Source organism: Escherichia sp. MOD1-EC6162, from assembly GCF_002965125.1.
Taxonomy (GTDB): Bacteria; Pseudomonadota; Gammaproteobacteria; order Enterobacterales; family Enterobacteriaceae; genus Escherichia; species Escherichia marmotae.
The window spans coordinates 1-99774 of record NZ_PTSB01000017.1; the positions used below are offsets into that span (position 1 = coordinate 1).

92 protein-coding genes, 6 tRNA genes and 1 rRNA gene are annotated in these 99774 nt (G+C 51.6%); 65 read left to right on the top strand and 34 right to left on the bottom strand.

What is annotated here, in order from left to right:
• From rrf to A9587_RS14840, 3 genes are all read left to right on the top strand, one after another.
• Positions 1-115 (top strand): 5S ribosomal RNA (gene rrf, locus A9587_RS14830).
• Positions 116-169: 54 nt separating this feature from the next.
• Positions 170-246 (top strand) — tRNA-Asp (locus A9587_RS14835).
• A gap of 8 nt (positions 247-254) precedes the next feature.
• Positions 255-330 (top strand) — tRNA-Trp (locus A9587_RS14840).
• A 95-nt stretch (positions 331-425) separates the two neighbouring features.
• Here the strand turns inward: A9587_RS14840 and hdfR are convergent.
• Positions 426-1265: an HTH-type transcriptional regulator HdfR gene (gene hdfR, locus A9587_RS24870; RefSeq protein ID WP_000379233.1), complete on the bottom strand. Its 840-nt coding sequence runs from the start codon at positions 1263-1265 to the stop codon at positions 426-428.
• Between the two features lie 118 nt (positions 1266-1383).
• On the opposite strand from hdfR, the gene maoP reads away from it, so the two are divergent.
• Positions 1384-1722 carry a macrodomain Ori organization protein MaoP gene (maoP, locus tag A9587_RS14850; protein WP_000841001.1) on the top strand — a complete coding sequence of 113 codons (339 nt, stop codon included), beginning with the start codon at positions 1384-1386 and terminating at the stop codon, positions 1720-1722.
• Between the two features lie 25 nt (positions 1723-1747).
• Here the strand turns inward: maoP and A9587_RS14855 are convergent, their stop codons facing one another.
• Positions 1748-3268 carry a YifB family Mg chelatase-like AAA ATPase gene (locus A9587_RS14855; protein WP_000059010.1) on the bottom strand — a complete coding sequence of 507 codons (1521 nt, stop codon included), beginning with the start codon at positions 3266-3268 and terminating at the stop codon, positions 1748-1750.
• A gap of 350 nt (positions 3269-3618) precedes the next feature.
• Between A9587_RS14855 and ilvL the strand changes: the two genes are divergently transcribed.
• The 7 genes from ilvL (at position 3619) to ilvA (ending at position 10173) form a co-directional block, all read left to right on the top strand.
• Positions 3619-3717 (top strand): ilv operon leader peptide, encoded by a 99-nt coding sequence (gene ilvL / locus A9587_RS14860; protein WP_001311244.1) that lies wholly within the window; start codon positions 3619-3621, stop codon positions 3715-3717.
• An 86-nt stretch (positions 3718-3803) separates the two neighbouring features.
• A complete protein-coding gene (gene ilvX / locus A9587_RS14865; protein ID WP_001387183.1) occupies positions 3804-3854 on the top strand; it encodes a peptide IlvX in 51 nt (16 codons plus the stop codon).
• Positions 3855-3856: 2 nt separating this feature from the next.
• Positions 3857-5503: an acetolactate synthase 2 catalytic subunit gene (gene ilvG, locus A9587_RS14870; RefSeq protein ID WP_001012639.1), complete on the top strand. Its 1647-nt coding sequence runs from the start codon at positions 3857-3859 to the stop codon at positions 5501-5503.
• Positions 5500-5763, top strand: coding sequence for an acetolactate synthase 2 small subunit (gene ilvM, locus A9587_RS14875; RefSeq protein ID WP_000983255.1), 264 nt, complete (start codon positions 5500-5502; stop codon positions 5761-5763). The genes ilvG and ilvM overlap by 4 nt, the downstream gene beginning before the upstream one ends.
• A gap of 19 nt (positions 5764-5782) precedes the next feature.
• On the top strand, positions 5783-6712 hold the full coding sequence (ilvE, locus tag A9587_RS14880) for a branched-chain-amino-acid transaminase (protein WP_000208520.1): 930 nt from the start codon (positions 5783-5785) through the stop codon (positions 6710-6712).
• 63 nt (positions 6713-6775) lie between these two features.
• The gene (gene ilvD, locus A9587_RS14885; RefSeq protein ID WP_105263905.1) at positions 6776-8626 is read left to right on the top strand and encodes a dihydroxy-acid dehydratase; all 1851 of its coding nucleotides are present in this window, start codon (positions 6776-6778) and stop codon (positions 8624-8626) included.
• 2 nt (positions 8627-8628) lie between these two features.
• Positions 8629-10173, top strand: a complete 1545-nt coding sequence (gene ilvA, locus A9587_RS14890; RefSeq protein WP_000785507.1) for a threonine ammonia-lyase, biosynthetic — start codon at positions 8629-8631, stop codon at positions 10171-10173.
• Between the two features lie 51 nt (positions 10174-10224).
• On the opposite strand, the gene ilvY is transcribed toward ilvA, so the two are convergent.
• Positions 10225-11118, bottom strand: a complete 894-nt coding sequence (gene ilvY / locus A9587_RS14895; RefSeq protein WP_000365754.1) for an HTH-type transcriptional activator IlvY — start codon at positions 11116-11118, stop codon at positions 10225-10227.
• Positions 11119-11267: 149 nt separating this feature from the next.
• Here ilvY and ilvC point away from each other — a divergent pair, with 149 nt between their 5' ends.
• Complete coding sequence (ilvC, locus tag A9587_RS14900; RefSeq protein ID WP_001517409.1) at positions 11268-12743, top strand: ketol-acid reductoisomerase; 1476 nt, start codon at positions 11268-11270, stop codon at positions 12741-12743.
• A 131-nt stretch (positions 12744-12874) separates the two neighbouring features.
• On the opposite strand, the gene ppiC is transcribed toward ilvC, so the two are convergent.
• Positions 12875-13156, bottom strand: coding sequence for a peptidylprolyl isomerase PpiC (ppiC, locus tag A9587_RS14905; RefSeq protein WP_001140258.1), 282 nt, complete (start codon positions 13154-13156; stop codon positions 12875-12877).
• An 86-nt stretch (positions 13157-13242) separates the two neighbouring features.
• Between ppiC and rep the strand changes: the two genes are divergently transcribed.
• On the top strand, positions 13243-15264 hold the full coding sequence (gene rep / locus A9587_RS14910; protein ID WP_001238901.1) for a DNA helicase Rep: 2022 nt from the start codon (positions 13243-13245) through the stop codon (positions 15262-15264).
• Positions 15265-15326: 62 nt separating this feature from the next.
• On the opposite strand, the gene gppA is transcribed toward rep, so the two are convergent.
• Together gppA and rhlB are read right to left on the bottom strand one after the other, a co-directional pair.
• A complete protein-coding gene (gene gppA / locus A9587_RS14915; RefSeq protein WP_001517408.1) occupies positions 15327-16811 on the bottom strand; it encodes a guanosine-5'-triphosphate,3'-diphosphate diphosphatase in 1485 nt (494 codons plus the stop codon).
• Positions 16812-16946: 135 nt separating this feature from the next.
• Positions 16947-18212 (bottom strand): ATP-dependent RNA helicase RhlB, encoded by a 1266-nt coding sequence (gene rhlB / locus A9587_RS14925; RefSeq protein WP_000047512.1) that lies wholly within the window; start codon positions 18210-18212, stop codon positions 16947-16949.
• A gap of 130 nt (positions 18213-18342) precedes the next feature.
• On the opposite strand from rhlB, the gene trxA reads away from it, so the two are divergent.
• From trxA to A9587_RS15035, 21 genes are all read left to right on the top strand, one after another.
• Positions 18343-18672: a thioredoxin TrxA gene (trxA, locus tag A9587_RS14930; protein WP_001280776.1), complete on the top strand. Its 330-nt coding sequence runs from the start codon at positions 18343-18345 to the stop codon at positions 18670-18672.
• 139 nt (positions 18673-18811) lie between these two features.
• A complete protein-coding gene (gene rhoL / locus A9587_RS14935) occupies positions 18812-18913 on the top strand; it encodes a rho operon leader peptide RhoL (protein ID WP_001445787.1) in 102 nt (33 codons plus the stop codon).
• 84 nt (positions 18914-18997) lie between these two features.
• A complete protein-coding gene (gene rho, locus A9587_RS14940) occupies positions 18998-20257 on the top strand; it encodes a transcription termination factor Rho (RefSeq protein ID WP_001517407.1) in 1260 nt (419 codons plus the stop codon).
• 239 nt (positions 20258-20496) lie between these two features.
• Positions 20497-21600: a UDP-N-acetylglucosamine--undecaprenyl-phosphate N-acetylglucosaminephosphotransferase gene (wecA, locus tag A9587_RS14950; protein WP_001050950.1), complete on the top strand. Its 1104-nt coding sequence runs from the start codon at positions 20497-20499 to the stop codon at positions 21598-21600.
• An 11-nt stretch (positions 21601-21611) separates the two neighbouring features.
• Positions 21612-22658 (top strand): ECA polysaccharide chain length modulation protein, encoded by a 1047-nt coding sequence (wzzE, locus tag A9587_RS14955; RefSeq protein ID WP_001517405.1) that lies wholly within the window; start codon positions 21612-21614, stop codon positions 22656-22658.
• 55 nt (positions 22659-22713) lie between these two features.
• Positions 22714-23844 carry a non-hydrolyzing UDP-N-acetylglucosamine 2-epimerase gene (gene wecB / locus A9587_RS14960; RefSeq protein ID WP_001517404.1) on the top strand — a complete coding sequence of 377 codons (1131 nt, stop codon included), beginning with the start codon at positions 22714-22716 and terminating at the stop codon, positions 23842-23844.
• Positions 23841-25103, top strand: coding sequence for a UDP-N-acetyl-D-mannosamine dehydrogenase (gene wecC, locus A9587_RS14965; RefSeq protein WP_000006637.1), 1263 nt, complete (start codon positions 23841-23843; stop codon positions 25101-25103). Before wecB ends, wecC begins: the two co-directional genes overlap by 4 nt.
• Positions 25103-26170: a dTDP-glucose 4,6-dehydratase gene (gene rffG / locus A9587_RS14970; RefSeq protein ID WP_001517403.1), complete on the top strand. Its 1068-nt coding sequence runs from the start codon at positions 25103-25105 to the stop codon at positions 26168-26170. The genes wecC and rffG overlap by 1 nt, the downstream gene beginning before the upstream one ends.
• A gap of 18 nt (positions 26171-26188) precedes the next feature.
• On the top strand, positions 26189-27070 hold the full coding sequence (gene rfbA / locus A9587_RS14975) for a glucose-1-phosphate thymidylyltransferase RfbA (protein WP_001517402.1): 882 nt from the start codon (positions 26189-26191) through the stop codon (positions 27068-27070).
• On the top strand, positions 27048-27722 hold the full coding sequence (gene rffC, locus A9587_RS14980; RefSeq protein ID WP_001517401.1) for a dTDP-4-amino-4,6-dideoxy-D-galactose acyltransferase: 675 nt from the start codon (positions 27048-27050) through the stop codon (positions 27720-27722). Before rfbA ends, rffC begins: the two co-directional genes overlap by 23 nt.
• Before the next feature lie 4 nt (positions 27723-27726).
• Positions 27727-28857: a dTDP-4-amino-4,6-dideoxygalactose transaminase gene (rffA, locus tag A9587_RS14985; protein ID WP_000612024.1), complete on the top strand. Its 1131-nt coding sequence runs from the start codon at positions 27727-27729 to the stop codon at positions 28855-28857.
• Position 28858: 1 nt separating this feature from the next.
• Complete coding sequence (wzxE, locus tag A9587_RS14990) at positions 28859-30109, top strand: lipid III flippase WzxE (RefSeq protein WP_000050280.1); 1251 nt, start codon at positions 28859-28861, stop codon at positions 30107-30109.
• The gene (gene rffT, locus A9587_RS14995; protein WP_000217208.1) at positions 30106-31185 is read left to right on the top strand and encodes a TDP-N-acetylfucosamine:lipid II N-acetylfucosaminyltransferase; all 1080 of its coding nucleotides are present in this window, start codon (positions 30106-30108) and stop codon (positions 31183-31185) included. The genes wzxE and rffT overlap by 4 nt, the downstream gene beginning before the upstream one ends.
• On the top strand, positions 31182-32534 hold the full coding sequence (gene wzyE / locus A9587_RS15000; RefSeq protein WP_000055110.1) for an ECA oligosaccharide polymerase: 1353 nt from the start codon (positions 31182-31184) through the stop codon (positions 32532-32534). Before rffT ends, wzyE begins: the two co-directional genes overlap by 4 nt.
• Before the next feature lie 2 nt (positions 32535-32536).
• On the top strand, positions 32537-33277 hold the full coding sequence (gene wecG / locus A9587_RS15005; protein WP_001064030.1) for a lipopolysaccharide N-acetylmannosaminouronosyltransferase: 741 nt from the start codon (positions 32537-32539) through the stop codon (positions 33275-33277).
• A gap of 202 nt (positions 33278-33479) precedes the next feature.
• Entirely contained in the window at positions 33480-34865 is a 1386-nt protein-coding gene (gene thrP / locus A9587_RS15010) for a bifunctional threonine/serine APC transporter ThrP (protein WP_000774725.1), read from the top strand.
• Between the two features lie 102 nt (positions 34866-34967).
• Positions 34968-35044 (top strand) — tRNA-Arg (locus A9587_RS15015).
• A gap of 58 nt (positions 35045-35102) precedes the next feature.
• A tRNA-His gene (locus A9587_RS15020) sits at positions 35103-35178 on the top strand.
• A 20-nt stretch (positions 35179-35198) separates the two neighbouring features.
• Positions 35199-35285: transfer RNA gene (locus A9587_RS15025), tRNA-Leu, on the top strand.
• Positions 35286-35327: 42 nt separating this feature from the next.
• Positions 35328-35404: transfer RNA gene (locus tag A9587_RS15030), tRNA-Pro, on the top strand.
• A gap of 146 nt (positions 35405-35550) precedes the next feature.
• Positions 35551-36786 (top strand): anaerobic sulfatase maturase, encoded by a 1236-nt coding sequence (locus A9587_RS15035; protein WP_105264045.1) that lies wholly within the window; start codon positions 35551-35553, stop codon positions 36784-36786.
• A gap of 177 nt (positions 36787-36963) precedes the next feature.
• On the opposite strand, the gene aslA is transcribed toward A9587_RS15035, so the two are convergent.
• From aslA to hemC, 5 genes are all read right to left on the bottom strand, one after another.
• On the bottom strand, positions 36964-38619 hold the full coding sequence (gene aslA / locus A9587_RS15040; RefSeq protein ID WP_105264046.1) for an arylsulfatase AslA: 1656 nt from the start codon (positions 38617-38619) through the stop codon (positions 36964-36966).
• A 680-nt stretch (positions 38620-39299) separates the two neighbouring features.
• Entirely contained in the window at positions 39300-40496 is a 1197-nt protein-coding gene (hemY, locus tag A9587_RS15045) for a protoheme IX biogenesis protein HemY (RefSeq protein WP_105264047.1), read from the bottom strand.
• Between the two features lie 2 nt (positions 40497-40498).
• A complete protein-coding gene (hemX, locus tag A9587_RS15050; RefSeq protein ID WP_105281924.1) occupies positions 40499-41722 on the bottom strand; it encodes a uroporphyrinogen-III C-methyltransferase in 1224 nt (407 codons plus the stop codon).
• A 21-nt stretch (positions 41723-41743) separates the two neighbouring features.
• Positions 41744-42484, bottom strand: a complete 741-nt coding sequence (gene hemD, locus A9587_RS15055) for a uroporphyrinogen-III synthase (RefSeq protein WP_105263717.1) — start codon at positions 42482-42484, stop codon at positions 41744-41746.
• The gene (hemC, locus tag A9587_RS15060) at positions 42481-43422 is read right to left on the bottom strand and encodes a hydroxymethylbilane synthase (protein WP_061090337.1); all 942 of its coding nucleotides are present in this window, start codon (positions 43420-43422) and stop codon (positions 42481-42483) included. The genes hemD and hemC overlap by 4 nt, the downstream gene beginning before the upstream one ends.
• Before the next feature lie 385 nt (positions 43423-43807).
• Between hemC and cyaA the strand changes: the two genes are divergently transcribed.
• On the top strand, positions 43808-46354 hold the full coding sequence (gene cyaA / locus A9587_RS15070; RefSeq protein WP_001517390.1) for a class I adenylate cyclase: 2547 nt from the start codon (positions 43808-43810) through the stop codon (positions 46352-46354).
• A gap of 577 nt (positions 46355-46931) precedes the next feature.
• Here cyaA and cyaY read toward each other — a convergent pair.
• The 4 genes from cyaY to A9587_RS15095 all read right to left on the bottom strand — a co-directional run bounded on the left by cyaY (position 46932) and on the right by A9587_RS15095 (position 50497).
• Positions 46932-47252, bottom strand: a complete 321-nt coding sequence (gene cyaY, locus A9587_RS15080) for an iron donor protein CyaY (protein ID WP_001517388.1) — start codon at positions 47250-47252, stop codon at positions 46932-46934.
• An 82-nt stretch (positions 47253-47334) separates the two neighbouring features.
• A complete protein-coding gene (locus tag A9587_RS15085) occupies positions 47335-47760 on the bottom strand; it encodes a hypothetical protein (protein ID WP_001517387.1) in 426 nt (141 codons plus the stop codon).
• Entirely contained in the window at positions 47748-49031 is a 1284-nt protein-coding gene (locus tag A9587_RS15090; RefSeq protein ID WP_016262694.1) for a hypothetical protein, read from the bottom strand. Before A9587_RS15090 ends, A9587_RS15085 begins: the two co-directional genes overlap by 13 nt.
• Positions 49028-50497, bottom strand: a complete 1470-nt coding sequence (locus A9587_RS15095; protein WP_016249444.1) for a hypothetical protein — start codon at positions 50495-50497, stop codon at positions 49028-49030. The genes A9587_RS15090 and A9587_RS15095 overlap by 4 nt, the downstream gene beginning before the upstream one ends.
• 188 nt (positions 50498-50685) lie before the next feature.
• On the opposite strand from A9587_RS15095, the gene lptM reads away from it, so the two are divergent.
• From lptM to uvrD, 6 genes are all read left to right on the top strand, one after another.
• Positions 50686-50889: an LPS translocon maturation chaperone LptM gene (gene lptM / locus A9587_RS15100; RefSeq protein ID WP_000799886.1), complete on the top strand. Its 204-nt coding sequence runs from the start codon at positions 50686-50688 to the stop codon at positions 50887-50889.
• A gap of 36 nt (positions 50890-50925) precedes the next feature.
• Positions 50926-51750, top strand: coding sequence for a diaminopimelate epimerase (dapF, locus tag A9587_RS15105; RefSeq protein ID WP_001160644.1), 825 nt, complete (start codon positions 50926-50928; stop codon positions 51748-51750).
• Positions 51747-52454 carry a DUF484 domain-containing protein gene (locus A9587_RS15110; RefSeq protein WP_105263718.1) on the top strand — a complete coding sequence of 236 codons (708 nt, stop codon included), beginning with the start codon at positions 51747-51749 and terminating at the stop codon, positions 52452-52454. Before dapF ends, A9587_RS15110 begins: the two co-directional genes overlap by 4 nt.
• The gene (gene xerC, locus A9587_RS15115; RefSeq protein WP_000566225.1) at positions 52451-53347 is read left to right on the top strand and encodes a tyrosine recombinase XerC; all 897 of its coding nucleotides are present in this window, start codon (positions 52451-52453) and stop codon (positions 53345-53347) included. The genes A9587_RS15110 and xerC overlap by 4 nt, the downstream gene beginning before the upstream one ends.
• On the top strand, positions 53347-54063 hold the full coding sequence (gene yigB / locus A9587_RS15120) for a 5-amino-6-(5-phospho-D-ribitylamino)uracil phosphatase YigB (RefSeq protein ID WP_105263719.1): 717 nt from the start codon (positions 53347-53349) through the stop codon (positions 54061-54063). Before xerC ends, yigB begins: the two co-directional genes overlap by 1 nt.
• Before the next feature lie 82 nt (positions 54064-54145).
• Entirely contained in the window at positions 54146-56308 is a 2163-nt protein-coding gene (uvrD, locus tag A9587_RS15125; RefSeq protein ID WP_001517382.1) for a DNA helicase II, read from the top strand.
• Between the two features lie 156 nt (positions 56309-56464).
• On the opposite strand, the gene A9587_RS15130 is transcribed toward uvrD, so the two are convergent.
• Positions 56465-57199: a phosphodiester glycosidase family protein gene (locus A9587_RS15130; protein ID WP_228929139.1), complete on the bottom strand. Its 735-nt coding sequence runs from the start codon at positions 57197-57199 to the stop codon at positions 56465-56467.
• Positions 57200-57390: 191 nt separating this feature from the next.
• Here A9587_RS15130 and ysgD point away from each other — a divergent pair, with 191 nt between their 5' ends.
• Positions 57391-57447, top strand: coding sequence for a protein YsgD (ysgD, locus tag A9587_RS25070; RefSeq protein ID WP_211180520.1), 57 nt, complete (start codon positions 57391-57393; stop codon positions 57445-57447).
• 151 nt (positions 57448-57598) lie between these two features.
• Positions 57599-58549 carry a magnesium/cobalt transporter CorA gene (corA, locus tag A9587_RS15135; RefSeq protein WP_000947160.1) on the top strand — a complete coding sequence of 317 codons (951 nt, stop codon included), beginning with the start codon at positions 57599-57601 and terminating at the stop codon, positions 58547-58549.
• 42 nt (positions 58550-58591) lie between these two features.
• Here the strand turns inward: corA and A9587_RS15140 are convergent, their stop codons facing one another.
• From A9587_RS15140 to yigI, 4 genes are all read right to left on the bottom strand, one after another.
• Positions 58592-58972 (bottom strand): DUF2628 domain-containing protein, encoded by a 381-nt coding sequence (locus A9587_RS15140; protein ID WP_000032592.1) that lies wholly within the window; start codon positions 58970-58972, stop codon positions 58592-58594.
• Positions 58973-58986: 14 nt separating this feature from the next.
• Positions 58987-59367 (bottom strand): hypothetical protein, encoded by a 381-nt coding sequence (locus A9587_RS15145; RefSeq protein WP_001517380.1) that lies wholly within the window; start codon positions 59365-59367, stop codon positions 58987-58989.
• A gap of 94 nt (positions 59368-59461) precedes the next feature.
• Complete coding sequence (gene rarD, locus A9587_RS15150; protein ID WP_000380004.1) at positions 59462-60352, bottom strand: EamA family transporter RarD; 891 nt, start codon at positions 60350-60352, stop codon at positions 59462-59464.
• 217 nt (positions 60353-60569) lie between these two features.
• Positions 60570-61037 carry an acyl-CoA thioesterase YigI gene (gene yigI / locus A9587_RS15155; protein ID WP_001277134.1) on the bottom strand — a complete coding sequence of 156 codons (468 nt, stop codon included), beginning with the start codon at positions 61035-61037 and terminating at the stop codon, positions 60570-60572.
• A gap of 165 nt (positions 61038-61202) precedes the next feature.
• On the opposite strand from yigI, the gene pldA reads away from it, so the two are divergent.
• From pldA to rhtC, 3 genes are all read left to right on the top strand, one after another.
• Positions 61203-62072, top strand: a complete 870-nt coding sequence (gene pldA / locus A9587_RS15160; protein WP_001259597.1) for a phospholipase A — start codon at positions 61203-61205, stop codon at positions 62070-62072.
• Between the two features lie 131 nt (positions 62073-62203).
• The gene (recQ, locus tag A9587_RS15165; RefSeq protein ID WP_024191924.1) at positions 62204-64033 is read left to right on the top strand and encodes an ATP-dependent DNA helicase RecQ; all 1830 of its coding nucleotides are present in this window, start codon (positions 62204-62206) and stop codon (positions 64031-64033) included.
• A 63-nt stretch (positions 64034-64096) separates the two neighbouring features.
• Positions 64097-64717 (top strand): threonine export protein RhtC, encoded by a 621-nt coding sequence (gene rhtC / locus A9587_RS15170; RefSeq protein WP_000928833.1) that lies wholly within the window; start codon positions 64097-64099, stop codon positions 64715-64717.
• Positions 64718-64776: 59 nt separating this feature from the next.
• On the opposite strand, the gene rhtB is transcribed toward rhtC, so the two are convergent.
• Positions 64777-65397, bottom strand: coding sequence for a homoserine/homoserine lactone efflux protein (gene rhtB, locus A9587_RS15175; protein ID WP_000142511.1), 621 nt, complete (start codon positions 65395-65397; stop codon positions 64777-64779).
• Between the two features lie 110 nt (positions 65398-65507).
• Between rhtB and pldB the strand changes: the two genes are divergently transcribed.
• The 3 genes from pldB (at position 65508) to bioP (ending at position 68315) form a co-directional block, all read left to right on the top strand.
• Complete coding sequence (gene pldB / locus A9587_RS15180; protein ID WP_105263720.1) at positions 65508-66524, top strand: lysophospholipase L2; 1017 nt, start codon at positions 65508-65510, stop codon at positions 66522-66524.
• A 15-nt stretch (positions 66525-66539) separates the two neighbouring features.
• Positions 66540-67340: a sugar/pyridoxal phosphate phosphatase YigL gene (gene yigL / locus A9587_RS15185; RefSeq protein ID WP_000285344.1), complete on the top strand. Its 801-nt coding sequence runs from the start codon at positions 66540-66542 to the stop codon at positions 67338-67340.
• Positions 67341-67415: 75 nt separating this feature from the next.
• A complete protein-coding gene (gene bioP, locus A9587_RS15190) occupies positions 67416-68315 on the top strand; it encodes a biotin transporter (protein ID WP_001196250.1) in 900 nt (299 codons plus the stop codon).
• On the opposite strand, the gene metR is transcribed toward bioP, so the two are convergent.
• Positions 68203-69156, bottom strand: coding sequence for an HTH-type transcriptional regulator MetR (gene metR / locus A9587_RS15195; RefSeq protein WP_000573631.1), 954 nt, complete (start codon positions 69154-69156; stop codon positions 68203-68205). The two genes, bioP and metR, sit on opposite strands and share 113 nt — an antisense overlap.
• 117 nt (positions 69157-69273) lie before the next feature.
• Here metR and metE point away from each other — a divergent pair, with 117 nt between their 5' ends.
• Complete coding sequence (metE, locus tag A9587_RS15200; RefSeq protein WP_105263721.1) at positions 69274-71535, top strand: 5-methyltetrahydropteroyltriglutamate--homocysteine S-methyltransferase; 2262 nt, start codon at positions 69274-69276, stop codon at positions 71533-71535.
• Between the two features lie 93 nt (positions 71536-71628).
• Here the strand turns inward: metE and A9587_RS15205 are convergent, their stop codons facing one another.
• The 9 genes from A9587_RS15205 to A9587_RS15245 form a co-directional block, all read right to left on the bottom strand.
• Positions 71629-72525: a LysR substrate-binding domain-containing protein gene (locus tag A9587_RS15205; protein ID WP_000470721.1), complete on the bottom strand. Its 897-nt coding sequence runs from the start codon at positions 72523-72525 to the stop codon at positions 71629-71631.
• Positions 72526-72602: 77 nt separating this feature from the next.
• Positions 72603-73826, bottom strand: a complete 1224-nt coding sequence (locus tag A9587_RS15210; RefSeq protein ID WP_001227359.1) for a cytosine permease — start codon at positions 73824-73826, stop codon at positions 72603-72605.
• Between the two features lie 25 nt (positions 73827-73851).
• On the bottom strand, positions 73852-74241 hold the full coding sequence (locus A9587_RS15215) for an allophanate hydrolase-related protein (protein WP_001517374.1): 390 nt from the start codon (positions 74239-74241) through the stop codon (positions 73852-73854).
• A 16-nt stretch (positions 74242-74257) separates the two neighbouring features.
• On the bottom strand, positions 74258-75214 hold the full coding sequence (arcC, locus tag A9587_RS15220; protein ID WP_000240541.1) for a carbamate kinase: 957 nt from the start codon (positions 75212-75214) through the stop codon (positions 74258-74260).
• Positions 75207-76631 carry a DUF1116 domain-containing protein gene (locus A9587_RS15225; protein WP_024193619.1) on the bottom strand — a complete coding sequence of 475 codons (1425 nt, stop codon included), beginning with the start codon at positions 76629-76631 and terminating at the stop codon, positions 75207-75209. The genes arcC and A9587_RS15225 overlap by 8 nt, the downstream gene beginning before the upstream one ends.
• The gene (gene fdrA / locus A9587_RS15230) at positions 76628-78187 is read right to left on the bottom strand and encodes an acyl-CoA synthetase FdrA (RefSeq protein WP_105263722.1); all 1560 of its coding nucleotides are present in this window, start codon (positions 78185-78187) and stop codon (positions 76628-76630) included. Before fdrA ends, A9587_RS15225 begins: the two co-directional genes overlap by 4 nt.
• 94 nt (positions 78188-78281) lie before the next feature.
• Positions 78282-79142 carry a DUF2877 domain-containing protein gene (locus A9587_RS15235; protein ID WP_016249452.1) on the bottom strand — a complete coding sequence of 287 codons (861 nt, stop codon included), beginning with the start codon at positions 79140-79142 and terminating at the stop codon, positions 78282-78284.
• Positions 79143-79147: 5 nt separating this feature from the next.
• Positions 79148-79816, bottom strand: coding sequence for a cysteine hydrolase family protein (locus A9587_RS15240; protein WP_001517370.1), 669 nt, complete (start codon positions 79814-79816; stop codon positions 79148-79150).
• A gap of 256 nt (positions 79817-80072) precedes the next feature.
• On the bottom strand, positions 80073-80882 hold the full coding sequence (locus A9587_RS15245; protein ID WP_010377425.1) for a dienelactone hydrolase family protein: 810 nt from the start codon (positions 80880-80882) through the stop codon (positions 80073-80075).
• Positions 80883-81143: 261 nt separating this feature from the next.
• On the opposite strand from A9587_RS15245, the gene udp reads away from it, so the two are divergent.
• The 9 genes from udp (at position 81144) to tatD (ending at position 89052) form a co-directional block, all read left to right on the top strand.
• Positions 81144-81905: a uridine phosphorylase gene (udp, locus tag A9587_RS15250; protein ID WP_000045177.1), complete on the top strand. Its 762-nt coding sequence runs from the start codon at positions 81144-81146 to the stop codon at positions 81903-81905.
• A gap of 140 nt (positions 81906-82045) precedes the next feature.
• Positions 82046-83473 (top strand): DNA recombination protein RmuC, encoded by a 1428-nt coding sequence (gene rmuC, locus A9587_RS15255; RefSeq protein ID WP_000347690.1) that lies wholly within the window; start codon positions 82046-82048, stop codon positions 83471-83473.
• Positions 83474-83567: 94 nt separating this feature from the next.
• A complete protein-coding gene (gene ubiE / locus A9587_RS15260) occupies positions 83568-84323 on the top strand; it encodes a bifunctional demethylmenaquinone methyltransferase/2-methoxy-6-polyprenyl-1,4-benzoquinol methylase UbiE (protein ID WP_000227958.1) in 756 nt (251 codons plus the stop codon).
• Between the two features lie 13 nt (positions 84324-84336).
• A complete protein-coding gene (gene ubiJ, locus A9587_RS15265) occupies positions 84337-84942 on the top strand; it encodes a ubiquinone biosynthesis protein UbiJ (RefSeq protein WP_001116105.1) in 606 nt (201 codons plus the stop codon).
• The gene (gene ubiB / locus A9587_RS15270; RefSeq protein ID WP_000187550.1) at positions 84942-86582 is read left to right on the top strand and encodes a ubiquinone biosynthesis regulatory protein kinase UbiB; all 1641 of its coding nucleotides are present in this window, start codon (positions 84942-84944) and stop codon (positions 86580-86582) included. Before ubiJ ends, ubiB begins: the two co-directional genes overlap by 1 nt.
• A gap of 78 nt (positions 86583-86660) precedes the next feature.
• A complete protein-coding gene (gene tatA / locus A9587_RS15275; protein WP_001517367.1) occupies positions 86661-86930 on the top strand; it encodes a Sec-independent protein translocase subunit TatA in 270 nt (89 codons plus the stop codon).
• 3 nt (positions 86931-86933) lie between these two features.
• Positions 86934-87449: a Sec-independent protein translocase protein TatB gene (gene tatB, locus A9587_RS15280; protein WP_105263723.1), complete on the top strand. Its 516-nt coding sequence runs from the start codon at positions 86934-86936 to the stop codon at positions 87447-87449.
• A gap of 2 nt (positions 87450-87451) precedes the next feature.
• A complete protein-coding gene (tatC, locus tag A9587_RS15285; protein ID WP_000109943.1) occupies positions 87452-88228 on the top strand; it encodes a Sec-independent protein translocase subunit TatC in 777 nt (258 codons plus the stop codon).
• A gap of 41 nt (positions 88229-88269) precedes the next feature.
• A complete protein-coding gene (gene tatD, locus A9587_RS15290; protein WP_105263724.1) occupies positions 88270-89052 on the top strand; it encodes a 3'-5' ssDNA/RNA exonuclease TatD in 783 nt (260 codons plus the stop codon).
• Here the strand turns inward: tatD and rfaH are convergent.
• Positions 89049-89537 carry a transcription/translation regulatory transformer protein RfaH gene (gene rfaH, locus A9587_RS15295; protein ID WP_001192396.1) on the bottom strand — a complete coding sequence of 163 codons (489 nt, stop codon included), beginning with the start codon at positions 89535-89537 and terminating at the stop codon, positions 89049-89051. The two genes, tatD and rfaH, sit on opposite strands and share 4 nt — an antisense overlap.
• 166 nt (positions 89538-89703) lie before the next feature.
• Between rfaH and ubiD the strand changes: the two genes are divergently transcribed.
• Both ubiD and fre read left to right on the top strand, forming a co-directional pair.
• Complete coding sequence (gene ubiD, locus A9587_RS15300) at positions 89704-91197, top strand: 4-hydroxy-3-polyprenylbenzoate decarboxylase (protein ID WP_000339824.1); 1494 nt, start codon at positions 89704-89706, stop codon at positions 91195-91197.
• Between the two features lie 45 nt (positions 91198-91242).
• Positions 91243-91944: an NAD(P)H-flavin reductase gene (gene fre, locus A9587_RS15305; RefSeq protein WP_001517365.1), complete on the top strand. Its 702-nt coding sequence runs from the start codon at positions 91243-91245 to the stop codon at positions 91942-91944.
• Between the two features lie 148 nt (positions 91945-92092).
• Here fre and fadA read toward each other — a convergent pair whose 3' ends face one another.
• Positions 92093-93256 carry an acetyl-CoA C-acyltransferase FadA gene (gene fadA / locus A9587_RS15310; protein ID WP_105263725.1) on the bottom strand — a complete coding sequence of 388 codons (1164 nt, stop codon included), beginning with the start codon at positions 93254-93256 and terminating at the stop codon, positions 92093-92095.
• Positions 93257-93265: 9 nt separating this feature from the next.
• Positions 93266-95455 carry a fatty acid oxidation complex subunit alpha FadB gene (fadB, locus tag A9587_RS15315; RefSeq protein ID WP_000965974.1) on the bottom strand — a complete coding sequence of 730 codons (2190 nt, stop codon included), beginning with the start codon at positions 95453-95455 and terminating at the stop codon, positions 93266-93268.
• A gap of 188 nt (positions 95456-95643) precedes the next feature.
• On the opposite strand from fadB, the gene pepQ reads away from it, so the two are divergent.
• Genes pepQ through hemG form a run of 4 tightly spaced genes read left to right on the top strand, consistent with a single transcriptional unit; the run spans position 95644 to position 99636 of the window.
• Positions 95644-96975 carry a Xaa-Pro dipeptidase gene (gene pepQ / locus A9587_RS15320; protein WP_001517361.1) on the top strand — a complete coding sequence of 444 codons (1332 nt, stop codon included), beginning with the start codon at positions 95644-95646 and terminating at the stop codon, positions 96973-96975.
• A complete protein-coding gene (locus A9587_RS15325; RefSeq protein WP_001517360.1) occupies positions 96975-97589 on the top strand; it encodes an IMPACT family protein in 615 nt (204 codons plus the stop codon). Before pepQ ends, A9587_RS15325 begins: the two co-directional genes overlap by 1 nt.
• A gap of 38 nt (positions 97590-97627) precedes the next feature.
• On the top strand, positions 97628-99079 hold the full coding sequence (gene trkH / locus A9587_RS15330) for a Trk system potassium transporter TrkH (protein WP_000545680.1): 1452 nt from the start codon (positions 97628-97630) through the stop codon (positions 99077-99079).
• Between the two features lie 11 nt (positions 99080-99090).
• On the top strand, positions 99091-99636 hold the full coding sequence (hemG, locus tag A9587_RS15335; RefSeq protein ID WP_000853977.1) for a menaquinone-dependent protoporphyrinogen IX dehydrogenase: 546 nt from the start codon (positions 99091-99093) through the stop codon (positions 99634-99636).
• Positions 99637-99774: the final 138 nt, after the last annotated feature.

Here is a 99774-nt window from a genome sequence, read left to right on the forward strand (position 1 = left end):
CTGGCGGAGATAGCGCGGTGGTCCCACCTGACCCCATGCCGAACTCAGAAGTGAAACGCCGTAGCGCCGATGGTAGTGTGGGGTCTCCCCATGCGAGAGTAGGGAACTGCCAGGCATCAAATTTAGCAGTAAGCCGGTCATAAAACTGGTGGTTGTAAAAGAATTCGGTGGAGCGGTAGTTCAGTCGGTTAGAATACCTGCCTGTCACGCAGGGGGTCGCGGGTTCGAGTCCCGTCCGTTCCGCCACCCTAATTAGGGGCGTAGTTCAATTGGTAGAGCACCGGTCTCCAAAACCGGGTGTTGGGAGTTCGAGTCTCTCCGCCCCTGCCAGAAATCATCCTTAGCGAAAGCTAAGGATTTTTTTTATCTGTAATAAACTCATCCAAAGTAAAACCTTCTTCCGGCATCCTTGCCAGCTATTTTAATTAATACACATCATCCAGAACGTTAATTTTCAATAGATCGCGAATCAACGCGTGTTTATCACTATTTTGCAGCCATATAGCATAGAGAGGACGTGAAAGCGTTGTGCTGTCGACAACAGTATGCAATCCGCCTTTTTTGCGAGCCCAACTTACTGGTAGCCAGGTACAACAATTAAGCATTGCAATCTGTTGCTGTGCCAGTTCGGCAGAACTGGTTGTCAGGATTGGAACTTCATCAGCACCGATTAAACCGGCCTCATGTTGTTGAAAATCTGGCCCCCATTCCAGTCGCAGATAGTTAAGATCTCCTTTTAATTTAGAAGGGGTGCTGGCATAAAGTGCCAAAGTAAAATGCCCCAGCAACTGGCTACTAAACTCGTCCATTTTGGGCGCTTCAGTGGTAATAAGAAGATCAAGCTGACGTTCATGCAGTTGTTTTACCAGTGACTGCCGTTGGGCGATCCGCGCTTCGAACTGCAACCCTGTGTGGGCATCCTGATTTTGATACAAACGTCCCAGCCACTGATTAAGCATACATTCCCACAACGAGGCGCTGGCACCGATGGAGAACTCATTATGTCGTGAGGTATGTGCCACTTCCTTACGGGCGGCCTGCCAGGTACTCATGAGCGTTTCTGCATAAGGCAGGAGCTTTTCTCCTGCAGCGGTCAAACGGATATTATTCCTGTGGCGGGTGAAAAGGTTCACACCCAGTTGATTTTCCAGTTGCCTGATCCGAAAACTCACAGCTGATTGGGTCAGATAGAGCGATTCAGCCGCTCGACCAAAGTGACGTGTTCGGCTAACTTCCAGGAAAGTTTTTAACAATTCCGTATCCACAGTGCTCTCCGCAAAATTATTTGTCGTTATGATTTAAATGTTTTGTTTTACACTCTGTCAAGCGTAACTAATACTCCGCGCCATAACTAGCTCGGTCAAAGAATTAGGAGCGTGCAGGATGGCGGAAAGCTTTACGACGACTAATCGATATTTCGACAATAAACATTATCCACGTGGGTTCTCTCGTCATGGTGATTTCACCATCAAAGAGGCACAACTGCTTGAACGTCATGGTTATGCCTTCAATGAGCTGGATCTCGGTAAACGCGAGCCGGTGACCGAAGAAGAGAAACTCTTCGTAGCAGTATGCCGTGGCGAACGTGAGCCAGTGACAGAAGCAGAACGCGTGTGGTCTAAATATATGACGCGTATCAAGCGTCCAAAACGTTTTCACACTCTTTCCGGCGGTAAACCGCAGGTCGAAGGTGCTGAAGACTACACCGATTCCGACGATTAATAAAAAAGGGCGAAATGCCCTTTTTTTATGCCAGTAGTTTTTGCAAATGGATTAACAAGCGGTCGATAGCTCGATAGCTAACCGCCTCCTGCAGATGCGGGCGTGTGATGGTCTCAGACTGATCAATATCCGCAATGGTTCTTGATACTTTCAGTAACCGCTGCCAGGCACGAATAGATAATCCCAGATGGATCAGCGTTTCTTCCAGCCACTGTGCGTCTTCACTCTCAAGCTTGCAGAATTGTCGTATTTCTGGGCTATCCAGCCAGGCATTCAGTTTATTCTGCCGCTTAAATTGGCGCTCTCTGGCAGCTATTACGCGTTGTTTAACGGTGGCGCTGTTTTCCCCCAGAACTACCGCTTTACTCAGAATACCGGGCGGTGGGAGAGGGATCTCCAGTGAGAGATCAAAGCGGTCGAGAAAGGGACCTGAGAGTCGGTTGAGATAACGTAATGTTTGTTCTGGCGTACAGCGGTTATGGTTCCCCTGATAATGTCCGGTAGGGCTGGGATTCATCGCCGCGACAAGCTGGAAACGTGCCGGATAGGTTATTTTCGCTCGCGTGCGTGAAAGATGGATCTGGCCTGACTCTATGGGCTCCCGCAAGGCATCCAATGTACGCCGTTCAAATTCAGGTAGCTCATCAAGAAAAAGCACGCCGTTATGCGCCAGCGAAATTTCACCAGGCCCGGGAATTGCACCACCGCCAACCATCGCAGTTAACGACGCACTGTGATGTGGTGAACGGAACGGGCGTTGCCGCCACTGTTTTTGTACCGATTCGGCATTTACCAGACTTAATATCGCAGCACTCTCCAGTGCCTCTTCATTACTTAAATCTGGCAACAGACCATTAATACGGCTGGCGAGCATTGTTTTACCCGTTCCCGGCGGCCCAATCAGTAAAAGGTTGTGCCCGCCAGCGGCGGTAATTTCCAGCCCTCGCTTTCCTTGCTCCTGACCGACAACATCACTGAGATCATGTTGTAATACCCAGGATTCCGCATCTGTTGGTTTTGGGCGTTCGAGAGCATGTTTACCTTCCAGAAATGCACAGACCGCTTGTAGATGATCGGCTATCAGGCATCCTTCACCGTTAATTAGCCCTACTTCCGCTTCATTGTCTTTCGCGACGATAATCTTTCTGCCCGACTTAATAGCTTCAGTTGCACTGGAGATTGCGCCGGGAACGCCACGCAAAGCGCCTGTAAGCGCCAGTTCCCCAACTAATTCATATTCATCCAACTTATTGGCTGTAAGCTGTTCAGAGGCAGCCAGCAACGCAATGGCGATAGGTAAATCATATCTTCCACCTTCTTTCGGTAGATCGGCAGGCGCAAGATTTATGGTGATTTTTTTCGACGGATATTCATATCCGCTATTGATAATGGCGCTACGCACGCGATCGCGTGCTTCTTTTACCGTTGTTTCTGGTAAGCCCACCATCGTTAATCCGGGTAGACCTTTACTGATATGTACCTCAACAGTGATCGGCGGAGCGTTTACTCCCAGCGCGGCACGGGTATGAACAATTGACAGTGACATAAGTCCTCCTTAAGTCACCATTATGAACATAAGAGATCGCTGCTGTAGCCTGCTAAATTGTGTTATTTGGCGGTAGATTCCTGTTTATTTATGCAAAGTGATTTGAGTTGTATTAGCGATGGATTAACGCTCGCAAAAATGAGGCGTGCAAGAATTAGTCTTTAAGAAAGGGCAAGAATTATACGGAAATTGAATTTTTTTCATTCACTATTTTTTATATAAAAAACAATGGTTTTTATAGAAATTATTATATTTGTCATAAAAAGCGACCAAAAAATATCTTGTGCCATTCGCAAAATCTATGGTAACTCTTTAGGTATTCCTTCGAACAAGATGCAAGAAAAGACAAAATGACAGCCCTTCTACGAGTGATTAGCCTGGTCGTGATTAGCGTGGTGGTGATTATTATCCCACCGTGCGGGGCTGCACTTGGACGAGGAAAGGCTTAGAGATCAAGCCTTAACGAACTAAGACCCCCGCACCGAAAGGTTCGGGGGTTTTTTTTGACCTTAAAAACATAACCGAGAAGCAGACAATGAATAACAGCACAAAATTCTGTTTCTCAAGATTCAGGACGGGGAACTAACTATGAATGGCGCACAGTGGGTGGTACATGCGTTGCGGGCACAGGGGGTGAATACCGTTTTTGGTTATCCGGGTGGCGCAATTATGCCGGTTTATGATGCATTGTATGACGGCGGCGTGGAGCACTTGTTGTGCCGACATGAGCAAGGGGCGGCAATGGCAGCTATCGGCTATGCTCGTGCTACCGGCAAAACCGGTGTATGCATTGCCACGTCTGGCCCTGGTGCAACCAATCTGATCACCGGACTGGCGGATGCGCTGTTAGATTCTGTTCCGGTTGTTGCCATCACCGGTCAGGTGTCCGCACCGTTTATCGGCACCGACGCATTTCAGGAAGTGGATGTACTGGGATTGTCGTTAGCCTGTACCAAACACAGCTTCCTGGTGCAGTCGCTGGAAGAATTACCACGCATCATGGCGGAAGCGTTTGATGTCGCCAGCTCAGGTCGTCCCGGCCCGGTTCTGGTTGATATCCCAAAAGATATTCAGTTAGCCAGTGGCGATCTGGAACCGTGGTTCACCACCGTTGAAAACGAAGTGACTTTTCCACATGCAGAAGTTGAGCAAGCGCGACAGATGCTGACTAAAGCGCAAAAGCCGATGTTGTATGTCGGCGGCGGTGTCGGTATGGCGCAGGCTGTTCCTGCTCTGCGTGAGTTTCTCACGACCACAAAAATGCCTGTCACCTGTACGTTGAAAGGGCTGGGCGCAGTCGAGACGGATTATCCGTACTATCTGGGAATGTTGGGGATGCACGGCACCAAAGCGGCGAACTTCGCGGTACAGGAGTGTGATCTGCTGATCGCCGTGGGTGCACGTTTTGATGACCGGGTTACCGGCAAACTGAATACCTTCGCACCACATGCCTGCGTGATCCATATGGATATCGACCCAGCAGAAATGAACAAACTGCGTCAGGCGCATGTGGCATTACAGGGCGATTTGAATGCTTTGTTACCGGCATTACAGCAGTCGTTAAATATCAATGGCTGGCAGCAATATTGCGCACAACTGCGTGATGAACATGCCTGGCGCTACGATCACCCCGGAGAGGCTATCTACGCGCCGTTGTTGTTAAAACAACTGTCGGATCGTAAGGCTGCGGATTGTGTTGTGACCACGGATGTGGGACAGCATCAGATGTGGGCCGCGCAGCACATCGCCCATACTCGCCCGGAAAATTTCATCACATCCAGTGGGTTAGGCACCATGGGTTTCGGTTTACCAGCGGCGGTTGGCGCGCAAGTCGCGCGACCGAACGATACCGTTGTTTGTATCTCCGGTGACGGCTCTTTCATGATGAATGTGCAAGAGTTGGGTACCGTAAAACGCAAGCAATTACCGTTGAAAATCGTCTTACTCGATAACCAACGGTTAGGGATGGTTCGACAATGGCAGCAATTGTTTTTCCAGGAAAGATACAGCGAAACCACCCTTACCGATAACCCCGATTTCCTCATGTTAGCCAGAGCCTTCGGTATCCCTGGCCAACACATCACCCGTAAAGACCAGGTTGAAGCGGCACTCGACACCATGCTGAACAGTGATGGGCCATACCTGCTTCATGTCTCAATCGACGAACTTGAGAACGTCTGGCCACTGGTGCCGCCTGGTGCCAGTAATTCAGAAATGTTGGAGAAATTATCATGATGCAACATCAGGTTAATGTATCGGCTCGCTTCAATCCGGAAACCTTAGAACGTGTTTTACGCGTGGTGCGCCATCGTGGTTTCCATGTTTGCTCAATGAATATGGCCGCCGCCAGTGATGCACAAAATATAAATATCGAATTGACCGTTGCCAGCCCACGGTCGGTCGACTTACTGTTTAGTCAGTTAAATAAACTGGTGGACGTCGCACACGTTGCCATCTGCCAGAGCACAACAACATCACAACAAATCCGCGCCTGAGCGCAAAAGGAATATAAAAATGACCACGAAGAAAGCTGATTACATTTGGTTCAATGGGGAGATGGTTCGCTGGGAAGACGCGAAGGTGCATGTAATGTCGCACGCGCTGCACTATGGCACCTCGGTTTTTGAAGGTATCCGTTGCTACGACTCACATAAAGGACCGGTTGTATTCCGTCATCGTGAGCATATGCAGCGTCTGCATGACTCCGCAAAAATCTATCGCTTCCCGGTTTCACAGAGTATTGATGAGCTGATGGAAGCCTGCCGCGACGTAATCCGCAAAAATAATCTCACCAGTGCCTATATCCGTCCGCTGATTTTTGTCGGTGACGTTGGCATGGGCGTAAACCCGCCAGCGGGATACTCCACCGACGTGATTATCGCCGCTTTCCCGTGGGGAGCGTATCTGGGCGCAGAAGCGCTGGAGCAGGGGATTGATGCGATGGTTTCCTCCTGGAACCGCGCAGCACCAAACACCATCCCAACTGCGGCGAAAGCGGGTGGTAATTACCTCTCTTCCCTGCTGGTGGGTAGCGAAGCGCGCCGCCATGGCTATCAGGAAGGTATCGCGCTGGATGTGAATGGTTACATCTCTGAAGGTGCAGGCGAAAACCTGTTTGAAGTGAAAGATGGCGTGCTGTTCACCCCGCCGTTTACCTCATCCGCATTACCGGGCATTACCCGTGACGCCATCATCAAACTGGCGAAAGAGCTGGGAATTGAAGTGCGTGAGCAAGTTCTGTCGCGCGAATCACTCTATCTGGCAGATGAAGTCTTTATGTCCGGTACTGCGGCTGAAATCACGCCAGTGCGCAGTGTAGACGGTATTCAGGTAGGCGAAGGTCGTTGTGGCCCGGTTACCAAACGTATTCAGCAAGCCTTCTTTGGCCTCTTCACCGGCGAAACCGAAGATAAATGGGGCTGGTTGGATCAAGTTAATCAATAAATACAAAAATGGGATGGCACGCACCGTCCCATTTACGAGACAGACACTGGGAGTAAATAAAGTATGCCTAAGTACCGTTCCGCCACCACCACTCATGGCCGTAATATGGCGGGGGCTCGTGCGCTGTGGCGCGCCACCGGAATGACCGACGCCGATTTTGGCAAACCGATTATCGCGGTTGTGAACTCGTTCACCCAATTTGTACCGGGCCACGTCCATCTGCGCGATCTCGGTAAACTGGTCGCTGAACAAATTGAAGCGGCTGGCGGTGTTGCCAAAGAGTTCAACACCATTGCGGTGGATGATGGGATCGCCATGGGCCACGGGGGCATGCTTTATTCACTGCCATCTCGCGAACTGATCGCTGATTCCGTTGAGTATATGGTGAACGCCCACTGCGCCGACGCGATGGTCTGTATCTCCAACTGCGACAAAATCACCCCAGGGATGCTGATGGCCTCCCTACGCCTGAATATTCCGGTGATCTTTGTTTCCGGTGGTCCGATGGAGGCCGGAAAAACCAAACTGTCCGATCAGATCATCAAACTTGATCTGGTTGATGCGATGATCCAGGGGGCAGATCCGAAAGTCTCTGACTCCCAGAGCGATCAGGTTGAGCGTTCAGCCTGCCCAACTTGCGGCTCCTGCTCCGGGATGTTCACCGCCAACTCGATGAACTGCCTGACCGAAGCGCTGGGCTTGTCGCAGCCGGGTAACGGCTCACTGCTGGCAACCCACGCTGACCGTAAGCAATTGTTCCTTAACGCCGGTAAACGCATTGTCGAGCTGACCAAACGTTACTACGAGCAAAACGATGAAAGCGCCCTGCCGCGTAATATTGCCAGCAAAGCGGCATTTGAAAACGCCATGACGCTGGATATCGCGATGGGTGGTTCCACTAACACCGTTCTCCATCTGCTGGCAGCGGCGCAGGAAGCAGAAATCGATTTCACGATGAGTGATATCGATAAACTTTCACGCAAAGTCCCGCAGTTGTGCAAAGTTGCGCCGAGCACTCAGAAATACCATATGGAAGATGTTCACCGTGCTGGTGGCGTTATCGGTATCCTCGGGGAACTGGATCGCGCGGGATTACTGAATCGCAATGTGAAAAACGTGCTCGGTCTGACGTTGCCGCAAACGCTGGAACACTACGACGTCATGTTGACCCAGGATGATGCGGTAAAAAATATGTTTCGTGCAGGCCCGGCGGGTATCCGTACCACCCAGGCGTTCTCGCAGGATTGCCGTTGGGACTCCCTCGATGACGACCGTGCTAACGGTTGTATCCGCTCACTGGAACACGCCTACAGCCAGGACGGTGGTCTGGCTGTACTTTACGGTAACTTCGCGGAAAACGGCTGTATTGTTAAAACCGCGGGCGTCGATGACAGCATCCTGAAATTTACCGGTCCGGCGAAAGTGTATGAAAGTCAGGACGACGCGGTAGAAGCGATCCTCGGTGGCAAAGTTGTGGCAGGCGACGTAGTCGTGATCCGCTACGAAGGGCCGAAAGGCGGTCCGGGGATGCAAGAAATGCTCTACCCAACCAGCTTCCTGAAATCGATGGGCCTCGGTAAAGCCTGTGCACTGATCACCGACGGTCGCTTCTCTGGCGGCACCTCTGGCCTTTCCATCGGTCACGTCTCACCGGAAGCGGCAAGTGGCGGCAGCATTGGCCTGATTGAAGACGGTGACCTGATCGCCATCGACATTCCGAACCGCAGCATTCAGTTACAAGTAAGTGATGCAGAACTGGCGGCACGTCGTGAAGCGCAGGAAGCCCGTGGTGATAAAGCCTGGACGCCGAAAAACCGTGAACGTCTGGTCTCCTTTGCTCTGCGCGCTTACGCCAGCCTGGCGACCAGTGCCGACAAAGGTGCGGTACGCGATAAATCGAAACTGGGGGGTTAATAATGGCAGACTCACTACCCCTGTCTGGCGCACCGGAAGGCGCTGAGTATTTACGGGCGGTGCTACGCGCGCCGGTCTATGAAGCGGCGCAGGTCACGCCGCTGCAGAAAATGGAAAAACTCTCGTCGCGTCTTGATAACGTCATTCTGGTAAAGCGCGAAGACCGCCAGCCAGTGCACAGCTTTAAGCTGCGCGGCGCATACGCCATGATGGCGGGCCTGACGGAAGAACAGAAAGCGCACGGCGTGATTACTGCTTCTGCGGGTAACCACGCGCAGGGCGTTGCGTTCTCCTCCGCACGATTAGGCGTGAAGGCGCTAATCGTCATGCCAACCGCCACCGCTGATATCAAAGTTGATGCGGTACGCGGCTTCGGCGGCGAAGTGTTGCTTCACGGTGCGAACTTTGATGAAGCAAAAGCCAAAGCGATTGAACTGTCGCAGCAGCAGGGCTTCACCTGGGTTCCGCCATTTGATCATCCGATGGTGATTGCCGGACAGGGCACGCTGGCGCTGGAATTGCTCCAGCAGGACGCCCATCTTGATCGCGTATTTGTGCCGGTCGGCGGCGGCGGTCTGGCGGCGGGGGTGGCGGTGCTGATCAAACAACTGATGCCGCAAATCAAAGTGATAGCCGTGGAAGCGGAAGATTCAGCCTGCCTGAAAGCGGCGCTGGATGCAGGTCATCCTGTTGACCTGCCGCGCGTAGGTTTGTTTGCTGAGGGGGTCGCGGTCAAGCGCATTGGTGACGAAACGTTCCGTCTGTGTCAGGAGTATCTCGACGACATCATCACCGTTGATAGCGATGCCATCTGTGCGGCGATGAAAGACCTGTTCGAAGATGTGCGCGCGGTGGCGGAGCCGTCTGGCGCGTTGGCGCTGGCGGGAATGAAAAAATATATCGCCCAGCACAACATTCGTGGTGAGCGCCTGGCGCATGTGCTCTCGGGAGCTAACGTCAATTTCCACGGCCTGCGCTACGTCTCGGAACGTTGCGAACTGGGTGAACAGCGCGAAGCATTGCTGGCGGTGACCATTCCGGAAGAAAAAGGCAGTTTCCTTAAATTTTGCCAGCTACTCGGTGGGCGCTCGGTCACAGAGTTCAACTATCGCTTTGCAGATGCCAAAAATGCCTGCATTTTTGTCGGCGTGCGCTTAAGCCGCGGCCTTGAGGAGCGCAAAGAAATTTTGCAGATGCTCAACGAAGGCGGCTACAGCGTGGTTGATCTCTCCGATGACGAAATGGCGAAGCTACATGTGCGCTATATGGTCGGCGGGCGTCCATCGCATCCGTTGCAGGAACGCCTCTACAGCTTCGAATTCCCGGAATCACCGGGCGCGCTGCTGCGCTTTCTTAACACGCTGGGTACGCACTGGAATATCTCTTTGTTCCACTATCGCAGTCATGGCACCGACTACGGGCGCGTACTGGCGGCGTTCGAACTTGGCGACCATGAACCGGATTTCGAAACCCGGCTGAATGAGCTGGGCTACGATTGTCACGACGAAACCAATAACCCGGCGTTCAGGTTCTTTTTGGCGGGTTAGGGAAAAATGCCTGATGGCGCTTCGCTTATCAGGCCTACCCACGCGTCAACGTTATTTGTGGTTGGGTAAAATCTTCCAGAACGCCTCAATCAGCGGCTCATGTAGCCGCTTTTTTTGTGCGCAAACGCCCAGTTCAAACGGTGTTTTCTCATCGCTGCGATCAAGAATCATCACACGGTTGCGTACAGGTTCAGGACTATTATCCAACACAACTTCCGGTAACAATGCCACGCCACAGCCTAGCGCCACCATCGATACCATCGCTTCATGCCCGCCGACCGTGGCGTAAATCATCGGGTTGCTGATTTTATTGCGTCGGAACCACAGTTCAATGCGGCGGCGCACTGGTCCCTGATCGGCCATGATAAACGGCACCGTCGACCAGTCCGGCTTCTCTACAGATACCTGATTACGAACCGGGCAGGGCAGCGCAGGTGCGATCAGCACTACCGCCAGATTCTCCAGCATCGAAAATGCCACTGCACCGGGTAACGTCTCTGGCTTACCGGCAATCGCCAAATCCGCTTCGCCGGTGACAACTTTTTCCATCGCATCCGCCGCATCACCGGTGGTGAGCTTGATCTCCACCGACGGGTGTTCCGCGCGGAAGCGATCAAGAATCGGCGGAAGATGGCTGTAAGCAGCGGTCACCGAGCAGAAAATATGTAACTCACCAGAGAGCGACGGCCCTTGCTGGTCGATTGTGTGGCGCAGTTGCTGATATTGCAACAGCGTTTGCTGGGCGAAAACACGCAGCTCTTCGCCCGCTTCGGTCAGCGTTACCGTCCGATTATCGCGTATAAATAGCGGTTGGCCGAGATCTTCTTCCAGGCGCTGAATCTGCCGTGAAAGTGTCGATGGGCTGACGTGCATCGCCCGCGCGCTGCGCCCAAAATGACGGCTTTCCGCCAGATGTAGAAACATTTTCAGATCGCGTAAATCCACAGGCTCAGCCCTCGATTTTGACGTTGCAGAAATTGCAATGTGACGTTGTGAATATATCAATTTCCGCAATAAGTTTCCTGACATATAGTGAATTTAATCTCGCAAACGCGAACCGAACAATAAGAAGCACAACATCATGAGGAATCACCATGGCTAACTACTTCAATACACTGAATCTGCGCCAGCAACTGGCGCAGTTGGGTAAATGTCGCTTTATGGGCCGCGAAGAATTCGCTGACGGCGCGAGCTACCTTCAGGGTAAAAAAGTGGTCATCGTCGGTTGTGGTGCACAGGGTCTGAACCAGGGTCTGAACATGCGTGATTCTGGTCTGGACATCTCTTATGCCCTGCGTAAAGAGGCGATCGCTGAGAAACGCGCTTCCTGGCGTAAAGCGACCGAAAACGGTTTTAAAGTCGGCACTTACGAAGAGCTGATCCCGCAGGCGGATTTGGTGGTTAACCTGACGCCGGATAAGCAGCACTCCGACGTAGTGCGTTCTGTTCAGCCGCTGATGAAAGACGGTGCGGCGCTGGGTTACTCCCACGGCTTCAACATCGTAGAAGTGGGTGAGCAGATCCGTAAAGACATCACTGTGGTGATGGTTGCACCGAAATGCCCGGGCACTGAAGTGCGTGAAGAGTACAAACGTGGGTTTGGCGTACCGACGCTGATTGCCGTTCACCCGGAAAACGATCCGAAAGGCGAAGGTATGGCGATTGCCAAAGCCTGGGCTGCGGCTACTGGTGGTCACCGTGCGGGCGTGCTGGAATCCTCCTTCGTTGCGGAAGTGAAATCTGACCTGATGGGCGAACAAACCATACTGTGCGGTATGTTGCAGGCTGGTTCTCTGCTGTGCTTCGACAAGCTGGTGGAAGAAGGCACCGACCCGGCATATGCAGAAAAACTGATTCAGTTCGGTTGGGAAACCATCACCGAAGCGCTGAAGCAGGGTGGCATCACCCTGATGATGGACAGGCTCTCTAACCCGGCAAAACTGCGTGCTTATGCGCTCTCTGAACAACTGAAAGAGATCATGGCACCGCTGTTCCAGAAACATATGGACGACATCATCTCCGGCGAATTCTCCTCCGGCATGATGGCTGACTGGGCCAATGATGATAAGAAACTGCTGACCTGGCGTGAAGAGACCGGCAAAACCGCGTTCGAAACCGCGCCGCAGTTTGAAGGCAAAATCGGTGAGCAGGAGTACTTCGATAAAGGCGTACTGATGATCGCGATGGTAAAAGCAGGCGTTGAACTGGCGTTCGAAACCATGGTTGATTCCGGCATCATTGAAGAGTCGGCTTACTACGAATCACTGCACGAACTGCCGCTGATTGCCAACACCATCGCCCGTAAGCGTCTGTACGAAATGAACGTCGTTATCTCTGATACCGCCGAGTATGGTAACTACTTGTTCTCTTACGCCTGCGTGCCGCTGCTGAAACCGTTTATGGCAGAGCTGCAACCGGGCGATCTGGGTAAAGCTATTCCGGAAGGTGCCGTTGATAACGCGCAACTGCGTGATGTGAATGAAGCCATTCGCAGCCATGCTATCGAGCAGGTAGGTAAGAAACTGCGTGGCTATATGACGGATATGAAACGTATTGCGGTTGCAGGCTAAGCGGCTACATACGGTGCCGGATGGCGGCGTAAACGCCTTATCCGGCCTACAAAAAGTGCACGTTCTGTAGGCCTGATAAGCGCAGCGCCATCAGGCAAAAACCCGGTGTTCAAATGCACCGGGTTTTTTTGTTAGTTACGGTACAGCACCTTAATGATGTGATAGCCGAACTGGGTATGCAGCGGGCCGGTTGGCTCCAGTACCGGACAAGAGAAAACCACTTTATCGAATGCCGGAACCATCTGACCCTGGCGGAACTCACCTAAATCACCGCCGCGTTTGCCTGACGGGCAAATGGAGTGCTTCTTCGCCAGCTTGCCGAAATCAGCGCCGTTCTTAATCTGTTCCAGAAGTTCCAGAGCCAGTTTCTCTTCTTTTACAAGGATATGCAGTGCTGCTGCCGTTTTTGCCATGATCGTGCCTTGAGTGGTATGGATGAGGCTGGCTATACTACCACGCTGTTATTTTCCCCTCCCGACTTTCATTGAGCGATTTTTCTATGCGTCTAAACCCCGGCCAACAACAAGCTGTCGAATTCGTTACCGGCCCCTGCCTGGTGCTGGCGGGCGCGGGTTCCGGTAAAACTCGTGTTATCACCAATAAAATCGCCCATCTGATCCGCGGTTGCGGTTACCAGGCGCGACATATTGCAGCGGTGACCTTTACCAATAAGGCGGCACGCGAGATGAAAGAGCGTGTTGGGCAGACGCTGGGGCGCAAAGAGGCGCGTGGGTTGATGATCTCCACCTTCCATACATTAGGGCTGGATATCATCAAGCGCGAATATGCGGCGCTGGGAATGAAAGCGAACTTTTCGCTGTTTGACGATACCGATCAGATGGCGTTGCTCAAAGAGCTGACCGAGGGTCTGATTGAAGATGACAAAGTTCTCCTGCAACAGTTGATTTCGACCATCTCTAACTGGAAGAACGATCTGAAAACTCCGGCGCAGGCAGCGGCAGAGGCAAAGGGCGAGCGGGATCGTATTTTTGCCCATTGTTATGGACTGTATGATGCGCACCTGAAAGCGTGCAACGTTCTCGACTTCGATGACCTGATTTTGCTGCCAACGTTGTTGTTGCAACGCAATGAAGAAGTACGCGAACGCTGGCAGAACAAAATTCGCTACCTGCTGGTGGATGAGTATCAGGACACCAACACCAGCCAGTATGAACTGGTGAAACTGCTGGTGGGTAGCCGCGCGCGCTTTACCGTGGTGGGCGATGACGATCAGTCAATCTACTCATGGCGTGGTGCCCGTCCGCAAAATCTGGTGCTGTTGAGCCAGGATTTCCCGGCGTTGAAGGTGATTAAGCTGGAGCAGAACTACCGCTCTTCCGGACGTATTCTGAAAGCGGCCAACATCCTTATCGCTAATAACCCGCACGTCTTTGAAAAGCGCCTGTTCTCCGAACTGGGCTACGGCGCGGAGCTAAAAGTATTAAGCGCGAATAATGAAGAACATGAAGCCGAGCGCGTTACTGGCGAGCTGATTGCGCATCACTTCGTCAATAAAACACAGTACAAAGATTACGCCATTCTCTATCGCGGTAATCATCAGTCGCGAGTGTTTGAAAAATTCCTGATGCAAAACCGCATCCCGTACAAAATTTCCGGCGGTACTTCATTCTTCTCCCGCCCGGAAATCAAGGATTTGCTGGCTTATCTGCGTGTGCTGACTAACCCGGACGATGACAGTGCGTTCCTGCGTATCGTCAACACGCCGAAACGAGAGATTGGCCCGGCAACGCTGAAAAAGCTGGGCGAGTGGGCGATGACCCGCAATAAAAGTATGTTTACCGCCAGTTTTGATATGGGATTGAGTCAAACACTGAGTGGGCGTGGTTATGAAGCGTTGACTCGCTTTACTCATTGGCTGGCGGAAATCCAGCGTCTGGCGGAGCGGGAGCCGATTGCTGCGGTGCGCGATCTGATCCACGGCATGGATTATGAATCCTGGCTGTACGAAACATCGCCCAGCCCGAAAGCCGCCGAAATGCGCATGAAGAACGTCAACCAACTGTTTAGCTGGATGACGGAGATGCTGGAAGGCAGCGAACTGGATGAGCCGATGACGTTAACCCAGGTGGTGACGCGCTTTACTCTGCGCGACATGATGGAGCGAGGTGAAAGCGAGGAAGAACTGGATCAGGTGCAACTGATGACTCTCCACGCATCGAAAGGGCTGGAGTTTCCCTATGTTTTCATGGTCGGTATGGAAGAAGGATTTTTACCGCACCAGAGCAGCATCGATGAAGACAATATTGATGAGGAGCGGCGGCTGGCCTATGTAGGGATCACCCGCGCCCAGAAGGAATTGACCTTTACGCTGTGTAAAGAGCGTCGTCAGTACGGTGAACTGGTGCGCCCGGAGCCGAGTCGCTTCCTGTTAGAGTTACCGCAGGATGATCTGATTTGGGAGCAGGAGCGCAAAGTGGTCAGCGCGGAAGAACGGATGCAGAAAGGGCAAAGCCATCTGGCAAATCTGAAAGCGATGATGGCAGCAAAACGAGGGAAATAGTTAAGGGGCACGGAATTATCGCCGGATAGAATGCGTTAGCATCGCATCCGGCACATTACTCGTTAATATACTTCCAGCGGCCAATGAACATAACTCTGCCATTGGCTTTCTTGCTCGATAATCTCTTTACCCAGCGGATGTTGGGCTAACCACCCTTGCGGCAGCGTCAAGGTCAACTGTTCATGGCTGGCCTGTAATTGAATCTTCGGCACTAAATCGTCACGGCGACGGCTGGCAAAAATGATGGCCAGGCGCAGTAAACGACAGAGTTGTTCCGCAACGCGCGGAGGGACGGCATTTTGTTGATGCAGCGATGAGAGATCGACCGGATTAGTTTGGTTGAGCAACAGCGTCGCCAGCAGCTTTTTCTGCGCGGGAGTAAAACCAGGAAGATCCAGGTTTCGCACCAGATAAGCAGCATGTTGCGGCGCTTGTTTGAAATCAACGCTCAGGCCAATTTCATGAAGTTGACAGGCACTGATTAGCAAATCGCGGCTAATTGCTTCAAGATGCCATGCATTTTCCACCTGATCGAAGAAGTTAGCCGCAACGCTGGCTACGCGCTGTGCCTGATCGATATCGATCATAAAGCGGCGCTGAATATTACGCAGCGTACGGCTGCGAATATCCTGCTCGACGGCCAGATGTAACATGCCGTAAACCAGGCCTTCACGCAGTGCGCCGCCAGCCAGCGTCATACACTGAATATTCAGTTCGGTAAAAATGGCTATCAGGATCGCCAGACCACTCGGGAATACTAACGCGCGTTCCAGCGTCAGCCCGTCGATCTCCAGCTCCTCCAGCCGACCGCAATGAATGGCGCGCTGTTTCAGTTGTTGCAACTTTTCCAGGGTAATGCGTTCATCCATTCCCTGCGCCATCATGATTTCTTGCAAGGCCTGCACGGTTCCGGAAGCGCCAACGCACACTTTCCAGCCGTGATAACGCAATTCATCGGCAACCGGACGTAACACTTCGCGTGCCGCTTTTTCTGCGGCATCAAAATTTTCCTGCCCCAGATTACGATCGGCAAAATAGCGTTCCAGCCAGGTGACGCAGCCCATCGACAGACTGAACAGAGAGGTGGTTTGTGCACCCGTGCCGGTTACCAGTTCAGTACTGGCTCCCCCGATATCCACCACCAGGCGCTGATCGGCTCCACCGGTAGTGTGAGCAACGCCCTGATAAATCAGACGAGCTTCCTCTTCACCGCTGATCACCTGCACCGGACAACCAAGAATTTCCTGCGCTTTGGCAATAAAATCACCAGCGTTGACAGCAAGACGTAACGTCGCCGTAGCAACAACGCGAATTTGCGAAGGAGGGATATCTTGCAGACGTTCAGCAAACAGGCGCAGGCATTGCCAGCCGCGCTCCATTGCTTCATTAGACAGGGCATTTTCGCTGTTCAGACCAGCAGCCAGACGTACTTTGCGTTTAATTCGCGTCAGCGTCTGGATACTACCAGCCACCTCGCGCACAACCAGCATATGAAAACTATTCGAACCGAGATCAATGGCTGCATAAAGCGACGAGGTGGAACTCATACTCTTCATCCTTCAATCTGTCTCTGCGTTGGCTGTGTTCTTTCACCCGAATCACTTACTACAGTAAGCTCATCGGGATTCATTCTCTTGCCATCTTGATGCAGTTTGAATGATTTTGAGTATGACATTATTTATTTAACCTGAACGACGACGATTACGTGGAGCGCCTGTACGACGCGGACCGTTGCCTGTGCGCGGGCGCGTCAAGCGTAGCGGTTTTGGCAGATCGGTCATCAATGCGTCCGGATTGTATTTGCTTACCGGAATAGAATGACCAATATAGGTCTCAATGGCAGGCAAATTCAATGCATACTCTTCACACGCCAGGCTGATGGAATGACCACTTGCACCAGCGCGGCCAGTACGGCCGATACGGTGAACGTAATCTTCACAGTCATCGGGTAAATCGTAGTTAAAGACGTGGGTTACGGCCGGAATATGCAAACCACGTGCGGCTACGTCGGTGGCAACCAGAATATCCAGATCGCCACGGGTAAATTCATCAAGAATACGCAGACGTTTTTTCTGCGCCACATCGCCCGTCAACAGCCCGACACGATGACCATCTGCCGCCAGGTGACCCCAGATCTCTTCGCAACGATGTTTGGTGTTGGCGAAAATAATCGCTCTGTCTGGCCACTCTTCTTCGATCAGCGTTTGCAGCAAACGCATTTTTTCTTCGTTAGAAGGGTAGAAAAGCTCTTCTTTAATGCGGTGGCCCGTTTTCTGTTCCGGTTCCACTTCGATGTATTCGGCGTTATTCATCTGCTCGAACGCCAGTTCACGTACCCGGTACGAAAGCGTGGCGGAGAACAGCATGTTGAGGCGCTGATTTGCTGGCGGCATACGGCGAAACAGCCAGCGAATATCTTTAATAAAGCCCAGATCGTACATACGATCGGCTTCGTCCAGCACCACGACCTGAATAGCGCCAAGGTTAATGTGATTCTGTTTGGCGTAGTCGATTAAACGACCCGTGGTGCCAATCAGGATGTCAACGCCGCTTTCCAGCACTTTTAGCTGTTTGTCGTAGCCGTCGCCGCCATAAGCCAGGCCCAGCTTCAGACCGGTAGCTTGCGCCAGCGGCTCCGCGTCGGCGTGGATCTGCACGGCAAGTTCACGCGTCGGTGCCATAATTAAGGCACGTGGCTGGTTCACCTTGCGATCGGCAATGGTGGGATGAGAGAGAAGGTAATGAAACGTTGACGTCAGGAACGCCATCGTTTTCCCAGTACCGGTTTGCGCCTGCCCGGCTACGTCACGACCTTCCAGCGTTAGCGGAAGGGCCAGTGCCTGAATGGGCGTACAGTTATGAAACCCTTTTTTTTCAAGGGCTTCTACAACTTTCGGATGCAGGGCGAAGTCGGAAAACTTCTGTTCTGTTAAATGTGTTTTGCTCATAGTGTGATAGAATATCAGCTTACTATTGCTTTACGAAAGCGTATCCGGTGAAATAAAGTCAACCTTTAGTTGGTTAATGTTACACCAACAACGAAACCAACACGCCAGGCTTATTCCTGTGGAGTTATATATGAGCGATAAAATTATTCACCTGACTGACGACAGTTTTGATACGGATGTACTCAAAGCGGACGGGGCGATCCTCGTCGATTTCTGGGCAGAGTGGTGCGGTCCGTGCAAAATGATCGCCCCGATTCTGGATGAAATCGCTGACGAATATCAGGGTAAACTGACCGTTGCAAAACTGAACATCGATCAAAACCCTGGCACTGCGCCGAAATATGGCATCCGTGGTATCCCGACTCTGTTGCTGTTCAAAAACGGTGAAGTCGCGGCAACCAAAGTGGGTGCACTGTCCAAAGGTCAGTTGAAAGAGTTCCTCGACGCCAACCTGGCATAAGGGAACGTCATGTTCGGGTGCCCCGTCGCTAAAAACTGGACGCCCGGCGTGAGCCATGCTAACTTAATGTTGACTTCGTATTAAACTTACCTTATTAAGTTTGAATCTTGTAATATCCAACGCTTCCCGTTTTTATCTAATGCGAAGTGAACAGATTTCTGGTTTGTCACTCAATCCGTCTTGTCGTTTCAGTTCTGCGTACTCTCCTGTGACCAGACAGCGAAAAGACATGAGTCGATGACCGTAAACAGGCATGGATGATCCTGCCATACCATTCACAACATTAAGTTCGAGATTTACCCCAAGTTTAAGAACTCACACCACTATGAATCTTACCGAATTAAAGAATACGCCGGTTTCTGAGCTGATCACTCTCGGCGAAAATATGGGGCTGGAAAATCTGGCCCGTATGCGTAAGCAGGACATTATTTTTGCCATCCTGAAGCAGCACGCAAAGAGTGGCGAAGATATCTTTGGTGATGGCGTACTGGAGATATTGCAGGATGGATTTGGTTTCCTCCGTTCCGCAGACAGCTCCTACCTCGCCGGTCCTGATGACATCTACGTTTCTCCCAGCCAAATCCGCCGTTTCAACCTCCGCACTGGTGATACCATCTCTGGTAAGATTCGCCCGCCGAAAGAAGGTGAACGCTATTTTGCGCTGCTGAAAGTTAATGAAGTTAACTTCGACAAACCTGAAAACGCTCGCAACAAAATCCTCTTTGAGAACTTAACCCCGCTGCACGCAAACTCTCGTCTGCGTATGGAACGTGGTAACGGTTCTACTGAAGATTTGACCGCACGCGTGCTGGATCTGGCTTCACCAATCGGGCGTGGCCAACGTGGTCTGATTGTGGCACCGCCGAAAGCGGGTAAAACCATGCTGCTGCAGAACATCGCCCAGAGCATTGCTTACAACCACCCAGACTGTGTGCTGATGGTTCTGCTGATCGACGAACGTCCGGAAGAAGTAACCGAGATGCAGCGTCTGGTTAAAGGTGAAGTTGTCGCTTCTACCTTCGACGAACCGGCATCTCGCCACGTTCAGGTTGCGGAAATGGTGATCGAGAAGGCAAAACGCCTGGTTGAGCACAAGAAAGACGTTATCATTCTGCTCGACTCCATCACCCGTCTGGCGCGCGCCTACAACACTGTTGTTCCTGCGTCTGGTAAAGTGCTGACCGGTGGTGTGGATGCTAACGCACTGCACCGTCCGAAACGCTTCTTCGGTGCGGCGCGTAACGTAGAAGAGGGCGGCAGCCTGACCATCATCGCGACGGCGTTGATCGACACCGGTTCCAAAATGGACGAAGTTATCTACGAAGAGTTTAAAGGTACAGGTAACATGGAACTGCACCTTTCTCGTAAGATCGCAGAAAAACGCGTCTTCCCGGCTATCGACTACAACCGTTCCGGTACGCGTAAAGAAGAGTTGCTCACCACTCAGGAAGAGCTACAGAAAATGTGGATCCTGCGCAAAATCATTCACCCGATGGGCGAAATCGATGCAATGGAATTCCTCATTAATAAACTGGCAATGACCAAGACCAATGACGATTTCTTCGATATGATGAAACGTTCATAAATTTGTCTTATGCCAAAAACGCCACGTGTTTACGTGGCGTTTTGCTTTTATATCTGTAATCTTAGCGGCATGCCTGTGATAGTGGGAAAATTCCTGGTTATTGCGGGTATTTTATACAATTTTTATGGTGGGTGATTAATTTTTGCACAGGGCTGATAGGCTCAGAAAGGAGTTTCCCTTCTGAATAAAGGTCTTCGTGGGTATACTTCTGCTAATAATTTTCTCTGAGAGCATGCATTGTGAATTTACTGACAGTGAGTACTGATCTCATCAGTATTTTTTTATTCACGACACTGTTTCTGTTTTTTGCCCGTAAGGTGGCAAAAAAAGTCGGTTTAGTGGATAAACCTAACTTCCGCAAACGTCACCAGGGATTGATACCGCTCGTTGGGGGTATTTCAGTTTTCGCAGGGATTTGCTTTACGTTCGGAATTGTTGATTACTACATTCCGCATGCAGCTCTCTACCTCGCCTGTGCGGGCGTCCTGGTGTTCATCGGCGCACTGGATGACCGTTTCGATATTAGTGTAAAAATCCGTGCCACCATACAGGCTGCTGTTGGCATCGTTATGATGGTGTTTGGCAAACTTTATCTCAGTAGCCTGGGCTATATTTTTGGCTCCTGGGAGATGGTGCTTGGGCCGTTTGGTTATTTCCTGACGCTGTTTGCCGTCTGGGCGGCAATTAATGCTTTCAACATGGTTGATGGCATTGATGGTCTGCTGGGTGGGTTGTCTTGCGTCTCGTTTGCGGCAATTGGCATGATTTTGTGGTTCGACGGGCAAACCAGCCTCGCTATCTGGTGCTTTGCGATGATCGCCGCCATCCTGCCATACATCATGCTCAACCTCGGTATTCTGGGGCGTCGCTACAAAGTGTTTATGGGCGATGCGGGCAGTACATTGATTGGTTTTACCGTAATCTGGATCCTGCTTGAAACTACTCAGGGCAAAACACATCCGATTAGCCCGGTGACTGCATTATGGATTATCGCTATTCCGCTGATGGATATGGTGGCGATTATGTATCGTCGCCTGCGTAAAGGCATGAGTCCATTCTCGCCTGATCGCCAGCATATTCATCATTTGATCATGCGTGCCGGCTTTACTTCTCGTCAGGCATTTGTGCTGATTACCCTTGCTGCTGCACTGCTTGCTTCCATTGGCGTACTGGCAGAATATTCTCATTTTGTCCCTGAATGGGTCATGCTGGTGCTCTTTTTGCTAGCATTCTTCCTCTATGGCTATTGCATTAAGCGCGCCTGGAAGGTTGCTCGCTTTATTAAGCGTGTGAAACGCCGACTGCGCAGAAATCGTGGTGGCAGCCCCAACTTAACCAAATAAACGAGGATGTAATGACGCAACCAATGCCTGGGAAACCAGCCGAAAATGCTGAAAATGAACTGGATATTCGTGGGTTGTTTCGTACCTTGTGGGCTGGGAAGCTGTGGATTGTTGGCATGGGGCTGGCGTTTGCGTTAATTGCGCTGGCGTATACATTTTTCGCCCGTCAGGAGTGGAGCGCGACGGCGATTACCGATCGTCCAACGGTCAATATGCTGGGCGGATACTACTCGCAACAGCAGTTTCTACGTAACCTGGATGCTCGTTCGAACATGGCTTCTGCCGATCAACCATCGGTCATGGACGAAGCCTATAAAGAGTTTGTTATGCAACTGGCGTCGTGGGACACCCGCCGCGATTTCTGGTTGCAGACCGACTATTACAAACAGCGGATGGTTGGCAACAGCAAAGCCGATGCGGCTCTGCTGGATGAAATGATCAACAACATCCAGTTTATTCCCGGTGATTTCACCCGAGCGATCAACGATAACGTTAAATTGATTGCTGAAACTGCCCCCGATGCCAATAATCTGCTGCGTCAATATGTCGCATTCGCCAGTCAGCGCGCGGCCAGCCATCTGAATGATGAGCTGAAAGGTGCATGGGCAGCGCGCACTATCCAAATGAAAGCCCAGGTGAAGCGTCAGGAAGAAGTCGCGAAAGCGATCTACGACCGCCGGGTAAACAGCATTGAGCAGGCACTCAAAATCGCTGAGCAACATAATATCTCTCGCAGCGCGACAGATGTCCCGGCGGATGAATTGCCTGATTCAGAAATGTTTTTGTTGGGGCGCCCGATGCTGCAGGCGCGATTAGAAAATTTACAGGCCGTCGGCCCGGCCTTTGATCTCGACTATGATCAGAATCGGGCCATGTTAAACACCCTTAATGTTGGTCCAACCCTGGATCCGCGTTTTCAGACCTATCGCTATTTGCGTACACCGGAAGAACCGGTAAAACGCGATAGCCCACGCCGTGCCTTCCTGATGATTATGTGGGGCATTGTCGGGGGGCTGATCGGGGCTGGTGTCGCATTAACCCGCCGTTGCTCGAAATAGCAACACAGTTGCGGTGAGCACAAAGGCGCTCGCCGCTTATTCAAAGAGAATCGATGTGAAAGTACTGACTGTATTTGGTACGCGCCCGGAAGCCATCAAGATGGCGCCGTTGGTGCATGCGTTGGCAAAAGATCCTTTTTTTGAGGCTAAAGTTTGCGTCACTGCGCAGCATCGGGAGATGCTCGATCAGGTGCTGAAACTCTTTTCCATTGTACCTGACTACGATCTCAACATAATGCAGCCAGGACAGGGACTGACAGAGATAACCTGTCGAATTCTTGAGGGATTAAAACCTATTCTTGCCGAGTTCAAACCAGACGTTGTACTGGTACACGGCGATACCACCACGACGCTGGCCACCAGTCTGGCGGCGTTTTATCAGCGCATTCCTGTTGGTCACGTTGAGGCCGGGCTACGCACGGGCGATCTTTACTCGCCGTGGCCGGAAGAAGCTAACCGCACGCTGACCGGTCATCTGGCAATGTACCATTTCTCCCCAACTGAGACCTCACGGCAAAACCTGCTACGTGAAAACGTCGCTGATAGCCGAATCTTCATTACCGGCAATACAGTTATCGACGCTTTGTTGTGGGTGCGCGATCAAGTGATGAGCAGCGAGATGCTGCGTTCAGAACTGGCGGCAAATTACCCGTTTATCGACCCTGATAAGAAGATGATTCTGGTGACCGGTCACAGGCGTGAAAGCTTCGGTCGTGGCTTTGAGGAGATTTGCCATGCGCTGGCAGAAATAGCCACCACTCATCAGGACATCCAGATTGTTTATCCGGTACATCTCAACCCGAATGTCAGAGAACCGGTTAGTCGCATTCTGGGGCACGTAAAAAACGTCATTCTGATTGATCCCCAGGAGTATTTACCGTTTGTCTGGCTGATGAATCACGCATGGTTGATTTTGACTGACTCTGGCGGTATTCAGGAAGAAGCGCCTTCGCTGGGTAAACCGGTGCTGGTGATGCGTGACACCACCGAGCGCCCGGAAGCTGTTACCGCTGGAACGGTGCGTCTGGTGGGGACGGATAAACAACGGATCGTTGAGGAAGTGACACGTCTTCTCAACGACGACAACGAATATCAAATGATGAGCCGCGCCCATAACCCCTATGGTGATGGTCAGGCATGCTCTCGCATTCTGGAAGCGTTAAAAAATAATCGGATATCACTATGAGTTTTGCGACCATTTCTGTCATCGGACTGGGTTACATTGGGCTGCCGACAGCCGCTGCGTTTGCCTCACGGCAAAAACAGGTGATTGGTGTCGATATCAACCAACAAACGGTTGATACTATCAATCGTGGCGAAATCCATATCGTCGAGCCTGATTTGGCGAGTGTAGTAAAAACTGCCGTAGAAGGTGGCTTTTTGCGAGCGAGCACAACGCCCGTTGAGGCTGATGCCTGGCTGATTGCGGTACCAACGCCGTTTAAAGGCGATCATGAGCCGGATATGGCTTACGTCGAATCGGCTGCCCGCTCCATTGCGCCAGTGCTGAAAAAAGGTGCGCTGGTGATCCTTGAGTCCACCTCTCCGGTGGGTTCAACCGAGAAAATGGCAGAATGGTTAGCAGAAATGCGTCCGGACCTGACTTTCCCGCAGCAGGTGGGCGAACAGGCCGACGTGAATATTGCCTATTGCCCGGAACGCGTGTTACCGGGGCAGGTGATGGTCGAGCTGATTAAAAATGACCGTGTAATAGGTGGCATGACACCGGTTTGCTCGGCGCGCGCCAGTGAACTGTACAAAATTTTCCTCGAAGGTGAGTGTGTTGTCACTAACTCCCGGACGGCGGAAATGTGTAAGCTCACCGAAAATAGCTTCCGCGATGTGAATATCGCGTTTGCTAACGAACTGTCGCTGATTTGCGCCGGGCAGGGAATTAACGTCTGGGAGCTGATTCGTCTGGCGAATCGCCACCCTCGCGTCAATATTCTTCAGCCAGGCCCTGGCGTGGGCGGTCACTGTATTGCCGTTGATCCGTGGTTTATCGTAGCGCAGAACCCGCAGCAGGCGCGGCTTATCCGTACAGCCAGGGAAGTGAACGATCACAAACCTTTTTGGGTAATTGATCAGGTGAAAGCGGCGGTTGCCGATTGCCTGGCCGCTACCGATAAACGCGCCAGCGAAGTGAAAATTGCCTGCTTTGGGCTAGCATTTAAACCGAATATTGATGACCTGCGCGAAAGCCCGGCGATGGAAATCGCTGAACTGATCGCCCAGTGGCATAGCGGCGAGACGCTGGTCGTTGAACCGAACATTCACCAGTTGCCGAAAAAACTGGCCGGGCTTTGCACGCTGGCGCAGCTTGACGAAGCGCTGGCGACGGCAGACGTGCTGGTGATGTTGGTCGATCACAGTCAGTTCAAAGCCATCAGCGGCGATCATGTTAAGCAGCAGTATGTAGTCGATACCAAAGGGGTCTGGCGCTGATGAGAAAGATTCTGGTGACAGGCGGTGCCGGATTTATTGGCTCGGCGCTGGTGCGTTATATCATCAACGAAACAAGTGATGCGGTGGTGGTGGTCGATAAATTGACCTACGCCGGAAACCTGATGTCGCTGGCATCGGTCACGCAGAGCGATCGCTTTGCCTTTGAGAAAGTTGATATCTGCGATCGGGCAGCGTTGGAACGCGTTTTTATCGAACATCAGCCCGACTGTGTGATGCATCTGGCGGCAGAAAGCCATGTTGACCGTTCTATCGATGGTCCGGCGGCGTTTATCGAAACCAACATTGTGGGGACTTACACACTGCTTGAAGCGGCGCGGGCTTACTGGAATACGCTGGTGGAAGATAAAAAATTGGCCTTTCGTTTCCATCATATCTCCACCGACGAAGTGTACGGCGACCTGCACTCTACGGATGATTTCTTCACCGAAACTACGCCGTATGCGCCGAGCAGCCCTTATTCCGCGTCGAAAGCCAGCAGCGACCATCTGGTGCGCGCTTGGCTGCGTACCTACGGTCTGCCGACACTTATCACCAACTGCTCGAATAACTACGGCCCTTACCATTTTCCGGAAAAACTGATCCCGTTGATGATACTCAACGCGCTGGCGGGTAAACCGCTGCCGGTATATGGCAACGGGCAGCAAATCCGTGACTGGTTGTATGTTGAAGATCATGCCCGCGCGCTGTACTGCGTGGTGACCACCGGTAAAGTCGGTGAAACGTATAATATTGGTGGCCATAACGAGCGCAAGAATCTCGATGTCGTGGAAACCATTTGTGAACTGTTGGAAGAACTGGCTCCGGATAAACCGCACGGCGTGGCGCACTATCGTGACCTGATCACCTTTGTCGCTGACCGCCCGGGGCATGATTTACGTTATGCCATTGATGCCACGAAAATTGCTCGTGAACTTGGCTGGCTGCCGCAGGAAACCTTTGAAAGCGGGATGCGCAAAACGGTGCGGTGGTATTTGGCTAATGAAAGCTGGTGGAAGCGGGTGCAGGACGGCAGTTATCAGGGTGAGCGTTTAGGTCTGAAAGGCTAATTTTCAGCGGAGGAAAACATGAAAGGTATTATCCTGGCGGGCGGTTCCGGTACACGATTGCATCCGATTACGCGCGGCGTGTCGAAGCAACTGTTGCCGATCTACGATAAGCCAATGATTTACTACCCGCTGTCGGTGCTGATGCTGGCCGGTATCCGCGAAATTCTCATCATCACCACGCCGGAAGATAAAGGTTATTTCCAACGCCTGCTGGGCGATGGTAGCGAATTCGGTATCCATCTGGAATATGCCGAACAGCCCAGCCCGGACGGTCTGGCGCAGGCATTTATCATCGGTGAAACTTTCCTCAACGGCGAGCCTTCTTGTCTGGTGCTGGGAGATAATATTTTCTTCGGCCAGGGCTTCAGTCCGAAGCTGCGCCATGTTGCGGCGCGCACTGAAGGGGCCACGATTTTTGGCTATCAGGTGATGGACCCGGAACGCTTTGGTGTGGTGGAGTTTGACGACAATTTCCGTGCTATCTCGCTGGAAGAAAAGCCAAAACAGCCGAAATCAAACTGGGCGGTGACCGGACTTTATTTCTACGACAGCAAAGTGGTGGAGTACGCCAAACAAGTTAAACCTTCGGAGCGTGGCGAGCTGGAGATTACCTCCATCAACCAGATGTATCTGGAGGCAGGTAACCTGACCGTTGAACTTCTCGGGCGCGGGTTTGCCTGGTTGGACACTGGTACTCACGATAGCCTGATTGAAGCCAGCACTTTTGTGCAGACGGTGGAAAAACGCCAGGGTTTTAAGATTGCCTGCCTGGAAGAGATTGCCTGGCGCAACGGCTGGCTCGATGACGAAGGTGTGAAGCGTGCAGCCAGTTCATTAACGAAAACTGGCTACGGTCAATATCTGCTGGAGTTACTCCGTGCCCGTCCGCGCCAGTATTGAGCCACTCACCTGGGAAAATGCCTTCTTTGGTGTTAATAGCGCCATCGTGCGTATTAACCCTGACGCGCCACTCCTGACACCAGATGCCTTAGCGCCGTGGTCACGGGTGCAGGCCAAAATAGTCGCATCAAATATCGGTGAACTGGATGCCCTACAACAGTTGGGATTCTCACTGGTAGAAGGTGAAGTTGATTTGGCGCTACCCGTGACCAGAGCCAGTGATAGCGGCGCAGAAGTGGCACAAGAGACAGATATTCCAGTACTACGTCAGTTAGCGAGTGAGGCATTTGCGCAAAGCCGTTTTCGTGCACCGTGGTATGCGCCTGAAGCCAGTGGGCGCTTTTATGCGCAGTGGATTGAAAACGCCGTGCACGGCACCTTTGATCATCAATGTCTGATCTTACGCACGCCATCCGGCGATATTCGTGGCTATGTCTCTTTACGTGAGCTCAATGCGACAGACGTGCGTATTGGCCTGCTGGCAGGACGCGGTGCAGGTGCAGAGCTGATGCAAACGGCGCTAAACTGGGCGTATGCTCGCGGTAAAACAACATTGCGGGTGGCGACCCAGATGGGCAACACCGCCGCGCTTAAACGATACATAAAAAGTGGTGCAAATGTAGAAAGCACCGCGTACTGGTTATACAGGTGATCACATGATTCCATTTAACGCACCGCCGGTGGTGGGAACCGAACTCGATTATATGCAGTCGGCAATGGGTAGCGGCAAACTGTGTGGCGATGGTGGTTTTACCCGTCGCTGCCAGCAGTGGCTGGAGCAACGTTTTGGCAGCGCCAAAGCGCTGTTGACGCCGTCCTGCACCGCTTCTCTGGAGATGGCGGCGCTGTTGTTGGATATCCAGCCTGGCGATGAAGTGATCATGCCGAGTTATACCTTTGTCTCCACCGCCAACGCCTTCGTGCTGCGTGGAGCGAAAATCGTTTTTGTGGATGTTCGCCCGGACACTATGAACATCGACGAAACGCTGATTGAAGCGGCGATCACCGACAAAACGCGCGTTATCGTGCCGGTGCATTACGCGGGCGTGGCCTGTGAAATGGACACCATTATGGCGTTGGCGAAAAAATATAACCTGTTTGTGGTGGAAGATGCCGCTCAGGGGGTGATGTCCACTTACAAAGGGCGTGCGCTGGGAACCATTGGTCATATTGGCTGCTTTAGCTTCCATGAAACCAAAAACTACACCGCGGGTGGTGAAGGCGGCGCTACGTTGATTAATGATAAAAAATTGATTGAGCGCGCCGAGATCATCCGTGAAAAAGGCACTAATCGTAGCCAGTTCTTCCGTGGTCAGGTGGATAAATACACCTGGCGCGATATCGGCTCCAGCTATTTGATGTCCGATCTGCAAGCCGCATATCTGTGGGCGCAACTGGAAGCAGCGGATCGTATCAACCAGCAGCGTCTGGCGCTGTGGCAAAACTATTACGATGCACTGGCACCACTGGCGAAAACCGGGCGTATCGAACTACCGTCGATTCCGGATAGCTGCGTGCAGAACGCGCATATGTTCTACATTAAGCTGCGTGATATTGATGACCGGAATGCGTTGATTAACTTCCTGAAAGAAGCAGAAATCATGGCGGTGTTCCATTACATTCCGCTGCACGCAAGCCCGGCGGGTGAACGGTTTGGTGAGTTCCACGGTGAAGATCGCTACACCACCAAAGAGAGCGAGCGCTTACTGCGTCTGCCGCTGTTCTACAATCTGTCGCCCGTCAATCAACGCACGGTAATTGCGACCTTGCTGAACTACTTCTCCTGATATGTCGCTGGCGAAAGCGTCCTTATGGACGGCGGCCAGTACGCTGGTCAAGATTGGTGCCGGGTTACTGGTCGGTAAGCTGCTGGCGGTATCATTTGGTCCGGCAGGGCTGGGGCTGGCGGCTAACTACCGTCAGTTGATTACCGTACTCGGCGTGCTTGCCGGGGCGGGCATTTTTAACGGCGTAACCAAATACGTTGCCCAGTATCATGATAATCCGCAGCAGCTACGTCGTGTGGTGGGTACATCATCAGCGATGGTGCTTGGTTTCTCCACGCTGATGGCGCTGATTTTTGTGCTGGCAGCCGCTCCGATCAGCCAGGGATTGTTCGGGAATACTGACTACCAGGGGCTGGTACGTTTAGTGGCGCTGGTGCAAATGGGTATCGCCTGGGGCAACCTGTTGCTGGCGCTGATGAAAGGCTTTCGCGATGCCGCGGGTAATGCGTTATCGCTGATTGTTGGCAGCCTGATTGGTGTTATCGCTTACTACGTCAGTTACCGTTTTGGTGGCTATGAAGGCGCGTTGCTTGGGCTGGCGCTGATTCCTGCGTTGGTGGTAATTCCGGCTGCCATCATGTTGATCAAACGTGGCGCTATCCCGTTAAGCTATCTGAAACCCAGTTGGGATAGCGGTCTGGCGGGGCAGTTGAGTAAGTTCACGTTAATGGCGTTGATTACTTCGGTGACCTTGCCCGTTGCTTACATCATGATGCGTAAGTTGCTGGCGGCGCAGTATAGCTGGGATGAGGTGGGGATCTGGCAAGGCGTAAGTAGTATTTCCGACGCCTACCTGCAATTCATTACCGCCTCTTTTAGCGTGTATTTACTGCCCACTCTGTCGCGGCTAACGGAAAAGCGCGATATCACCCGCGAAGTGGTGAAGTCGCTGAAATTCGTTCTACCGGCGGTGGCAGCGGCGAGTTTTACAGTCTGGTTGCTGCGTGACTTTGCCATCTGGCTACTTTTATCGAACAAATTTACCGCCATGCGCGATCTCTTTGCCTGGCAGTTGGTTGGCGATGTGTTAAAAGTGGGCGCTTATGTCTTTGGTTATCTGGTGATCGCCAAAGCGTCGCTCCGGTTTTATATTCTGGCGGAAGTCAGTCAGTTCACGTTGTTGATGGTATTTGCCCACTGGTTGATCCCCGCGCATGGCGCGCTGGGCGCGGCGCAGGCATATATGGCAACCTATATCGTCTATTTTTCTCTTTGTTGTGGCGTGTTTTTACTCTGGCGTAGGCGGGCATGACTGTACTGATTCACGTTTTGGGATCGGATATCCCTCACCATAACCAAACCGTTTTGCGGTTTTTCAACGACGCGCTGGCTGCGACAAGCGAGCACGCGCGCGAGTTTATGGTTGCAGGCAAGGACGACGGCTTAAGTGATAGCTGTCCGGCGCTCACTATCCGCTTTTTTGCAGACAAAAAATCACTGGCTGAAGCGGTTATCGCGAAAGCGAAAGCTAACCGTCAACAGCGGTTTTTCTTCCATGGCCAGTTCAATCCAAAACTATGGCTGGCGCTGCTTAGCGGCGGAATCAAGCCCAGCCAGTTTTACTGGCATATATGGGGCGCTGATTTGTATGAACTTTCCAGTGGCTTGAGATATAAGCTCTTTTATCCGCTGCGCCGCCTGGCACAAAAGCGGGTGGGCAGTGTATTTGCCACTCGGGGAGACTTGAGCTTTTTTGCCAGAACGCATCCAAAGGTGCGAGGCGAACTGATTTACTTCCCAACCCGGATGGATCCTTCTCTCAATACGATGGCTAACGATCGGCAACGTGAAGGGAAAATGACTATTCTGGTGGGGAACTCCGGCGATCGCAGTAATGAACACATCGCTGCCTTACGCGCTGTGCATCGGCAGTTTGGCGATACGGTGAAAGTGGTGGTGCCGATGGGATATCCGGCCAACAACGATGCGTATATCAACGAGGTTCGTCAGGCGGGGCTGGAATTATTCAGCGAAGAAAATCTGCAAATTCTGAGCGAAAAAATGGATTTTGACGCTTATCTGGCACTACTTCGCCAGTGCGATCTCGGCTACTTTATTTTTGCCCGTCAGCAAGGTATCGGTACGCTGTGCTTGTTGATTCAGGCTGGTATTCCCTGCGTACTTAATCGGGAAAACCCGTTCTGGCAGGATATGACGGAGCAACATTTGCCGGTGCTGTTTACCACTGACGATCTCAATGAGGATATTGTGCGTGAAGCGCAGCGCCAGTTGGCGTCGGTAGATAAAAACCACATTGCCTTCTTTAGTCCAAACTATCTGCAAGGCTGGCATCGGGCGCTGGCAATTGCCGCTGGGGAGGTCGCATGAGCCTGCTGCAATTCAGCGGCCTGTTTGTTGTCTGGCTGCTCTGTACGCTGTTTATCGCCACGCTGACCTGGTTTGAGTTTCGCCGCGTGCGGTTTAACTTCAATATCTTCTTTTCATTGCTTTTTTTGCTGACGTTTTTCTTCGGATTTCCGCTGACCAGCGTACTGGTATTCCGCTTTGATGTTGGTGTCGCGCCGCCAGAAATCTTGTTGCAGGCGTTGCTTTCTGCGGGCTGCTTTTACGCGGTTTATTACGTCACCTACAAAACCCGCTTACGCAAAAGTGTTGCCGATGCACCGCGCCGTCCAGTGTTTACCATGAATCGCGTGGAAACCAATCTTACCTGGTTTCTCCTGATGGGCATCGCGTTGGTCAGTGTCGGCATCTTCTTCATGCACAACGGCTTTTTGTTGTTCCGACTTAACTCCTACAGTCAGATCTTTTCCAGTGAAGTCTCCGGCGTGGCGTTAAAGCGCTTCTTTTACTTTTTTATCCCGGCGATGCTGGTGGTCTATTTTCTGCGCCAGGACAGCAAAGCGTGGCTGTTTTTCCTCGTCAGTACCGTTGCCTTTGGATTGCTGACCTACATGATTGTCGGTGGCACTCGCGCCAATATCATTATCGCGTTCGCTATCTTCCTGTTTATCGGCATTATTCGCGGTTGGATTTCACTGTGGATGCTGGCAGCGGCAGGCGTGCTGGGGATTGTCGGTATGTTCTGGCTGGCGCTAAAACGCTACGGAATGAACGTGAGCGGTGATGAAGCTTTCTACACGTTTCTCTATCTCACCCGCGACACTTTCTCGCCGTGGGAGAATCTGGCGTTGCTATTGCAGAACTACGACAACATCGACTTCCAGGGGCTGGCACCGATTGTCCGTGATTTCTATGTCTTTATTCCTTCCTGGCTGTGGCCGGGTCGGCCCAGTATGGTGCTGAACTCCGCCAACTATTTCACCTGGGAAGTGCTGAATAATCACTCCGGGCTGGCTATCTCACCTACGCTTATCGGCTCACTGGTGGTGATGGGCGGTGTGTTGTTTATTCCGCTTGGGGCGATTGTGGTTGGCCTGATTATAAAATGGTTCGACTGGCTGTATGAGCTGGGCAACCGCGAAACCAATCGCTATAAGGCAGCGATTTTGCACAGTTTCTGCTTTGGGGCGATCTTCAATATGATCGTGCTGGCGCGAGAAGGACTGGATTCATTTGTCTCGCGGGTGGTCTTTTTTATCGTGGTCTTCGGTGCAAGCCTGATGATTGCAAAACTACTGTACTGGCTTTTTGATAGCGCCGGACTCATTCATAAACGAATAAAATCATCGCTCCGGACGCAGATTGAAGGATAACAATGAATAACAACACCACAGCACCGACCTATACGCTGCGTGGCTTACAGTTGATCGGTTGGCGTGATATGCAGCATGCCCTCGATTATCTGTTCGCTGATGGGCAGCTTAAGCAGGGAACGCTGGTTGCCATTAATGCCGAAAAAATGCTGACCATTGAAGATAACGCCGAGGTCAGGGCGTTAATTAACGCTGCCGAATTTAAATATGCCGATGGCATTAGCGTCGTGCGTTCGGTACGTAAAAAATATCCTCAGTCACAGGTTTCCCGCGTAGCTGGAGCCGATCTCTGGGAAGAGCTGATGGCTCGCGCAGGAAAAGAAGGGACGCCCGTTTTTCTTGTTGGCGGCAAACCTGAAGTACTGGCGCAGACCGAAACTAAACTGCGCGGCCAGTGGAATGTGAATATCGTTGGCAGCCAGGATGGTTATTTCAAACCCGAGCAGCGTCAGGCGCTGTTTGAGCGTATCCATGCCAGTGGCGCGCAAATCGTCACTGTCGCAATGGGATCGCCAAAACAGGAAATCTTCATGCGCGACTGCCGTCAGGTGCATCCTGATGCGCTTTATATGGGCATTGGCGGAACGTACGATGTTTTTACTGGCCATGTGAAACGCGCGCCGAAAATCTGGCAAAAACTGGGGTTGGAGTGGCTCTATCGCCTGCTTTCGCAGCCGAGTCGCATTAAGCGTCAGCTCCGTTTACTGCGCTATTTACGCTGGCATTACACCGGCAACCTCTGATTTTCCCTCTCTTGCTGGCGGCATAAGTGTTCACAATGTCGCCTGTTCTTCACCTTCCTGCTGTTTTATTACACAAAGCATTCAAATTTTTAATGCTTCATTTGCCATTTCTCCTGAATTACGAAAACATTCGCAACACTCGATGTACCCATAACGATAACCGGTAACACCGGAAAAACATGCAAACACAACACGAGGATTTATGGCAGATAATAAACCAGAGCTACAGCGTGGGCTGGAAGCTCGACATATCGAACTCATCGCCCTGGGGGGCACCATTGGCGTTGGTCTGTTTATGGGGGCCGCCAGCACCCTAAAATGGGCTGGGCCATCTGTATTGTTGGCCTATATCATCGCCGGGCTGTTCGTCTTTTTCATCATGCGCTCAATGGGCGAAATGTTATTCCTTGAGCCGGTTACCGGTTCGTTCGCCGTCTACGCACATCGTTATATGAGCCCGTTTTTTGGCTATCTCACTGCCTGGTCTTACTGGTTCATGTGGATGGCGGTGGGGATCTCGGAAATCACTGCCATTGGCGTCTACGTCCAGTTCTGGTTCCCGGAGATGGCACAGTGGATACCTGCATTGATCGCGGTGGCGCTGGTGGCGCTGGCGAATCTGGCGGCGGTCAGACTGTATGGTGAAATCGAGTTTTGGTTCGCGATGATCAAAGTCACCACGATCATCGTTATGATAGTCATTGGCCTGGGCGTGATTTTCTTTGGCTTTGGCAATGGCGGGCAGTCGATTGGTTTTGGCAATCTCACTGAGCATGGCGGTTTCTTTGCGGGTGGCTGGAAAGGGTTCCTGACGGCGCTGTGTATCGTGGTGGCGTCCTACCAGGGTGTGGAGCTGATTGGCATTACTGCCGGTGAAGCGAAAAATCCGCAGGTGACGTTGCGCAGTGCGGTAGGCAAAGTGCTGTGGCGAATCCTTATTTTCTACGTAGGCGCGATCTTCGTTATCGTCACCATCTTCCCGTGGAATGAAATTGGCAGCAATGGCAGCCCGTTTGTACTGACTTTCGCCAAAATTGGCATTACCGCAGCCGCGGGTATTATCAACTTTGTGGTACTGACGGCGGCGCTTTCTGGCTGTAACAGCGGTATGTACAGTTGCGGACGTATGCTTTATGCACTGGCGAAAAACCGTCAGTTACCGGCGGCGATGGCAAAAGTTTCTCGTCACGGCGTGCCGGTTGCGGGAGTAGCGGTATCCATTGCCATCCTGTTAATTGGCTCGTGCCTGAACTACATCATTCCCAATCCGCAGCGTGTGTTTGTTTACGTCTACAGCGCCAGCGTGCTGCCGGGGATGGTGCCGTGGTTTGTGATCCTGATAAGCCAACTGCGTTTTCGTCGTGCGCACAAAGCGGCGATTGCCAGCCATCCGTTCCGCTCCATTCTGTTCCCGTGGGCAAATTATGTGACAATGGCGTTCCTTATTTGCGTTTTGATCGGCATGTACTTTAATGAAGATACTCGTATGTCGCTGTTTGTCGGCATCATCTTCATGCTGGCGGTGACGGCGATTTACAAAGTTTTTGGGCTTAATCGCCACGGTAAAGCGCATAAACTGGAGGAATAAGCAGCAAAATGCGCAAAGCGTAACCAAACGCGCATTTTATTTAAAAAGGGACTAGACAGAGGGGTGGGAAGTCCGTATTATCCACCCCCGCAACGGCGCTAAGCGCCCGTAGCTCAGCTGGATAGAGCGCTGCCCTCCGGAGGCAGAGGTCTCAGGTTCGAATCCTGTCGGGCGCGCCATTTAGTCCCGGCGCTTGAGCTGCGGTGGTAGTAATACCGCGTAACAAGATTTGTAGTGGTGGCTATAGCTCAGTTGGTAGAGCCCTGGATTGTGATTCCAGTTGTCGTGGGTTCGAATCCCATTAGCCACCCCATTATTAGAAGTTGTGAAAATGCGAAGGTGGCGGAATTGGTAGACGCGCTAGCTTCAGGTGTTAGTGTCCTTACGGACGTGGGGGTTCAAGTCCCCCCCCTCGCACCACGACTTTAAAGAATTGAACTAAAAATTCAAAAAGCAGTATTTCGGCGAGTAGCGCAGCTTGGTAGCGCAACTGGTTTGGGACCAGTGGGTCGGAGGTTCGAATCCTCTCTCGCCGACCAATTTTGAACCCCGCTTCGGCGGGGTTTTTTGTTTTCTGTGTATTCCATCACTCTCCCTTCGCAATAAACGCCCGTAGTAACTCATTGCCACACGGTATGATTTCGCCCTTAACTTATTGAAGGACGATTTCAGGCAAGGAGCGACTATGCTGCAACAGGTTCCAACGCGTGCTTTTCATGTGATGGCGAAACCGAGCGGTTCCGATTGTAATCTGAACTGTGACTACTGTTTTTATCTCGAAAAACACTCTCTCTACCGCGAACATCCTGTCACACATATGGACGATGACACGCTGGAAGCGTATGTCCGCCACTATATCGCTGCCAGTGAACCACAAAACGAAGTTGCTTTTACCTGGCAAGGCGGAGAGCCAACGCTGCCGGGGTTGGAATTTTACCGCCGCGCTGTGGCACTACAGGCAAAATATGGTGCAGGCAGGCGGGTAAGTAACAGCTTCCAGACTAACGGCGTGCTGCTGGATGACGAATGGTGTGCGTTTCTGGCAGAAAATCATTTTCTGGTTGGCTTATCGCTGGACGGCCCGGCAGAGATCCATAATCAATACCGCGTTACCAAAGGCGGCAGACCAACGCATAAACTGGTAATGCGCGCGCTTAAACTACTGCAAAAATATCACGTTGATTATAACGTTCTGGCGTGCGTCAATCGCACCAGCGTGCTGCAACCGTTGCAGGTCTATGAATTTTTGCGTGATGCGGGCGTTGAGTTCATCCAGTTTATTCCGGTGGTGGAACGTCTGGCAGATGAAACAGCAGCCCACGACGGACTGAAATTACGAGCGCCTGGCGATATTCAGGGGGAACTGACGGAATGGTCGGTGCGCCCGCAAGAGTTCGGTGAATTTCTGGTGACGATTTTCGATCACTGGATCAAACGCGACGTCGGTAAGATTTTCGTGATGAATATCGAATGGGCATTTGCCAATTTTGTCGGCGCGCCTGGCGCGGTTTGCCATCATCAGCCAACCTGCGGGCGTTCGGTGATTGTTGAGCACAACGGCGATGTTTACACCTGTGATCACTTTGTCTATCCGCAATATCGACTGGGGAATATGCTTCAGCAGACGATTGCAGAAATGGTAGATTCCCCGCAACAGCAGACGTTTGGTGAAGATAAATTCAAGCAGTTACCGGCGCAGTGCCGCAGTTGCAACGTGTTAAAAGCGTGCTGGGGAGGCTGCCCGAAACATCGCTTTATGCTCGATGCCAGCGGTAAACCGGGGCTGAATTATTTGTGTGCCGGATATCAACGCTATTTCCGCCATTTGCCTCCGTATCTTAAAGCAATGGCTGATTTGCTGGCGCACGGCCGCCCGGCCAGCGACATTATGCAGGCACATTTGATGGTGGTGAATAAGTAAAAATCGGCGGCCATTTTGTGGCCGCCTGCGGTTGATTGCCGGATGCGATGCTGACGCATCTTATCCGGCCTACAGGACGCTGCAATTTATTGAATTTGCACGATTTCGTAGGCCGGATAAGGCGTTCACGCCTCATCCGGCATGGGCAGCGCAGCCCGATGTAGCGATAGCGCTGAATTAATCAGATTTAATCTGCGCGCGTGGCGGATATTTTTTCAGGATATCCATATACGCGTGCATTTCGGTCTGTAGAGGTACACCCATCGGAATATGCCGCACGCCGATAGAGTCGCTTTCCTGCGGATCGGTGTACAAGTTAAACACCGACGATCCGGCCGTTTGCATTATCGTACCGGTGAATCCACCCTGATATCCGCTCTGTGTATACGCGTATGGTTGCTGAATGAGAACATGATATTTGAACTCATCCATACGTACAGCGGCGAGTTTGCCGTTGAGGAAGTAGTGTTCAGCCTTGCGGTTAGACTGACCGTTTGTTCCGAGGAAGAAAGAGGTCTGGTCTACGCCATCGATAAAGGTCGTTTTCGGCACTAAATTCGCCACTTTCGCTCCAGGATGCCCTGCCAGATCCAGCGAGGTTGGGAAGAGATCGGCTAGATCGACAATACCGTCGGATTTACGCGCTTGGATCATGCCTTTCCAGTACACGAAGGTGGGTACGCGAACGCCGCCTTCCCAGGTAGAACCTTTCGCGCCACGGAACGGTGTGCGACCGTGCGGTGGCACTTCGGCTTCCGGACCGTTATCGGAGGTAAAGACAATCAGCGTGTTATCAAGCTGACCATTTTTCTCCAGTGCTTTATAGAGATTAGCGAACACATCGTTCATTTCTACCATGCAGTCGCCGTAAGAGGTGCGTGCCGGAGAACTACCGGCATATTTGGCATTCGGGTAGTTATCGAAGTGGCAGCCGCGCGTACCGTAATACAAGAAGAATGGTTTATCGCTCTTCGCCATTTTGTCGAGGAACTTAACGCCATATTCCATCCAGCGTTGATCAAGATCTTCCATATACTTCGGCGTAATATCGGCAATGGCTTGCTGCTCACCGCCGCGCACCGCATGAACGTCATCTTTGCTGAACGGTAATTGCTTGATGTACTCAGAACGGTCCGGACTCAGGGCGACTTCCGGATTGACGTGAACATCGCGCCATTCGGTATACATATCAGACACCGAGTTAAAGCCGCGGAAATCATCAAAGCCGACGTTCTGTGGCTGCGACTCTTTGTTTTCTCCCATATGCCATTTACCGATGGCCTGAGTGACGTAACCTTGATCATGCAATAATTGCGGCAGGGTAGTTAACCCTTGCAGACCACCTGGTTGTCCGTACATCGGCGGCATCAAAATGCCGTGGTGGATAGAATACTGTCCGGTGAGAATCGTCGCGCGGGTTGGTGAAGAACTGGGTTGAGAATACGCGGAGGTTAAAATCAGCCCCTGGCTGGCAACGGCGTCAATATCTGGTGTTGGGTTACCCACTGCCACACCGCCACCATTAAAGCCAACATCCATCCAACCCACGTCATCCAGCAAGAAAATAACCACATTCGGTTTCTTACCGGTTTTTTTCTCTAATTCTGCCAGCTTCTGCTGAGTTTCTTTATCCTGCGCCGGATGCTGCATTACCGGCATCATATTATCGGCAATGGTGGTTGCCGGTTTAACCAGGTATTGATTTGGGTGATCGTAACCAGCAAATCCTTTGCGTGCGGTGGCGGTTGACGGGGTATCTGCAGCGCTGGCCATTAATGGAAGAGCGGCGGCGACAGCGACAACAAGAAGCTTGGGTGAGAACGAAAATTCCATGCAAAATGCTCCGATTTAATGTCATCAAAATGATGGCGTAGTTAAGCATTGATAATTGAGGTCCCTCTCCCTGACAGGATGATTTCATAAATAATGATGATGAAAATAAATTATCTATTTATCTTAAGAATAAATTGAAATATCAGGAGAGCGTTTTCAATCCTACCCCCCGTGCATGCGATATGTAAGGCGTGTTTATTATATCGCGTTGATTATTGATGCTGTTTTTAGTTTTGTTTGTAATTAATATGCGTGTCATTAATTGCTTATATTTAATCATTCATATCACATATAAAAAAGCATCAGGCTAAGGGAAGGATTTACTCGGTAATTTATTAAATATGAAGAAAAAAGGGTTACAGATTTTTCTCATAACAAGTATTAGGGGATGTTATTACCCCATCCTCTGTGGCATAATAACTGAGTAGATGCTCATTCCATCTCTTATGTTCGCCTTAGTGCCTCATAAACTCAGGAATGACGCAGAGCCGTTTACGGTGCTTATCGTCCACTGACAGATGTCGCTTTTGCCTCATCAGACACCATGGACACAACGTTGAGTGAAGCACCCACTTGTTGTCATACAGACCTGTTTTAACGCCTGCTCCGTAATAAGAGCAGGCGTTTTTTTATCTATTCAGGAAAGGCCCGGAGGCTCTGCGCCTCCAGGTGAGAAAGGATTACTGCGGCGGGTTGTTCTGTAACGTCAGCATCAAACCGTCGCGGCGCATTGCAGCGGCTTCTTCCGGCTTGTGCAGTCTGTCCAGCACGTCAGCAAGCCATGCATAATCGTAGGCATCCGGGCGTTGTTTCAGCGCCGCGCGGAAGGCGAGAGATGCTTCCTGCCATTCGCCATGCTTCATCAGCGACTGACCCAATGTGCTCCACAACAGCGGGCGATCGCCCACGTTTTTAATCTGCTGGCGCAGCACCTTTTCCAGTTGTTCTGGATTATTGGTTTTCAGGCGTGGGATTGGTAGCAGCAGGCGATCGTCATACTGGCGTTTCAGGCCGTCGATGATAATTTGCTGGGCGGTGTCATGATCGTCACACTCAATAAGATGTTCTGCCATTGCCACCTGCAACGCCACCTGATGACGCGTTTTCCGGCTTTGATTTTTCCACCAGTTTCGCAAACCTTCACTACCGTCATCAGCACGAGCCTGATCCATCAGGCCAATCCATGCCTGTTGTTCCAGCATTGCGCGATGTTGTTCATCACCAACGTGAGCTTTTGCCATTGACGGGATGATGTCCAGCAGCGAACTCCACGCACCGGTGCGGATATAAGCTTGTTCCGCCAGACGCAGCACTTCAGGATGGCGTGGCGTGACTTCCAGCAACTTATCTACGCCGTGGCGTGCAGCATGATTTTCATTGCGTGCCAGTTGCAGGCGCACGCGGGCAATTTCTACCGGAATGGTGTCATTGCCTGCAAGTTCTGCTGCGCGTTCCAGATGCTGATTGGCGCGCGCTTCATCGCCGCGTTGTTGTGCGGCTTCAGCAGCCAGCAGGTAGTTCACTACCGGTTGTTCAGCGTGATCGGCATTTTTCGCCATCAGCTTTTCAACCTGCTGGTAATCACCTTCCGCCAGTTTCAGCAGCGCCTGTTCGGTCTGCTTACGTGCGCGGCGGCGTTTACGCCCGACAAACCAACCGCGGGTGTGCGCGCCGGTGCGGAAAATCCGTCGCAGTAGCCACTCGATAGCAAACAGCACCACCATTGCCAGTATAAAAATGATCGCCAGACCCGTGACGCTGGTTTCGATATTGTAGTTGTCGGTTTGAATCAGTACGTAACCCTGATGCCCGGCAATCATCGGACCAACCACGATCCCCGCAATAAGCAGAACAAAGAGTAACAACACTTTTAGCATGGTTATTCTCCTTGCGGCGCGGCTGCCGGAGTATCAGCTTGCGGTGCAGGTGCAGGTGCAGGTGCAGGTGCAGGTGCAGGTGCAGGTGCAGGTGCAGATTTAGCTTCCGTTGCTGGTGCTACAGGCTGTGCCAACAGATTACGCACGCGGGTTTGCATCAGCTTTTCCAGCATTGCCTGGCTTTGCAGGGTTTCCGGGAGATCCATCGAAATATTCTGCTGACTTAGCTGATCCACTTCGTCGAGAAACGCTTTGGTAGTGGCATCGTCAGTGTCGTAATAAGCACGTACCCAGGTAGAGACGTTTTCCAGCGCCTGGCGGTAGGTTTCTTCCTGATGACGCGGTACAGCTTGTGCTGCGACCAGCAGACGGGAACGAATATTTTCGCGCAGGTAGATATCTTGATTCGGCGCTAACAGGGGTACGGCGGTGTCATCACGACGCCGAATCGTAATGAAGTTATCCATAAAGTTCTGCCAGCTCTTTTGCAGATTGATACGCCATTCGCTGATGGAGCTGGAAAGCTCTTCACCATTGGAATCCATTGGTGAACCGTCACTGTCATTGTCGGCCAGACGCAGGTTATCTACCTGATTAGAAAGTTGATTCAACTTGAGGATGATACCGTCATAATCGACCTGTGATACCGCAGAAAGGCTGGCGATGTCATCGGTAATTGCCCGGCGAACGGTAATAAGACTTGGGTCATTCATATCGGCCAGGCTGGCATCTGCGCTTTTCAGTAGCGCAGCGGCGGTGGTGACGTCCTGATCGCTCCACAGCTTACGTCCGGCGAGCTTCACCAGAAAATCTGCCTGCGCCAGCAGCCAGGTTTTAGCATCGCTTCCGGAAATGGTGGCGACCTTTTGTTGAACTTCATCCAGTTGTTTTGCTAACGCTTCTTGCTGACGGTTTGCCTGCTCTAACTGCGTAGCCTGTTGTTTGATGATACCTTCCAGTTCTGCTTTTTGGCTCTCCTGGGCTTTTTGTAGCGCAGTGAGCTGGTTAGCGAGGACATCGCTGGTGGCCGTCTGATTGACGGCCTGTTGTTTACCCCAGCCATACAAACCGACACCTGCAGCCAGAGCAATAGCGATAGCCACCGCACTTAAAATCAGAGCAGTACTGTTATTACTCTTTTTTTCTACTGTGACAGATTGTGGCGTGGTGTCCACGGCCTCCCTGGTCTCTTCAACCACGGCGGAGGTTTTTTCTTGTTCCGTCATTATGGCTTCCTGTTATGAGAGTTATTGTAATGCCCGTAAAAGCGCATCGTTGTCAGCGTTATCAGCGACCTGAATGTCTTGCCAACCCAGTTCCCGGGCGAGTTTCGCCAGACGCTCGCTGACGACCAGTAGTCGACAGCGTAGTAACCAGTGCTCACGATACCATCGTGGAATCAGCGACCAGAGCTGTTGCAACATTTCACCGCTGGTAATAACGACCGTTGTCACTTCGCGGGACTGCCAGCGCATCGCTTCTTCTGCACCATCGTAATGAATGGCGCATCGTTGATAACATTCGCAAAAAGTAACTTCAGCCTCGCGTGCCGTCAGGGTTTCCCCAATCAGCTCACGACCGCCGTTGCCACGTAAAATTAGCGCACGTTTTCCCGCAATATTTTGTAATTCAGGTAATTGTAGCAAGACTTCGCTGATTTCCCGATCATGCGGATAACGAACTTCATGTCCGCTCACGGTATGCAGCGCCAGCGCCGTGGTACGGCCAATAGCGAAATAAGTGGGTAGGGTGGGCCACTTAAGACCTTGCTGATGTAGCTGTGACTGGGCAAAAGCAACGGCATGTTGCGAAAGGGCAAACAACAGATCGCCTTCGCTCAGCTCCGCCAGCCGGTCGGCAAGTTGTGGCAATTGCCGACCAGGGGAAAACTCAATCAGCGGAAAATGCCAGGCCACCTGCCCCAGTGTGCGCAGACGGCTCACTAACTCTTCTCCAGCGGGAGACGGGCGGGTGACCAGGATACTCATGCCGGAGCGTCTCCGTTATAGACTTCAGCAAGGATTTCACGTGCGCCGTTATTCAATAGCTCTTCTGCCAGCGAAATGCCCATTTGCCCGGCATCTTGCGGCGCACCACGGCGTTCACCGCGAATAATCTGCGAACCGTCCGGTGCGCCGACCAGTGCACGCAGCCAGATTTCGCCATCAATAAGTTCGGCGTAGCTACCAATCGGCACCTGGCAACCGCCTTCAAGACGGGTATTCATGGCGCGTTCGGCGGTGACGCGCAGTGCAGTTTCGTGGTGATTGAGCGCGGCAAGAAGCTCGCGGGTGCGCGTATCATTAAGGCGGCATTCAATGCCCACCGCACCTTGTCCTACAGCCGGAAGAGAAACTTCTGGCGGCAGCGCGGCGCGAATGCGTGACTCCAGCCCTAAACGTTTTAAGCCAGCCACGGCAAGAATAATGGCATCGTATTCGCCATTATCCAGTTTACTCAGACGAGTACCGACATTGCCGCGCAGAGAACGGATAATGAGATCCGGACGGCGTTCAGCCAGTTGGCACTGACGGCGTAAGCTGGAAGTTCCGACGATGCTGCCCGCAGGTAACGCATCCAGACTGTCATAGTTATTGGAGACAAAGGCATCGCGAGGATCTTCACGCTCGCAAATGGTGACCAGCCCCAGACCTTGCGGAAATTCAACCGGCACATCTTTCATTGAATGTACGGCGATATCGGCACGGTTTTCCAGGAGCGCGACTTCCAGCTCTTTCACAAATAAGCCTTTCCCGCCTACCTTCGCCAGCGGCGTATCAAGAATCACATCGCCGCGCGTCACCATCGGCACCAGTTCAACCACCAGCCCTGGATGGCTCGCCATCAACTTGTCTTTGACATAATGTGCCTGCCAGAGTGCAAGTGGGCTTTGGCGTGTGGCAATTCTTAAAACATTGTCTAACATGCTTGTTACCGTCATTATCATCCATGGTCCATCCTAACATCCTTGCCGGAGCGATGTCAGTGTTGTGGTGAAACGTAGATGCCTGAGCAAAACGTAAAATATAGCCAGGCGGTGGATCCTGACAGGCGCTTCAAGCCGTCGTAATAAGGAATTTACAGAGAATAAACAGTGCTACACTTGTATGTAGCGCATCTTTCTTTACGGTCAACCAGCAAGGTGTTAAATTGATCACGTTTTAGACCATTTTTTCGTCGTGAAACTAAAAAAACCAGGCGCGGAAAGTGGTACGGTTACCTTTGACATACGAAATATCCCGAATGCCGCGTGTTTCCGTTGATGTTGCCGGAATCACAGACATGACGGGTAGCAAATCAGGCGATACGTCTTGTACCTCTATATTGAGACTCTGAAACAGAGACTGGATGCCATAAATCAATTGCGCGTGGATCGCGCGCTTGCTGCTATGGGGCCTGCATTCCAACAGGTCTACAGTCTGCTGCCGACATTGTTGCACTATCACCATCCGCTAATGCCGGGTTACCTTGATGGTAACGTTCCCAAGGGCATTTGCCTTTATACGCCTGATGAAACCCAACGCCACTACCTGAACGAACTGGAACTGTATCGTGGAATGTCAGTACAGGACCCGCCAAAAGGCGAGCTTCCAATTACTGGCGTATACACAATGGGCAGCACCTCGTCCATAGGGCAAAGTTGTTCCTCTGATCTGGATATCTGGGTCTGCCATCAATCGTGGCTGGATAGCGAAGAGCGTCAGTTACTGCAACGTAAATGCAGCTTGCTGGAAAGCTGGGCCGCCTCATTGGGGGTGGAAGTTAGCTTCTTCCTGATTGATGAAAACCGTTTCCGCCACAACGAAAGTGGCAGTCTGGGGGGCGAAGATTGTGGCTCCACCCAGCATATACTGCTACTTGATGAATTTTACCGTACCGCCGTGCGTCTCGCCGGTAAGCGTATTCTGTGGAATATGGTGCCGTGCGACGAAGAAGAGCATTACGATGATTATGTAATGACGCTTTACGCGCAGGGCGTACTGACGCCAAATGAATGGCTGGATCTCGGTGGTTTAAGCTCGCTTTCTGCTGAAGAGTACTTCGGTGCCAGCCTTTGGCAGCTCTACAAAAGTATCGACTCCCCGTACAAAGCGGTGCTGAAAACACTGCTGCTGGAAGCCTATTCCTGGGAATACCCTAATCCACGCCTGCTGGCGAAAGATATCAAACAGCGTTTGCACGACGGCGAGATAGTGTCATTTGGCCTCGATCCGTACTGCATGATGCTGGAGCGCGTTACCGAATATTTGACGGCGATTGAAGATTTCACCCGTCTGGATTTGGTGCGCCGCTGCTTTTATTTAAAAGTGTGCGAAAAATTAAGCCGCGAACGCGCCTGCGTGGGCTGGCGTCGTGAAGTGTTAAGCCAACTGGTGAAAGAGTGGAGTTGGGACGAATCTCGCCTGACGATGCTGGATAACCGCGCTAACTGGAAGATTGATCAGGTGCGTGAAGCGCACAACGAACTGCTCGATGCGATGATGCAGAGTTACCGTAATCTGATCCGCTTTGCGCGTCGCAATAACCTTAGCGTTTCTGCCAGCCCGCAGGATATCGGTGTGCTGACGCGTAAACTGTACGCTGCGTTTGAAGCATTACCGGGGAAAGTGACGCTGGTAAACCCGCAGATTTCACCGGATCTTTCCGAGCCAAATCTGACCTTTATTTATGTACCGCCGGGGCGTGCTAATCGCTCTGGCTGGTATTTGTATAACCGTGCGCCGACAATTGAGTCGATCATCAGCCATCAACCGCTGGAATATAACCGTTACCTGAACAAATTGGTGGCGTGGGCATGGTTTAACGGACTGCTGACCTCGCGCACCCGTTTGTACATTAAAGGCAACGGCATTGTCGATCTGCCTAAGCTGCAAGAGATGGTGGCTGATGTGTCGCACCATTTCCCGTTGCGCTTACCTGCGCCGACACCGAAAGCGCTCTACAGTCCTTGTGAGATCCGCCATCTGGCGATTATCGTCAACCTGGAATATGACCCGACGACAGCGTTTCGTAATCAGGTAGTACATTTCGATTTCCGTAAGCTGGACGTCTTCAGCTTTGGCGAAGAGCAAAAATGTCTGGTGGGTAGTGTTGACCTGCTGTATCGCAACTCATGGAATGAAGTGCGCACGCTGCATTTCAACGGCGAGCAGTCGATGATTGAAGCCCTGAAAACCATCCTCGGCAAAATGCATCAGGACGCTGCACCCCCTGATAGCGTGGAAGTGTTCTGTTATAGCCAGCATTTGCGCGGATTAATCCGTACTCGCGTGCAGCAACTGGTTTCTGAGTGCATTGAACTGCGTCTTTCCAGCACCCGCCAGGAAACCGGGCGCTTTAAAGCGTTGCGCGTTTCTGGCCAGACCTGGGGTTTGTTCTTCGAACGCCTGAATGTATCGGTACAGAAACTGGAAAATGCCATCGAGTTTTATGGCGCGATCTCGCATAACAAACTGCATGGTTTGTCAGTGCAGGTTGAGACTAATCACGTTAAATTACCGGCGGTGGTGGACGGCTTCGCCAGCGAAGGGATCATCCAGTTCTTCTTCGAAGAAACACACGATGAGAACGGCTTTAATATCTACATTCTCGACGAAAGTAACCGCGTTGAGGTGTATCACCACTGCGAGGGTAGCAAAGAGGAGTTGGTGCGTGATGTCAGTCGCTTCTACTCGTCATCGCACGATCGTTTCACTTACGGCTCCAGTTTCATCAACTTTAACCTGCCGCAGTTTTACCAGATTGTGAAGGTCGATGGTCGCGAACAGGTCATTCCGTTCCGTACCAAATCTATTGGCAACATGCCGCCAGCCAATCAGGACAACGATACGCCGCTGTTACAGCAGTATTTTTCGTGATGAGCGTGCCGGATAATTCAATTTCCGCCTCTGACTTCACGCTGATTTCATTTTCCCTCACTAAAGTTGCTCCCTGAAATTACATCAGGGAGAGGACATTATGCACAGTGACTGGGGAATGACGAGCCTGTCTATTATTTGGGGTGTCATAGAGGCGCTGCTCAGCGTCATCTTTATGTTTAGTTACCCAATATTTCGTAAGTTATGGGCGGGTTGTTTGTTATCGCTCGTAGCGAGTGGAGTAAGTATTCTGGTATGGCGAGAGTCTTATTATGAACGATGGGGTGATGGCGGTAAGTACGGTGTTGAGTGCCCCGACGTGCTGATTTCCTGTGATAACTACCACGTTTTGTATGAATTGAGTTGGTGGTTATATGGAGCAGGTTTTCTTTTTTTTATAGTGGCTCTTGTTGGGGGGGGGATTTTCGCGGTGGCGAGTGGTTATTCCAGATGGCGAAGCTGATGTATAGCGGCAAACTCCCTATATGATCCGCTAAATGCGCTTTTCACCCAACTCTATAATTTTGCAGGATTTGTAGGCCGGATAAGGCGTTTACGCCGCATCCGGCAAAGAATTTTAGCGGAAGCTCACCGCTTCTCCTGCCTGCTGCGTCGCGGCCTGTTCCAGCAAATCCCAGAAGGTTTCGCCGCTACGGTCGCAAATCCACTCATCGCCTTTCAGGTCAAAATGGTAGCCGCCCTGTTTGGTTGCCAGCCACACCTGGTGCAGCGGTTCCTGGCGGTTGATAATGATTTTGCTGCCGTTTTCAAAGGTAATGGTCAGCACGCCGCCGTTGATTTCGCAGTCGATATCGCTGTCGCCATCCCAGTCGTCCAGGCGTTCTTCAATGGTCAGCCACAGTTGATCTGCCAGGCGATGAAATTCACTGTCGTTCATTGTTGTATCCTGTTTTTAAGTGATGGCGGCAGTATAAGTTGTTTCGTCTAACAGTGAAATCAACATGGTTCGGCTATAAAACTTAACCTTCATACCTCGTCCCATTCCAACGCAAGATTGTATCCTCGTCGCATAACAGGTCGTGTAGGCCATGATTCTTTTCTTTCATCAGGCTAATTTTGCTACAAAAATAATCAATGTTAATTCTGGAGTTATCTGGGGTCATAATACTGCAAGCCATAGTTGGTGCGTCACTCGCGGTATATCCACAATCATCTTTCCCGCAGGCAGCGGGAGGCGTGGAAGGTGAATACGTGCAGTTAAGCGTTTCGGAAATGCCATCATCATTAATGTCGAGGGGACGGCTAATCTCATCGCTGTCAGTGCTTAATGTCGTTGCATCCAGGATGACGTTTAGTTTTTGTATCTTGCTTGTGGCCGCGTAATTGAAGCTGCTTGCGGCCATTATGCTTAGAGCTATGCCAATCCGTAAGGCTATTTTTTGCATCCTGGTTCCTCTGTAATAATCATAATGTCGTTGTTATGAATTTCACGGACATTCTCTTCTCTGACGCGTGTTTTCGCTGGGCAGGGGGAGGGTGTAATCCTTACCTCTGTATCGGTCCATGTATAAACATTGCGATCGTCATAAGCAAAGCGATCGTTTTTAGTTAGCGGACCGTTAACTGGAATAATTTGCACGCTTTTTGACCGTAATTGGCGGATAAAATAAGCATGTTGTTTGCCGCTATTAAATGAGCGATCAATGACCAGGTCTGGCGTATCCAGCGGGATTATCTCAAGCTGGTCTTCACCAAATGTCGATAATTTTGTTACATACAGCCGATCTTTATACTGCGCAATATTGCCAGTAATCAGATGAAATTGTTCAGGTTCAATACCTGGTAGGTCTATCCACTGGCTCCACTGACGGTCGGGCGTGAGCTGTTTACGCCAGCGAACGCGACTTTCCCCTACTTCAAAAGAGACGTCATCATCTACGGGTATTGCCTTGCCTGATAATTGACCAAAGGGATAACGATGCAAACCATTGTTGTCGCGAAAAACCAGCAGTGAATGAGGTATCCAGCGAATTATCTCAAATGAGTCTGCATTCGCTGCAAGGCGAACACCATTTAAATAAATGTTCTGCCCACTGCGGATAAGCAGATCATTGGAATACATTTCTCTGTTTACACCCATAAGACGTGGATTAATACCCCACCATCTTTTTTCTAATACAGTAACATCACTGCTGCTTCCCTGACGTCGACCAGACAAATAGAGATTTTTACTATCCACCAACGTGGTAGTGTTACCTTCGATAGATTTTAGCGTCGCCAGATCAACACGTGACGCGCCGCTATTACTTTCGGTGCGTTGTCCGTCAAAATAGAGGCTATATTTATCGACCGCAAAGCGGCCCATAGCCTGAAAGCTGGCAATATCGACAGTAGGTGTTCCCGGTGGGTTGCTAACAATTTTGCCACGCCAGAGAATAACGCGGCCATCTGTCACCCAGTGGTATTCCTCATTTTCTATGCTTATTTCATCGGAAGGTATATAACCCGTCTCCCCGGATATATTTTTCACAAGGCGCAAATCGGCCCTGTTCATCTCCGGAAATTGGGCAATGATTTTCTTATCCTCCCAATTACCTTTACCGTAAGACATGACACCGTGATCATTGTAATAGTCGAACCCTATGGCCTGTACGGCAGGTGTCAGAAATACGTGCCCCAACAGGATGAGTGCAAGTGTGATTATTTGACTATTCATTTTGTCGCCTCATTGCGCGGGGCAGGAATAAATTCGCCGTCATCGGTAATTTTTCCGTCCAGATATCCCGTTTTGTAATCTACGCCATAGCCATATCCCGAATGTTGTTCCTTCCAGATTAAGCGAACTTGTTTCGGATCAGCGGTGCGGTATCGCCAGAGCTGCGCGCCATCAAAGCTGTAAACGTAGCGGTTATCGCGGGCATACCATCTGCGTAAAAAGGGATGGTCATTAAGATGGGCTTCGCGTTCATCCGGAGAGCGGTTATCCAGTAAGATCAGCGGTCCGTCAGATTCAAACACGTGTAAACTGGAATGGTTTGGCCACCCTTCGGCACGCGTAAGTAAATAGCCGTGGCGCTTCCCGGCGTTGAAACGTTTGTTGATAATAAGATTGGGATCATCAAGTTTCACGATCTCCAGCTTGCGGTCACCAGACTCTGTTTCGATGATGGTATAAAGCGAGTCCTGATACTGGGCGACAGCATCACTGATGGGGTGGAACTGTTCAGGATCGAGTCCGGGTAATTCTTCCTGTTTACAAGCAGGCCCTTTACGCCAGAACACTTTCTTTTCCAGCAGAGAAAAATCCAGACAGTGCTTTGTTAAATCCTCATACCAGGCCAGATTTTCCTTGTCGAGGACCTTACGCTGTAGCCCGTTTTTATCACGCCAGGTCAAGAGTGAGCCGGGCATCCAGCGCACGACGGAAAAGGTGTCCGGGTCGGCATCCAGTTGTTCGCCGTTGATCAGGATTTTGGTCCGTGTTCGGGCAAGGGTATCCCAGGGGCCAAATGGGGCAGGAAGGCAGGGATTGAATGCTGTAGAGAATTTACCGCGCTGATCCCATGACTTTTGTGCCAGTACCGTAAAGGTGTTGGGATCATCAAGGCGCTGACCATTTGCGTAAAGATAGTGCTTGTCACGGAGAATCAAACCTAGCCAGTCTGGTTTCCATTGCGGGTTAAATTCTACCTGACGCAACGTTCGGCGGTTTAGTTGCTGGTTGCTATCGGTGCGTTTGCCTTCGTAATAGAGGCTGTACTTATCTGCGGCAAAATCCCCCCATGCCTGAAATGACGAGATATCGACTGGCGGCGTGCCTGGAGGGTTTTGCACCACCTCACCAGCGTAGAGAATAGCGCGACCATCGCTATAGTAAGAGTAATGGGGAAATGTTGCGTTTACGCCGCTGTAGACAACGTCTGTCGTGAGATCGGTTGCCGGGGGCACCGTTTCCCAATCTTCCAGTTTTGTTGGGTCAATTAACAAATTCGGTAACAGATGCAGACGCTTGTAGTTAATCTGCGGTAGCGAAAGATTGGTCTTTTCATAAGGGCGCAAGTACACCACGCCTTTTTCCTGTTGCTGGTAAATATTATGTTCAGGCTCATCAAGCCGACATCCCCATGCTGACGATAAGAACAGCGAACAAGACAACAAACAAACCACATTGCGATAGTGCATAAAGCCATCCTGGCGCGAGGTGTCGATCACGAAACCACCAGCAAAACATAAATCCCTGCGTGTAAGCGTTATACTCGCAGCAATTCCTCACTTTTCAGACTTCATAAAGAGTCGCTAAACGCTTGCTTTTACGTCTTCTCCTGCGATGATAGAAAGCAGAAAGCGATGAACTTTACAGGCAATCCATAATGAAAAACGTGTTTAAGGCACTCACTGTATTACTGACTCTTTTCAGCCTGACGGGCTGCGGTCTGAAAGGTCCGCTCTATTTCCCGCCCGCAGATAAAAACGCGCCACCGCCGACCAAACCGGTAGATACGCAAACGCAATCCACGTTGCCGGATAAAAACGACCGCGCCACTGGCGATGGCCCATCTCAGGTGAATTACTAAAAGTCAGTTTCTGTACCCGCGTGAATGGAGTAGATAATGCAGTTCTCGAAAATGCATGGCCTTGGCAACGATTTTATGGTCGTCGACGCGGTAACGCAGAATGTCTTTTTTTCACCGGATCTGATTCGTCGTCTGGCGGATCGGCACCTGGGTGTGGGTTTTGATCAGCTATTGGTGGTCGAGCCGCCTTACGATCCAGAACTCGATTTCCACTATCGTATTTTTAATGCTGACGGTAGTGAAGTGGCGCAGTGCGGCAACGGCGCACGCTGCTTTGCCCGCTTTGTACGCCTGAAAGGGCTGACCAATAAGCGTGATATTCGCGTTAGCACCGCCAATGGTCGGATGGTGCTGACCGTCACCGATGATGATCTGGTGCGGGTAAATATGGGCGAACCAAATTTCGAACCTTCCGCCGTGCCGTTTCGCGCCAACAAAGCGGAAAAGACCTATATTATGCGCGCCGCCGAGCAGACAATCTTATGCGGCGTGGTGTCAATGGGTAATCCACACTGCGTGATTCAGGTCGATGATGTCGATACTGCGGCGGTAGAAACACTAGGCCCTGTTCTGGAAAACCACGAACGCTTCCCGGAACGTGCCAATATCGGTTTTATGCAAGTGGTTAAGCGCGAGCATATTCGTTTACGAGTCTATGAACGTGGGGCAGGAGAAACTCAGGCCTGTGGCAGCGGCGCGTGTGCGGCAGTAGCGGTAGGGATTCAGCAAGGTTTGCTGGCCGAAGAAGTACGTGTGGAACTCCCTGGCGGTCGCCTTGATATCGCCTGGAAAGGTCCGGGTCATCCGTTATATATGACGGGTCCGGCAGTACATGTTTACGACGGATTTATTCATCTATGAAGCAACCAGGGGAAGAACTACAGGAAACACTCACGGAGCTTGATGACCGAGCGGTTGTCGATTATCTGATTAAAAATCCTGAGTTTTTTATCCGCAATGCGCACGCAGTAGAGGCAATTCGGGTGCCGCATCCGGTACGTGGCACCGTTTCACTCGTCGAATGGCATATGGCCCGCGCGCGTAACCATATTCATGTTCTGGAAGAGAATATGGCGCTGTTGATGGAACAGGCTACCGCCAACGAAGGCCTGTTTTATCGCTTACTTTATCTGCAGCGCACTCTCACTGCTGCCAGCAGTCTCGACGATATGCTAATGCGCTTTCACCGTTGGGCACGCGATCTCGGTCTGGCGGGCGCGAGTCTGCGTCTGTTCCCGGATCGCTGGCGTTTAGGCGCGCCGTCGAACTATACCTATCTGGCATTGAGTCGTCAGGCTTTTGAACCACTGCGTATTCAGCGTCTGGGGCAGGAACAGCATTATCTGGGGCCGCTTAACGGGCCTGAACTGCTGGTGGTGCTGCCGGAAGCGAAAGCGGTGGGATCAGTAGCGATGTCGATGTTGGGAAGTGATGCTGATTTAGGTGTCGTACTGTTCACCAGCCGGGATGCCAGTCACTATCAACAAGGGCAAGGAACGCAGTTACTCCATGAAATTGCGCTGATGATGCCGGAGCTTCTGGATCGTTGGATTGAACGCGTATGATCGATTTACATACCGATGTGGAACGCTATCTACGCTATCTGAGCGTGGAGCGTCAACTTAGCCCGATAACTCTGCTTAACTACCGACGCCAGCTTGAGGCGATCATCAATTTTGCCAGTGAAAACGACCTGCAAAGCTGGCAACAATGTGATGTGACGATGGTGCGTAATTTTGCTGTACGCAGTCGTCGTAAAGGGCTGGGAGCAGCAAGCCTCGCATTACGCCTCTCTGCGCTACGTAGCTTTTTTGACTGGCTGGTCAGCCAGAACGAACTCAAAGCCAACCCGGCGAAAGGTGTTTCGGCACCGAAAGCGGCACGCCATCTGCCAAAAAATATCGATGTCGATGATATGAATCGGCTGCTGGATATCGATATCAATGATCCCCTCGCCGTGCGCGACCGGGCAATGCTGGAAGTGATGTACGGTGCAGGTCTGCGTCTTTCCGAACTGGTGGGGCTGGACATCAAACACCTCGACCTGGAGTCCGGTGAAGTATGGGTGATGGGTAAAGGCAGCAAAGAACGTCGTTTGCCGATTGGTCGCAACGCGGTGGCGTGGATTGAGCACTGGCTTGATTTGCGTGACCTGTTTGGTTGCGAAGACGATGCGCTTTTCCTGTCGAAACAGGGGAAACGCATATCCGCGCGTAATGTGCAAAAACGCTTTGCCGAATGGGGCATAAAACAAGGGCTGAATAATCACGTTCACCCGCATAAATTACGTCACTCGTTCGCCACGCATATGCTGGAGTCGAGCGGCGATCTTCGTGGTGTGCAGGAGCTGCTGGGCCATGCCAACCTCTCCACCACGCAAATCTATACTCATCTTGATTTTCAACACCTTGCCTCGGTGTACGATGCGGCGCATCCACGCGCCAAACGGGGGAAATAATGCGTTTTTACCGGCCTTTGGGGCGCATCTCGGCGCTCACTTTTGACCTGGATGATACCCTTTACGATAACCGTCCGGTGATCCAACGTACCGAGCAAGAAGCACTTATCTTTGTGCAAAATTATCATCCGGCGCTGTGTAGCTTCCAGAATGAAGATCTGCAACGTCTGCGCCAGGCGGTACGGGAAGCGGAACCAGAGATTTATCATGATGTGACGCGCTGGCGTTTTCGTTCTATCGAACAAGCCATGCTCGACGCCGGGCTGAGTGCCGAAGAGGCCAGTGCAGGCGCACACGCGGCGATGATCAACTTTGCCAAATGGCGCAGCCGTATTGATGTGCCGCAGCAAACTCACGACACCTTAAAACAACTGGCGAAGAAATGGCCGCTGGTGGCGATCACCAACGGTAACGCCCAGCCTGAATTGTTTGGCCTGGGCGATTACTTTGAGTTCGTGCTGCGTGCTGGCCCGCACGGGCGCTCGAAACCGTTCAGCGATATGTACTTTCTGGCGGCAGAAAAACTCAATGTGCCGATCGGTGAGATCCTGCATGTTGGCGATGATCTCACCACCGACGTTGGTGGGGCAATTCGCAGCGGAATGCAGGCGTGCTGGATCAAACCGGAAAATGGCGATCTGATGCAAACCTGGGACAGCCGTTTACTGCCGCATCTGGAAATTTCCCGGTTGGCATCTCTGACCTCGCTGATATAATCAGCAACTCTGTATATATACCCAGCTTTTTGGCGGAGGGCGTTGCGCTTCTCCGCCCCAACATTTTTACGCGGCGGTGCCAATGGACGTTTCTTACCTGCTCGAAAGCCTTAATGACAAACAGCGCGAAGCGGTGGCCGCGCCACGCAGCAATCTTCTGGTGCTGGCGGGCGCGGGCAGTGGTAAGACGCGCGTTCTGGTGCATCGTATTGCGTGGCTGATGAGCGTGGAAAACTGCTCGCCGTACTCGATTATGGCGGTGACGTTTACCAACAAAGCGGCGGCGGAAATGCGCCATCGCATCGGGCAATTGATGGGCACCAGCCAGGGCGGCATGTGGGTTGGCACCTTCCACGGGCTGGCGCACCGCCTGCTGCGTGCGCACCATATGGACGCTAACCTACCGCAGGATTTCCAGATCCTCGATAGCGAAGACCAACTGCGCCTGCTCAAGCGTTTGATCAAAGCGATGAACCTCGACGAGAAGCAGTGGCCGCCGCGCCAGGCAATGTGGTACATCAACAGCCAGAAAGACGAAGGCCTGCGGCCGCATCATATTCAGAGCTACGGTAACCCGGTAGAGCAAACCTGGCAGAAGGTTTATCAGGCGTATCAGGAAGCGTGTGACCGCGCGGGCCTGGTGGACTTCGCTGAACTGCTGCTGCGCGCCCACGAACTGTGGCTTAACAAGCCGCATATCCTGCAACACTACCGCGAACGTTTTACCAATATCCTTGTGGACGAATTCCAGGATACCAACAACATTCAGTACGCGTGGATCCGCCTGCTGGCGGGTGATACCGGCAAAGTGATGATCGTCGGTGATGATGACCAGTCAATTTATGGCTGGCGCGGTGCGCAGGTCGAGAATATTCAGCGTTTCCTCAATGATTTCCCTGGTGCCGAAACTATTCGTCTGGAGCAGAACTATCGCTCCACCAGTAACATTCTGAGCGCCGCCAACGCCCTGATTGAAAACAACAATGGACGCTTAGGTAAAAAATTGTGGACCGATGGCGCGGACGGTGAGCCGATTTCCCTTTATTGTGCCTTTAACGAACTCGACGAAGCGCGTTTTGTGGTTAACCGCATCAAAACCTGGCAGGACAATGGCGGGGCGCTCGCTGAGTGCGCCATTCTCTACCGTAGCAACGCCCAGTCGCGTGTGCTGGAAGAAGCCTTATTGCAGGCCAGTATGCCGTACCGTATTTATGGCGGTATGCGCTTCTTCGAACGCCAGGAAATCAAAGATGCGCTCTCGTATCTGCGCCTGATTGCCAACCGTAACGATGACGCGGCATTTGAGCGCGTGGTGAATACGCCAACGCGGGGTATTGGTGATCGGACGCTGGACGTAGTTCGCCAGACATCGCGCGATCGCCAGCTAACTCTCTGGCAGGCGTGTCGTGAACTGTTACAGGAAAAAGCCCTCGCTGGGCGCGCTGCCAGCGCCTTGCAACGGTTTATGGAACTGATTGACGCCTTAGCGCAAGAAACTGCCGATATGCCGCTGCATGTACAGACTGACCGGGTAATTAAAGACTCTGGCCTGCGTACCATGTATGAACAGGAGAAAGGCGAAAAAGGCCAGACGCGTATTGAAAACTTAGAGGAACTGGTGACAGCAACGCGCCAGTTCAGCTACAACGAAGAAGATGAAGATTTAATGCCGCTGCAGGCTTTCCTCTCGCATGCGGCACTGGAAGCGGGTGAAGGGCAGGCGGATACCTGGCAGGATGCGGTGCAGTTGATGACTTTGCACTCAGCGAAAGGGCTGGAGTTCCCGCAGGTATTTATCGTCGGTATGGAAGAGGGAATGTTCCCCAGCCAGATGTCGCTGGATGAAGGTGGGCGTCTGGAAGAAGAACGTCGTCTGGCCTACGTTGGGGTAACCCGTGCGATGCAGAAACTGACGCTGACCTATGCGGAAACTCGCCGGCTGTATGGCAAAGAGGTTTACCATCGCCCGTCGCGCTTTATTGGTGAGCTGCCGGAAGAATGTGTGGAAGAGGTGCGATTACGCGCTACGGTGAGTCGTCCGGTCAGTCATCAGCGTATGGGTACGCCACTGGCTGAGAACGACAGCGGTTACAAACTCGGCCAGCGTGTGCGCCATGCCAAGTTTGGTGAAGGGACTATCGTCAATATGGAAGGCAGCGGCGAGCATAGCCGCCTGCAGGTGGCGTTCCAGGGCCAGGGTATTAAATGGCTGGTGGCGGCTTACGCCCGGCTGGAGACGGTGTAATTTACGATTCCGTTGCCGGATGCGGTGCTGCGCACCTTATCCGGCCTACAAAATCATGCAGATTCAATAAATTGCAACGTCATGTAGGCCGGATAAGGCGTTTACGCCGCATCCGGCATCTGCACCATATTCAGTATCTGACATAAAACTATCGTTCTAACTTTTCCGCTCGACGGAAATCATGGTGACGAAGGGATAACGTTGCCAGGGGATCGTGCCGCCTTTCACATACATATGTGAGATAGTGCCATCAAGATAAAGCAACTGCCCGACATCCAGTTTCGCTTTGGCATAGCAGGCAAAATCATAAAAGTTTGTCGCCTGCTGACTGAGCAAAAATACTGCGTTACCTTGTTTATTAATCCCTACACCGTTACGGATTTTGCGCGACGCGACGTTGGGGTGAATACGCGAATTTATCACGCCATTCTCCAGCAACATCGGCCCTGACTGCACCGCAAACTGAATATCTTTACTGGCTTTAAATGCCTGCAGCGGAACGATAGCGGCTTTATCTCCCGCAACATAAAACACGCCGCCAGGACGAATAAAGAAATTACCTTCCCCCGAGGTGAGATTTAACGCTACCTTCTGTTGACCGTTTTCGATGTACAAACCGAGAGGCGCATAACCTTCATCATAAATACCTCCGTTCATCACCATCTGCACTTGCCCCAGGCTGTCAACATCAGCCAGCAGCGCATGAAATGTTCCCCACGCTTCGCCATTAGTTTTTTGCCAGTACATTTTCACCCGTTCTGTCTGGGGATTGACGGTATACGCTTGTACGGTCAGCGTCGGATCGGAGAGCGTGCAGTCATCAGCGGCAACAGCAAACAAGGGGAGTAAGGTGAGAGTGAGAAAAATCCGTTTGAGATTCAAGGTGATCATTCCTTTACCAATGAGTAGTCAATGCGCCATTATAGGTTCTGGATGTGGGATTTTTTTATCCTGTTAATGACCTTGACGAGTACCGAAAAGCGCGAAGTTCAACTATTGTTCTGTGGTGTTCCGTTGCGTGTTGACGGCAAAATTTTGCTGGCGTAACATGCGCGCACGATCACTCTAAGAGGACATTCGCCTTGGACACACCCAGTAGATACTGGCTCACTATCCTGTCATCCAGGATCAACTCCTAAGGCTATCCCCTTTTGCTGATAGCCTTAGCGGTTGTCAGCGACCTCAATTTTTCCCGTCGCGCTGAGTCAGGCTGTTTAATGGTCTGAAACCCAATATGTTTCTGTGTGCCCACCGAACTGTCCGATATTTTAAGCATTGGGAGTCCCGGTCATGCTGAGCGCATTTCAACTGGAAAATAACCGACTGACCCGGCTGGAAGTCGAAGAGTCACAACCCCTTGTCAATGCAGTATGGATTGATCTTGTCGAACCGGATGACGACGAGCGACTGCGCGTACAATCTGAACTTGGCCAGAGCCTGGCAACTCGCCCGGAACTGGAAGACATCGAAGCATCGGCACGTTTCTTTGAAGACGATGACGGCCTGCATATTCACTCCTTCTTCTTCTTTGAAGATGCGGAAGATCACGCCGGTAACTCCACCGTGGCATTTACCATCCGTGATGGCCGCCTGTTTACCCTGCGTGAGCGTGAGTTGCCTGCATTCCGTCTGTATCGTATGCGCGCCCGTAGCCAGTCGATGGTTGACGGTAACGCCTACGAGTTACTGCTGGATTTGTTCGAAACCAAAATTGAACAGTTGGCAGATGAAATTGAAAACATCTACAGCGATCTGGAGCAACTGAGCCGGGTGATTATGGAAGGGCGTCAGGGCGATGAGTACGACGAGGCGCTCTCCACGTTGGCAGAACTGGAAGATATCGGTTGGAAAGTTCGCCTGTGTCTGATGGATACCCAGCGTGCGCTCAACTTCCTGGTGCGCAAAGCGCGCTTACCGGGTGGGCAACTGGAGCAGGCGCGCGAGATCCTGCGAGATATCGAATCCCTGTTGCCACATAACGAGTCTCTGTTCCAGAAGGTGAACTTCCTGATGCAGGCGGCGATGGGCTTTATCAACATCGAGCAGAACCGCATCATCAAGATCTTCTCGGTGGTATCCGTTGTGTTCCTGCCGCCGACGCTGGTCGCTTCCAGCTACGGGATGAACTTCGAGTTTATGCCGGAACTGAAGTGGACTTTCGGCTACCCGGGCGCAATTATCTTTATGATCCTCGCGGGCCTGGCGCCGTATCTGTACTTTAAGCGGAAGAACTGGTTGTAAAAAACGAGAATGGTGGTTTAGCCAGGCTAAGCCACCGGTCATTCAAAGGCTCCAGGTATTTAATCCTTTTACCTCTTTCTCATAGAACCATTTATTCGTGTTAACAGCAACATAGGCTACTACAACAATTCCCAGAATGTTAACGCCAATTAATGCACCGACAAATAGAGATAAAATGCCAAGTAATAGAACTATAATCGCTTTTTTCCATAACCCGAGAACAAATAAATATATCCAGGAAAAGAAGAAAGCAATAAAATTCATTTGAATAGTTAATCGTTGTCTTATTTTTAATTCTTTATATGCTGTTTTATATTCAGGTGTTGCTCCCCAGAATCCAGGAAAACCATGTTTTTCATAAAAATTAAATCGAAATTTCCATTTTTCAGTTAATGAACCATCGTTCATATATTCCTTACTCATAAATACTCCCTTAACTATTGTTTTGATGAATCAGTAGGTGCAAGCATTAGCATACTGAAAGTGGAAAAGTAGCAAATTAAGAAAATCATCGAACCAGTGCCTGAACAGTCAAAATGTTCGGCAATCATTGTGATGAAAGAGACGATATAGACTGCTAATGTACCAAAAATATAAGTTTTTATATACGTGAACCCACTATCACGGAGTCGTTGGCAACTCATGTTGATGACGAGATAATGGAGTAAGAGAGTAGAGGCTATAACAAGAAAATTTGCTTCCACATTTGCAAAGAAGACAATAAGGAAGGTGCAAATTAGGTTTGTCAAAGTAAATGACAATATATAATGGCGTCTTGAAATCCTACCATCAGATGTTGGAATAAATACACGTAACATTAATTTTACATCCTTGTCTTAATCTCCTGCCAGCATGACAATATGCCCACTCTCGTGCAAGAGCAGGCATATTTTTTCAGAATATATTTATTTTTTATTTGGTCGTTCTACGCTGCGTATAAATCGCATCCATCACAAAAATCGCCAGCGCCACCCAAATAAAGGCAAATGTCACCATTTTATCGGCACCCGGTTTTTCACCATAAAACGTTACTGCCAGCAGGAACATTAGCGTCGGGCCAATATACTGGAAAAAGCCCAGAGTGGAGAGACGCAGGCGCGTGGCGGCGGCGGTAAAGCACAACAGCGGAACGGTGGTGACAACTCCAGCAGCGATCAGCAGTAAATTCAGCGACATTGGGTTTTGCCCCATATGGCTGGTAGAACTGTCAGCAATAGCAAACAGATAAATCGCCGCCACGGGCAGCAGCCACATGGTTTCGATTAACATGCCAGTTTGTGCTTCTACCGCTATCTTCTTACGCACCAGACCATAGAAGGCAAAGCTAAATGCCAGACCCAGCGCGATGATTGGCAGCGAACCAAAAGTCCAGAGCTGGACCAGCACACCACACACCGCCAGAATTACCGCCAGCCACTGCATCCGGCGGAACCGCTCACCGAGGAAAATCATTCCCAGCACAATGTTCACCAACGGGTTAATAAAGTAACCGAGACTCGCCTCCAGCATATGGTGATTGTTCACTGCCCAGATAAACAGTAGCCAGTTGCCACCAATCAGCACAGCAGAGACTGCCAGCATAAAGATTTTCTGTGGTGTCTGAATCAGGGTTTTTAAATAGGACCACTGGCGGCTGATGCTCATCAGCACCACCATAAAGAAAAACGACCAGATTACACGATGCGTCAGGATCTCATCAGCAGGTACGTAATAAATCAGCTTGAAGTACGCAGGAGCAATACCCCAAATAAAATAAGCGGCAAGAGCGAGTAATACGCCCTGCCGCGTTTGTTTGGTATCCATTGGAAAAACTCATTTTTAATTGTTAACGGCAGCTTACCTGCTCAGATTGCTGACAAAGTGCGCTTTGCCCATGCTGGATGCGGTGTTAACGCCTTATCTGGCCTACAAAATCATGCAAATTCAATATATTGCATTTCTCTGGTAGGCCTGATAAGCGTAGCGCATCAGGCAATTTGCGTTTGTTATCAGTCTCAGCAGTTTACCTGCTTTTAGATTTTCAACCCACCATATAGGTGGCGGTAGCACTGGCAATATAAAGTTGTTCTTCATTGTGCAGTTCAACGCGGGCGACGGCGACTTTATTACCCGCACGTAACAGGCTGCTGGTGGCTGTAAAACGCTCGCCTCTGCCTGGGCGCAGATAATCGACGCGAAGATCAATGGTTCCCATCCGCGATAACCGCTGGCGCAGTTCATCTTCACTGATGGTTTCGTGGCGGGTTAAGGTACTACCTACACATACCAGGCCAGCGGCGACATCCAGCGCCGACGCAATCACCCCGCCGTGCAAAATGCTTTGTGCCCAGTTACCAACCATCATTGGCTGATTGTTAAAGGCCAGTTGCGCAAATTCTTTCTCGTAACGCTCCAGTTCCATCCCCAATGCCCGATTAAACGGCATGTGATAAACAAACATCTCACCCACTAATTTCAGGGCTTTTTCGGCAGTCAGTACGGCAGACATATCATCCTTACACTTCAGTGGTTAATGAAATGTTGATTTTATGCTTCTTTGTTGTTGGTTTCTACTTTAGGAAGGGATAACTAACGGCAATTGAGTTAAGTATGTAAAATAGCCCGCAGAAAAAATATTCATCTAATCAATAATTCGTTACGGAGAACACGATCGATGCGGACTCTACTGGGCTGCTTGTTGCCGGTGTGTATGCTGCCGATAGTGGCAAATGCGCAAGAGGCAACGGTGAAAGATGTGCATGATGCGCCTGCAGTACGTGGCAGCATTATCGCCAATATGTTGCAGGAGCATGATAATCCTTTCACCCTTTATCCTTATGACACCAACTACATCATCTATACCCAGACCAGCGATCTGAATAAAGAAGCGATTGCCAGTTACGACTGGGCAGAAAACGCGCGTAAGGATGAAGTGAAATTCCAGTTGAGTCTGGCGTTTCCGCTGTGGCGGGGGATTTTGGGGCCAAACTCTGTACTGGGCGCTTCCTACACCCAGAAATCCTGGTGGCAGCTTTCTAATAGCGAAGAGTCATCGCCGTTTCGTGAAACCAACTATGAACCGCAATTGTTCCTCGGTTTTGCTACCGATTACCGTTTTGCAGGCTGGACACTGCGCGATGTGGAGATGGGCTACAACCATGACTCGAACGGGCGTTCTGACCCGACGTCCCGTAGCTGGAACCGCCTTTATACCCGCCTGATGGCAGAAAACGGTAACTGGCTGGTAGAAGTGAAGCCGTGGTATGTGGTGGGTAATACGGACGATAACCCGGATATCACCAAATATATGGGTTACTACCAGCTTAAAATCGGCTATCACCTCGGTGATGCGGTATTGAGCGCGAAAGGGCAGTATAACTGGAACACCGGTTACGGCGGCGCAGAGTTAGGCTTAAGTTACCCAATCACCAAACATGTGCGTCTTTATACTCAGGTCTACAGCGGTTACGGCGAATCACTTATCGACTATAACTTTAACCAGACCCGCGTCGGTGTGGGGGTTATGCTAAACGACCTGTTCTAATGCGAGTTGAGCGGCAGGCAAAACTGGAATCTTACTTCCAACGTTATCCATCCTGGCGCTAAAAGCATTGCAGTTTCTCGCTCAGGCGCTGAAAATAGCGCCTGTTTTTATTTCAGGCAATCGGGGTGAATGTGGCGCAGGCGGAAGTGTTGAATCTGGAGTCCGGAGCTAAACAGGTTTTACAAGAAACCTTTGGCTACCAACAGTTTCGCCCAGGCCAGGAAGAAATTATCGACACCGTACTTTCCGGTCGCGATTGCCTCGTCGTTATGCCAACCGGCGGCGGCAAATCTCTGTGTTATCAAATTCCTGCGTTGTTATTGAACGGCCTGACCGTTGTTGTTTCACCACTGATTTCGTTGATGAAAGACCAGGTGGATCAACTGCAAGCCAACGGTGTGGCGGCGGCGTGCCTTAACTCAACGCAAACCCGCGAGCAGCAGCTTGAAGTGATGACTGGCTGCCGTACCGGGCAAATTCGCCTGCTGTATATCGCACCAGAACGCCTGATGCTGGATAACTTCCTTGAGCATCTGGCGCACTGGAATCCTGTCTTATTAGCCGTTGATGAAGCGCACTGTATTTCCCAATGGGGACACGATTTCCGCCCGGAATATGCCGCGCTTGGTCAACTGCGCCAGCGTTTCCCGATGCTGCCATTTATGGCGCTGACAGCCACCGCCGACGACACCACGCGACAAGATATTGTGCGCCTGCTCGGGTTGAACGATCCGCTGATTCAAATCAGCAGTTTTGACCGCCCGAATATTCGCTACATGTTGATGGAGAAGTTCAAACCACTCGATCAACTGATGCGTTACGTGCAGGAACAGCGGGGTAAGTCCGGCATTATTTACTGCAACAGTCGGGCGAAAGTGGAAGACACCGCCGCGCGTCTGCAAAGCAAGGGGATTAGCGCAGCAGCGTATCACGCCGGACTGGAAAACGATGTCCGCGCCGATGTGCAGGAGAAATTCCAGCGCGATGATCTGCAAATTGTCGTGGCGACCGTGGCGTTTGGCATGGGCATCAACAAGCCTAACGTTCGCTTCGTGGTGCATTTTGATATTCCGCGCAACATTGAATCCTATTATCAGGAAACCGGTCGCGCCGGGCGTGATGGCCTGCCAGCGGAAGCGATGCTGTTTTACGATCCGGCCGATATGGCGTGGCTGCGTCGTTGTCTGGAAGAAAAGCCACAAGGGCAGTTGCAGGATATCGAGCGCCATAAACTCAATGCGATGGGCGCATTTGCCGAAGCGCAAACCTGTCGCCGTCTGGTGTTGCTGAACTATTTTGGCGAAGGTCGTCAGGAGCCGTGCGGTAACTGCGATATCTGCCTCGATCCGCCGAAACAATACGACGGTTCAACCGATGCGCAGATTGCGCTTTCCACCATTGGCCGGGTGAATCAGCGTTTTGGTATGGGCTATGTGGTGGAAGTGATTCGCGGTGCCAATAACCAGCGTATCCGCGACTACGGTCACGACAAACTGAAAGTCTATGGCATGGGGCGTGAGAAAAGCCATGAGCACTGGGTGAGCGTAATTCGCCAACTGATTCACCTCGGTCTGGTGACACAAAACATCGCCCAGCATTCTGCCCTACAACTGACAGAAGCCGCGCGCCCGGTGCTGCGTGGCGAATCCCCTCTGCAACTCGCCGTGCCGCGTATTGTGGCGCTTAAACCGAAGGTGATGCAGAAATCATTCGGCGGCAATTATGACCGCAAGCTGTTCGCTAAATTACGCAAACTGCGGAAGTCTATTGCTGATGAAAGCAATGTTCCGCCATATGTCGTGTTTAACGATGCAACGCTGATTGAGATGGCAGAGCAGATGCCGATCACCGCCAGCGAAATGTTGAGCGTTAACGGTGTCGGGATGCGTAAGCTGGAACGCTTTGGCAAACCGTTTATGACGCTGATCCGCGCGCATGTCGACGGCGACGACGAAGAGTAGTCATCGGCATAAAAAAGTGCCAGGATGAATATTCCGTAAACGTTTTCCCCACGAGTCAAATGTATGTTGATGTTATTCCTCACCGTTGCCATGGTGCATATTGTGGCGCTTATGAGTCCCGGTCCCGATTTCTTTTTTGTCTCTCAGACTGCCGTTAGTCGTTCCCGTAAAGAAGCGATGATGGGCGTGTTGGGTATTACCTGTGGTGTAATGGTTTGGGCAGGGATCGCGCTGCTTGGCTTGCATCTGATTATCGAAAAAATGGCCTGGCTGCATACGCTGATTATGGTTGGCGGTGGGCTGTATCTCTGCTGGATGGGTTACCAGATGCTGCGCGGCGCACTGAAAAAAGAGACGGTTTCCGCGCCTGCACCACAGGTGGAACTGGCGAAAAGTGGACGCAGTTTCCTGAAAGGTTTGCTGACGAATCTCGCCAATCCTAAAGCGATTATCTACTTTGGTTCGGTGTTCTCGCTGTTTGTCGGTGATAACGTCGGCACCACCGCTCGTTGGGGCATTTTCGCGCTGATCATTATCGAAACGCTGGCGTGGTTTACCGTCGTTGCCAGCCTGTTTGCTTTGCCGAAGATGCGCCGTGGTTATCAGCGCCTGTCGAAGTGGATCGATGGTTTTGCCGGAGCGTTATTTGCCGGATTTGGCATACATTTGATTATTTCGCGTTGATACCTGACGCGTCATCAGAGTAAGTCGGATAAGGCGTTTCGCCGTATCCGACATGATTTTCAGGCATGTCTGGCCGATGCCAACAGTGCTCCCACCAGCATAAACAACGAGCCGAAAATCTTATTCAACGCCTTCATTTGTTTTGGCCCTTTAATCCAGAGTGCAATCCGTTGGGCGAGGGTGGCGTAACCGATCATCACAATAATATCGACCACAATGGTGGTGACGCCGAGCACGATATACTGCATCAGTTGTGGCTGCTGGGGCATGATGAATTGTGGAAATAGCGCCGCCAGAAACACAATACTTTTGGGATTAGTAAGATTCACAAACACGGCTCGCTGAAACAAATGACGGCGAGATTGGGTTGGGGACAGCGACTTGAGGTCGATAGCTCCGGCGGCGCGCCATTGCTGAATTCCCAGCCAAATCAGGTAGGCGGCACCTGCCCATTTTAATATTTCAAAAGCAATAACCGAGCGTGAAAATAGCGTACCCAAACCCACACCAACCAATACAATATGAATCGCCAGTCCGGTTTGCAGTCCAGCGATAGACGCTAACGCACCGCGATAACCGTGGTTAAGTGAGGTCGTCATGGTGTTGATTGCGCCAGAGCCTGGCGAGAGGCTTAAAATGATCGATGTCAGCAAGTAGGCGAACCACCATTCAAAGGTCATGGGAATCTCCCGGATAGTCTATTTTTGTGCCACAATACGCTACTGTCGCGGCGTTGTGTCAGACACGCTTAAAAAAACGATTTTACGTGGTTTAAGAGGCAGATTACCCGATGTTTCAGCAGCAAAAAGACTGGGAAACAAGAGAAAAAGCGTTTGCTGCTTTTACGATGGGGCCACTGACTGACTTCTGGCGTCAGCGGGACGAGGCAGAGTTTATTGGCGTGGATGATATTCCGGTGCGCTATGTCCGTTTTTGCGCTCCGCAACATGACCGGGTAGTCGTCGTTTGTCCGGGGCGCATTGAGAGCTATGTAAAGTATGCCGAACTAGCCTATGACCTGTTCCATCTGGGGTTTGATGTGTTAATCATCGACCATCGAGGGCAGGGACGCTCCGGTCGTCTGTTAGCCGATCCGCATCTCGGACACGTGAACCAGTTTAATGATTATGTCGATGACCTGGCGGCATTCTGGCAACAAGAGATCCAGCCAGGCCCGTGGCGTAAACGCTATATACTGGCACATTCGATGGGCGGCGCGATCTCCACATTATTTCTGCAACGCCATCCAGGTGTATGTGACGCCATTGCGCTAACTGCACCAATGTTCGGTATTGTGATTCGTATGCCGTCATTTATGGCGCGGAAAATCCTTAACTGGGCTGAAGCGCACCCACGTTTTCGTGATGGCTATGCAATAGGCACCGGTCGCTGGCGCGCGCTGCCGTTTGCCATCAATGTACTGACCCACAGCAGACAGCGATATCGACGTAATTTACGCTTCTATGCTGATGATCCAACGATTCGCGTCGGTGGGCCGACCTACCATTGGGTACGCGAAAGTATTCTGGCTGGCGAACAGGTGTTAGCCGGTGCGGGTAATGACGCCACACCAACGCTTCTCTTGCAGGCCGAAGAAGAACGTGTGGTAGATAACCGTATGCACGACCGTTTTTGTGAACTCCGCACCGCAGCGGGTCATCCTGTAGAAGGGGGGCGACCGCTGGTAATTAAAGGTGCGTACCACGAGATCCTTTTTGAAAAGGACGCAATGCGCTCAGTCGCGCTCCACGCCATCGTCGAATTTTTCGACCGGCATAACACATCCAGCGGAAGTCGCTCGTTATAGAGGTTTAAATTTCTTATGTATCAGGTTGTTGCGTCTGATTTAGATGGTACGTTACTTTCCCCCGACCATACGTTGTCCCCTTACGCCAAAGAAACGCTGAAATTGCTCACTGCGCGCGGTATCAACTTTGTGTTTGCGACCGGTCGCCACCACGTCGATGTGGGGCAAATTCGCGATAATCTGGAGATTAAGTCGTACATGATCACCTCCAATGGCGCGCGCGTTCACGACCTCGATGGCAATCTGATTTTTGCTCATAACCTGGATCATGACATTGCCAGCGATCTGTTTGGCGTGGTCAACGACAACCCGGACATCATTACTAACGTTTATCGTGATGATGAATGGTTTATGAACCGCCACCGCCCGGAAGAGATGCGCTTTTTTAAAGAAGCGGTATTCAAATATGCTCTGTATGAGCCGGGATTGCTGGAGCCGGAAGGCGTCAGCAAAGTATTCTTCACCTGCGATTCTCATGAAAAATTGTTACCACTTGAGCAAGCAATCAATGCTCGCTGGGGCGATCGCGTCAACGTCAGCTTCTCCACGCTCACCTGTCTGGAAGTGATGGCTGGCGGTGTTTCTAAAGGCCATGCGCTGGAAGCGGTGGCGAAGAAACTGGGTTACAGTCTGAAGGATTGCATTGCCTTTGGCGACGGGATGAACGACGCCGAAATGCTGTCGATGGCGGGGAAAGGTTGCATTATGGGCAGCGCGCACCAGCGTCTGAAAGATCTGCATCCGGAACTGGAAGTCATTGGGACTAATGCCGAAGACGCGGTGCCGCATTATCTGCGTAAGCTCTATTTATCGTAATTGTTCTTTATTTGTTCAGTTGTCAACCTGATACTTCGCTACAATGGATACTCGTTAATTAAAGAGTTTTCCATTGTGGCGCTACTAATCATCACCACTATTCTGTGGGCCTTCTCCTTTAGCTTTTACGGCGAGTACCTTGCGGGGCACGTCGACAGCTATTTTTCGGTGCTGGTACGCGTTGGCCTGGCGGCGCTCGTTTTCCTGCCGTTCCTGCGTACCCGAGGCAATAGCCTGAAAACCATTGGCCTGTATATGCTGGTGGGCGCGATGCAGCTTGGCATTATGTATATGCTTAGTTTCCGTGCCTATCTTTACCTGACTGTCTCTGAACTGCTGTTATTTACCGTCCTGACGCCGCTCTACATCACGCTGATTTATGACATCATGAGTAAGCGCCGTCTGCGCTGGGGCTACGCTTTTAGCGCCTTGTTGGCGGTGATTGGTGCCGGGATTATTCGTTACGATCAGGTCACTGACCATTTCTGGACTGGCCTGCTGCTGGTGCAACTCTCCAATATCACTTTCGCGATTGGTATGGTGGGCTATAAACGCCTGATGGAAACCCGCCCGATGCCGCAGCATAACGCCTTTGCGTGGTTCTATCTCGGCGCGTTCCTGGTGGCGGTGATTGCATGGTTCTTGCTGGGCAATACGCAGAAAATGCCGGAAACCACGCTGCAATGGAGCATTCTGGTGTTTCTTGGCGTGGTGGCCTCCGGGATTGGTTACTTTATGTGGAACTACGGCGCGACTCAGGTGGACGCCGGAACGCTGGGTATTATGAATAATATGCATGTTCCGGCAGGGCTGCTGGTTAACCTGGCAATCTGGCACCAACAGCCGCACTGGCCAACGTTTATTACAGGCGCGCTGGTGATCCTGGCCTCACTGTGGGTGCATCGTAAGTGGGTCGCTCCGCGCTCTTCACAAACGGCAGATGATCGCAGGCGTGATTGCGCGTTGAGCGAATAAACGCTTCCGTAACCGGCTGACGCTGCTCGCCATCGCGAACGGCGGCGTACAGTCGGCTCCACAATCCTTCGCCAAGGGTTTTAGTCACTACCAAACCCTGGCGTTCAAAGCTCTCCACCACCCAATGCGGCAGGGCGGCAATACCCATCCGCGCGGCAACCATCTGAATCAACAATAAGGTGTTATCGACGCTTTTCAGTGACGGACTGACGCCTGCGGGCTGAAGAAAATGCCGCCAGACATCCAGTCGGCTACGCTGCACCGGATAAATTAACAGCGTCTCGCTGGCGAGATCTTCCGGCGTGATCCGCGTTTTCGCAGCCAGTGGATGGTCAGGTGCTAACACCAGACGCACTTCATAATCGAACATTGGCGAGTAATGCAGGCCACTGCGCGGCAGAATATCGGATGTCATCACCAGATCCAGCTCGCCCTGTTGCAACGCGGGCTGCGGGTCAAAGGTTACGCCCGATTTAAAATCCGTCTCGACCTGCGGCCAGTTCTTATGAAAGTTTTCTAACGCGGGCGTCAGCCACTGAATACAGCTATGACATTCGATGGCGATACGCAGGCGAGTCTGCTGCGGTTCATTGCAGGCTTGCAGTGCCTGACTGATTTGCGGCAGTACCTGGTTTGCCAGTTGTAACAGGATTTCTCCCTGCGGCGTAAAGCGTAGCGGCTGGCTTTTACGCACAAATAGCCGGAAGCCAAGACGTTGTTCCAGATCGCTAAACTGGTGAGACAGGGCGGATTGCGTCTGATGCAACGTCGCCGCAGCGGCTGCGAGCGAGCCGCAGTTCCGCAACGCTTGTAGCGTTTTCAGGTGTTTTACTTCGATCATGAAAGTCCTTCACTTCGGCATGAATAATTTGCGCTTGAGGAATATACAGTAACCGCCAATTATGGATGTGTAAACATCTGGACGTCTAAATACTAAAAATTCCATAAGGGGCATATAATGACAATTCTTAATCACACCCTCGGTTTTCCTCGCGTTGGCCTGCGTCGCGAGCTGAAAAAAGCACAAGAAAGTTATTGGGCGGGGAACTCCACGCGTGAAGAATTACTGGCGGTGGGGCGTGAATTGCGTGCCCGTCACTGGGATCAACAAAAGCAGGCCGGTATCGACTTGCTGCCGGTGGGCGACTTTGCCTGGTACGATCATGTTCTGACCACCAGCCTGTTGCTGGGTAACGTTCCGGCGCGTCATCAGAACAAAGATGGTTCTGTAGATATCGACACCCTTTTCCGTATTGGTCGTGGACGTGCGCCAACTGGCGAACCTGCGGCGGCGGCGGAAATGACCAAATGGTTTAACACCAACTATCACTACATGGTGCCGGAGTTCGTTAAAGGGCAGCAATTCAAACTGACCTGGACGCAGTTGCTGGATGAAGTGGATGAGGCGCAGGCGCGGGGCCACAAGGTGAAGCCTGTGCTACTGGGGCCGGTCACCTACCTGTGGCTGGGCAAAGTGAAAGGTGAACAGTTTGATCGCCTGAGTCTGCTGAATGACATTCTGCCGGTTTATCAGCAAGTTCTGGCGGAACTGGCAAAACGTGGCATTGAGTGGGTACAGATCGACGAACCGGCGCTGGTACTGGAACTGCCGCAGGCGTGGCTGGACGCGTATAAACCTGCTTACGATGCACTGCAGGGGCAGGTGAAACTGCTGTTGACCACCTATTTTGAAGGTGTAACACCGAACCTCGACACGATTACTGCGCTGCCTGTTCAGGGTCTGCATGTCGACCTCGTACATGGCAAAGATGATGTAGCAGAACTACACAAGCGCCTGCCTTCTGACTGGCTGCTGTCTGCCGGACTGGTCAATGGTCGTAACGTCTGGCGCGCCGATCTCACCGAGAAATATGCGCAAATTAAGGACATTGTCGGTAAACGTGATTTATGGGTGGCATCTTCCTGCTCACTGCTTCATAGCCCTATCGACCTGAGCGTGGAAACGCGCCTTGATGCAGAAGTGAAAAGCTGGTTTGCCTTCGCCCTGCAAAAATGTCATGAACTGGCACTGCTACGCGATGCGTTGAACAGTGGTGACACGGCAGCTCTGACAGAGTGGAGCGCACCGATTCAGGCGCGCCGTCACTCAACCCGCGTACATAATCCGGCGGTAGAAAAACGTCTGGCAGCCATTACCGCCCAGGACAGTCAGCGTGCGAATGTCTATGAAGTGCGTGCTGAAGCCCAGCGTGCGCGTTTTAAACTGCCCGCATGGCCGACCACCACGATTGGTTCCTTCCCGCAAACCACGGAAATTCGTACCCTGCGTCTGGATTTCAAAAAGGGCAATCTTGACGCCAACAACTACCGCACGGGTATTGCGGAACATATCAAGCAGGCCATTGTTGAGCAGGAACGTTTGGGATTGGATGTGCTGGTGCACGGCGAAGCTGAACGTAACGACATGGTGGAATACTTTGGCGAGCATCTCGACGGTTTTGTCTTCACACAAAACGGTTGGGTACAGAGCTACGGTTCCCGCTGCGTTAAGCCGCCGATTGTCATTGGTGACGTTAGCCGTCCGGCGCCGATTACCGTTGAGTGGGCAAAGTATGCGCAATCGCTGACTGACAAACCGGTGAAAGGGATGCTGACGGGGCCGGTGACGATTCTCTGCTGGTCGTTCCCGCGTGAAGATGTCAGCCGTGAAACCATCGCTAAACAGATCGCTTTGGCGCTGCGTGATGAAGTGGCGGATCTGGAAGCCGCTGGAATTGGCATCATCCAGATTGACGAACCGGCACTGCGCGAAGGTTTACCGCTGCGTCGCAGCGACTGGGATGCCTATCTCCAGTGGGGCGTAGAGGCCTTCCGTATCAACGCCGCCGTGGCGAAGGATGAAACGCAAATTCACACCCACATGTGTTATTGCGAGTTCAACGACATCATGGATTCGATTGCGGCGCTGGACGCAGACGTCATTACCATTGAAACCTCGCGTTCCGACATGGAGTTGCTGGAGTCGTTTGAAGAGTTTGATTATCCGAATGAAATCGGTCCTGGCGTCTATGACATTCATTCGCCAAACGTACCGAGCGTGGAATGGATTGAATCCCTGCTGAAGAAAGCGGCACAACGTATTCCGGCAGAGCGCCTGTGGGTCAACCCGGACTGCGGCCTGAAAACGCGTGGTTGGCCAGAAACCCGCGCGGCACTGGCGAACATGGTGCAGGCGGCGCAGAACTTGCGTCGGGGGTGATGAGTATTAACGAGTCACTGTAAATTGCAGTACGATGATGGCTTCCAGCACTGGAAGCCATTTTGCTATGTGTGCCTGGTATTAAGTGGATCTTCAGGAGCAGAAAATTAATTGCGGATTTCTTAAATACTCAATGCACCACTGACAGGCTTTGCCCATACCATCGGAACGAGCGGCAAGAAATAACTTGGTGGCGTGTTTATGTTCGCGCATCGGCTTTTTCAGTAATTTACCGCTATTTAATAACGGCAATGCCAGATGATGTGGAATATAACCAATACCGACGTTTTGTTCTATTAAGGCGATTGCCGTAGTGAAGTCAGGAACAAAAATGGGTTTTTGTCCTTCCAGTAGCCAGGCTTGCATCGGGGGGAAATTAACGGAGGTGTCGCGGATACAAACCGCCGGATAATGACGCAATTCACTGTTTTCTAATGGATGCCGCTTCGCTGCCAGTGGGTGGAGTGGGCTGACGACAAAATCCCATTCCATTTGTCCGACCGGTTCGCTAATGATGCCTTCACTGCTTGGCACTGCATGAGGAGCACCGTAGACCAGATCGGCACGCTTACTGTACAGCGCATCCCAGCAGCCGTTGTATACCTCAAGATCTACCGTCAGTGTTGTTGATGTGAATTGCCGTTCAAAATCTCGAATGAATGCCACCAGCAAATCACCAGGAATAATATTGTTCACCGCAATTGTCAGTTCACGTTCAATACCATCGTGAATCAGCACTGTGTTGCGCTTTAATGCTTCCAGGTCGCCCAGAATAGTTTTGCTATGTTCGATGAAGTAACTCCCGGCCGGAGATAATTCAATATAGCGTCCCTTACGAATGAACAGTTCAACGCCCAGACTCTCTTCCGCTTTCTTAATGGTGTAGCTGATGGCGGAAGGAACTTTATTTAACTGCTCGGCTGCGGTGGTAATGCTCTGGTGTCTGGCGACCAGATGAATAACACGAAGCGTTTCGTCTGAGATGAACATAAGGCTCCCTGGTCAGTGGTAAAGTGGCTGAATCACTCCAGATTCAGCCGTAATCATTGCTTGAGTATACCCAGGAATTAGCGGTGTTGACTTACCCGACTGAGAATCGCATACGCGATGCATGCCACCAGAATAGAGTCCACCGAAGGGATCGTCGTCAGGGTGAATAAGCCTTTTACCGTCATAAAGCCAACCGCAGCGCCTATGATCCAGGCTGCGAATGTCAGCACTTTAATCTGTGACTCCTGGGCTAATACTGACTCTTGATAGCCATTACGGCGATAAAGGAAAAAGTCAGCGATATAAATTCCGGCAACGGGTGGCGTGGCGATACCGAGGAACAGTAGAAACGGAATAAACCACGCCATAATATCCAGACTGCCTACGATGGCGGAAAGGATACCCAGCGCCACGGTAATCTGCCATTTTGGAAAGCGGGTAAGCAGCGTGGAAACCACCAGCGTGCCCTGGAACATATTGCCCGCGTTACCGGTGACGCAGGCGAAAATCAATAACAGCGCCGCGGGCAGAACCGCACCGAATACCGCCATTGCACCCAGTAAAGATCCCTGACCGCTAATGGCGCTCGGCGTTGCACCCGCCCAGTAGAGCAGAGGGTAGGCAACCAGAAACGTCACGCCTGCGGCAATCAGCGCATGTTTGCGGTTATGCACAAAGCTACCGAAATCAGGCAGTGTGGCAACCAGTACAATAATCGTACCAACAACGGTGGAAACGGCGACACCCGTATTCATCTCCACTATCGCTGCTGGTGCTGCTACTTCGGTATGGGTTGCCACATAGAGGATGTAACACAGCACCAGCGCGATAACTGGCACGGCAATCTGGGCAATTTTTCCCAGAACGGCAAAACCAAATGCCGTAGAGGCGACAAAAATGACACAACCAAGCGCCACTAACAGTGCCAGTGGAACTTCCAGCCCATGCTGGGCCAGTAAGTCATGTACCGAATGACCAAACATATTGGCGGTAACGGCAATCCAACCGAACAGACTTATCGCCATCAAAATGTTAATGGCAATGGCTCCTTTTTCGCCAAACGAATATTTCACAATGCCATACGTTGGCAGGCGGGCTTTTTCTCCAACGCTAATGGTGATGGTAGAAAGTAAGGTCAGAATGACGCCGCCTAACAATACGACGCTAATTAAACTGCCGCTGGAAAGTTGATTGCCGAGGCTTGAGGATGACAACAGCACAGGTGTGACGGCAATACCCAGCAAAATCATGGCAATACGCAATCCTGATGCCGTATTCAGATTCTCTTCTTTTTTACGCATAGTATGTTCCCTTTATAAATGCGCGTTACACAGTATGAAAATGCCCGGTGTATTTGCGCCAGCTACCCAGTTCTGTAATTTCCCGTTGGCCTTCCGTCAGCCAGTTTTCTGCCAGTACGCCCAGCACTTCGCTACCATCGGCAAGTTTGATTTTGCCAATTGCCAGTCCGGCAGGTTCGCTCATTAATAGAGCGGCAAAACTGGCCAGTGGCAGTTGCCAAATTTCTACGTCGACGTGTGTTCCCCCTTCATTCACGCGAATCATTCCCGGATGGCGATCGTCAATACTCCACAACCGGTAATGGGCGTCAGTTCGGTCTTCACGGACAAAAATGCCGCCCGCTTTTTGCATATTTGGGTTGAGTTCCAGGCCGCGCATCAGCGTTCCGTTAACGGCTAAAAGTGTTGTAGTCATTGAGTTCTCCAGAGAATTAAAGGGTTATCCATGTGCCGCTCTGATGCGAAAGGGCTGCTTTTATGGTTTGCGGTGAAGTAATCAGGCCGCTGGCCTGTTTGCCTTGTTGCAGGCTGGTATTGATGAAATCAACAATGGCTTCCACTTTTGGTTGCATACTGCCGATACCAAATTGACCTTCCCGCAACAGCGTTTGTGCTTCGGCAACGCTGATAGCATCGAGCCACTGTTGTTGTGGTGTACCAAAGTTAATCGCCACTTTTTCTACACCGGTGGGGATCACCAGTAGATCCGCGGCCAACTGACTGGCGAGCAGCGCGGAGGCCAGATCTTTATCGATCACAGCTTCTACACCTTTCAGTTGTTGCCCGTCTCGCACCACCGGAATACCACCACCGCCGCAGGCAATGACCAGATATCCCTGGCGCACCAGATGAGCGATGGTGCCATGTTCAATAATTTCCAGTGGCGCAGGAGAGGGAACCGTACGCCGCCATCCGCGCCCGGCATCCTCCATCAGAGTCCAGCCGAGTTGTTGTTGGCGTTGTTGAGCCGTTACTTCATCGAGAAATGCGCCAATCGGTTTACTGGGGCTGGTGAAAGCATCGTCATGTGGGTTGACTCGCGTTTGTGTCACCAGCGCAATTACCGGTTTGTTTATGCCACGGCGAGCCAGTTCGTTATGCAGTGCCTTCTGGAACATGTAGCCAATAGCACCTTGTGTATCACCCACGGCGTAATCAAGCGGAACCGGAGAAACTTCGTTACTGGCAAGTTCTGAGCGGCGCAGAATAAAGCCCACCTGCGGCCCATTACCGTGGGTTAGCACCAGATCCCATCCGGCTTCAACCATATCAACGATATGCTGCACGCTTTCCATCACTGCAACATATTGATCGGGGATACTATTGTGCTGATCGTCTTGGATGAGCGCATTGCCGCCAACCGCGACAACAGCCAGAGGCTTAACCATGATGATTCTCCTTTGCGACGATCTCAGCCAGTGCACGTACAGCGGCGACAAAACAGGCCATTGGCGCAGTGGTGATCCCGGCACCAATTTGCCCGACCCCCGCTTGTTTGTGGGCGATACCCGTATTGATGACCGGTAAAATGCCGCGGTCGGTCACTTTACGCGCATCAATCCCTGCTGCGGTGGGGGCAAAATTGAGAGCCGGAAGTGTAAATGCGGGATTGCCGCCGAGGGTGATTGCCTGCATCCGGCGGCTGTTATTGGTGGCATCGGCAGGGGTGCCTCCCACAAATTTGACGATCGCCGGAGATGACGCCATCGCGAAGCCACCCACACCTGCGGTTTCGGTAATTGCGCTATCGCCCAGGTCAGCAGCGGCGTCGTCAACGCCAAATCCGGGGAAGAACAGACCTTCAACTGCATTGGCGGGAGCCTGGAACCAGCGATCGCCAGTACCGGAAAGCCGAATACCAAAATTCACCCCGTTACGCGCCATTACCGTAACCATTGAACTGAACGGTACATTGGCGGCGGCATCCATCATCGCTTTGCAGGCAGCCATCGACAGATTAAGGAAGAAGTGATCGTTACTGGTGATAAATGCCACGGCGCGCTGGATATGTTCTTGTGGAAGAGAGCTGGCCAGCAATGCCGGAAGAAGACGCTTAATCAGCAAACCGGTAGCAGCGGCATTGCGATTATGAACTTCATCCCCCATATGCAGCGCCTGCGCCATTAATGGCTTGAGTTCCAGCTCGCCGTGTTGTGCGATTGCTGCTTTCATTGCCGGAGCCAGCTCATCGCGCATCCAGGCCAGACGATTGAGAACTTCGTCGTTATTGGCACCAAAACGGAGAACCTTACCCAGACCTTCATTGAAATTGCTAAAAGTACGGTGGCCGTTGGTTTTGTTTTCTACCACCCATAACGGCATTGACGGGCTGATGATGCCTGCCATTGGGCCAACCGCGTGATAATGATGACAAGGGGCAAGGTCGATATCGCCTGCGGTTATCTGGTTTTCTGCATCTTGCTGGTTGGTGGCCCAACCTTCGTACAGCATGGCACCAATAATCGCTCCTTTTACCGGACCACACATCTCTTCCCAGGCAATCGGCGGACCAGAGTGCAAAATACGTTTTTGTTCAGCCATTGCTGGAATGGCCTCTTTAGCGAGCATGACATCCACCAGCACGGGTTGTGCTTCGAGATAACGTGTCATGGCGATTTGGTTGGCATTTTCTACCAGTGGATGACGTAGCAACGATGCCAGATCCAATCCAGCGTCAATATCGCCTTGTGCTGGTGGCTGCCAGTTGAGGGCAATTGCGCTTCCCCCGGCGTGTTGAATATTGTCAGCAAAACTGTGTAGTCCCGCGTTCACGACCTTCAAAGGCTGATTAAATAAGGTGTTCATGCGTTTAGCCCCTTTTTCTGCAACTGAGTCTGCGCAACGGTGCTGGCCCATAGCGCCGCCTGTGCATTACTGCTGGCGATGATGACGCCTGCGTTTTGCAGCGCACTTATCTGTTGGCTGCGTACTTGTGGATCAGCTTCTGTTCCGCAAACGTGCGCAATCAGCAACGGTGCGTTATTCATGTTGATGTGTGAAAGTTGCTCCAGTAATTCGCTGGCAGGCATAGCGGAAGCGCCATAACCAAGTACCAGGTCGAATAACACGACGGCAGTGTGTGAGTCGTTGAGTTCGTTGAGCAGACGTTGATTGCGCAGAGTCGGGTCGATCATTGGATGCGGTTTGCCACGGGTGAAATCATCGTCGCCCATATCGATCAGCGTGTGTTCTTCGCTTTGCCAGATATTTGCCAGTGTGCGATTACCCGCAACTGGCGTATTGGAGGCTGCGCTGAATCCCTTTTGTTGGCAGATAAGTTGCGCTTCGTAACAGAAGGTTCCTCCGGCGAAAACTCCGCGTATCGCCTGGCGATGGGCTGACAGATGTTGGCTGGCGTGTTCTAACATTGCGAGGTCGGCAGAGGAAACCTCTGTCTCAACAGCCGGAAGAGGCTGAGCATTTAGCAACGCCACGGCGATATCCGCAGCGCTGGCCAGCGTGGTGGCAGCGGTGATATTGGGGCGTGCCAGATCGTGCGGATTTGCACCGAGGAAATTCACTACCACGGGTTTTCCACAAGCCTCGGCACGCTCCAGAATATTTTGGGCAACGATGGGTGACGGCGGTTTTGAAATCAGCACAATCACGCGCGTTTCATCATCTTGCGCCAGTGCATCTAAAGCAAAGAGCATCGATATTCCACCAATCTCTTCATGGAGATCATGCCCACCTGTTCCCAGAGCCTGAGAAATGCCTGCTCCGAGCCGGTCGATTCGGCAAGTCACTTCCTGTAACCCGGTGCCGGATGCACCGATAACACCAATTGCTCCGCGTTTCACCACATTGGCGAAGCCTAACGGAATTCCGTTAACAATGGCGGTTCCACAGTCCGGCCCCATTACGATGCGCTGACGTTCCCGGGCTAGAGTTTTGATGGATTTTTCCTGCTCGATACTGACGTTATCGCTGAACATCATCACGTTCATTCCGAGGTTTAACGCTTTAATCGCTTCGGCGGCGGCGTAGTCTCCCGGTACAGAAATGAGTGCCAGGTTGGCTTCGGGTTCGGCTTCCAGTGCCATTTCCAGACTGACCTTTTCCGGTGTTTTAATGCCACTATCCGTTTCATCATCAGGCTTGCTGGTCAGACGTTGTTGGGCCAGCACCAGTGCTTCATTGCAAATCTCTTCTTCACCCATAACCGCGATCACTAAATCATTGGGGCTGGCGTTGATTTCGTCGCCCAGACCCGCATCGCGCAATTGTTCGAGATTATTGGGCGTTCCCATGACGACCGAGGCCTGTTGAATACCGGGCAACTTGCTGATTTGCGCGGAAATCTGCATCAGAGACACTGAGTCCTGATAAAGATTGCTGAAAACTTTATATTTAACTTTCATGCTGTTATGCCTGTTTCATTCCGCCCGATAGCAAAATTCGGGCAAAGCATCCCCGTGTAGCGCCATAAACGGGCTACGGGAGAAAAGGTTGAAATCAATTCATGGTGTTCAGGGTTCGAAAGCCATGCAGCATTCCTGCAAGGCAGTCCACTCCTGACGTTGCGCCAAATTGCATGACCCGTTCAGCACAAGATGCGATGGTCATTGCCGATGCGCCCCCAACCAGTTGTGCGAGTAACTGGCAAATCGGTTCTGAAAAATGTCCCTGAAGTGCACGCTCCAGATAATGACGACTAATATCCGTGGTGTTGTGTGCATGTTGGTTAATTGCCTGCTGCAACCGGTATTGATGATCGGCAAGTGGTGCAGGTAGTTGCCATAACCAGAGCGCCGCCAGATAGCCCAGCAAATAGTCATCACCATCGGGCGTTAAGCCTTTGCCAAAGCCGATCAGTTGTGGCACCTGGCGTTCCAGCGCATCTGGATGTTCCATAATCTCTAATCCCTCGTGCATGAGGCTATCCGGCAGGTGCAATGTGCTTTGAACGTTATGCTCCAGACAAAATAAAAGCCGTTGCGATGCCATTGTTGGGTAGTGCTGTAAAACCAAAGGGAACGCCTCAAGTGTCAACATTCCCCCCACAAATGGCGGCTGCCAGAGTGTTGTGTTATGAAGCACCACGTAAAAGCGAGGTGTTTGTAGCAAGCCAGGGGTTAACTGAACAGGATCTGAACGGGCGATCTCTCTTCGCCAGTCCCAACGCTCAGGCAGGATGACTCTGGCGGCATCAGGGAGATTCAGATACGTTTGCGCACACAGCAGGGTGATGAATGTTCCCGCTTCTGAAGACAGATTTACCGCATGCTTAAAAGCACTATGCAGACGTAAATTTTGCGTTTCATTCCGCGGAAAAAGATACCCCAACGACGATGCGCAAAGCGTAACCTGTACCATCGGTGTTAGCCTTCCAGACCTGCAATAATGGCTTTGGAATCAGTTACCCAACCGAAAATGGCACCTTGTGCTTTGATCATTTCCAGGGCGTATTTCTGGAATTCCGGGAAATAGGAGCCAACACAATCTTCCGGGATGATGCATTCATAGCCACGGTCATTTGCTTCGCGCACGGTGGTGGTTACGCAAACTTCGGTAGTCACACCACAAACAATCAGCGTCTTGATACCGTGGTTTTGCAAAATCAGATGTAAGTCGGTTTGATAAAAAGCGCCTTTGCCAGGTTTATCAATCACCGGTTCGCCTGCTACCGGGTACAGTTCAGGAATGATGTCATGACCTGCTTCACCTCTGACCAGAATGCGTCCCATCGGTCCTGGTTCACCAATAAAGGTTTTACCACCGCGTGTCAGTTTGGCTGGTGGGCAGTCGCTTAAGTCAGCGCGATGGCCTTCACGGGTATGAATAACCATAATTCCTTTTTGACGTGCGGCTGCCAGCACCTCTGTACATGGCGCGATAGCTGTGCGAACCAGTGAAACATCATTACCCAATGCCTCACCGAAGCCTCCTGCCTCGACAAAGTCACGCTGCATGTCGATCATGACCAGTGCAGTCGTACACGGATCAAAAGGTAATTCAAAGGGTTGGGCCTGAAAAATGGATTGCGTCATGGTAAATCTCCTGTCTGATGTTTAAACGATCCGGTTGTTCTGAGAGCGAGTATTCAGGAGAAAAGCGGTATAAAACAGGAAAAAAGTTTGCCGCACAGCAACGAAATTTTTGCATTCAGCAGGTGGTGTGATGACGAATGTGAAGGGGGTCAAATAGTGGCATACAGCAACAAATTTTTTGATGCTGTATGTTTTTGAGATTAAAAAAATCGTTGAAATTGTGTGAGCTTAATCATCAGATTTAGCGGCAATGGCGTTACTTTTTAACACCATACTGCGTAAACCATTCCAGCATTCGCTGCCAGCCGTCTTGCGCAGACTCGGCATGATAGCTCGGGCGATAATCGGCGTTGAATGCATGTCCGGCATCCGGGTAAACGATAATCTCCGCTTTCGCGTTCGCTGCCCGCAGCGCCTGGCGCATGGTTTCAACGCTCTCCTGCGGAATGCTGTTATCCTGACCGCCGTACAACCCGAGAACCGGGGCATTAAGGTCAGTCGCGATATCAACAGGCTGTTTCGGTGAATTTAATGTTTTGTCGCCCGTCAGTTTGCCATACCACGCTACTGCCGCTTTCAGTTGCGGGTTATGCGCGGCATACAGCCAGGCGATTCGCCCACCCCAGCAAAATCCAGTGATCATTAAGCGATGCACATCACCGCCATTGCGTGACGCCCAACTGGCGACGTGATCGAGATCGGCAAGCACCTGTGAGTCAGGTACTTTTTCTACCAGACCACTTAACAGCGTCGGGATGTCGGTGAAATCATTCGGATCGCCTTCGCGGAAGTAAAGTTCTGGTGCGATAGCCAGATACCCCTCCAGCGCCAGACGGCGACAAATGTCGCGGATATGTTCATGCACACCAAAAATTTCCTGCACTACAATGACCACAGGTAGTGGGCCATCGCTCTGCTTTGGACGAGCATGATAAGCAGGCATGTTATCCCCTTGTGAAGGGATAGAGGTGAACCCTGCCACAATCGTATCGTCCGGGGTATGAACAATTGTTGAGGCGAGGGGTGATGCAGCAGGTGCAAATCCGGATTGTTGTGTTGTTGTCATGGGATTCTCCGTACCCTTATGAAAATTTTGCGCAATGTTAACTATAGTCAGCGTGCAACAATTCACATTGCCTCAAATGGCTCATCTTTTAAGCAGCCTTACTGACTTAAGAGCAAATTATGTGATTTAAGTCACTTTTGATGAGTAAATGTATGCAACATATTTGCATCATAGTGATGATTATCACGAAAAAATGTTAATCCCTTCGGTAAAGTATCTTTTTGCTTCTTCTGACTAAACCGATTCACAGAGGAGTTGTATATGTCCAAGTCTGATGTTTTTCATCTCGGCCTCACTAAAAACGATTTACAAGGGGCTACGCTAGCCATCGTTCCTGGCGACCCGGATCGTGTGGAAAAGATCGCCGCGCTAATGGATAAGCCGGTTAAACTGGCATCTCACCGCGAATTCACCACCTGGCGTGCAGAGCTGGATGGTAAACCTGTTATCGTTTGTTCTACCGGTATCGGTGGTCCGTCGACTTCTATTGCCGTTGAAGAACTGGCACAGCTTGGCATTCGCACTTTCCTGCGTATCGGTACGACTGGCGCTATTCAGCCGCATATTAATGTTGGTGATGTACTGGTTACTACGGCGTCTGTTCGTCTGGATGGCGCGAGCCTGCATTTCGCACCGCTGGAATTCCCGGCAGTGGCTGATTTCGAATGTACTACCGCGCTGGTTGAAGCAGCGAAGTCTATTGGTGCAACCACTCACGTGGGTGTGACTGCCTCTTCTGACACTTTCTACCCGGGCCAGGAACGTTACGACACTTATTCTGGCCGTGTAGTCCGTCACTTTAAAGGCTCTATGGAAGAGTGGCAGGCGATGGGCGTAATGAATTATGAGATGGAATCTGCAACTCTGCTGACCATGTGTGCAAGCCAGGGCCTGCGTGCCGGTATGGTAGCTGGCGTTATTGTTAACCGCACCCAGCAAGAGATCCCGAATGCTGAGACGATGAAACAAACCGAAAGCCATGCGGTGAAAATCGTGGTGGAAGCGGCGCGTCGTCTGCTGTAATTCTCTTCTCCTGTCTGAAGGCCGATACGTTCGGCCTTTTGTATTTTTGCGTAGCGCCTCGCAGGAAATGCCTTTCCAACTGGACGTTTGTACAGCACAATTCTATTTTGTGCGGGTAAGTTGTTGCGTCAGGAGGCTTTGTGGATTTCTCAATCATTGTTTATGCCATTATTGCACTGGTCAGTGTGGCCATCGGCTGGCTGTTTGCCAGTTATCAACATGCACAGCAAAAAGCCGAGCAACTAGCCGAACGTGAAGAGATGGTTGCGGAGTTAAGTGCGGCAAAACAACAAATTACCCAAAGTGAGCACTGGCGTGAAGAGTGTGAACTACTCAATAACGAAGTGCGCAGCCTGCAAAGTATTAACACCTCGCTGGAGGCCGATCTGCGTGAAGTGACCACGCGGATGGAAGCCGCACAGCAACATGCTGACGATAAAATTCGCCAGATGATCAACAGCGAACAGCGTTTAAGCGAGCAGTTTGAAAACCTCGCTAACCGTATTTTTGAACACAGCAATCGCCGGGTTGATGAACAAAATCGCCAGAGTCTGAACAGCCTTTTGTCGCCGCTGCGTGAACAACTGGATGGTTTTCGCCGTCAGGTTCAGGACAGTTTTGGTAAAGAAGCACAAGAACGCCATACCCTGACCCACGAAATTCGCAATCTCCAACAACTCAACGCCCAAATGGCCCAGGAAGCAATCAACCTGACACGGGCGCTAAAAGGCGACAATAAAACCCAGGGTAACTGGGGCGAAGTGGTATTAACGCGAGTACTGGAGGCTTCCGGGTTGCGTGAGGGGTATGAATATGAAACCCAGGTCAGCATCGAAAATGACGCCCGCTCGCGGATGCAACCAGATGTCATCGTGCGCTTACCACAGGGGAAAGATGTGGTTATCGACGCCAAAATGACGCTGGTCGCGTATGAACGCTACTTCAATGCGGAAGACGACTACACCCGCGAAAGCGCATTGCAGGAACATATCGCGTCGGTGCGTAACCATATCCGCTTGTTGGGGCGTAAAGATTATCAGCAGCTTCCGGGGCTAAGAACCCTGGATTACGTGCTGATGTTTATCCCCGTCGAACCGGCATTCTTACTGGCGCTGGACAGGCAGCCGGAGCTAATCACCGAAGCGTTGAAAAACAATATTATGCTGGTTAGCCCCACCACGCTGCTGGTGGCGTTGCGTACTATCGCCAACCTGTGGCGTTATGAGCATCAAAGCCGTAACGCTCAGCAAATCGCTGATCGTGCCAGCAAGCTGTACGACAAAATGCGCCTGTTTGTTGATGATATGTCTGCGATTGGTCAAAGTCTGGATAAAGCGCAGGATAACTATCGCCAGGCGATGAAAAAACTTTCTTCAGGTCGCGGAAATGTGCTGGCGCAGGCAGAAGCGTTTCGTGGTTTAGGGGTAGAAATTAAACGCGAGATTAATCCGGATTTGGCCGATCAGGCGGTAAGCCAGGACGAAGAGTACCGATTGCGGTCGGTTCCGGAGCAGCCGAATGGTGAAGCTTATCAACGTGATGATGAATATAATCAGCAATCGCGTTAGCCCATTAGGGGTAGCTAAGCCGGGTAGAAATCTAGGGCAACGACGCCCAATCTGTTACACTTCTGGAACAATTTTTTGATGAGCAGGCATTGAGATGGTGGATAAGTCACAAGAAACGACGCACTTTGGTTTTCAGACCGTCGCGAAGGAACAAAAAGCGGACATGGTCGCCCACGTTTTCCATTCCGTGGCATCGAAATACGATGTCATGAACGATTTGATGTCCTTTGGTATTCATCGTTTGTGGAAGCGATTCACGATCGATTGTAGCGGCGTACGCCGTGGGCAGACCGTGCTGGATCTGGCTGGCGGCACTGGCGATCTGACGGCGAAATTCTCCCGCCTGGTCGGTGAAACTGGCAAAGTGGTCCTCGCTGATATCAATGAATCCATGCTCAAAATGGGGCGCGAGAAGCTGCGTAATATCGGCGTGATTGGCAACGTTGAGTATGTTCAGGCAAATGCCGAGGCTCTACCGTTCCCGGATAACACCTTTGATTGCATCACCATTTCGTTTGGTCTGCGTAACGTCACTGACAAAGATAAAGCGCTGCGTTCGATGTATCGCGTGCTGAAACCCGGCGGTCGTCTGCTGGTGCTTGAGTTCTCGAAGCCGATTATCGAGCCGCTAAGCAAAGCTTATGACGCTTACTCCTTCCATGTGTTGCCGCGTATTGGCTCGCTGGTGGCGAATGACGCCGACAGCTACCGTTATCTGGCAGAATCCATCCGTATGCATCCCGATCAGGATACCCTGAAAGCCATGATGCAAGATGCCGGATTCGAAAGTGTCGATTATTACAACCTGACGGCTGGCGTTGTGGCGCTGCACCGTGGTTATAAGTTCTGACAGGAGTACGACTATGCCTTTTAAACCTTTAGTGACGGCAGGAATAGAAAGTCTGCTCAACACCTTCCTGTATCGCTCACCCGCGCTGAAAACTGCCCGCTCGCGTCTGTTGGGCAAAGTATTGCGCATAGAGGTAAAAGGCTTTTCGACCTCGCTGATTTTGGTATTTAGCGAACGTCAGGTCGATGTTCTGGGAGAATGGGCGGGTGATGCTGATTGCACCGTCATTGCTTATGCCAGCGTGTTACCGAAACTCCGCGATCGCCAGCAGCTTGCCGCGTTAATCCGCAGCGGCGAGCTGGAAGTGCAGGGCGATATTCAGGTAGTACAGAACTTCGTTGCGCTGGCAGATCTCGCGGAGTTTGACCCAGCGGAGCTGCTGGCTCCTTATACTGGTGATATCGCTGCCGAAGGCATCAGCAAAGCCCTGCGTGGTGGCGCGAAGTTCCTGCATCACGGTATTAAACGCCAGCAACGTTATGTGGCTGAAGCAATTACCGAAGAGTGGCGTATGGCGCCAGGTCCGCTTGAAGTGGCCTGGTTTGCGGAAGAGACAGCCGCCGTTGAACGTGCCGTTGATGCGCTAACCAAACGGCTGGAAAAACTGGAGGCAGTTTAATGACGCCAGGTGAAGTACGGCGCCTGTATTTCATCATTCGCACTTTTTTAAGCTACGGACTTGATGAACTGATTCCTAAAATGCGTATCACTTTGCCGCTGCGGTTATGGCGATACTCATTGTTCTGGATGCCGAATCGGCATAAAGATAAACCATTAGGCGAGCGGCTACGACTGGCGCTGCAAGAACTGGGTCCTGTATGGATCAAGTTTGGGCAGATGTTATCGACCCGCCGCGATCTTTTCCCGCCGAATATTGCCGACCAACTGGCGTTATTGCAGGACAAAGTCGCACCGTTTGATGGCAAACTGGCGAAAGCACAAATTGAAGCGGCGATGGGCGGCTTGCCGGTGGAAGCGTGGTTTGATGATTTTGACATTACGCCCCTGGCATCGGCTTCCGTTGCGCAGGTACATACTGCGCGGCTGAAATCGAATGGCAAAGAGGTGGTGATTAAAGTTATCCGCCCGGATATTTTGCCGGTTATTAAAGCGGACCTGAAACTTATTTATCGTCTCGCCCGCTGGGTGCCGCGCTTACTGCCGGATGGACGTCGTCTGCGCCCAACTGAAGTGGTACGCGAGTACGAGAAAACGTTGATCGACGAACTGAATTTGTTGCGGGAGTCCGCTAACGCAATCCAGTTGCGGCGCAATTTTGAAAACAGCCCGATGCTCTACATTCCGGAAGTTTACCCTGACTATTGCAGCGAAGGGATGATGGTGATGGAGCGCATCTACGGCATTCCGGTTTCTGATGTCGCGGCGCTGGAGAAAAACGGCACCAACATGAAATTGCTGGCGGAACGCGGCGTGCAGGTGTTTTTTACTCAGGTCTTCCGTGACAGTTTTTTCCATGCCGACATGCACCCAGGCAACATCTTCGTAAGCTTCGAACACCCGGAAAACCCGAAGTATATCGGTATTGATTGCGGGATTGTTGGCTCGCTAAACAAAGAAGATAAACGCTATCTGGCGGAAAACTTTATCGCCTTCTTTAACCGTGACTATCGCAAAGTGGCGGAGTTGCACGTTGATTCAGGCTGGGTGCCGCCAGATACCAACGTGGAAGATTTTGAATTTGCCATTCGTACCGTGTGCGAGCCAATCTTTGAAAAACCGCTGGCGGAAATTTCGTTTGGACATGTGCTGTTAAATCTGTTTAATACGGCGCGTCGATTCAACATGGAAGTGCAGCCGCAACTGGTGTTACTTCAGAAAACGTTGCTCTATATCGAAGGCGTTGGACGGCAACTTTATCCACAGCTCGATTTATGGAAAACTGCAAAACCCTTCCTTGAATCGTGGATTAAAGATCAGGTTGGTATTCCTGCGCTGGTGAGAGCCTTTAAGGAAAAAGCGCCGTTCTGGATCGAAAAAATGCCAGAACTGCCTGAATTGGTTTATGACAGTTTGCGCCAGGGCAAGTATTTACAGCACAGTGTTGATAAGATTGCGCGCGAGTTACAGTCGAATCATGTGCGTCAGGGACAATCCCGTTATTTTCTCGGAATTGGTGCGACATTAGTATTAAGTGGCACATTCTTGTTGGTCAGCCGACCTGAATTTGGGTTGATGCCCGCCTGGTTAATGGCGGGGGGGCTGAGCGCCTGGTTTGTCGGTTGGCGCAAAACACGCTGATTTTTTCATCGCTCAAGGCGGGCCGTGTAACGTATAATGCGGCCTTGTTTAATCATCATCTACCACAGAGGAACATGTATGGGTGGTATCAGTATTTGGCAGTTATTGATTATTGCCGTCATCGTTGTACTGCTTTTTGGCACCAAAAAGCTCGGCTCCATCGGTTCCGATCTTGGTGCGTCGATCAAAGGCTTTAAAAAAGCAATGAGCGATGATGAACCAAAGCAGGATAAAACCAGTCAGGATGCTGATTTTACTGCGAAAACTATCGTCGATAAGCAGGCGGATACGAACCAGGAACAGGCTAAAACAGAAGACGCGAAGCGCCACGATAAAGAGCAGGTGTAATCCGTGTTTGATATCGGTTTTAGCGAACTGCTATTGGTATTCATCATCGGCCTCGTCGTTCTGGGGCCGCAACGATTGCCTGTGGCGGTAAAAACGGTAGCGGGCTGGATTCGTGCGTTGCGTTCACTGGCGACAACGGTGCAGAACGAACTGACCCAGGAGTTAAAACTCCAGGAGTTTCAGGACAGCCTGAAAAAGGTTGAAAAGGCGAGTCTCACTAACCTGACGCCCGAACTGAAAGCGTCGATGGATGAACTGCGCCAGGCCGCGGAGTCGATGAAACGTTCCTACGTCGCAAACGATCCTGAAAAGGTGAGTGATGAAGCGCACACCATCCATAACCCGGTGGTGAAAGACAATGAGGCTGCGCATGAAGGCGTCACGCCTGCCGCTGCGGAAACTCAGGCCAGCTCGCCGGAACAGAAGCCAGAAGCCACGCCAGAGCCGGTGGTAAAACCTGCTGCGGATGCTGAACCGAAAACCGCTGTATCTTCCCCTTCATCGAGTGATAAACCGTAAACATGTCTGTAGAAGATACTCAACCGCTTATCACGCATCTGATTGAGCTGCGTAAGCGTCTGCTGAACTGCATTATCGCGGTGATCGTGATATTTCTGTGCCTGGTCTATTTCGCCAATGATATCTATCACCTGGTATCCGCGCCGTTGATCAAGCAGTTGCCGCAAGGTTCAACGATGATCGCCACCGACGTGGCCTCGCCGTTCTTTACGCCGATCAAGTTGACCTTTATGGTGTCGCTGATTCTGTCAGCGCCGGTGATTCTCTATCAGGTGTGGGCGTTTATCGCTCCCGCGCTGTATAAGCACGAACGTCGTCTGGTGGTGCCGTTGCTGGTTTCCAGCTCTCTGCTGTTTTATATCGGTATGGCGTTTGCCTATTTTGTGGTCTTCCCGCTGGCATTTGGCTTCCTTGCCAATACCGCGCCAGAAGGGGTACAGGTGTCCACCGACATCGCCAGCTACTTAAGCTTCGTTATGGCGTTGTTTATGGCGTTTGGCGTCTCCTTCGAAGTACCGGTGGCAATTGTGCTGCTGTGCTGGATGGGGATTACCTCTCCAGAAGACTTACGCAAAAAACGCCCGTATGTGCTGGTTGGCGCATTTGTTGTCGGGATGCTACTGACGCCGCCGGATGTCTTCTCGCAAACGCTGCTGGCGATCCCGATGTACTGCCTGTTTGAAATCGGTGTCTTCTTCTCACGCTTTTACGTTGGTAAAGGTCGAAACCGGGAAGAAGAAAACGACGCTGAAGCAGAAAGCGAAAAAACTGAAGAATAAATTCAACCGCCCGTCAGGGCGGTTGTCATATGGAGAGCAGGATGTTTGATATCGGCGTTAATTTGACCAGTTCGCAATTTGCGAAAGACCGCGATGATGTTGTGGCACGCGCTTTTGCTGCGGGTGTTGATGGGCTACTCATCACCGGCACTAACCTGCACGAAAGCCAACAGGCGCAAAAACTGGCGCGTCAGTATCTGCACTGTTGGTCAACGGCAGGCGTGCATCCTCACGACAGCAGCCAGTGGCAAGATGCAACAGAAGAAGTGCTTGTGGAGCTGGCCTCGCAGCCAGAAGTGGTGGCGATGGGTGAGTGTGGCCTCGACTTTAACCGCAACTTTTCTACGCCAGAAGAACAGGAACGTGCCTTTGTTGCCCAGTTGCGTATTGCCGCAGAATTAAACATGCCGGTGTTTATGCACTGTCGCGATGCCCATGAGCGGTTTATTACATTGCTGGAGCCGTGGCTGGATAAACTACCTGGCGCGGTGTTGCACTGTTTTACTGGCACACGCGAAGAGATGCAGGCATGTGTGGTGCGAGGCATTTATATTGGCATTACTGGTTGGGTTTGCGATGAACGACGCGGACTGGAACTGCGAGAACTGTTGCCGTTGATTCCGGCAGATAAACTACTGATTGAAACTGATGCACCGTATTTGCTCCCACGCGATCTCACGCCGAAGCCATCCTCCCGGCGCAACGAGCCAGCCTGTTTGCCCCATATTTTGCAACGTATTGCGCACTGGCGTGGGGAAGATGCCGCATGGCTGGGTGCCACCACGGATGCCAATGTCAAAAAGTTATTTGGGATTGCGTTCTAGAGTTTGCGGAACTCGGTGTTCTTCACACTGTGCTTAATCTCTTTATTGATAAGATTAAGCAAGAGCATAGAGCGTGCCTCACCGTCGGGTTCGGTGAAAATGGCCTGAAAACCTTCGAAAGCACCTTCGGTAATAATCACCTTATCACCTGGATATGGCGTTGCCGGATCGACAATGTCTTTCGGTTTATACACCGATAACTGATGAATCACCGCCGATGGGACTATCGCTGGCGATGCGCCAAAACGGACAAAGTGGCTGACACCCCGAGTGGCGTTGATGGTGGTGGTATGAATCACTTCTGGATCAAATTCCACAAACAGGTAGTTGGGGAACAATGGCTCACTGACTGCAGTACGTTTGCCTCGTACGATTTTTTCCAGGGTGATCATCGGCGCCAGGCAATTAACCGCCTGTCTTTCGAGGTGTTCCTGGGCACGTTGGAGTTGCCCGCGCTTGCAGTACAGTAAATACCAGGATTGCATAATGACTCTTATCCGTTTAATCGGGGCGCAAGAATAGCAAAAGCGATGCGTTAAGTTAATTATATTCCCGGGTTTGCGTTATACCGCCTGAGTTCACGCTAATTTAACAAATTTACAGCATCGTAAAGATGAACGCCGTATAATGTGCGCAGATTAAGAGGCTACAATGGACGCCATGAAATATAACGATTTACGCGACTTCCTGACCTTGCTTGAACAGCAGGGTGAGCTAAAACGTATCACGCTCCCGGTGGATCCGCATCTGGAAATGACTGAAATAGCCGACCGCACATTGCGTGCCGGTGGACCTGCGCTGTTGTTTGAAAATCCTAAAGGTTATTCAATGCCGGTGCTGTGCAACCTGTTTGGTACGCCGAAACGTGTCGCTATGGGTATGGGGCAAGAGGATGTTTCGGCGTTGCGGGAAGTCGGTAAATTATTAGCGTTTCTGAAAGAACCGGAGCCGCCAAAAGGCTTTCGCGATCTGTTTGATAAGCTGCCGCAGTTTAAGCAGGTGTTGAACATGCCGACGAAACGGTTACGTGGTGCGCCCTGTCAGCAAAAAATTGTTTCTGGTGATGATGTCGATCTCAACCGCATTCCCATTATGACCTGCTGGCCGGAAGATGCTGCTCCGTTGATTACCTGGGGGTTGACGGTGACGCGGGGGCCGCACAAAGAGCGGCAAAATCTTGGCATTTATCGCCAGCAGTTGATTGGTAAAAACAAGCTGATTATGCGCTGGCTGTCGCACCGCGGCGGTGCGCTGGATTATCAGGAGTGGTGCGCGGCGCATCCGGGTGAACGTTTTCCGATCTCTGTTGCTCTGGGGGCTGATCCTGCGACGATTCTCGGCGCGGTGACGCCAGTGCCGGATACGTTGTCGGAATACGCCTTTGCCGGATTGTTACGTGGCACCAAAACCGAAGTGGTGAAGTGCATTTCTAATGACCTCGAAGTACCTGCCAGTGCAGAAATCGTGCTGGAAGGGTATATCGACCCGGGTGAGATGGCTGCAGAAGGCCCATATGGTGACCACACGGGTTACTATAATGAAGTTGATAGCTTCCCTGTCTTTACCGTAACGCACATTACCCAGCGTGAAGATGCGATTTACCACTCCACCTATACCGGTCGTCCGCCAGATGAACCTGCGGTGTTGGGCGTGGCGCTGAACGAAGTGTTCGTGCCGATTCTGCAAAAACAGTTCCCGGAAATTGTTGATTTTTATCTGCCGCCGGAGGGCTGCTCTTATCGACTGGCGGTAGTGACGATCAAAAAACAGTACGCTGGACACGCAAAGCGCGTCATGATGGGCGTCTGGTCGTTCTTACGTCAGTTTATGTACACTAAATTTGTGATCGTCTGCGATGATGATGTCAACGCACGCGACTGGAACGATGTGATTTGGGCGATTACTACCCGCATGGACCCGGCGCGGGATACGGTGCTGGTTGAAAATACGCCTATTGATTATCTGGACTTTGCCTCGCCTGTTTCCGGGCTGGGTTCAAAAATGGGGCTGGATGCCACGAATAAATGGCCAGGGGAAACCCAGCGTGAGTGGGGGCGTCCTATCAAGAAAGATCCGGATGTTGTTGCGCATATTGACGCAATCTGGGATGAACTGGCCATCTTTAACAACGGTAAAAGCGCCTGATGCGCGTTTGTTTTGCCCTATTTATTGATCCGACAGAGAAAGCGCATGACAACCTTAAGCTGTAAAGTGACCTCGGTAGAAGCTATCACGGATACCGTATACCGTGTTCGAATCGTGCCAGATGCGGCCTTTTCATTCCGTGCAGGTCAGTATTTGATGGTAGTGATGGACGAGCGCGATAAACGCCCATTTTCAATGGCCTCAACGCCTGATGAAAAAGGATTTATCGAGTTGCATATCGGTGCTTCTGAAATCAATCTTTACGCGAAAGCTGTCATGGACCGCATCCTTAAAGATCATCAAATCGTAGTCGATATCCCCCACGGTGAAGCCTGGCTGCGCGATGATGAAGAGCGTCCAATGATTCTTATTGCCGGCGGCACGGGCTTCTCTTATGCCCGTTCTATTTTGCTGACGGCGCTGGCGCGTAATCCCAATCGTAATATCACTATTTACTGGGGCGGGCGTGAGCAGCAACATCTGTACGATCTTTCTGAGCTTGAGGCGCTTTCGCTTAAGCATCCTGGTTTACAAGTGGTGCCGGTGGTTGAACAGCCGGAAGCGGGTTGGCGAGGGCGTACCGGTACGGTATTAACGGCGGTGTTGCAGGATCACGGTACGTTAGCAGAGCATGATATCTATATCGCTGGACGTTTTGAGATGGCGAAAATCGCCCGAGACCTGTTCTGCAATGAGCGTAATGCGCGGGAAGATCGCCTGTTTGGCGATGCGTTTGCGTTTATCTAAGGGTTAAAAAAACCCGCCCCTGACAGGCGGGAAAAACGGCAACTAAAGCTTTATTCAGTGGCATTACTCTATGTCGCGTCTTATCCGGCCTACAAAGAGTCCTGAACCGTAGGCCGGATAAGGCGTTCACGCCGCATCCGGCAAGTGTTTAAACCCGCTCAAACACCGTCGCAATGCCCTGACCCAGACCGATACACATCGTCGCCAGACCAAACTGGGCATCTTTGCGTTCCATCAGATTCAGCAGCGTGGTGCTGATACGCGCACCGGAACAGCCCAGCGGATGACCCAGTGCGATCGCGCCACCGTTGAGGTTGATCTTCTCGTCAATCTGCTCCATCAGCCCCAGATCTTTAATACACGGCAGGATCTGCGCGGCAAAGGCTTCATTCATTTCAAACACGCCGATATCGCTGGCAGAAAGCCCCGCTTTTTTCAGCGCCAGCTTCGAGGCCGGAACCGGGCCGTAACCCATAATCGACGGGTCACAACCGACAACCGCCATCGAACGCACGCGGGCGCGTGGCTTAAGACCTAATTCACGGGCGCGGCTTTCACTCATCACCAGCATGGCTGCAGCACCATCGGAAAGCGCAGAAGACGTGCCCGCCGTTACCGTACCGCTGACCGGATCGAACGCCGGACGTAGCGTGGCGAGGGCTTCCACGGTGGTTTCCGGGCGAATCACTTCGTCGTAATTAAACTGCTTCAGTACACCGTCGGCATCGTGACCACCTGTCGGGATGATTTCATTTTTAAATGCGCCCGACTGCGTGGCGGCCCAGGCACGAGCGTGTGACCGTGCGGCAAAGGCATCCTGCATTTCACGGCTGATACCGTGCATACGCGCCAGCATTTCTGCCGTTAAGCCCATCAGGCCCGCCGCTTTGGCAACATTGCGGCTAAGACCCGGGTGAAAATTGACACCGTGGCTCATTGGTACATGACCCATGTGTTCCACACCGCCGACCAGACATGCCTGCGCATCGCCAGTCATGATCATTCGTGCCGCGTCGTGCAATGCCTGCATGGATGAACCACACAAGCGATTGACGGTAACCGCCGGGACGGAATGCGGCACTTCTGCCAACAGCGCCGCGTTACGGGCGATGTTGAAACCCTGCTCCAGCGTTTGCTGCACACAACCCCAGTAAATATCGTCGAGAGCCGCTGCTTCCAGCGCCGGATTACGCGCCAGTAGACTACGCATTAAATGAGCGGAGAGGTCTTCCGCGCGCACGTGACGAAAAGCACCGCCCTTCGAACGGCCCATCGGGGTGCGAATTGCATCGACAATGACAACCTGTTCCATTGTGACTCCTTAAGCCGTTTTCAGGTCGCCAACCGGACGGGCTGGCTCAACCGGGGGATAGTATGGTTCGTTATGGCGCGCTTTATTACGCAGACCTTCCGGCACTTCATACAGTGGGCCGAGGTGCTGATATTGCTGCGCCATATCGAGATATTTCGCGCTGCCGAGGGTGTCCAGCCAGCGGAACGCGCCGCCGTGGAACGGAGGGAAGCCCAGGCCGTAGACCAGCGCCATATCCGCTTCTGCCGGAGTGGCGATAATGCCTTCTTCCAGGCAGCGCACCACTTCGTTGACCATCGGGATCATCATGCGGGCGATAATCTCTTCCTCGCTGAAATCACGCTTTGGCTGGCTGACTTCTGCCAGCAGGCCGTCAACGGCGGAATCTTCTTCTTTCTTCGGCTTGCCTTTGCTGTCTTCTTTATAGCGCCAGAAACCGAGGCAATTCTTCTGACCAAAGCGGTTGGCATCAAACAATGAATCGATGGCGTCGCGATAATCTTTTTGCATCCGCTGCGGGAAGCCCGCTGCCATCACTGCCTGGGCGTGATGCGCGGTATCAATCCCCACGACATCCAGCAGGTATGCCGGACCCATCGGCCAGCCAAACTGTTTTTCCATCACCTTGTCGATCTTGCGGAAATCCGCACCGTCACGTAGTAACTGGCTGAAACCAGCGAAGTACGGGAACAGCACGCGGTTAACGAAGAAGCCCGGGCAGTCGTTAACTACGATCGGCGTCTTGCCCATCTTGCTTGCCCAGGCGACAACTTTTGCGATGGTTTCGTCGGAGCTTTTCTCACCGCGAATAATTTCTACCAACGGCATCCGGTGCACCGGGTTAAAGAAGTGCATCCCGCAGAAATTTTCCGGGCGTTCCAGCGCGTTGGCCAGTTCGCTGATAGGAATGGTTGAAGTGTTAGAAGCCAGCACGGTATCCGGACGTACTTTCTGCTCAGTTTCTGCCAGCACGGCTTTTTTCACTTTCGGGTTTTCAACAACCGCTTCTACCACAATATCCACGCGGTCAAACCCGGCGTAGTCGAGCGTTGGGTGAATCGTGGAGATCACGCCAGCCAGTTTCAGACCATCGATCTTGCCGCGCTCAAGCTGCTTGTTCAGCAGTTTCGCGGCTTCGGTCATGCCGAGGGTTAACGACTTGTCGTTGATATCTTTCATGACAACCGGCACGCCTTTCCACGCGGACTGGTAAGCAATGCCGCCCCCCATAATGCCCGCGCCCAGTACAGCGGCCTGTTTCGGTGTTTCAACGTCTTGGGTAAGTTTTTTCGCTTTGCCTTTTACATATTGATCGTTAAGGAAAATGCCGACCAGTGCGCGGGCTTCGTTGGTGTGCGCCAGCGGAACAAAGCTTTTGTTTTCCAGGTTTAAGGCTTCTTCACGACCAAAACGGGCGGCGGCTTCAATGGTTTTTACTGCGGTGATGGGGGCCGGGTAATGTTTCCCCGCTGTTTGTGCGACCATCCCTTTAGCGATGGTGAAGCTCATGGTGGCTTCAATCTTGCTAAGTTTCAGCGGTTCCAGCTTCGGCTGACGTTTCGCTTTCCAGTCGAGGTCGCCGTTAATGGCCTGGCGTAAAATTGCCATCGCGCCTTCAAGTAGTTTTTCTGCTTTGACTACGCCATCAACCAGACCGATTTTCAGCGCCTGTTCGGCCCCGACATCTTTACCGGCGGCAATGATTTCCAGCGCACTGTCAGCGCCCAGCATTCGTGGCATACGCACGGAGCCGCCAAAGCCCGGCATGATGCCAAGTTTGGTTTCCGGCAACCCGATACGCAGATCCGGCGTCGCCAGACGATAATCGGTCGCCAGCACGCATTCGCAGCCACCGCCCAGCGCGTAGCCGTTGACCGCGGCAATGGTCGGCACCGGCAGGTCTTCCAGTCGATTAAACACGCTATTGGCAAAATGCAGCCACTGGCTTAATTGTTCTTCCGGAACGAGAAACAGCGATAAAAATTCGGTGATATCGGCACCGACAATAAAGGCTGCTTTGTTCGAACGCAGCAGCAGCCCTTTTAAATCTGATTGTTGTTCCAGCACGCCGATGGCCTCACCGAGGCTGGCGACGGTTGCAGTGTCGAGTTTATTAACTGAGCCTGGGGCATCGAACACCAGTTCGGCAATGCCATCTTCCAGCCAGTCAAGGTACAGGGTGTCGCCTTTGTAAAGCATGTCAGTCTCCTGAATCCGCAAGGTGATCTGGTCGTACCAGATGGCTTGAAGTGTGTGTTTTATGTTAAAAATATGCAAATAAAAGATTAAAGAAATGCCGTTCTGATCACGCTCGGCAGAAATCACGCTCTGTATGAACGTTGTGCTAAGATGCGGAGACTTAAGGTCAAAAAACAGAAGGGTAAAAAATGGAATCACTGGCCTCGCTTTATAAAAATCATATAGCTACCTTGCAAGAACGGACTCGCGATGCGCTGGCGCGCTTCAAGCTGGATGCATTACTTATTCACTCTGGCGAGCTGTTCAACGTTTTTCTCGACGATCATCCCTATCCGTTTAAAGTGAACCCGCAATTCAAAGCATGGGTGCCGGTAACTCAGGTGCCAAACTGCTGGTTGCTGGTGGATGGCGTGAACAAACCGAAACTGTGGTTTTATCTGCCGGTTGATTACTGGCACAACGTCGAACCGCTGCCGACCTCCTTCTGGACTGAAGATGTGGAAGTGATCGCGCTGCCGAAAGCTGATGGTATTGGTAGCCAACTGCCTGCCGCGCGCGGCAATATCGGTTATATTGGTCCGGTGCCGGAACGTGCGCTGCAACTGGGCATTGAGGCCAGCAACATCAACCCGAAAGGGGTCATTGACTACCTGCATTACTACCGTTCTTTCAAAACCGAGTACGAACTGACCTGTATGCGTGAAGCGCAGAAAATGGCGGTCAATGGTCATCGCGCGGCAGAAGAAGCCTTCCGTTCCGGTATGAGCGAGTTCGATATCAACATCGCCTACCTGACCGCGACCGGCCATCGTGATACCGACGTACCTTACAGCAACATTGTGGCGCTTAACGAACATGCTGCGGTGTTGCATTACACCAAACTGGATCATCAGGCGCCGGAAGAGATGCGCAGCTTCCTGCTGGACGCCGGGGCCGAATATAACGGCTATGCGGCTGACCTGACTCGTACCTGGTCGGCAAAAAGCGACAATGACTATGCGCAACTGGTGAAAGACGTTAATGATGAACAACTGGCGCTGATCGCCACCATGAAGGCGGGTGTCAGCTATGTGGATTACCACATCCAGTTCCATCAGCGCATCGCTAAACTGTTGCGTAAACACCAAATCATCACTGATATGAGTGAAGAAGCGATGGTCGAAAACGATCTTACCGGGCCGTTTATGCCGCACGGTATCGGGCATCCGCTTGGCCTGCAGGTGCATGACGTAGCCGGTTTTATGCAGGATGATAGTGGTACGCATCTCGCGGCACCGGCAAAATATCCGTACCTGCGCTGCACTCGTATTCTCCAGCCGGGGATGGTGTTAACCATTGAACCGGGTATCTACTTCATCGAATCGCTGCTGGCTCCGTGGCGTGAAGGGCAGTTCAGCAAACACTTCAACTGGCAGAAAATTGAAGCACTGAAACCGTTCGGCGGCATTCGTATCGAAGACAACGTGGTGATCCACGAAAATAACGTGGAAAACATGACCCGGGATTTGAAGCTGGCGTGATGGAAAGCTGGTTAATTCCTGCGGCACCGGTCACGGTCGTTGAAGAGATCAAAAAAAGCCGCTTCATTACGCTGTTGGCACATACCGATGGCGTCGAGGCGGCGAAAGCGTTTGTTGAATCAGTACGGGCAGAACACCCCGATGCTCGCCACCATTGCGTGGCGTGGGTGGCGGGGGCGCCTGACGATTCACAACAACTGGGCTTCTCCGATGACGGTGAACCGGCGGGAACGGCAGGTAAACCGATGCTCGCCCAACTGATGGGCAGCGGCGTCGGGGAAATTACCGCCGTGGTGGTGCGCTACTACGGCGGCATATTGCTGGGCACCGGTGGGTTAGTGAAAGCTTATGGCGGCGGAGTGAATCAGGCTCTGCGCCAGCTAACGACCCAACGCAAGACGCCATTAACCGAATATACTTTGCAATGTGAATATAGTCAGTTAACCGGTATTGAAGCGTTGCTGGGGCAGTGTGACGGCAAAGTTATTACCAGCGATTATCAGGCATTCGTTCTGCTGCGGGTGGCGCTTCCGGCGGCGAAAGTGGCTGAATTTTCCGCAAAGCTGGCGGATTTTAGCCGTGGTTCATTGCAATTGTTAGCGATTGAAGAATAATCCCCACTTCATTTTGCAGAACTAAGGAAGCGGCAGAGATGCATTTTCGCGCCATAACCCGAATCGTTGGACTACTGGTCATCTTATTTTCAGGGACCATGATTATCCCAGGGCTGGTAGCGCTCATCTACCGGGATGGGGCGGGCCGCGCATTTACCCAGACTTTTTTTGTCGCCCTCGCGATTGGCTCCATGCTGTGGTGGCCGAACCGTAAAGAGAAGGGCGAGCTGAAATCCCGCGAAGGGTTTCTGATTGTAGTGCTGTTCTGGACCGTGCTGGGTAGTGTCGGTGCGCTCCCTTTTATCTTCTCGGAAAGCCCGAACCTCACCATTACAGATGCGTTTTTTGAATCCTTCTCCGGTCTGACCACCACAGGCGCAACGACGCTGGTGGGGTTGGACTCACTCCCTCATGCCATCCTCTTTTATCGCCAGATGCTGCAATGGTTTGGCGGGATGGGGATCATCGTGTTAGCAGTCGCGATACTGCCTATTCTCGGTGTAGGTGGAATGCAGCTCTATCGCGCGGAAATGCCCGGCCCGCTGAAAGATAACAAAATGCGCCCGCGTATTGCGGAAACGGCAAAAACTTTGTGGTTGATTTATGTTCTGTTGACCGTCGCCTGTGCGCTGGCGCTGTGGTTTGCTGGAATGGATGCCTTTGATGCCATCGGTCATAGCTTTGCGACAATCGCTATTGGTGGTTTCTCGACACATGATGCTAGTGTTGGCTATTTCGATAGCCCGACCATTAACACTATTATTGCTATTTTCTTGCTGATCTCCGGCTGTAACTACGGTCTGCACTTCTCGCTGTTAAGTGGGCGTAGTCTGAAGGTTTACTGGCGCGATCCGGAATTTCGCATGTTTATCGGCGTACAGTTTACGCTGGTGGTTATTTGTACACTCGTACTGTGGTTTCATAATGTCTACAGTTCGGCGCTGATGACGATTAACCAGGCATTTTTCCAGGTGGTGTCGATGGCGACGACCGCCGGGTTTACGACCGACAGCATTGCCCGCTGGCCGCTCTTTTTGCCGGTACTACTGTTGTGCTCTGCATTTATCGGTGGTTGCGCCGGGTCAACGGGCGGTGGCCTGAAAGTGATCCGCATTCTGCTGTTGTTCAAACAGGGGAACCGTGAGCTGAAACGTCTGGTGCATCCGAATGCTGTTTATAGCATTAAGCTAGGGAACCGCGCATTGCCGGAACGCATCCTTGAAGCCGTGTGGGGATTCTTCTCTGCTTATGCGTTAGTTTTTATTGTCAGTATGCTGGCGATTATCGCCACTGGTGTGGATGACTTTTCTGCCTTTGCGTCGGTTGTTGCGACATTGAATAACCTGGGGCCAGGGCTTGGTGTGGTTGCTGATAACTTTACCAGCATGAATCCGGTGGCTAAATGGATCCTGATTGCCAATATGCTATTTGGTCGTCTCGAGGTCTTTACATTGCTGGTGCTCTTTACCCCGACTTTCTGGCGTGAATGATGGAGTAATACGTGAAAACATTAATTCTTTTCTCAACAAGGGATGGACAAACGCGCGAGATTGCCTCGTATCTGGCTTCGGAATTGAAAGAACTGGGGAGCCAGGCGGATGTTGTCAACTTGCATCGCACCGAAGAACCAGAATGGGAAAACTACGACTGCGTGGTAATTGGTGCATCTATTCGCTACGGTCATTACCATTCTGCGTTCCAGGAGTTTGTCAAAACGCATGCCACACGCCTGAACTCCATGCCGAGCGCCTTTTACTCGGTGAACCTGGTGGCGCGCAAACCGGAGAAGCGTACTGTGCAGACCAACAGCTACGCGCGGAAGTTCTTGATGAACTCACAATGGCGTCCCGATCGCTGCGCGGTTATCGCTGGGGCGCTGCGTTATCCACGCTACCGTTGGTACGACCGCTTTATGATCAAGCTGATTATGAAGATGTCTGGCGGAGAAACGGATACGCGCAAAGAAGTTGTCTATACCGATTGGGAACAGGTAGCGAATTTTGCCCGAGAAATCGCCCATTTAACCAACAAACCGATGATGAAATAAGCATAAAGAATAAAAAACACGCATTCGGAAAATTATTTTAAATTTCCTCTTGTCAGGCCGGAATAACTCCCTATAATGCGCCACCACTGACACGGAACAACGGCAAATAAGCCGCCGGGTCAGCGGGGTTCTCCTGAG

Bases quoted from the DNA above. Each gene is read 5' to 3' on its own strand.
- maoP (WP_000841001.1), top strand. From the start codon at position 1,384: ATGGCGGAAAGCTTTACGACGACTAATCGATATTTCGACAATAAACAT.
- A9587_RS14855 (WP_000059010.1), bottom strand. From the start codon at position 3,268: ATGTCACTGTCAATTGTTCATACCCGTGCCGCGCTGGGAGTAAACGCT.
- ilvL (WP_001311244.1), top strand. From the start codon at position 3,619: ATGACAGCCCTTCTACGAGTGATTAGCCTGGTCGTGATTAGCGTGGTG.
- ilvG (WP_001012639.1), top strand. From the start codon at position 3,857: ATGAATGGCGCACAGTGGGTGGTACATGCGTTGCGGGCACAGGGGGTG.
- ilvM (WP_000983255.1), top strand. From the start codon at position 5,500: ATGATGCAACATCAGGTTAATGTATCGGCTCGCTTCAATCCGGAAACC.
- ilvE (WP_000208520.1), top strand. From the start codon at position 5,783: ATGACCACGAAGAAAGCTGATTACATTTGGTTCAATGGGGAGATGGTT.
- ilvD (WP_105263905.1), top strand. From the start codon at position 6,776: ATGCCTAAGTACCGTTCCGCCACCACCACTCATGGCCGTAATATGGCG.
- ilvA (WP_000785507.1), top strand. From the start codon at position 8,629: ATGGCAGACTCACTACCCCTGTCTGGCGCACCGGAAGGCGCTGAGTAT.
- ilvC (WP_001517409.1), top strand. From the start codon at position 11,268: ATGGCTAACTACTTCAATACACTGAATCTGCGCCAGCAACTGGCGCAG.
- ppiC (WP_001140258.1), bottom strand. From the start codon at position 13,156: ATGGCAAAAACGGCAGCAGCACTGCATATCCTTGTAAAAGAAGAGAAA.
- rep (WP_001238901.1), top strand. From the start codon at position 13,243: ATGCGTCTAAACCCCGGCCAACAACAAGCTGTCGAATTCGTTACCGGC.
- gppA (WP_001517408.1), bottom strand. From the start codon at position 16,811: ATGAGTTCCACCTCGTCGCTTTATGCAGCCATTGATCTCGGTTCGAAT.
- rhlB (WP_000047512.1), bottom strand. From the start codon at position 18,212: ATGAGCAAAACACATTTAACAGAACAGAAGTTTTCCGACTTCGCCCTG.
- trxA (WP_001280776.1), top strand. From the start codon at position 18,343: ATGAGCGATAAAATTATTCACCTGACTGACGACAGTTTTGATACGGAT.
- rhoL (WP_001445787.1), top strand. From the start codon at position 18,812: ATGCGAAGTGAACAGATTTCTGGTTTGTCACTCAATCCGTCTTGTCGT.
- rho (WP_001517407.1), top strand. From the start codon at position 18,998: ATGAATCTTACCGAATTAAAGAATACGCCGGTTTCTGAGCTGATCACT.
- wzzE (WP_001517405.1), top strand. From the start codon at position 21,612: ATGACGCAACCAATGCCTGGGAAACCAGCCGAAAATGCTGAAAATGAA.
- wecC (WP_000006637.1), top strand. From the start codon at position 23,841: ATGAGTTTTGCGACCATTTCTGTCATCGGACTGGGTTACATTGGGCTG.
- rffG (WP_001517403.1), top strand. From the start codon at position 25,103: ATGAGAAAGATTCTGGTGACAGGCGGTGCCGGATTTATTGGCTCGGCG.
- rfbA (WP_001517402.1), top strand. From the start codon at position 26,189: ATGAAAGGTATTATCCTGGCGGGCGGTTCCGGTACACGATTGCATCCG.
- rffA (WP_000612024.1), top strand. From the start codon at position 27,727: ATGATTCCATTTAACGCACCGCCGGTGGTGGGAACCGAACTCGATTAT.
- wzxE (WP_000050280.1), top strand. From the start codon at position 28,859: ATGTCGCTGGCGAAAGCGTCCTTATGGACGGCGGCCAGTACGCTGGTC.
- rffT (WP_000217208.1), top strand. From the start codon at position 30,106: ATGACTGTACTGATTCACGTTTTGGGATCGGATATCCCTCACCATAAC.
- wzyE (WP_000055110.1), top strand. From the start codon at position 31,182: ATGAGCCTGCTGCAATTCAGCGGCCTGTTTGTTGTCTGGCTGCTCTGT.
- wecG (WP_001064030.1), top strand. From the start codon at position 32,537: ATGAATAACAACACCACAGCACCGACCTATACGCTGCGTGGCTTACAG.
- thrP (WP_000774725.1), top strand. From the start codon at position 33,480: ATGGCAGATAATAAACCAGAGCTACAGCGTGGGCTGGAAGCTCGACAT.
- A9587_RS15035 (WP_105264045.1), top strand. From the start codon at position 35,551: ATGCTGCAACAGGTTCCAACGCGTGCTTTTCATGTGATGGCGAAACCG.
- aslA (WP_105264046.1), bottom strand. From the start codon at position 38,619: ATGGAATTTTCGTTCTCACCCAAGCTTCTTGTTGTCGCTGTCGCCGCC.
- hemY (WP_105264047.1), bottom strand. From the start codon at position 40,496: ATGCTAAAAGTGTTGTTACTCTTTGTTCTGCTTATTGCGGGGATCGTG.
- hemX (WP_105281924.1), bottom strand. From the start codon at position 41,722: ATGACGGAACAAGAAAAAACCTCCGCCGTGGTTGAAGAGACCAGGGAG.
- hemD (WP_105263717.1), bottom strand. From the start codon at position 42,484: ATGAGTATCCTGGTCACCCGCCCGTCTCCCGCTGGAGAAGAGTTAGTG.
- hemC (WP_061090337.1), bottom strand. From the start codon at position 43,422: ATGTTAGACAATGTTTTAAGAATTGCCACACGCCAAAGCCCACTTGCA.
- cyaY (WP_001517388.1), bottom strand. From the start codon at position 47,252: ATGAACGACAGTGAATTTCATCGCCTGGCAGATCAACTGTGGCTGACC.
- A9587_RS15085 (WP_001517387.1), bottom strand. From the start codon at position 47,760: ATGCAAAAAATAGCCTTACGGATTGGCATAGCTCTAAGCATAATGGCC.
- A9587_RS15090 (WP_016262694.1), bottom strand. From the start codon at position 49,031: ATGAATAGTCAAATAATCACACTTGCACTCATCCTGTTGGGGCACGTA.
- A9587_RS15095 (WP_016249444.1), bottom strand. From the start codon at position 50,497: ATGCACTATCGCAATGTGGTTTGTTTGTTGTCTTGTTCGCTGTTCTTA.
- lptM (WP_000799886.1), top strand. From the start codon at position 50,686: ATGAAAAACGTGTTTAAGGCACTCACTGTATTACTGACTCTTTTCAGC.
- dapF (WP_001160644.1), top strand. From the start codon at position 50,926: ATGCAGTTCTCGAAAATGCATGGCCTTGGCAACGATTTTATGGTCGTC.
- A9587_RS15110 (WP_105263718.1), top strand. From the start codon at position 51,747: ATGAAGCAACCAGGGGAAGAACTACAGGAAACACTCACGGAGCTTGAT.
- xerC (WP_000566225.1), top strand. From the start codon at position 52,451: ATGATCGATTTACATACCGATGTGGAACGCTATCTACGCTATCTGAGC.
- yigB (WP_105263719.1), top strand. From the start codon at position 53,347: ATGCGTTTTTACCGGCCTTTGGGGCGCATCTCGGCGCTCACTTTTGAC.
- uvrD (WP_001517382.1), top strand. From the start codon at position 54,146: ATGGACGTTTCTTACCTGCTCGAAAGCCTTAATGACAAACAGCGCGAA.
- A9587_RS15130 (WP_228929139.1), bottom strand. From the start codon at position 57,199: ATGATCACCTTGAATCTCAAACGGATTTTTCTCACTCTCACCTTACTC.
- corA (WP_000947160.1), top strand. From the start codon at position 57,599: ATGCTGAGCGCATTTCAACTGGAAAATAACCGACTGACCCGGCTGGAA.
- A9587_RS15140 (WP_000032592.1), bottom strand. From the start codon at position 58,972: ATGAGTAAGGAATATATGAACGATGGTTCATTAACTGAAAAATGGAAA.
- A9587_RS15145 (WP_001517380.1), bottom strand. From the start codon at position 59,367: ATGTTACGTGTATTTATTCCAACATCTGATGGTAGGATTTCAAGACGC.
- rarD (WP_000380004.1), bottom strand. From the start codon at position 60,352: ATGGATACCAAACAAACGCGGCAGGGCGTATTACTCGCTCTTGCCGCT.
- yigI (WP_001277134.1), bottom strand. From the start codon at position 61,037: ATGTCTGCCGTACTGACTGCCGAAAAAGCCCTGAAATTAGTGGGTGAG.
- pldA (WP_001259597.1), top strand. From the start codon at position 61,203: ATGCGGACTCTACTGGGCTGCTTGTTGCCGGTGTGTATGCTGCCGATA.
- rhtC (WP_000928833.1), top strand. From the start codon at position 64,097: ATGTTGATGTTATTCCTCACCGTTGCCATGGTGCATATTGTGGCGCTT.
- rhtB (WP_000142511.1), bottom strand. From the start codon at position 65,397: ATGACCTTTGAATGGTGGTTCGCCTACTTGCTGACATCGATCATTTTA.
- pldB (WP_105263720.1), top strand. From the start codon at position 65,508: ATGTTTCAGCAGCAAAAAGACTGGGAAACAAGAGAAAAAGCGTTTGCT.
- yigL (WP_000285344.1), top strand. From the start codon at position 66,540: ATGTATCAGGTTGTTGCGTCTGATTTAGATGGTACGTTACTTTCCCCC.
- metR (WP_000573631.1), bottom strand. From the start codon at position 69,156: ATGATCGAAGTAAAACACCTGAAAACGCTACAAGCGTTGCGGAACTGC.
- metE (WP_105263721.1), top strand. From the start codon at position 69,274: ATGACAATTCTTAATCACACCCTCGGTTTTCCTCGCGTTGGCCTGCGT.
- A9587_RS15205 (WP_000470721.1), bottom strand. From the start codon at position 72,525: ATGTTCATCTCAGACGAAACGCTTCGTGTTATTCATCTGGTCGCCAGA.
- A9587_RS15210 (WP_001227359.1), bottom strand. From the start codon at position 73,826: ATGCGTAAAAAAGAAGAGAATCTGAATACGGCATCAGGATTGCGTATT.
- A9587_RS15215 (WP_001517374.1), bottom strand. From the start codon at position 74,241: ATGACTACAACACTTTTAGCCGTTAACGGAACGCTGATGCGCGGCCTG.
- arcC (WP_000240541.1), bottom strand. From the start codon at position 75,214: ATGGTTAAGCCTCTGGCTGTTGTCGCGGTTGGCGGCAATGCGCTCATC.
- A9587_RS15225 (WP_024193619.1), bottom strand. From the start codon at position 76,631: ATGAACACCTTATTTAATCAGCCTTTGAAGGTCGTGAACGCGGGACTA.
- fdrA (WP_105263722.1), bottom strand. From the start codon at position 78,187: ATGAAAGTTAAATATAAAGTTTTCAGCAATCTTTATCAGGACTCAGTG.
- A9587_RS15235 (WP_016249452.1), bottom strand. From the start codon at position 79,142: ATGGTACAGGTTACGCTTTGCGCATCGTCGTTGGGGTATCTTTTTCCG.
- A9587_RS15240 (WP_001517370.1), bottom strand. From the start codon at position 79,816: ATGACGCAATCCATTTTTCAGGCCCAACCCTTTGAATTACCTTTTGAT.
- A9587_RS15245 (WP_010377425.1), bottom strand. From the start codon at position 80,882: ATGACAACAACACAACAATCCGGATTTGCACCTGCTGCATCACCCCTC.
- udp (WP_000045177.1), top strand. From the start codon at position 81,144: ATGTCCAAGTCTGATGTTTTTCATCTCGGCCTCACTAAAAACGATTTA.
- ubiE (WP_000227958.1), top strand. From the start codon at position 83,568: ATGGTGGATAAGTCACAAGAAACGACGCACTTTGGTTTTCAGACCGTC.
- ubiJ (WP_001116105.1), top strand. From the start codon at position 84,337: ATGCCTTTTAAACCTTTAGTGACGGCAGGAATAGAAAGTCTGCTCAAC.
- ubiB (WP_000187550.1), top strand. From the start codon at position 84,942: ATGACGCCAGGTGAAGTACGGCGCCTGTATTTCATCATTCGCACTTTT.
- tatA (WP_001517367.1), top strand. From the start codon at position 86,661: ATGGGTGGTATCAGTATTTGGCAGTTATTGATTATTGCCGTCATCGTT.
- tatC (WP_000109943.1), top strand. From the start codon at position 87,452: ATGTCTGTAGAAGATACTCAACCGCTTATCACGCATCTGATTGAGCTG.
- tatD (WP_105263724.1), top strand. From the start codon at position 88,270: ATGTTTGATATCGGCGTTAATTTGACCAGTTCGCAATTTGCGAAAGAC.
- rfaH (WP_001192396.1), bottom strand. From the start codon at position 89,537: ATGCAATCCTGGTATTTACTGTACTGCAAGCGCGGGCAACTCCAACGT.
- ubiD (WP_000339824.1), top strand. From the start codon at position 89,704: ATGGACGCCATGAAATATAACGATTTACGCGACTTCCTGACCTTGCTT.
- fre (WP_001517365.1), top strand. From the start codon at position 91,243: ATGACAACCTTAAGCTGTAAAGTGACCTCGGTAGAAGCTATCACGGAT.
- fadA (WP_105263725.1), bottom strand. From the start codon at position 93,256: ATGGAACAGGTTGTCATTGTCGATGCAATTCGCACCCCGATGGGCCGT.
- fadB (WP_000965974.1), bottom strand. From the start codon at position 95,455: ATGCTTTACAAAGGCGACACCCTGTACCTTGACTGGCTGGAAGATGGC.
- pepQ (WP_001517361.1), top strand. From the start codon at position 95,644: ATGGAATCACTGGCCTCGCTTTATAAAAATCATATAGCTACCTTGCAA.
- A9587_RS15325 (WP_001517360.1), top strand. From the start codon at position 96,975: ATGGAAAGCTGGTTAATTCCTGCGGCACCGGTCACGGTCGTTGAAGAG.
- trkH (WP_000545680.1), top strand. From the start codon at position 97,628: ATGCATTTTCGCGCCATAACCCGAATCGTTGGACTACTGGTCATCTTA.